The 113,758-nt window shown below is 63.9% G+C and carries 106 protein-coding genes and 2 tRNA genes (2 of these 108 only partly in view); 54 read left to right on the forward strand and 54 right to left on the reverse strand.

From position 1 onward, the window contains the following. Both polA and AAFN84_RS12015 read left to right on the forward strand, forming a co-directional pair. A protein-coding gene (gene polA, locus AAFN84_RS12010) for a DNA polymerase I (protein WP_347514785.1) crosses the window boundary here: on the forward strand, positions 1 to 692 show its 3' end. 2,254 nt of this gene lie to the left of the window's left edge; 692 of the gene's 2,946 nt are visible here — the last part of the coding sequence; the start codon falls outside the window, past its left edge; the stop codon is at positions 690 to 692. 1 nt (position 693) lies between these two features. Further along, positions 694 to 1,323: a LysE family translocator gene (locus AAFN84_RS12015; RefSeq protein ID WP_347514786.1), complete on the forward strand. Its 630-nt coding sequence runs from the start codon at positions 694 to 696 to the stop codon at positions 1,321 to 1,323. Positions 1,324 to 1,358: 35 nt separating this feature from the next. Here the strand turns inward: AAFN84_RS12015 and rpe are convergent, their stop codons facing one another. From rpe to AAFN84_RS12065, 10 genes are all read right to left on the reverse strand, one after another. Further along, entirely contained in the window at positions 1,359 to 2,042 is a 684-nt protein-coding gene (rpe, locus tag AAFN84_RS12020) for a ribulose-phosphate 3-epimerase (protein ID WP_347514787.1), read from the reverse strand. A gap of 74 nt (positions 2,043 to 2,116) precedes the next feature. Beyond that, positions 2,117 to 3,175: a sugar phosphate isomerase/epimerase gene (locus AAFN84_RS12025; RefSeq protein WP_347514788.1), complete on the reverse strand. Its 1,059-nt coding sequence runs from the start codon at positions 3,173 to 3,175 to the stop codon at positions 2,117 to 2,119. A 32-nt stretch (positions 3,176 to 3,207) separates the two neighbouring features. Next, entirely contained in the window at positions 3,208 to 4,821 is a 1,614-nt protein-coding gene (locus AAFN84_RS12030) for a glycoside hydrolase family 43 protein (RefSeq protein WP_347514789.1), read from the reverse strand. Between the two features lies 1 nt (position 4,822). Beyond that, entirely contained in the window at positions 4,823 to 5,869 is a 1,047-nt protein-coding gene (gene mgrA / locus AAFN84_RS12035; protein WP_347514790.1) for an L-glyceraldehyde 3-phosphate reductase, read from the reverse strand. Positions 5,870 to 5,933: 64 nt separating this feature from the next. After that, a complete protein-coding gene (locus AAFN84_RS12040) occupies positions 5,934 to 7,067 on the reverse strand; it encodes a Gfo/Idh/MocA family oxidoreductase (protein ID WP_347514791.1) in 1,134 nt (377 codons plus the stop codon). An 11-nt stretch (positions 7,068 to 7,078) separates the two neighbouring features. Continuing rightward, complete coding sequence (locus AAFN84_RS12045; protein WP_347514792.1) at positions 7,079 to 7,825, reverse strand: sugar phosphate isomerase/epimerase; 747 nt, start codon at positions 7,823 to 7,825, stop codon at positions 7,079 to 7,081. A 28-nt stretch (positions 7,826 to 7,853) separates the two neighbouring features. Then, the gene (gene ugpC, locus AAFN84_RS12050) at positions 7,854 to 8,951 is read right to left on the reverse strand and encodes a sn-glycerol-3-phosphate ABC transporter ATP-binding protein UgpC (protein ID WP_347514793.1); all 1,098 of its coding nucleotides are present in this window, start codon (positions 8,949 to 8,951) and stop codon (positions 7,854 to 7,856) included. Positions 8,952 to 8,958: 7 nt separating this feature from the next. Next, positions 8,959 to 9,894 (reverse strand): carbohydrate ABC transporter permease, encoded by a 936-nt coding sequence (locus tag AAFN84_RS12055; RefSeq protein WP_347514794.1) that lies wholly within the window; start codon positions 9,892 to 9,894, stop codon positions 8,959 to 8,961. Beyond that, complete coding sequence (locus AAFN84_RS12060) at positions 9,887 to 10,780, reverse strand: sugar ABC transporter permease (protein ID WP_347514795.1); 894 nt, start codon at positions 10,778 to 10,780, stop codon at positions 9,887 to 9,889. Before AAFN84_RS12060 ends, AAFN84_RS12055 begins: the two co-directional genes overlap by 8 nt. 89 nt (positions 10,781 to 10,869) lie before the next feature. Beyond that, positions 10,870 to 12,108: an ABC transporter substrate-binding protein gene (locus tag AAFN84_RS12065; RefSeq protein WP_347514796.1), complete on the reverse strand. Its 1,239-nt coding sequence runs from the start codon at positions 12,106 to 12,108 to the stop codon at positions 10,870 to 10,872. Between the two features lie 379 nt (positions 12,109 to 12,487). Between AAFN84_RS12065 and AAFN84_RS12070 the strand changes: the two genes are divergently transcribed. Next, positions 12,488 to 13,567, forward strand: coding sequence for a LacI family transcriptional regulator (locus AAFN84_RS12070; protein WP_347514798.1), 1,080 nt, complete (start codon positions 12,488 to 12,490; stop codon positions 13,565 to 13,567). Here AAFN84_RS12070 and gndA read toward each other — a convergent pair. Beyond that, the gene (gene gndA, locus AAFN84_RS12075; protein WP_347514799.1) at positions 13,534 to 14,961 is read right to left on the reverse strand and encodes an NADP-dependent phosphogluconate dehydrogenase; all 1,428 of its coding nucleotides are present in this window, start codon (positions 14,959 to 14,961) and stop codon (positions 13,534 to 13,536) included. The two genes, AAFN84_RS12070 and gndA, sit on opposite strands and share 34 nt — an antisense overlap. A gap of 192 nt (positions 14,962 to 15,153) precedes the next feature. On the opposite strand from gndA, the gene AAFN84_RS12080 reads away from it, so the two are divergent. From AAFN84_RS12080 to AAFN84_RS12150, 15 genes are all read left to right on the forward strand, one after another. Beyond that, entirely contained in the window at positions 15,154 to 15,846 is a 693-nt protein-coding gene (locus AAFN84_RS12080; protein WP_347514800.1) for a fumarylacetoacetate hydrolase family protein, read from the forward strand. A 50-nt stretch (positions 15,847 to 15,896) separates the two neighbouring features. After that, complete coding sequence (locus AAFN84_RS12085; protein WP_347514801.1) at positions 15,897 to 16,646, forward strand: GntR family transcriptional regulator; 750 nt, start codon at positions 15,897 to 15,899, stop codon at positions 16,644 to 16,646. An 11-nt stretch (positions 16,647 to 16,657) separates the two neighbouring features. Further along, positions 16,658 to 17,662, forward strand: coding sequence for an SIS domain-containing protein (locus AAFN84_RS12090; protein ID WP_347515121.1), 1,005 nt, complete (start codon positions 16,658 to 16,660; stop codon positions 17,660 to 17,662). Continuing rightward, positions 17,662 to 18,807 (forward strand): N-acetylglucosamine-6-phosphate deacetylase, encoded by a 1,146-nt coding sequence (gene nagA / locus AAFN84_RS12095; protein WP_347514802.1) that lies wholly within the window; start codon positions 17,662 to 17,664, stop codon positions 18,805 to 18,807. The genes AAFN84_RS12090 and nagA overlap by 1 nt, the downstream gene beginning before the upstream one ends. Next, a complete protein-coding gene (locus tag AAFN84_RS12100; RefSeq protein ID WP_347514803.1) occupies positions 18,804 to 20,297 on the forward strand; it encodes an FGGY-family carbohydrate kinase in 1,494 nt (497 codons plus the stop codon). The genes nagA and AAFN84_RS12100 overlap by 4 nt, the downstream gene beginning before the upstream one ends. A gap of 93 nt (positions 20,298 to 20,390) precedes the next feature. Beyond that, the gene (locus tag AAFN84_RS12105; protein WP_347514804.1) at positions 20,391 to 21,125 is read left to right on the forward strand and encodes a GntR family transcriptional regulator; all 735 of its coding nucleotides are present in this window, start codon (positions 20,391 to 20,393) and stop codon (positions 21,123 to 21,125) included. Continuing rightward, entirely contained in the window at positions 21,122 to 21,850 is a 729-nt protein-coding gene (locus tag AAFN84_RS12110) for an SIS domain-containing protein (protein ID WP_347514805.1), read from the forward strand. The genes AAFN84_RS12105 and AAFN84_RS12110 overlap by 4 nt, the downstream gene beginning before the upstream one ends. A 51-nt stretch (positions 21,851 to 21,901) precedes the next feature. After that, on the forward strand, positions 21,902 to 23,173 hold the full coding sequence (locus AAFN84_RS12115; RefSeq protein ID WP_347514806.1) for an ABC transporter substrate-binding protein: 1,272 nt from the start codon (positions 21,902 to 21,904) through the stop codon (positions 23,171 to 23,173). Positions 23,174 to 23,193: 20 nt separating this feature from the next. Continuing rightward, a complete protein-coding gene (locus AAFN84_RS12120) occupies positions 23,194 to 24,066 on the forward strand; it encodes a sugar ABC transporter permease (protein ID WP_347514807.1) in 873 nt (290 codons plus the stop codon). Further along, positions 24,063 to 24,890: a carbohydrate ABC transporter permease gene (locus AAFN84_RS12125; protein ID WP_347514808.1), complete on the forward strand. Its 828-nt coding sequence runs from the start codon at positions 24,063 to 24,065 to the stop codon at positions 24,888 to 24,890. Before AAFN84_RS12120 ends, AAFN84_RS12125 begins: the two co-directional genes overlap by 4 nt. Positions 24,891 to 24,900: 10 nt before the next feature. Further along, on the forward strand, positions 24,901 to 25,983 hold the full coding sequence (ugpC, locus tag AAFN84_RS12130) for a sn-glycerol-3-phosphate ABC transporter ATP-binding protein UgpC (RefSeq protein WP_347514809.1): 1,083 nt from the start codon (positions 24,901 to 24,903) through the stop codon (positions 25,981 to 25,983). 74 nt (positions 25,984 to 26,057) lie between these two features. Then, positions 26,058 to 26,633 (forward strand): sigma-70 family RNA polymerase sigma factor, encoded by a 576-nt coding sequence (locus AAFN84_RS12135; RefSeq protein WP_347514810.1) that lies wholly within the window; start codon positions 26,058 to 26,060, stop codon positions 26,631 to 26,633. Continuing rightward, the gene (locus tag AAFN84_RS12140) at positions 26,630 to 27,361 is read left to right on the forward strand and encodes an anti-sigma factor (protein ID WP_347514811.1); all 732 of its coding nucleotides are present in this window, start codon (positions 26,630 to 26,632) and stop codon (positions 27,359 to 27,361) included. The genes AAFN84_RS12135 and AAFN84_RS12140 overlap by 4 nt, the downstream gene beginning before the upstream one ends. A gap of 149 nt (positions 27,362 to 27,510) precedes the next feature. Further along, complete coding sequence (locus AAFN84_RS12145) at positions 27,511 to 28,071, forward strand: fasciclin domain-containing protein (RefSeq protein WP_347514812.1); 561 nt, start codon at positions 27,511 to 27,513, stop codon at positions 28,069 to 28,071. Between the two features lie 108 nt (positions 28,072 to 28,179). Further along, entirely contained in the window at positions 28,180 to 28,956 is a 777-nt protein-coding gene (locus AAFN84_RS12150; RefSeq protein WP_347514813.1) for a DUF4394 domain-containing protein, read from the forward strand. Between the two features lie 79 nt (positions 28,957 to 29,035). Here the strand turns inward: AAFN84_RS12150 and AAFN84_RS12155 are convergent, their stop codons facing one another. The 3 genes from AAFN84_RS12155 to AAFN84_RS12165 are packed head-to-tail and all read right to left on the reverse strand — an operon-like array spanning position 29,036 to position 31,703. Further along, positions 29,036 to 29,869, reverse strand: coding sequence for a DUF1365 domain-containing protein (locus tag AAFN84_RS12155; protein ID WP_347514814.1), 834 nt, complete (start codon positions 29,867 to 29,869; stop codon positions 29,036 to 29,038). Continuing rightward, positions 29,866 to 31,317: a deoxyribodipyrimidine photo-lyase gene (locus AAFN84_RS12160; protein ID WP_347514815.1), complete on the reverse strand. Its 1,452-nt coding sequence runs from the start codon at positions 31,315 to 31,317 to the stop codon at positions 29,866 to 29,868. The genes AAFN84_RS12155 and AAFN84_RS12160 overlap by 4 nt, the downstream gene beginning before the upstream one ends. Continuing rightward, a complete protein-coding gene (locus AAFN84_RS12165) occupies positions 31,314 to 31,703 on the reverse strand; it encodes a DUF2147 domain-containing protein (protein ID WP_347514816.1) in 390 nt (129 codons plus the stop codon). Before AAFN84_RS12165 ends, AAFN84_RS12160 begins: the two co-directional genes overlap by 4 nt. Before the next feature lie 111 nt (positions 31,704 to 31,814). Between AAFN84_RS12165 and AAFN84_RS12170 the strand changes: the two genes are divergently transcribed. Further along, positions 31,815 to 32,216 (forward strand): DUF2177 family protein, encoded by a 402-nt coding sequence (locus AAFN84_RS12170; RefSeq protein WP_347514817.1) that lies wholly within the window; start codon positions 31,815 to 31,817, stop codon positions 32,214 to 32,216. Here the strand turns inward: AAFN84_RS12170 and AAFN84_RS12175 are convergent. Genes AAFN84_RS12175 through AAFN84_RS12195 form a run of 5 tightly spaced genes read right to left on the reverse strand, consistent with a single transcriptional unit; the run spans position 32,181 to position 35,964 of the window. Next, positions 32,181 to 32,777 (reverse strand): hypothetical protein, encoded by a 597-nt coding sequence (locus AAFN84_RS12175; protein WP_347514818.1) that lies wholly within the window; start codon positions 32,775 to 32,777, stop codon positions 32,181 to 32,183. The genes AAFN84_RS12170 and AAFN84_RS12175 overlap by 36 nt on opposite strands. 1 nt (position 32,778) lies before the next feature. Beyond that, on the reverse strand, positions 32,779 to 33,816 hold the full coding sequence (locus AAFN84_RS12180; protein ID WP_347514819.1) for a cyclopropane-fatty-acyl-phospholipid synthase family protein: 1,038 nt from the start codon (positions 33,814 to 33,816) through the stop codon (positions 32,779 to 32,781). Continuing rightward, positions 33,813 to 34,628, reverse strand: coding sequence for a DUF1295 domain-containing protein (locus AAFN84_RS12185; protein ID WP_347514820.1), 816 nt, complete (start codon positions 34,626 to 34,628; stop codon positions 33,813 to 33,815). The genes AAFN84_RS12180 and AAFN84_RS12185 overlap by 4 nt, the downstream gene beginning before the upstream one ends. 2 nt (positions 34,629 to 34,630) lie before the next feature. Next, positions 34,631 to 35,281: a ChrR family anti-sigma-E factor gene (locus AAFN84_RS12190; protein WP_347514821.1), complete on the reverse strand. Its 651-nt coding sequence runs from the start codon at positions 35,279 to 35,281 to the stop codon at positions 34,631 to 34,633. Next, entirely contained in the window at positions 35,278 to 35,964 is a 687-nt protein-coding gene (locus tag AAFN84_RS12195) for a sigma-70 family RNA polymerase sigma factor (protein WP_347514822.1), read from the reverse strand. The genes AAFN84_RS12190 and AAFN84_RS12195 overlap by 4 nt, the downstream gene beginning before the upstream one ends. A gap of 90 nt (positions 35,965 to 36,054) precedes the next feature. On the opposite strand from AAFN84_RS12195, the gene AAFN84_RS12200 reads away from it, so the two are divergent. Continuing rightward, entirely contained in the window at positions 36,055 to 37,398 is a 1,344-nt protein-coding gene (locus AAFN84_RS12200) for an NAD(P)/FAD-dependent oxidoreductase (RefSeq protein WP_347514823.1), read from the forward strand. A gap of 9 nt (positions 37,399 to 37,407) precedes the next feature. Here AAFN84_RS12200 and znuA read toward each other — a convergent pair whose 3' ends face one another. Beyond that, positions 37,408 to 38,424 (reverse strand): zinc ABC transporter substrate-binding protein ZnuA, encoded by a 1,017-nt coding sequence (gene znuA, locus AAFN84_RS12205; RefSeq protein WP_347514824.1) that lies wholly within the window; start codon positions 38,422 to 38,424, stop codon positions 37,408 to 37,410. A 113-nt stretch (positions 38,425 to 38,537) separates the two neighbouring features. Here znuA and AAFN84_RS12210 point away from each other — a divergent pair, with 113 nt between their 5' ends. The 3 genes from AAFN84_RS12210 to AAFN84_RS12220 are packed head-to-tail and all read left to right on the forward strand — an operon-like array spanning position 38,538 to position 40,586. Further along, entirely contained in the window at positions 38,538 to 39,389 is an 852-nt protein-coding gene (locus AAFN84_RS12210; RefSeq protein ID WP_347514825.1) for a metal ABC transporter ATP-binding protein, read from the forward strand. Continuing rightward, on the forward strand, positions 39,379 to 40,188 hold the full coding sequence (locus AAFN84_RS12215; protein ID WP_347515122.1) for a metal ABC transporter permease: 810 nt from the start codon (positions 39,379 to 39,381) through the stop codon (positions 40,186 to 40,188). The genes AAFN84_RS12210 and AAFN84_RS12215 overlap by 11 nt, the downstream gene beginning before the upstream one ends. After that, on the forward strand, positions 40,185 to 40,586 hold the full coding sequence (locus tag AAFN84_RS12220) for a Fur family transcriptional regulator (protein WP_347514826.1): 402 nt from the start codon (positions 40,185 to 40,187) through the stop codon (positions 40,584 to 40,586). The genes AAFN84_RS12215 and AAFN84_RS12220 overlap by 4 nt, the downstream gene beginning before the upstream one ends. A 24-nt stretch (positions 40,587 to 40,610) precedes the next feature. Here AAFN84_RS12220 and AAFN84_RS12225 read toward each other — a convergent pair whose 3' ends face one another. Further along, positions 40,611 to 42,032, reverse strand: coding sequence for a sodium:proton antiporter (locus tag AAFN84_RS12225; RefSeq protein ID WP_347514827.1), 1,422 nt, complete (start codon positions 42,030 to 42,032; stop codon positions 40,611 to 40,613). Between the two features lie 168 nt (positions 42,033 to 42,200). Between AAFN84_RS12225 and AAFN84_RS12230 the strand changes: the two genes are divergently transcribed. Together AAFN84_RS12230 and AAFN84_RS12235 are read left to right on the forward strand one after the other, a co-directional pair. Beyond that, a complete protein-coding gene (locus AAFN84_RS12230) occupies positions 42,201 to 43,175 on the forward strand; it encodes a complex I NDUFA9 subunit family protein (protein WP_347514828.1) in 975 nt (324 codons plus the stop codon). 23 nt (positions 43,176 to 43,198) lie between these two features. Next, a complete protein-coding gene (locus AAFN84_RS12235; RefSeq protein WP_347515123.1) occupies positions 43,199 to 43,954 on the forward strand; it encodes a sulfite exporter TauE/SafE family protein in 756 nt (251 codons plus the stop codon). 5 nt (positions 43,955 to 43,959) lie between these two features. Here AAFN84_RS12235 and AAFN84_RS12240 read toward each other — a convergent pair whose 3' ends face one another. After that, positions 43,960 to 44,766 carry an undecaprenyl-diphosphate phosphatase gene (locus tag AAFN84_RS12240; RefSeq protein ID WP_347514830.1) on the reverse strand — a complete coding sequence of 269 codons (807 nt, stop codon included), beginning with the start codon at positions 44,764 to 44,766 and terminating at the stop codon, positions 43,960 to 43,962. Between the two features lie 151 nt (positions 44,767 to 44,917). Between AAFN84_RS12240 and AAFN84_RS12245 the strand changes: the two genes are divergently transcribed. From AAFN84_RS12245 to AAFN84_RS12290, 10 genes are all read left to right on the forward strand, one after another. Further along, a complete protein-coding gene (locus AAFN84_RS12245) occupies positions 44,918 to 45,610 on the forward strand; it encodes a glutathione S-transferase family protein (RefSeq protein ID WP_347514831.1) in 693 nt (230 codons plus the stop codon). After that, the gene (queG, locus tag AAFN84_RS12250; RefSeq protein WP_347514832.1) at positions 45,610 to 46,773 is read left to right on the forward strand and encodes a tRNA epoxyqueuosine(34) reductase QueG; all 1,164 of its coding nucleotides are present in this window, start codon (positions 45,610 to 45,612) and stop codon (positions 46,771 to 46,773) included. The genes AAFN84_RS12245 and queG overlap by 1 nt, the downstream gene beginning before the upstream one ends. Continuing rightward, entirely contained in the window at positions 46,770 to 47,666 is an 897-nt protein-coding gene (locus tag AAFN84_RS12255; protein ID WP_347514833.1) for an SDR family oxidoreductase, read from the forward strand. The genes queG and AAFN84_RS12255 overlap by 4 nt, the downstream gene beginning before the upstream one ends. Before the next feature lie 114 nt (positions 47,667 to 47,780). Then, entirely contained in the window at positions 47,781 to 48,767 is a 987-nt protein-coding gene (gene mepA, locus AAFN84_RS12260) for a penicillin-insensitive murein endopeptidase (protein ID WP_347515124.1), read from the forward strand. Between the two features lie 78 nt (positions 48,768 to 48,845). Beyond that, positions 48,846 to 49,229 (forward strand): methylglyoxal synthase, encoded by a 384-nt coding sequence (locus AAFN84_RS12265; RefSeq protein ID WP_347514834.1) that lies wholly within the window; start codon positions 48,846 to 48,848, stop codon positions 49,227 to 49,229. A 32-nt stretch (positions 49,230 to 49,261) separates the two neighbouring features. After that, positions 49,262 to 50,263 carry a glucokinase gene (locus tag AAFN84_RS12270; RefSeq protein ID WP_347514835.1) on the forward strand — a complete coding sequence of 334 codons (1,002 nt, stop codon included), beginning with the start codon at positions 49,262 to 49,264 and terminating at the stop codon, positions 50,261 to 50,263. Between the two features lie 120 nt (positions 50,264 to 50,383). Continuing rightward, positions 50,384 to 52,186 carry an ABC transporter ATP-binding protein gene (locus AAFN84_RS12275; protein ID WP_347515125.1) on the forward strand — a complete coding sequence of 601 codons (1,803 nt, stop codon included), beginning with the start codon at positions 50,384 to 50,386 and terminating at the stop codon, positions 52,184 to 52,186. Positions 52,187 to 52,188: 2 nt separating this feature from the next. Beyond that, positions 52,189 to 52,995: a 4-hydroxy-tetrahydrodipicolinate reductase gene (dapB, locus tag AAFN84_RS12280; RefSeq protein WP_347515126.1), complete on the forward strand. Its 807-nt coding sequence runs from the start codon at positions 52,189 to 52,191 to the stop codon at positions 52,993 to 52,995. A 29-nt stretch (positions 52,996 to 53,024) separates the two neighbouring features. Next, positions 53,025 to 53,645 carry a 2,3-bisphosphoglycerate-dependent phosphoglycerate mutase gene (locus AAFN84_RS12285; protein ID WP_347514836.1) on the forward strand — a complete coding sequence of 207 codons (621 nt, stop codon included), beginning with the start codon at positions 53,025 to 53,027 and terminating at the stop codon, positions 53,643 to 53,645. Between the two features lie 112 nt (positions 53,646 to 53,757). Then, positions 53,758 to 53,842 (forward strand) — tRNA-Leu (locus tag AAFN84_RS12290). Between the two features lie 66 nt (positions 53,843 to 53,908). Here AAFN84_RS12290 and AAFN84_RS12295 read toward each other — a convergent pair. From AAFN84_RS12295 to AAFN84_RS12310, 4 genes are read right to left on the reverse strand one after another with little or no spacing between them, the layout of a single operon-like run. Continuing rightward, positions 53,909 to 54,388 carry a DoxX family protein gene (locus AAFN84_RS12295; RefSeq protein ID WP_347514837.1) on the reverse strand — a complete coding sequence of 160 codons (480 nt, stop codon included), beginning with the start codon at positions 54,386 to 54,388 and terminating at the stop codon, positions 53,909 to 53,911. Beyond that, complete coding sequence (locus tag AAFN84_RS12300; RefSeq protein ID WP_347514838.1) at positions 54,381 to 55,112, reverse strand: DNA-binding domain-containing protein; 732 nt, start codon at positions 55,110 to 55,112, stop codon at positions 54,381 to 54,383. The genes AAFN84_RS12295 and AAFN84_RS12300 overlap by 8 nt, the downstream gene beginning before the upstream one ends. Further along, on the reverse strand, positions 55,102 to 55,983 hold the full coding sequence (locus AAFN84_RS12305) for a DUF692 domain-containing protein (protein WP_347514839.1): 882 nt from the start codon (positions 55,981 to 55,983) through the stop codon (positions 55,102 to 55,104). The genes AAFN84_RS12300 and AAFN84_RS12305 overlap by 11 nt, the downstream gene beginning before the upstream one ends. 52 nt (positions 55,984 to 56,035) lie before the next feature. Further along, positions 56,036 to 56,317 carry a DUF2282 domain-containing protein gene (locus tag AAFN84_RS12310; protein WP_347514840.1) on the reverse strand — a complete coding sequence of 94 codons (282 nt, stop codon included), beginning with the start codon at positions 56,315 to 56,317 and terminating at the stop codon, positions 56,036 to 56,038. A 159-nt stretch (positions 56,318 to 56,476) separates the two neighbouring features. On the opposite strand from AAFN84_RS12310, the gene AAFN84_RS12315 reads away from it, so the two are divergent. Together AAFN84_RS12315 and AAFN84_RS12320 are read left to right on the forward strand one after the other, a co-directional pair. Beyond that, positions 56,477 to 57,034: a sigma-70 family RNA polymerase sigma factor gene (locus AAFN84_RS12315; protein WP_347514841.1), complete on the forward strand. Its 558-nt coding sequence runs from the start codon at positions 56,477 to 56,479 to the stop codon at positions 57,032 to 57,034. A 1-nt stretch (position 57,035) separates the two neighbouring features. Further along, positions 57,036 to 57,674: an NrsF family protein gene (locus AAFN84_RS12320; RefSeq protein WP_347514842.1), complete on the forward strand. Its 639-nt coding sequence runs from the start codon at positions 57,036 to 57,038 to the stop codon at positions 57,672 to 57,674. A gap of 46 nt (positions 57,675 to 57,720) precedes the next feature. Here AAFN84_RS12320 and AAFN84_RS12325 read toward each other — a convergent pair whose 3' ends face one another. From AAFN84_RS12325 to AAFN84_RS12355, 7 genes are all read right to left on the reverse strand, one after another. After that, entirely contained in the window at positions 57,721 to 59,067 is a 1,347-nt protein-coding gene (locus AAFN84_RS12325) for an MmgE/PrpD family protein (protein WP_347514843.1), read from the reverse strand. Then, positions 59,064 to 60,188: a CapA family protein gene (locus AAFN84_RS12330; protein ID WP_347514844.1), complete on the reverse strand. Its 1,125-nt coding sequence runs from the start codon at positions 60,186 to 60,188 to the stop codon at positions 59,064 to 59,066. The genes AAFN84_RS12325 and AAFN84_RS12330 overlap by 4 nt, the downstream gene beginning before the upstream one ends. Next, positions 60,185 to 61,159 (reverse strand): oligopeptide/dipeptide ABC transporter ATP-binding protein, encoded by a 975-nt coding sequence (locus tag AAFN84_RS12335; protein WP_347514845.1) that lies wholly within the window; start codon positions 61,157 to 61,159, stop codon positions 60,185 to 60,187. The genes AAFN84_RS12330 and AAFN84_RS12335 overlap by 4 nt, the downstream gene beginning before the upstream one ends. Then, positions 61,156 to 62,172 carry an ABC transporter ATP-binding protein gene (locus tag AAFN84_RS12340; protein WP_347514846.1) on the reverse strand — a complete coding sequence of 339 codons (1,017 nt, stop codon included), beginning with the start codon at positions 62,170 to 62,172 and terminating at the stop codon, positions 61,156 to 61,158. The genes AAFN84_RS12335 and AAFN84_RS12340 overlap by 4 nt, the downstream gene beginning before the upstream one ends. Further along, on the reverse strand, positions 62,169 to 63,008 hold the full coding sequence (locus AAFN84_RS12345) for an ABC transporter permease (protein WP_347514847.1): 840 nt from the start codon (positions 63,006 to 63,008) through the stop codon (positions 62,169 to 62,171). The genes AAFN84_RS12340 and AAFN84_RS12345 overlap by 4 nt, the downstream gene beginning before the upstream one ends. Continuing rightward, positions 63,005 to 63,928 (reverse strand): ABC transporter permease, encoded by a 924-nt coding sequence (locus AAFN84_RS12350; RefSeq protein WP_347514848.1) that lies wholly within the window; start codon positions 63,926 to 63,928, stop codon positions 63,005 to 63,007. The genes AAFN84_RS12345 and AAFN84_RS12350 overlap by 4 nt, the downstream gene beginning before the upstream one ends. An 84-nt stretch (positions 63,929 to 64,012) precedes the next feature. Next, on the reverse strand, positions 64,013 to 65,587 hold the full coding sequence (locus AAFN84_RS12355; protein WP_347514849.1) for an ABC transporter substrate-binding protein: 1,575 nt from the start codon (positions 65,585 to 65,587) through the stop codon (positions 64,013 to 64,015). A gap of 192 nt (positions 65,588 to 65,779) precedes the next feature. On the opposite strand from AAFN84_RS12355, the gene AAFN84_RS12360 reads away from it, so the two are divergent. Continuing rightward, the gene (locus tag AAFN84_RS12360) at positions 65,780 to 66,448 is read left to right on the forward strand and encodes a GntR family transcriptional regulator (RefSeq protein ID WP_347514850.1); all 669 of its coding nucleotides are present in this window, start codon (positions 65,780 to 65,782) and stop codon (positions 66,446 to 66,448) included. Between the two features lie 22 nt (positions 66,449 to 66,470). Here the strand turns inward: AAFN84_RS12360 and AAFN84_RS12365 are convergent, their stop codons facing one another. Continuing rightward, positions 66,471 to 67,769: a cytochrome P450 gene (locus AAFN84_RS12365; RefSeq protein ID WP_347514851.1), complete on the reverse strand. Its 1,299-nt coding sequence runs from the start codon at positions 67,767 to 67,769 to the stop codon at positions 66,471 to 66,473. A 50-nt stretch (positions 67,770 to 67,819) separates the two neighbouring features. After that, positions 67,820 to 68,932: a CapA family protein gene (locus AAFN84_RS12370; RefSeq protein WP_347514852.1), complete on the reverse strand. Its 1,113-nt coding sequence runs from the start codon at positions 68,930 to 68,932 to the stop codon at positions 67,820 to 67,822. A 100-nt stretch (positions 68,933 to 69,032) separates the two neighbouring features. Here AAFN84_RS12370 and AAFN84_RS12375 point away from each other — a divergent pair, with 100 nt between their 5' ends. Next, positions 69,033 to 70,592: a tyrosine-type recombinase/integrase gene (locus AAFN84_RS12375; protein WP_347514853.1), complete on the forward strand. Its 1,560-nt coding sequence runs from the start codon at positions 69,033 to 69,035 to the stop codon at positions 70,590 to 70,592. Here the strand turns inward: AAFN84_RS12375 and AAFN84_RS12380 are convergent, their stop codons facing one another. The 10 genes from AAFN84_RS12380 to AAFN84_RS12425 form a co-directional block, all read right to left on the reverse strand. Further along, positions 70,593 to 73,724 carry a type I restriction endonuclease gene (locus AAFN84_RS12380; RefSeq protein ID WP_347514854.1) on the reverse strand — a complete coding sequence of 1,044 codons (3,132 nt, stop codon included), beginning with the start codon at positions 73,722 to 73,724 and terminating at the stop codon, positions 70,593 to 70,595. Further along, the gene (locus tag AAFN84_RS12385; protein WP_347514855.1) at positions 73,721 to 74,785 is read right to left on the reverse strand and encodes a restriction endonuclease; all 1,065 of its coding nucleotides are present in this window, start codon (positions 74,783 to 74,785) and stop codon (positions 73,721 to 73,723) included. The genes AAFN84_RS12380 and AAFN84_RS12385 overlap by 4 nt, the downstream gene beginning before the upstream one ends. Then, positions 74,782 to 76,083, reverse strand: coding sequence for a restriction endonuclease subunit S (locus AAFN84_RS12390; RefSeq protein WP_347514856.1), 1,302 nt, complete (start codon positions 76,081 to 76,083; stop codon positions 74,782 to 74,784). The genes AAFN84_RS12385 and AAFN84_RS12390 overlap by 4 nt, the downstream gene beginning before the upstream one ends. Continuing rightward, positions 76,080 to 77,915 (reverse strand): class I SAM-dependent DNA methyltransferase, encoded by a 1,836-nt coding sequence (locus AAFN84_RS12395; protein WP_347514857.1) that lies wholly within the window; start codon positions 77,913 to 77,915, stop codon positions 76,080 to 76,082. The genes AAFN84_RS12390 and AAFN84_RS12395 overlap by 4 nt, the downstream gene beginning before the upstream one ends. A 123-nt stretch (positions 77,916 to 78,038) precedes the next feature. Beyond that, a complete protein-coding gene (locus AAFN84_RS12400) occupies positions 78,039 to 78,671 on the reverse strand; it encodes a recombinase family protein (RefSeq protein ID WP_347514858.1) in 633 nt (210 codons plus the stop codon). A 443-nt stretch (positions 78,672 to 79,114) separates the two neighbouring features. Then, positions 79,115 to 79,744, reverse strand: coding sequence for a hypothetical protein (locus tag AAFN84_RS12405; RefSeq protein ID WP_347514859.1), 630 nt, complete (start codon positions 79,742 to 79,744; stop codon positions 79,115 to 79,117). Positions 79,745 to 79,823: 79 nt separating this feature from the next. Continuing rightward, a complete protein-coding gene (rnhA, locus tag AAFN84_RS12410) occupies positions 79,824 to 80,357 on the reverse strand; it encodes a ribonuclease HI (protein ID WP_347514860.1) in 534 nt (177 codons plus the stop codon). Between the two features lie 212 nt (positions 80,358 to 80,569). Beyond that, positions 80,570 to 80,773 carry a hypothetical protein gene (locus AAFN84_RS12415; protein WP_347514861.1) on the reverse strand — a complete coding sequence of 68 codons (204 nt, stop codon included), beginning with the start codon at positions 80,771 to 80,773 and terminating at the stop codon, positions 80,570 to 80,572. Positions 80,774 to 81,116: 343 nt separating this feature from the next. Continuing rightward, positions 81,117 to 81,192 (reverse strand) — tRNA-Ala (locus AAFN84_RS12420). Positions 81,193 to 81,290: 98 nt separating this feature from the next. Then, on the reverse strand, positions 81,291 to 81,680 hold the full coding sequence (locus AAFN84_RS12425; protein ID WP_347514862.1) for a TIGR02300 family protein: 390 nt from the start codon (positions 81,678 to 81,680) through the stop codon (positions 81,291 to 81,293). A gap of 310 nt (positions 81,681 to 81,990) precedes the next feature. On the opposite strand from AAFN84_RS12425, the gene aroA reads away from it, so the two are divergent. From aroA to AAFN84_RS12455, 6 genes are all read left to right on the forward strand, one after another. Further along, complete coding sequence (aroA, locus tag AAFN84_RS12430) at positions 81,991 to 83,331, forward strand: 3-phosphoshikimate 1-carboxyvinyltransferase (protein WP_347514863.1); 1,341 nt, start codon at positions 81,991 to 81,993, stop codon at positions 83,329 to 83,331. A gap of 10 nt (positions 83,332 to 83,341) precedes the next feature. Next, positions 83,342 to 84,046, forward strand: a complete 705-nt coding sequence (locus AAFN84_RS12435) for an SDR family oxidoreductase (protein WP_347514864.1) — start codon at positions 83,342 to 83,344, stop codon at positions 84,044 to 84,046. Between the two features lie 2 nt (positions 84,047 to 84,048). After that, the gene (gene cmk / locus AAFN84_RS12440) at positions 84,049 to 84,699 is read left to right on the forward strand and encodes a (d)CMP kinase (RefSeq protein WP_347515127.1); all 651 of its coding nucleotides are present in this window, start codon (positions 84,049 to 84,051) and stop codon (positions 84,697 to 84,699) included. A 227-nt stretch (positions 84,700 to 84,926) separates the two neighbouring features. Next, entirely contained in the window at positions 84,927 to 86,624 is a 1,698-nt protein-coding gene (gene rpsA, locus AAFN84_RS12445) for a 30S ribosomal protein S1 (protein ID WP_347514865.1), read from the forward strand. Between the two features lie 154 nt (positions 86,625 to 86,778). Continuing rightward, entirely contained in the window at positions 86,779 to 86,976 is a 198-nt protein-coding gene (locus AAFN84_RS12450) for a CsbD family protein (protein ID WP_347514866.1), read from the forward strand. 132 nt (positions 86,977 to 87,108) lie between these two features. Further along, positions 87,109 to 88,140: a histone deacetylase family protein gene (locus AAFN84_RS12455; protein WP_347514867.1), complete on the forward strand. Its 1,032-nt coding sequence runs from the start codon at positions 87,109 to 87,111 to the stop codon at positions 88,138 to 88,140. Here AAFN84_RS12455 and AAFN84_RS12460 read toward each other — a convergent pair. Continuing rightward, complete coding sequence (locus tag AAFN84_RS12460) at positions 88,137 to 89,762, reverse strand: GMC family oxidoreductase N-terminal domain-containing protein (RefSeq protein WP_347514868.1); 1,626 nt, start codon at positions 89,760 to 89,762, stop codon at positions 88,137 to 88,139. The genes AAFN84_RS12455 and AAFN84_RS12460 overlap by 4 nt on opposite strands. Before the next feature lie 271 nt (positions 89,763 to 90,033). Here AAFN84_RS12460 and AAFN84_RS12465 point away from each other — a divergent pair, with 271 nt between their 5' ends. Next, positions 90,034 to 91,989 (forward strand): DUF4214 domain-containing protein, encoded by a 1,956-nt coding sequence (locus tag AAFN84_RS12465; RefSeq protein WP_347514869.1) that lies wholly within the window; start codon positions 90,034 to 90,036, stop codon positions 91,987 to 91,989. Positions 91,990 to 92,044: 55 nt separating this feature from the next. Here the strand turns inward: AAFN84_RS12465 and AAFN84_RS12470 are convergent, their stop codons facing one another. After that, the gene (locus AAFN84_RS12470) at positions 92,045 to 93,649 is read right to left on the reverse strand and encodes a DUF4214 domain-containing protein (RefSeq protein WP_347514870.1); all 1,605 of its coding nucleotides are present in this window, start codon (positions 93,647 to 93,649) and stop codon (positions 92,045 to 92,047) included. 543 nt (positions 93,650 to 94,192) lie between these two features. Between AAFN84_RS12470 and AAFN84_RS12475 the strand changes: the two genes are divergently transcribed. The 8 genes from AAFN84_RS12475 to AAFN84_RS12510 all read left to right on the forward strand — a co-directional run bounded on the left by AAFN84_RS12475 (position 94,193) and on the right by AAFN84_RS12510 (position 101,536). Continuing rightward, positions 94,193 to 94,633, forward strand: a complete 441-nt coding sequence (locus tag AAFN84_RS12475) for a DUF2852 domain-containing protein (RefSeq protein WP_347514871.1) — start codon at positions 94,193 to 94,195, stop codon at positions 94,631 to 94,633. Between the two features lie 312 nt (positions 94,634 to 94,945). Next, a complete protein-coding gene (locus AAFN84_RS12480) occupies positions 94,946 to 95,710 on the forward strand; it encodes a M48 family metallopeptidase (RefSeq protein WP_347514872.1) in 765 nt (254 codons plus the stop codon). A 26-nt stretch (positions 95,711 to 95,736) separates the two neighbouring features. After that, a complete protein-coding gene (locus AAFN84_RS12485) occupies positions 95,737 to 96,396 on the forward strand; it encodes a hypothetical protein (RefSeq protein WP_347514873.1) in 660 nt (219 codons plus the stop codon). Between the two features lie 31 nt (positions 96,397 to 96,427). Then, entirely contained in the window at positions 96,428 to 97,087 is a 660-nt protein-coding gene (locus AAFN84_RS12490) for a phosphoribosylanthranilate isomerase (RefSeq protein ID WP_347514874.1), read from the forward strand. A 34-nt stretch (positions 97,088 to 97,121) separates the two neighbouring features. Continuing rightward, positions 97,122 to 98,342 (forward strand): tryptophan synthase subunit beta, encoded by a 1,221-nt coding sequence (trpB, locus tag AAFN84_RS12495; RefSeq protein WP_347514875.1) that lies wholly within the window; start codon positions 97,122 to 97,124, stop codon positions 98,340 to 98,342. A 1-nt stretch (position 98,343) separates the two neighbouring features. Next, positions 98,344 to 99,186, forward strand: coding sequence for a tryptophan synthase subunit alpha (trpA, locus tag AAFN84_RS12500; RefSeq protein WP_347514876.1), 843 nt, complete (start codon positions 98,344 to 98,346; stop codon positions 99,184 to 99,186). Positions 99,187 to 99,231: 45 nt separating this feature from the next. Beyond that, on the forward strand, positions 99,232 to 100,164 hold the full coding sequence (accD, locus tag AAFN84_RS12505; RefSeq protein WP_347514877.1) for an acetyl-CoA carboxylase, carboxyltransferase subunit beta: 933 nt from the start codon (positions 99,232 to 99,234) through the stop codon (positions 100,162 to 100,164). A 40-nt stretch (positions 100,165 to 100,204) separates the two neighbouring features. Further along, a complete protein-coding gene (locus tag AAFN84_RS12510; protein ID WP_347515128.1) occupies positions 100,205 to 101,536 on the forward strand; it encodes a folylpolyglutamate synthase/dihydrofolate synthase family protein in 1,332 nt (443 codons plus the stop codon). A 55-nt stretch (positions 101,537 to 101,591) separates the two neighbouring features. Here AAFN84_RS12510 and trxA read toward each other — a convergent pair whose 3' ends face one another. The 7 genes from trxA to ahcY all read right to left on the reverse strand — a co-directional run. Then, positions 101,592 to 101,912: a thioredoxin gene (gene trxA / locus AAFN84_RS12515; RefSeq protein WP_347514878.1), complete on the reverse strand. Its 321-nt coding sequence runs from the start codon at positions 101,910 to 101,912 to the stop codon at positions 101,592 to 101,594. A gap of 72 nt (positions 101,913 to 101,984) precedes the next feature. Continuing rightward, positions 101,985 to 105,500 (reverse strand): double-strand break repair helicase AddA, encoded by a 3,516-nt coding sequence (addA, locus tag AAFN84_RS12520; protein WP_347514879.1) that lies wholly within the window; start codon positions 105,498 to 105,500, stop codon positions 101,985 to 101,987. Continuing rightward, positions 105,497 to 108,601 (reverse strand): double-strand break repair protein AddB, encoded by a 3,105-nt coding sequence (addB, locus tag AAFN84_RS12525; RefSeq protein ID WP_347514880.1) that lies wholly within the window; start codon positions 108,599 to 108,601, stop codon positions 105,497 to 105,499. Before addB ends, addA begins: the two co-directional genes overlap by 4 nt. Then, positions 108,601 to 109,296, reverse strand: coding sequence for a nucleotidyltransferase family protein (locus tag AAFN84_RS12530; RefSeq protein WP_347515129.1), 696 nt, complete (start codon positions 109,294 to 109,296; stop codon positions 108,601 to 108,603). Before AAFN84_RS12530 ends, addB begins: the two co-directional genes overlap by 1 nt. A 20-nt stretch (positions 109,297 to 109,316) precedes the next feature. Further along, positions 109,317 to 110,819 (reverse strand): tRNA (adenosine(37)-N6)-threonylcarbamoyltransferase complex ATPase subunit type 1 TsaE, encoded by a 1,503-nt coding sequence (gene tsaE, locus AAFN84_RS12535; RefSeq protein ID WP_347514881.1) that lies wholly within the window; start codon positions 110,817 to 110,819, stop codon positions 109,317 to 109,319. A 3-nt stretch (positions 110,820 to 110,822) separates the two neighbouring features. After that, positions 110,823 to 113,375 (reverse strand): PAS-domain containing protein, encoded by a 2,553-nt coding sequence (locus tag AAFN84_RS12540; protein WP_347514882.1) that lies wholly within the window; start codon positions 113,373 to 113,375, stop codon positions 110,823 to 110,825. A gap of 208 nt (positions 113,376 to 113,583) precedes the next feature. Continuing rightward, positions 113,584 to 113,758, reverse strand: the 3' end of a protein-coding gene (gene ahcY, locus AAFN84_RS12545; protein ID WP_347514883.1) for an adenosylhomocysteinase. The gene runs 1,223 nt beyond the window's last position; 175 of the gene's 1,398 nt are visible here — the last part of the coding sequence; its start codon lies beyond the right edge, outside the window — the gene reads right to left on this strand; it ends in the stop codon at positions 113,584 to 113,586.

Below are 113,758 nucleotides of genomic sequence, written 5' to 3' on the forward strand. Positions count from 1 at the left end.
CGGACTACAGCCAGATCGAGCTTCGCGTGCTGGCGCATGTCGCCGACATCCCGCAATTGCGGCAGGCGTTCGCCGACGGCATCGACATCCATGCGATGACGGCATCGGAGATGTTCGGCGTGCCGGTCGACGGCATGCCGGGCGAGGTGCGGCGACGCGCCAAGGCGATCAATTTCGGCATCATCTACGGTATCTCTGCCTTCGGGCTGGCAAACCAGCTCTCGATCCCGCGTGACGAGGCAGGCGCCTATATCCGCAGATATTTCGAGCGCTTTCCGGGCATCCGCGACTACATGGATGCGACCAAGGCGGCGGCGCGCGAAAACGGCTATGTGGAGACGATCTTCGGGCGCCGGGCTCACTACGCGGAAATCCGCTCGCCCAACCCGTCGATCCGCGCCTTCAACGAGCGCGCGGCGATCAATGCGCCGATCCAAGGTTCGGCCGCCGACATCATCCGCCGCGCGATGGTGCGGATGGAGCCCGCACTTGAAGCGGCTGGTTTGGCACACACGCGCATGCTCCTGCAGGTGCACGACGAACTCATCTTCGAAGCGCCGGAAACGGAGGCCGAGGCAGCGATACCGGTCATTCGCGACGTGATGGAAAACGCGGCGATGCCGGCGCTTGCCATGAAGGTGCCGCTGCATGTCGACGCCCGAGCTGCCCGCAACTGGGACGAGGCACACTGACATGGACCCGGCACTGGCGGTCGCGACCGGACCGCTGCTGTCGTTCACGCTCGCTTCGATCATCATCGAACTGACGCCCGGCCCCAACATGACCTATCTCGCGCTGGTCTCCGCTGCAGAAGGCCGGCGCTCCGGCTTCGCCACCGTGGCGGGCATCGCGCTAGGCCTTGCCGGTGTCGGCCTTGCCGCAGCGCTCGGCGTCGCCGAGCTGATCTCGGCGTCACCGGTCGCCTACGAGTTGCTCCGCTGGAGCGGCATTCTGTTCCTGCTTTATCTGGCGTGGGACGGGTGGCGGGAGGCAGGCGTGGACGAGGTGGCCGCCTCGCAGGGCGCCGCCCGATATTTCCGGCGCGGGCTGGTGACCAACCTTCTCAACCCCAAGGCGGCCGTCTTCTACGTGGCCGTGCTGCCGAATTTCATCGATCCTGCCGGGCCGGTTCTGGCGCAGACCATCACTCTCACGGCGATTTATGTCGGCGTGGCAACGCTGATCCATGCGGGGATCGTGCTGCTTGCGGGGGCAGCCACGCCGTTTCTCACCGACGAGCGGCGGGAAAGAACGGCGCGCCGCACGCTCTCGGCTTTGCTGGCGCTCGTCGCGTTGTGGTTCGCATGGTCAACCGCGCGATGATAGGAGCGCGCCGTGGATGACGGTGGGGCGCCGCGCTACACCAGCCGACCGACCGACGCGTCGGCCGCGTTGCGGATCGCCGCGATGTTGGTCGCATAGGCTTCGGTCGTGCCGCCCTTGAAGACGGCGGAGCCGGCCACCAGTACATTGGCGCCCGCCGCAACCACCTTTGGCGCGGTCTCGGCGGTCACGCCGCCGTCGATCTCGATGTCGATCGGCCGGTCACCGATAAGCGCCTTCACGCGCCGGACCTTCTCCACCACCGACGGGATGAAGGCCTGGCCGCCGAAGCCCGGGTTTACCGTCATCAGCAGCACGAGGTCGAGCCGGTCGAGCACGTATTCGATGACGCTTTCCGGTGTCGACGGATTGAGCGAGACGCCGGCCTTCTTGCCGAGTGCCTTGATCGCCTGCAGCGAGCGGTCGAGATGCGGGCCGGCCTCGGCATGGACGGTGATGATGTCGCAGCCGGCATCGGCGAACGCCGCGAGATAGGCGTCGGTGGGCGCGATCATCAAATGGCAGTCGAACACCTTGTCGGTGCGGTTGCGGATAGACTTGATCACCTGCGGCCCGAAGGTGATGTTGGGAACAAAATGACCGTCCATCACGTCGAGATGGATCCAGTCGGCGCCGGCTGAAACGACCGCCTCGACCTCATCGCCAAGCCGCGAGAAGTCAGCCGAAAGCACCGACGGCGCGATGATGGTTGCGGTCATGTCTGGCGGCTCCATTGATCTCGCCGCCCGCCTACCCCGTCGCGCACCGGATGTCGAGTGCCGCGACGTCGCGGCTAGGCTATCCCCATCATCCTGCGCAGCGCGGCGCGATCGGTTCCGGTATCGGCGAAATCGTCGAAGGCCTTTTCGGTCACGGTGATGATGTGGCTTTCGATGAACGGCGCGCCCTCCGCGGCGCCCTGCTCGGGATGCTTGAGGCAGCACTCCCATTCCAGCACCGCCCAGCGGTCGTAGCCATATTGCGCCAGCTTCGAGAAGATGCCCGAGAAGTCGACCTGCCCGTCGCCAAGCGAGCGGAAGCGGCCGGCGCGTTCCGTCCAGCCGGCATAGCCTGAATAGACGCCCTGGCGCCCCGTCGGGTTGAACTCGGCATCCTTGACGTGGAAGGCCGAAATCCGCTCGTGATAGATGTCGATAAAGGCGAGATAGTCGAGCTGCTGCAGCAGGAAATGCGACGGGTCGTAGTTGATCGTGCAGCGTTTGTGGCCACCGACAGCGTCGAGGAACATCTCGAAGGTGGCGCCGTCGAAGACGTCTTCGCCGGGATGGATTTCGTAGCCGAGATCGACGCCGGCATCTTCGTAGGCATCGAGAATGGGCGTCCAGCGCCTGCCAAGTTCGGCGAAGGCTTCCTCGATCAGGCCAGCGGGGCGCTGCGGCCAGGGATACAGATAGGGAAAGGCGAGCGCGCCGGTGAAGCTGACGGAGGCGGCGAGGCCCATATGCTGCGAGGCCTTGGCGACCTTCTTCATTTGGTCGACTGCCCATTCCTGCCTGGCCTTCGGATTGCCGCGCACCGCTTGCGGCGCGAAACCATCGAACTGGGCGTCATAGGCCGGGTGGACCGCGACGAGCTGGCCCTGGAGATGGGAGGACAATTCCGTCACCTCCACGCCGGCGTCGGCACAGATGCCCTTGACCTCGTCGCAATAGTCCTTCGAGGCCGCCGCCTTGTCGAGATCGAACAGCCGTGCATCGATGGTGGGTATCTGCACGCCCTTGTAGCCGTGGCCGGCTGCCCAGGCTGCAATCGAGGGCAGCGAATTGAACGGCGCCTCGTCGGCCGCGAACTGCGCGAGGAAGATACCCGGACCCTTCATCGTTGCTGGCATGTCGTCTCTACTCCGCCTTAATTAGCCGGCTTTTATAGCCGTTCATAGGAAAACCAGTCGAAATCTGCATAGGCACCGCTGCCCGAGGTGTCGAACGCCGCCATGCCCACAAAGGCACCGGTGAACGAACCGTGCTCGCCCCGCCCGCCTTCGTCCGAAATGACGCTGGCGTCAAGCGCGGGGCCTGCCTGCCGCCATTGTCCTTCGCTGCGATAGCTGAACACCAGATGCGCGCCGCGCACTTCCGCTGCCAGTTCCACCGGCTCTTCAGATGGCAGCGGGATCGGCGCGGACAGCGGAAAGCTCAATCTGCCGTCTGGCCAGTCGCCGGGGCAACTCATGACCGTCAGAACGCGGCCCAGCGCGGCGTCATGCGTTACGGCCAGGAAATGGAACTTGTGACGGTTGTAATAATGGACGAGGCCCGCCGCCTGCTGGAAACCGGTCGGCGTGAAATCGAGCATCGTTTCGGCGCGGAAGTCGAATACGTCCTGGCGGCGCGCGACGAGTGCCTGCTCGAACCAGCTCCCGATGGATTCGCGGCCGAACAGGCGCAGCCAGCCGGGACGGTCCGAGAGCGAGAAGATCCGTTGCCAGTCGGGCGTGCGCAGCCACTGGAAATCGAGCGGCAGCCTGCCCGCCTCGAAATCATAACGCTCGGCCGCGGCTGGCGCGACAAACACTGCATCGAGGTCGGGAGCAGGAACGTCGACCGCGGGCACCTGCCCGCCCTGCTCCAGATAGAGCCAGCCATCTTCCTTCCACACGCATTTCTGTATCGCCGTCTCGCGGCCCAGCGGCGACCGGCGCAGACCGGGCAGCGGCCGCGAGCACAGATGGGTGTGGTAGAACTCCCCCTTCGGCGTGACGACGATCTGTCCATGTCCCGCACGCTGCAATGGCGCGTCTGGCGCGTCCTTGGAGCTGATAAGGTGGACAAGCGGATGGATTTCGTACGGCCCGTCTATCGCACGCGAGCGCGCCATGGTGACCGCGTGGTCGTAGCCGGTGCCGCCTTCGGCGGTGGTCAGATAGTACCAGCCGTCGCGCTTGAAGAGATGGGGGCCTTCGACCAGCCCGTGCGCGCTGCCTGCAAAGACGTTGCGTGCCGCGCCGGCCAGCGCTCGCGTCTTCGGGTCCCATTCCTGAAGCAGTATGCCGGCAAAGGAAGGATGCTTCGGCTGGCCTCCGACACCGGAGGAGACGTGGTTCCAGACCATGTTGAGGAACCACTTGCGGCCATCATCGTCGTGAAACAGCGACGGATCGAAGCCCGACGAATTGACGTAGACCGGATCCGACCAGGGTCCCTCGATCGTTGGCGCGGTGACGATGTAGTTGTGCGTGTCCTTGAACGCACCGTCGAGCCGCTTGACGTCGGTATAGACCAGCCAGAACTGACCATCGGCATGGGACAGGCACGGCGCCCAGACGCCACCCGAGTCCGGGTTGCCGCGCATGTCGAGCTGGCTGGCGCGGTCAAGCGGCCGTCCCACCAGCCGCCAGTTCACGAGATCGGTGGAGTGATGGATCTGTACCCCGGGAAACCATTCGAAGGTGGAGGTGGCGATGTAGTAGTCGCTGCCGACCCTGCAGATCGACGGATCGGGATTGAAGCCGGGCAGGATCGGGTTGCGGATCGCCATCCTACTTCCTCTGCGCCCCCTTGCGTTCAGCCGAGGCGGCCCACAGGTTGATGTCAGCCTCTCGGGCGTGGACATCGATCTGTGCCAGTTCGTCAGCGGAGAATTCGAGGTTCTTCAGCGCGCCGACACAATCCTCCACCTGACCCGGCCGGCTGGCACCGATGAGCGCGGTGGTGACCCGTCCGCCACGCAGAACCCAGGCCAGCGCCATCTGCGCCAGTGTCTGGCCGCGCTTCTTCGCGATGTCGTTGAGCGCGCTGATGTTGGCGAGGTTGCGCTCATTGAGGAAATCCGGCTTCAGCGACTTGCCCTGTGCGGCGCGTGCGTCGTCGGGGATGCCGTCGAGATATTTGTCGGTAAGCATGCCCTGGGCAAGCGGCGAGAAGACGATGGAACCGATGCCGAGATCGTCGAGCGTATCGAGAAGTCCGTCTTCTTCCACCCAGCGGTTGATCATCGAATAGGATGGCTGATGGATCAGGCACGGCGTGCCGAGTTGCTTGAGGATGGTGGCGGCCTCGCGCGTCCGCTTCGAATTGTAGGACGAGATGCCGGCATAGAGCGCCTTGCCCGACCGCACCGCATGATCCAGCGCCGCCATCGTCTCTTCGAGCGGGGTGTCGGGATCGAAACGATGCGAATAGAAGATGTCGACATAGTCGAGCCCCATCCGCTTGAGGCTCTGGTCCAGCGACGAGAGCAGATATTTCCGGCTGCCCCATTCGCCGTAGGGGCCCGGCCACATGTTGTAGCCGGCCTTGGTAGAGATGACGAGTTCGTCGCGGTAGCCCGCGAGGTCGGTACGCAGTATCTCTCCGAAGGCTTCCTCGGCGGACCCCGCCGGCGGTCCGTAATTGTTGGCCAGGTCGAAATGCGTGATGCCGAGGTCGAATGCGGTGCGGCAGATGGCGCGCTTGGTTTCATGCGGCGTGTCGCCACCGAAATTGTGCCACAGGCCAAGCGATATCGCGGGCAGCTTCAGGCCCGACCTGCCGCAGCGATTGTAGAGCATCGTGTCGTATCGGGTGTCGACCGGCTTCCAGGTCATGCATTTTCCTTTCACGAGCGATGCACTGCGCCACGACGGCGTCCCGCCCTCCTAGCCAATTCGGCTACGCCAGCATAGCCTTGGCGTCGCGCGGGGAAAGAGCCTGCGGCCTTTCGCATGTCGTCTGCATGGCAACGAACTTTCCGGTTTCGCCGGATTTCAGGATGGCGGTCATCACCTCAATGACGTGCAGCGACAGGTCGAGCGAGCAGCGATGCGGCCGATCCTGCCGGATGGCGAGCGCCATGTCGGCAAGGCCTGCGGCGCGGTAGTTTGCCATCATGCCCTGCGGATGCTGCTGGTTCGGCACCGAAAAAGCATGCTCCCATTTTGGCATCTTCCTTGCGGCTTCCGCCCGGTTGGTGAACGATACCTCGCCGCCGAAGAAATTCGGGTCCGGAACGAAGATCGTCCCTCGCTCGCCATAGAGTTCGATCGGCGCATGCCCATGCTTCCAGACGTCCCAGCTTGCATTGAAGGTCACCGTGGCGCCGTTCTCGAACTCCAGCAAGGCGTGGATCGTCGTTGGTGTCGTCACCTTGATCTTCTCGCCATAGCGCGGTCTCGAGGTGATGGTGCGTTCGCTGGCGGGCGTGGTTGCAAGCGCCGCCACCTGCTTCACCGGTCCGATGAGTTGGACGAGGTTGGTGATGTAGTAGGGGCCGATGTCAAGGATCGGGCCACCGCCGGGCTGGAAGAAAAAGTCCGGATTCGGGTGCCAGTGCTCCATGCCGTGGCTCATCACGTAGCAGGTGCCGCTGGTGATCCTGCCGATCTTGCCGGAATCGACAATGCTGCGCGCGAACTGATGCGCGCCGCCGAGGAAGGTGTCGGGTGCAGAACCTATGCGCAGCCCCTTCCTTTCGGCGCGCTTCTTGAGGTCCTGACCTTGCTTGACCGAGAGCACGAACGGCTTTTCCGAATAGACGTGCTTGCCCGCATCGAGGATCGCCTTCGAGACGTCGTAATGCGCGGCCGGTATCGTCAGATTGACGACGATGTCGATGTCGTCGGCTGCGAGGATCTGCTCGACGGTCTCGGCACGGACGCCGAACTCCTTTGCCCGCGCCTGCGCCATCTTCAAGTCCAGGTCGGCACCGGCGCGCATCTCCACGCCCTTGAACAGCGGCGCCAGGGAAAAATAGGCCGCAGAGATGTTGCCGCAGCCGATAACGCCGACTCCGAGTTTCCTTGCCATGATGGTCGCTCCTAGAACGCTGCAGCAGCGGCGATCGAGCGGCGGGCAAAACGCCCGGCATCGCTCGGGTTGTCATGTTCCATGACGAAGACCCTGGCTGGCGTCTTGTCGCGCAGCGCCTGCATGATCGCCGGCCAGTCCATGGTGCCGTGGCCGACATCGGCCCAGCCGTCCTCGTCCAACGCTTCGCCTTGGCGAGCGATGTCCTTGACATGGGCTGCAACGATGCGCGAGGCGTAGTCGTCGATCCATTTCAGCGGATCGTCTCCTCCGCGCACCACCCATGCGACGTCGATTTCCCAACCGATATCGGGCGCGGCATCGAGTATGACCGTTTGCGGAACCGAGCCGTCTGCGCAGGGCACGAACTCGAAATCATGGTTGTGCCAGGCAAACCGCAGGCCTGCCTTGCGGCAGTTTTCGTGCACGGCTGCCAGACGGCCGGCAAAGGCGGTCCACCCGGCCTTATCGGAGGGACGCATGTCCGCCGCAACATGCGGGCAGATCAGCGTGCCGATGCCGAGCGTCTCGGCGATCCGGCGGGCGGCACCGAAATCGTTCTCCAGCATGTCGAGCGAGAAATGCCCGGTCGGCATGGTCAGGCCGTTGCGATCAAGCGCCGCCCGCAATTCCTGCGGATTGTCGTAGAGCCCGCCGAAGCCCTCGACCTGGGCGTAACCGGCCTGCGCCACCATGGCGAGGACGTCGCTCCATGGCTGGAAATTGCGTGCGGAATAAAGTTGGAAGGACCAGTTCATGTCTTTGTCCGTGTCATCTCGGTATGGATCATAATCTCTCGCCGTGCTCGACGTCGAAGAGCGAGGCGCGGCCAGGATCGAAGCCGATACGAACCCTTTCGCCTTCTTCCAGCGCGCGCTCGGTATCGACGCGAAAACTGAAGTCCTGGCCCGCGAGTTTCCCCCAGACCAGCGTGTCGGACCCCATGGGTTCAACGATCTCGACCACGATATCCTGGTGGAACGGCAGCGCGGACGCGGCGTCGTCAAGCACGACATGTTCCGGTCGAATACCGAAGACGGCCCTGCCGCCGCCATGGCCATCGACGAATTCGTAGCGGTCGAGCGGGATGGTCACGTCGCCCGCATCGAAGGCCGGCTCCGCGCCCAGGCGCGTCTCGCCCTCGATGAAGTTCATCCCGGGCGAGCCGATGAACCCGGCGACGAACCGGTTGACCGGCCGCAGATAGATGGCTTGCGGCGTGTCGAGCTGCTGGATGATGCCGCCGCGCATGACCGCGATGCGATCGGCAAGCGTCATTGCCTCGATCTGGTCGTGGGTGACGTAGATCATCGTGTTCTCGAGTTTCTGGTGCAGCCGCTTGATCTCGACCCGCAACTCGGAACGCAGCTTGGCATCGAGGTTCGACAGTGGCTCGTCGAACAGGAAGACGTCGACGTCCCGCACCAGCGCCCGCCCGATGGCCACGCGCTGGCGCTGTCCGCCGGAGAGCGCCGAAGGCTTGCGCTTGAGCAGCGGCTCGATCTGCAGGATTTCGGCGGCGCGGGCGATGCGCTTGTCGATTTCCGCCTTTGGCAGCCGCGCGTTCTTGAGGCCGAAGGACAGGTTTCCCTCCACCGTCATCTGCGGATAGAGCGCATAGGACTGGAACACCATGCCGATGCCGCGATCCTTGGGTTCGTCCCATGTAACGTTGCGCTCATTGATGAAAATCTGCCCGGCCGATACGTCGAGCAGGCCTGCGATGCAGTTCAGCAATGTCGACTTGCCGCAGCCGGATGGCCCCAGGAGCACGAGGAACTCGCCTCTGCCGACGTCCAGGTTCAGCCTGCGCAGCACCTCCACGGCACCGAAATTGAGGGATACGTCCCGGACCGCGACGCTGGGTGCGTTGTCTTCCATCATCGTTGCGTCACCCCTTTACCGCGCCGGCGGCGATGCCGCGCACGAACAGCTTGCCGGACACGAAATAGACGAAGAGCGGCACCAGACCCGTCAGCAGCGTGGCCGCCATGTTGACGTTGTATTCCTTCACCCCCTGGACGGAGTTGACGATGTTGTTGAGCTGGACCGTCATCGGGTAGTAGTCGGGCCGCGTGTAGACGACGCCGAACAGGAAGTCGTTCCATATGCCGGTGATCTGGATGATCACAGCGACGACGAAGATTGGCATCGACATCGGCAGCATGATCTTGAAGTAGATGCCCCAGAAGCCGGCGCCATCGACGCGGGCAGCCTTGAACAGTTCCTCGGGCAGCGAGGTGAAGTAGTTGCGGAACAACAGCGTCAGGATCGGCATGCCGAATACCGTATGGACGATGACCAGCCCCCACAGCCCGCCATACAGGCCCATCTCGCGCAGGATGATGACCATCGGGTAGAGCATCACCTGATAGGGGATGAACGCGCCGAAGATGAGGATGGCGAAGAACGTCGTCGCGCCCCTGAAGCGCCAGTTCGCCAGCGCGTAGCCGTTCAGCGAGGCAATCGCGATCGACAGGATCACCGAGGGAACGGTGATGCGGACCGAGTTCCAGAAACCGCGCGACAGCCCGTCGCAATTCAGTCCTGTGCAGGCCTCCGACCAGGCCTTGCCCCACGCCTGAAATGTGATCTCGACGGGTGGCGAGAAAATATTGCCCAGCCTGATTTCCGGCATGCCCTTCAGCGACGTGACGATCATCACGTAGAGCGGCAGCAGGTAGTAGACCGCGAAGACGAAGAGCGAGCCGTAAACGATGATGTTGCGGCGGGACACGGTCTTGCGCGGCTTTGGCCCGGCGGGACCGGAGACCGCGACCTGGGGCGACGTCTGTGTACGGGAGAGGGGGATAGCGAGGTCAGCCACGCTTCTTGCCTCCGAATTCGAGATAGGCCCAGGGAATGAGCACGATCAGGACGGTGAGCAGCATCATGGTCGATGCGGCGAAGCCCTGGCCGAGATTCTGCGACAGGAACATCGCGTCATAGACATATTTGGCCGGTACCTCCGACGAGATCCCCGGGCCGCCGCCGGTCTGCGCGATGACGAGGTCGTAGACCTTGACGATGCCGGACGCGATGATCACCAGCGTGGTGACGAAGACCGGACGCATCATCGGGATGACGATGAAGAGATAGGTCTTCCACATCGGGATGCCGTCGACGCGCGAGGCTTTCCAGATGTCCTCGTCGATGCCGCGCAACCCCGCCAGCATCAGGCACATGATCAGGCCGGTGCTCTGCCACAGTCCGGCGATCAGGATGCCGTAGATGACGATGTCGGAATTGTAGAGCGGGTCGAAGGCGAAGCTTTCCCAACCCCAGGAGCGGACGATGCCCTGAATGCCGAATTGCGGATTGAGGATCCACTGCCAGACCAGACCGGTGACGATGAAGGACAGCGCGAAGGGGTAGAGGAAGATCGTCCGGAAGGTGTTCTCGAAGCGGATTTTCTGGTCCAGCAGCGCAGCGAGCACGAAGCCGATCACCAGTGAAAAAATGAGGCTGCAAATGCCGTAGATCAGCAGGTTCTCGATGGCGATGTGCCACTTGGACGAGCCCCACAGGCGCTCGTATTGCTGCAGGCCGACGAATTCCTCGCGCGGCAGCAGCCGCGAATTGGTGAAGGAATAGACGATCGTCCAGATGGTGCCGCCGGTGAACACGACCAGGGCGGTCAGGATCATCGGGATCGCGGCGATCTTCGCGTTCAGGTTCCTGAACAGCCGGTTGGGACGCCTGGCCTGTTCCATGCCGGGTTCTCTCCGTGGCGGTCGGGATTGTCGCCGCGAGCCTTCTGCCTCCACGGGGAAGGCAGGAAGACCGCGGCGAATGAAGCGGATCAGTCGGCGTTGGCGACGAGATCGACGAAGCGTTCCTGTGCGGCTTCCGCCGTCAGGTTCGGATCGTTGAAGAACTCGACGAAGAGATCGTTGATCTGCGTCAGAGAATCCGCAGACATCAACTGGTCGGGCGACTGGATGATGTTGCCCTGGGCAAGGATGTCGAGCCCCTTCTTCATGCAATCGTTGGCGGCCTCGAGATTGACGTCGCCACGCACGGGCAGCGAGCCCTTCTTGAGATTGAACGCGACCTGCACGTCAGGCGACAACATCAGACGCGCGAGATCCGCCTGGGCAGCGCTCTTTTCCTCGTCTTCCAGCACCGGGAAATAGAACGCGTCGCCGCCGGTCATGATGACCTCGTTGACGCCCAGCCCGGGCAGGCAGGTGTAATCCTCACCCGCGACCTGGCCGGCCACCTGGAACTCGCCTTGGGCCCAGTCACCCATGATCTGGCCGCCGGCCTGTCCCGAGATGACCATGTTGGTGGCCTGATTCCAATCCTGGACGTTGGATTTGGCGGACATCGCACGGGCCTTGTCGGCTGCTTCGAAGACCTTGGTCAGCTCGGCGCTGGCGGCCAGTTCGGCATCCTTGTCGCCGAAGATGGAGTTGTATGCCTCCGGTCCGGCGATTGCAGTGAGAAGAACCTGGAACACGAGCGTGGTCTGCCAGGGCTGCTGGCCGACGGCGAGCGGGATGATGCCCGCTTCCTCGAGCTTTGCAGCGGAGGCCGCGTATTCGTCCCAGTTGGTCGGAACCGGAACGCCGGCCTTTTCGAACGCCGCGTTCGAAAGCCACAGCCATTGCTGCGAGTGGATGTTCACCGGGACGCAGTAGATCTTGCCGTCGAGCGTGCACGAATCGAGCAGCGACGACGGATGCACGACTTCCTTCCAGTTCTCCTCCTCCGCGATGTCGGTGAGATCGCGCATCAGGCCGGCCTCGACGAGCTCCTCCGCCTGACGGCCATGGTTGAACTGGGTCGCCCCCATCGGGTCGCCCCCGGTGATACGGCTGATCATGATCGGACGCGCGGTGCCGCCTGACCCGGCAATGGCGCCGTCGATCCACTTGTGCCCGGACGCGTCGAACGCCTTGGCGAATTCGGCAACCGCGGCAGCCTCACCGCCAGAGGTCCACCAATGTGTCACTTCGAGGTCTGTGGCGTGAGCCGGTGCAGACAGATGGAATGCGGCGGTAGCCGCGAAAGCAGCAGTGAGAACCTTATAACGCATCATATTTCCTCCCTGAAACTGTAACGTTACAGTTATGAAGGTTAGGGCAAAGATCCCGGCTGCGCAACGCCATGCGGCCGATTTTTTTCCGAGCGCGAAATAAAGATGGCGGCGCGGCTTATGGAGATAGAGGGACGTTTCCCTGCTGCAATGCGGTATGATGAGGCTCTATTTAACGATAAGCCCTTGATTCCGGGGAATGGTGCGTCGCACCGTTACCGGTAACAAGACCTCGGTTGCGCACCTCGGCCAGGCGTCGTTCAACGGCGTCGTCTGTTCGAAGTCGGGCTCATACTGTAACGTTACAGTTGGATTGGCTGTGCAGATGCTGGCTTAGCCTTTCGAGCTGTATTAAATGTCGGCGCGGCGGAAGGTGGACATGATGGCAAAGCAGGAAAGCGACGGAACGCAGCGGAGCGGGTTGGCCGATGGCGCGCGGCCGACGCTGAAGACGATCGCCTTCATGACCGGGCTGGGCGTCACCACCGTGTCGCGCGCACTCAAGGATGCGCCCGACATCGGCGAAGAGACGAAGAAGCGCGTCAAGCTGATCGCCCGGCAGGTCGGGTACCGGCCGAACCGCGCAGGGGTGCGCCTGCGCACCGGCAAGACCAACGTCATCTCGCTGGTTCTCAACACCGACGAGCAACTCATGGGTTTCATCTCCGACATCATTTCCGGCGTATCGGAGGAGCTGGCCGACTCGCCCTACCACCTGATCCTCACCCCGGTTTCCGGCCACAACGATCCGATGGATCCGGTGCGCTACGTGGTGGAGACGCAATCGGCGGACGGCATCATCATTTCGCAAATCGAGCCCAACGATGCGCGCGTCCGCTACCTCGTCGAGCACGGATTCCCGTTCGCCACGCACGGGCGCACCCATATGGGCATCGAGCATCCGTGGCACGACTTCGACAACCACGCCTTTGCAAGGCAGGCGGTGCACGCGCTGGCGAAAGCCGGCAGGCGTCGTCTCGCACTGCTCGCCCCGACGCCCCGGCTGACCTACTACCGCCACATGAGCGACGGGTTCGCCGAAGGATTGATCGAGACGGATGCCGCGGAGTTACCTTTCCGCGATGCCTGGGTGGACATGCCGATCGAGGAGATCAAGGCGCAGGCTCTGAAGCTGATGCGCAGGCCGACGCCGCCTGACGGCATCGTGTGCGGCAGCGGCGCAGGTGCCTTCGCGCTGGTCTCGGCGCTGGAGGAGTGCGGGCTGCGTCTTGGCGAAGACATCGACATCGTCACGAAGCAGTCTAGCCGCCTGGTTCAGATGTTCCGGCCAAGGCTTCTCGCGGTCAACGAGGATTTCCGCCGCGCGGGGCGGGAGCTCGCCAAGGCGGTCAAGGCATCGATCGCGGGCGCTGATCCGACGACGCTACAGACCCTGTACGTTCCCGAGACCGTCGAGCGGGTGGGTCAGCCGCCGAGACCCGAATTCCAGGGTCCGTGATGTTCGCCCGCGGCATCGATGCGCTCGAATCCGTGCGCCCCGAAGAAGTCGCGCTGGGCCTGAATCAGGTTTGCGGTGCCGCGCCGTTGGCGGATCGCCTCGAAATAGCCCAGCGCCGCCGACAGCGCAGGAACCGGCAGCCCGCCCAGTGCGGCATGCGAAACCACCTTTCGCAGTGATGGGCTGGCTTCCCGCATCATACCAACGAAATCCTCGATCAGCAGCAGGTTCTCGGCGGCGCTGTCCGCCTCGAACGACTGGGCCAGCGTGCCGAGGAACTGCGAGCGAATGATGCAGCCGGCACGCCAGATGCGCGCGATGGTGGGCATCGGCAGGTTCCACTTGAACTCCGACGACGCTTCCCCCATCACCGCGAAGCCTTGCGCATAGGCAGCTATTTTGCCGGCAAACAATGCGAGTTCCAGGTCGTCGATGAAGCGGGCGTCGGGCGTAGTGGCGGCTGGCGCGTCATCCGAGCCGTAGGCGGATGCCGCCGCCTCGCGCAGCGGTTTTTCGGCCGAAAGGCTACGCGCCGCGACCGCCGATTCGATCGCGGTGGCAGGCACGCCCATCATCTGCGCCTCGATTGCGGCCCAGCGCCCGGTGCCCTTCTGCCCGGCGCGATCGAGGATCATGTCGACCACGGGCTTTCCGGAGATCGGGTCGTCCGCGTCGAGCACGGCGGCGGTGATCTCGACAAGGTAGGAATTCAGCCGGCCCTCGTTCCAGCGCCGGAAGATCGCGCCGATCTCGGGCGCGCTCATGCCGAACCCGTCCCGCAGGATGCCGTAGATTTCGGCGATCATCTGCATGTCGGCATATTCGATGCCGTTGTGAATGGTCTTGACGAAGTGCCCCGCGCCCCCCTCGCCCAGCCATGCGCAGCAAGGCTCGCCTTCGAAGCGAGCCGCGATGGCGGTGAGCACGGATTCGACGCGCCTGTAGGCATCTTCCTTGCCGCCGACCATGATCGACGGTCCGTGGCGCGCGCCTTCTTCGCCGCCCGAGACCCCCATGCCGATGAAGGTGAGGCCGGAATCGTCGAGTTCCTCGAAGCGGCGGATTGTATCGCGGAAATTGGCGTTGCCCGCGTCGATGATGATGTCGCCTTCGGACAGGAGGTCGCGCAGGACGGCGATCTGCTCGTCGACTGCCTTGCCCGCCTGTACCATCAGGATGATCGGTCTCGGCGGCTTGATTTGCGCGACCAGTTCTTCGAGCGTCGAGCACGGCACGATGTTTTCGCGCAGCGTGCCAGCATTCTCGAAGAACTGTCCGGTCTTCGTCGAGGTGCGATTGTACACCGCGACGGGATAACCCTTCTCGGCGATGTTGAGGGCGAGGTTTGACCCCATGACCCCGAGGCCAATGAGCCCGATTTCCGCTTTGGACATGGACGCATACCCTCCCTGAGATCGCTCCACCCGGCGGGATCAGATCGCACGCCGCTTCACCGGTCAAGCAGTGCCGCTGCATGGCTGCCATGCGAAACGAGAACCCGCAGGCCGAGCCGATGACGATAGTCTTCCAGATCGCTCTGGAATGCACTACGCCTTCGAACCCTGTCCAACGTCATGGAAATCAAGATGCCTTTCGTGTTCCCTCCACCACCCGTGCCGAGCGTGGCCGTTTTTGGCGACAGCGCGCGGCTGCCTGTCCGCCGCATCTTCTGCGTTGGCCGCAACTACGCCGCGCATGCGCGCGAGATGGGCAAGGATCCCGACCGCGAGCCGCCATTCTTCTTCACCAAGCCCGCCGATGCCGTCGTCGATGATGGCGCCACCATCGCCTACCCGCCGCTCACAAATGACCTGCATTACGAGGCGGAACTCGTCGTCGCGATCGGGCGCGAGGGCTTCAATATCGAGGAGGACGCCGCACTCGATCATGTGTGGGGCTATGCGATCGGGAACGACCTCACCCGCCGCGATCTGCAGTCAGAAGCCAAGGAACTGGGCCGACCGTGGGACTGGGGCAAGGGCTTCGACCACTCGGCAGTATGCGGCCCCGTGCACAGGCATGAGGCGACCGGGCACCTTTCGAGCGGCTCGATCCGGCTCGCCGTGAACGAAAGCCGGCGCCAGGACGGCGATCTTTCCGAGATGATCTGGTCGGTGCCAGAGGTGATCGCCATCCTTTCGACGTCGATGCGCATCCTGCCGGGAGACCTGATCTATACCGGCACCCCAGCCGGCGTCGGTGCTCTCGTTCCGGGCGACGTCTGCACCGTCGAGATCGAAGGGATCGGAGCGATCTCCACCACCATAGCGGCCCACTAGGGGTTCATCCGTATTGCGATTTTGGTCTGTGATTGATACCAATACCAATCATGGACCAATTAGTCGCATCTCTGACCTTCGATGGTGCCGGGCCGGTTTACAAGCGGCTTGCCCATGCGATCGCCGATGCTATCCGCAGCGGACGGATCGAGGAAGGCGCGCCGATGCCGCCCGAGCGCAACCTTGCCAACGACCTCGGCGTGTCGCGGGTGACGGTGCGGTCCGCCTACCGCGACCTGGTCGCAAGCGGCCTGATGGAGACGCGGCCCGGCAGCGGCAATTACGTGCGTGTCTCCCATCAGCCCCTGATCCAGCCGCTTTGGCGGCTGACGTCGTTTTCCGACGACATGGCGCGTGGAGGGCAAAAGCCGACGAACCGCCTCCTGGAACTCACCCGTGCCATCGCATCGGCTCCGGAGCGAAAAGCGCTCAACCTTGAAGAAGACGCCGGCGTCGTTCGTCTGAGGCGCCTGCGGCTCGCTGACGGACTGCCATTGGCGATCGAGGCTGCAACGCTTCCAGAAACGCTCGTGCGTGACGTGCATCTCGGCGAAGGCTCGCTCTACGCGGCACTTGCAGAACAAGGTGTAGGTCCGGCACGAGGTGTGCAGCGCATGCGCGCCGTATCGCTGGAGGAAGACGCAGCACGGCTTCTTTCGGTCCAGCCCGGCACAGCAGGAATGCTGTGCGAGCGCGTGGCGTACCTGCCGGACGGGCGCCCCATCGAATACACCGTTTCACACTATCGCGGCGACGCCTTCGATTTCGTCGCGCAACTCGACATCGGAGGACGCTCGTGACCGAGACACTCATGTTCCGCGAAGCTGGCGAGGCTGCCGGCGCCGTGCGACGCCTGCTCGACCGCGAACAGGACGCCATCGCCGCTGCCGCCGAACTGGTCGCGAACGCAGCCGGACCGATCACGACAGCGGCGCGCGGTTCGTCCGACCACGCCGTCACGACGTTCAAATATGTCTGCGAGACCATGCTGGGTCGCCCCGTGGCGTCCATCGGCCCGTCGATCGCATCGGTCTACCACGCGGCGCTGAAGCTGGAAGGCGGCGTGCATCTGACGGTGTCGCAGTCGGGCGCAAGCCCCGACATCGTCGCGCTGCAGGAGACGGCAGCGCGCGGCGGCGCCAGGACCGTGGCCATCGTCAACGTCGCCGACAGCCCGCTTGCGCGCGCGGCGGATCTCGTCCTGCCAATCCATGCAGGGGATGAGAACAGCGTGGCGGCGACGAAGAGCTTCATCGCCTCCTGCGCGGCGTTGCAGGCCATCCTTGCAGGAGCAACGAACGACGCGCGGCTGAAGACCGCGCTTCACGCACTTCCGGATGCGCTCGATGCGCTACAGCCCGCCTCCACGGACGGGCTCGCGAACCTTCTCGCCGAAACATCGTCGCTCTATGTCAGCGGGCGAGGGCCGGTGCTCGGTATAGCGCTTGAAGCCGCACTGAAGGCCAAGGAGACGGCCGGCATCCATGCCGAAGCGTTTTCGACGGCAGAGCTGATGCATGGCCCGCTGCAACTGGTGCAGCCGGGCTTTCCCGTCGTGGTCTTCGTTGCCGAGGATGCCGGGCTGGACGGGACGCTCGATGCAATCCAGCGTCTGCGCGACGTCGGCGGCAGGGTCGTGCCGGTCTCGACCCTCGACCTGCCCGACGGCATTCGCACGCCGGCTACCGGGCACCCGGTGACCGACACGCTCGTCTTCGTGCTGGCATGGTATCGTGCGATCGAAAGTGCGACCCGCCTGCGCGGTCTTGACCCCGACAGACCGGCCAATCTGCGCAAGGTGACGGAGACCATGTGATGGCGCGACTGGCATTCACCGGAGCACGGCTTTTCGATGGGGACCGTCTCGTTGACGATCACCACCTGATCGTCGAGGACGGCAAGGTCCGGGCCATCGCGTCAGGCGTGCCTTCAACCAATCTGGAAATCCGTACATTGGATGGTGGCATCCTGTCGCCCGGCTTCATCGACGTGCAGGTAAACGGCGGCGGCGGCATCCTGCTCAACGACGACCCGACGCCGGGTGGAATGGCGCACATCGCCACGGCTCATCGGCGCTTCGGGACCACGGCACTTCTGCCGACACTGATCACCGACACGCGGGAGAAGACCAGGGCAGCGCTCAAGGCCGCCATATCCGGAGCGATCACAGGGGTGGCGGGGCTGCATCTTGAGGGTCCGCATCTCGATCCTGCCCGCAAGGGCGCGCATCTGGCGCAGTACATGCGCCCCTTGGATGAGGGCGACATCGCGCTTTATTCGCGGGCCGCGGCCGCGATCGGCGCATTGGTGGTCACGCTCGCCGCCAACCAGGTGACACCGGCGCAGGTCGCACGTCTAAGCGAAGCCGGCGTGATCGTCTCGATCGGCCACAGCAATTGCACGGCGGATGAGGCCGAAGCCCTGTTCGACGCAGGCGCGCGCGGGGTGACACATCTCTACAATGCCATGAGCGGGCTCGGTCACCGCGAGCCCGGTCTCGTGGGCGCGATGCTGGCACGGCCCGGCGTCTGGGGCGGCATTATCGCCGACGGCCACCATGTCGACCCGCGCGCGCTGAAAGTCGCGTTCGCCGCCAAGCGCGATCCGGGGCGGCTGTTCGTGGTGACCGACGCGATGGCACTGGTGGGCAGCGACAGGCAGAGCTTCCTACTGAACGGCCGCACCGTGACGCGTGACGCCAGCGGCTATTGCCCGCGCCTGACGCTCGAGGACGGCACACTGGCGGGGTCCGACATCGACATGGCCTCGTCGTTGCGCTTTCTGGTCGACAGGGTCGGCATGCCGGTGGCCGATGCGCTGCGCCGCGCCACCGCCGACCCGGCCGACTTCCTGCGCATCGGGCACGAACGCGGACGGCTGATCGCCGGCGCGCGGGCGGACCTCGTCCATCTGAGCGACGATCTTCACGTCCAATCCGTCTGGCTTTCGGAGCAATTGTGAGCGGTCCGCTTTATGTCGGCCTCGATGCCGGAACCTCGCTGACCAAGGCGGCGATCTTCGATCTTTCGGGCAAGCAGCTTTGCGAGGCGCAGCAGCGCACCACGCTGATGCGGCCGCATCCCGGCTGGAGCGAGCTCGATCCCGGCGAGGCATGGGACGCCGCGCGGGCGGTCATTGGCACAGCCGTGCGCGAGATCGGCAATGACGTATCGCGCATCAGGGGGCTCGGCCTGACGGCGGCCATGGTCGGCGCATGGGTGATCGGCAAGGACGGCAATGCCTTGCGGCCCGGCATTACCTGGGAAGACAGTCGCGCGCAGGCGTTGATCGAGAACCATATCGCCCGCGATTCCGCCTTCATGACAAAAATCTTCGCGTCATCCGGTTCGGTGATGCAGCAGGGCTGCACCCTGCCGGTCCTGTCCTGGTTGATGGCGCATGAAGCTGAGATCATGGCACAGGCCGGCCATGTCATGAGCTACAAGGATTTCCTGCGCTTCAAGCTCACCGGCAAGATCGCGACGGATCGCAGCGAGGCCTCGGTGATCCCGGGATCGGCGCGCGACCGCACGCGAAGCGCCGCGATGATCGCGCTGTTCGGGATCGAAGGCAGCGAGCACCTCTTGCCACCCGTGATGGATTCAGAAAGTTTCGTCGGCGGGCTGAGTGCCGAGGTCGCGGATGATCTGGGCCTGCCCCCCGGCCTGCCGGTGACGGTGGGTACGGGTGACGTCGCCGCAACGGTGATCGGCGCGGGCGGGCTTGCCGCGGGCACCGCGACGGCCGTGCTCGGCACGACCTGCATGGTCGGCGTCGTGCATGACAGGCCCGTCTTCGCGCCGGCCGACATCGGCCTGCTCTTCACGTTGCCGGGCGAGCGATGGTATCGCGCGATGGTCAACGTGGCGGGGACCCTCAATCTCGACTGGGCATTTTCCGCGCTGGCACCCGACATCGCCGGCAAGGACCAGCGTTTCGCGCTGCTTGACGGGATGTTGAAAGGCACGCCGCCCGGCGCGCATGGCCTGACCTACCTGCCGTATCTTTCGGAAAGCGGCATCATCGCACCCGTGGTCGACCACTCGGCGCGTGCGCAGTTCGCGGGATTGTCTCCGCGCCATGACCGCGCCTGCCTGTTTCGCGCGGTGCTCGAAGGCGTTGCGTTCGCCATGAAGGACCTGTTCGATGCGCTGTCCTTTGATGGCGACCGCGTCTTGCTGACCGGTGGCGGCGCGCAAAATCCGATCTGGGTGCAGATGATCTGCGACCTGATCGGGAGGCCCGTCGAGGTACCGGACGGCTCGCAGTTCGGCGCACGCGGCGCGGCCCTGCTCGCGGCCACGGCGGCCGGCGATTTCGCGAGCATCAACGAGGCCTCGGCCTCCGTCGCCGGAATGGGCCGCAGATACATGCCGGACCAGTCGGGCGCCGCGGCGCTCGCACCGGCCCTCCGGCGCTACCGGCAGTTTCGCGACGCGCTTCTGAAATAGCGCGGCAAGACCGTTGACTCCGGTTCACGTCGGAGTCAATGATAGTGGTATATACCAATATCATGCTGGACTATACCAGCGACGGGAACGCGTATGGACAATGCCCCGCTCTATCTGCGGATCGCCAGCGACCTCGAGGCCGAGATCGCTTCTGGCGCGCTGAAGGCGGGCGAGAAGATCCAATCCGAACGTGTCTTGTCCGAGCGCATGGGGGTCAGCCGCATGACGGCGCGCCAGGCGCTGCGGCACCTCATCTCCAAGGGGCTCGTCGAGACCCGCACCGGCCACGGCACCTTCGTCGGCAGCAGGCAGATCGAGCAGCGGCTCGAAACGCTTTCCGGCTTCACCGAGGAGATGGCGCGGCAGGGCCGCCTCGTTTCCAGCGTGATCGTGACGTCCGGAACGCGCCAGCCCGACGAGGATACGGCGCGGGCGCTGTCGCTTCCGGCCTCCGGCAGGGTCCACAGCCTGGCACGCGTGCGCTTCGTCGACGGCGCCCCTGTGGCGCTCGAAACCACCGACGTCGCCGCAAGCCGCACGCCGGGCCTGCTCGACCTCGCCGACTTCCAGACCACGTCGCTCTACGCAACGCTGACCAGTCAGTTCGGCATCGTGCCAACGCGCGCCGAGCAGAGCCTGATGGCGGGGCTGGCCGATGCCAGCATCGCACGCACGCTGCACATGGATGCCGGCGCGGCGGTTCTCAACCTCACGCGCCTGACCCGCGACCAGGACGGCAACGCCTTCGAATATGTGCGCTCGACCTATCGCGGCGATTTCTTCGTCATGAAAGTCAATCTGTCCCTGGGAGGGGAACCGCAGGCATGAGCAGCATCGCAGACGCCTATTTCTCCAACGTGATCGAGCGCTTGGCAGCGTTGAAGAGCGCGCTCGCGGAGCCGATCGCCCGCGCCGAGGATGCGATCGTGGATGCGGCGCGGCGCGACGGGCTGGTCTATGTCTTCGGCACCGGCCATTCCCACATGCTCGCCGAGGAAGTGCACTTTCGTGCCGGCGGGCTGGCGTTGACGGTGCCGATCCTCGCGGCCCCCACCATGCTTCATGAAGGCGCCGTCGCCGGCACCGCCTATGAACGCACCGAGGGCATCGTCGGCCCGATCATGGACCGCTACCCGATCGGCGCCGACGACGTGTTGTTCGTCTCGTCCAATTCCGGCGTCAACGCCGCGCCGCTCGAAGCTGCCCGGATCGGGCGCGCACGTGGCGCGACCGTCATCGCCATAACCTCCGTCGACTATTCGACCGCAGCAGCCAATGGCCGAGAACGCCTCGCCGATCTCGCCGACATTGTGCTCGATAATGGCTCACCGCCCGGGGACGCGGTCATCTCCGTGCCGGGCAGCGATCTGAAGGTGGGACCGGTCTCGACCGCGATCGGCGTCACCATCATCAACGCCATCATGGCGGGGGTCGCAGCACGCCTGTCCGGCGAGGGCGGTGCGCCAATCTATCTCAGCGCCAACATGCCCGGCGCCAAGGAGATCAACCAGGAACTGGTGACGCGGTTTCGGCCCCGAAACCCGCACCTGTGAGAAAACTCGTCAGGGGCAATGTGGAGTGAGGAAAGGGAACACGAGATGAAAATGATAATGAAGCTTGCGCTCGCCACGACGATGCTCATGCCTGCGGCGGCCTTCGCACAGGATGCCGTCGAGCTGACCCTGTGGCACATGGAACAGCCTCCGCACCGCGTGGAACGCGTTCAGGAACTGATCGATGCCTTCAACGCCGCCAATCCCGGCATCGTGGTGACGCAGGAGCCGCAGAACTGGGGCGAGGTCTACGCCAAGGCGCCAGCCGCGCTGGCCGCTGGACAGGGCCCGGACATGCTGTTCGCAATCCCGGACTTCACGCCGATCCTCAAGGACATCGGCGCGCTGACCTCGGTCGCGGATTTCGTCGATGAACTCGACGAGAAGCACGATTTCGTGGATTCCGCCGTCGAGGCCTATTCCTACGACGACGGCGTATGGGCGGTGCCGCTCTACAACATGACGATGAACCTCTGGTACCGGAAGAGCGTGCTCGAGGAAGCCGGCATCGAGGTTCCGAACAGCTGGGACGAGTGGCGCGCGGCTGCGGAAAAGCTGTCGGTCGACGGTGTTTCCGGTATGGGCCTGCCCGCCAACAAGCAGCTTTATACAGACCAGACCGTCTATTCCGTCATGACCAATGGCGGGGCGACCGAGATCTACAACGAAGACGGCACGCTGCGCTTCGACAACCCAGAGACGGTCGCGTCCTACGAGTTCTACAACGAGCTGATGCAGTATTCGCCAGCCGACTCCACCTCGTGGACCTGGGGCGAGGCCGAGGCCTGCTTCTCGTCGCGCGGTTGCGGCATGGTCATGCAGTTCTCCGTCATCGCCACCTACGATACCCAGGGTGAAGGCGATGCGGCAGACCTCGGCGTCGCGCCGATCCCGTCCAAGGATGGCGAGGAGCACAACACCATCTCCTACGCGAATGCCGTGATGCTGCTGTCGAAGGACGAGGCAAAGATGGAGGCGTCGAAGACGTTCGTTTCCTGGCTTCTGGAGCCCGAGAATTATGGCCGCTTCCTCAACATGGAGCCGGGCCTGTTCATGCCGGTGACGGCCGACGGCGCGGAGGCCGAGAGCTTCTGGTCCGACCCGATGGTCGAAAAGTATCGCGAGCAGGTCGAGACGATCATCGACAACGGCCAGAACGGCCGCCTGTTCGGCTTCACCAGCGGCCGCACCTTCCCGTCGATCGCGGCGATTTCGGCGCAGAACATCATCGCCGAGACGCTGCAGTCGATCGTCGTATCGGGCCAGTCGGCGGCCGAGGCCGTTGCAGCCGGCCAGGCGCGCATGGAAGAAGTCTCGAACTGAGATCGAACGGAGAACGCCGGATGCACCAGTCGAAAGCGCTTGCCTTCGCGCTCGTCGCACCGGCGCTGTTCTTCCTGGCGGCCACCCTCGGGTGGCCGCTGCTCCAGGCGGTCCAGCTCTCGTTGCAGGACGTGCGCGTCATCGGTTCGCCGGGCGGCTTCGTCGGCATCGACAATTATCGGCGCGTTCTGGAAGGCTCGGCGTTCTTGAGCGCGACCGGTCTCAGCATCGTCTGGGTCGTCGCCAACGCGATCGTGCAGACCGTTCTGGCGCTGGCCGCCGCGCTTGTCCTCAACGAGAAGTTTCCCGGCGTGCGGATCGCACGGACCTGGGTCATCCTCACCTGGATCGTGCCGACGGTTGTCGTCGTCGTGATCTGGCGCTGGCTGTTTTCGACGTCGGGCGGCATGATCAATCCGCTGCTCATCCAGCTTGGCATCATCGAACGGCCGGTCGGCTTCTTCGCGACGCCGTGGACGGCGATGTCCACCCTGGTCTTCATCAATTCCTGGCGGTGGTTTCCCTTCATCGCGCTGATGATGCTGGCGGGACTGAACCGCATACCGGACGAGCTCTATGAGGCGGCGCGGATTGACGGCGCCAATGCCTGGCAGCGCTTTCGCCGCATCACCTGGCCGCTGCTTGCGCCGACACTCGGCGTGCTCGCCGTCATCGGAACGCTGCTGTCCTTCAACGTCTTCGATATCATCTGGCTGCTTACCAGCGGCGGTCCCGCCGGCGGGTCGCGCACCTTGCCGGTGCTGATCTACGAGACCGCCTTCAAGGGCTATCGCCTTTCGGAGGCGGCGACGATCTCCGTTCTTGCCACGCTTCTTTTGATGGCCTTCGCCATCATCGCTACGCGGGCACTCGACCGGGGGGACGACCGATGAACCGTTCCTTCGGACTGAACGCAACGCTGATCGCCTGTCTCTGCTTCTTCGTCGTCCTGATCGGCCTGCCCTTCTGGTGGGTGGTGTCGGGTTCGATCAAGATTCCGCAGGAGATCATCTCGCGCGTGCCGACGATGATCCCGCAGAGCTTCACGCTGCAGCACTACCAGAAGCTGTTCGAGGCTTCGGACTATCCGGTCTATCTCGTCAACAGCCTGATCGTCGCCGCCAGTTCCACCGTGCTGACCTTGCTGCTCGCGATCCCGGCTGCCTATGCGTTCTTCCGGCTCGACTTCCCTGGACGCGGCATCCTCTACCGCACGATCCTCCTCGCCTACGCCTTCCCGTCGATCGTCGTGCTGATTCCGCTCTTCGGCCTGTTCGCCAAGGTGGGGCTGGTCGACAGGCTGCCGGCTCTGATCATCGTCAACGTCGCCTTCGCGCTGCCCTTCTCGATCTGGATGCTGCGCTCTTTCCTCGCGGGCGTGCCGAAGGAAATCGAGGAGGCGGCCGTGATGGACGGCGCGCCGACGCTCACCATCCTGCGCCGCATCATGATCCCGCTGATCGCGCCCGGCATCGCCTCGGTCGGGATCTACGCCTTCGTCACCGCATGGACGGAATATGTCTTCGCCTCGGTGCTCATTCTCTCCGACGCCAAGCGGACGCTGCCGGTCGGCTTCTCCGGCATCATCGGACAATACCAGATCGACTGGGGCCTGCTCCTGGCCGGTGCGACGGTCGCGATCTTGCCGGTGGTTGCGATATTCGCACTGATCGGGCGCGGTTTCGTCAGCGGCCTCACCGAAGGCGCGGTCAAGTAAGGAATTCGACATGGCGGACCTTGTCCTCAACGACCTGCACAAGCAATTCGGATCGACGAAAGTCATCAAGGGGGCGTCGCTCAGCGTCGCAAGCGGCGAATTCGTCGTCTTCGTGGGACCGTCCGGCTGCGGCAAGTCCACCTTGCTGCGCATGATCGCAGGTCTGGAGAAGGCGACGTCCGGAACGATCGCGATCGACGGGCGCGATGTCACCGACGTTGATCCAGCCAGGCGTGGCATTGCGATGGTGTTCCAGACCTACGCGCTATACCCGCATATGAGCGTTGCCGAAAACATGGCTTTCGGTCTCGAAATGGCCGGCATGCCGAAGACGGAGCGCGACGCGCGCGTGCGCCAGGCGGCGGCCACCCTTCATTTGACGGACTATCTCGACCGCAAGCCGCGACAACTCTCCGGCGGGCAGCGCCAGCGCGTTGCGATCGGCCGCGCGATCGTGCGTGATCCTAAGGTGTTCCTGTTCGACGAGCCGCTCTCCAATCTCGACGCCGAGTTGCGGGTCAAGATGCGGCTGGAGATCGCCAAGCTTCACAAGGACCTCGGCGCAACGATGATCTACGTCACCCACGACCAGGTCGAGGCGATGACGCTGGCCGACAAGATCGTGGTGCTGCGCGACGGGCTTGTTGAGCAGATCGGCAGCCCGCTGGCACTCTACTCTGACCCGGACAACCAGTTCGTCGCGGGCTTCATCGGCTCGCCGCGAATGAACTTCGTCGATGCGACCGTGAAGCGGCGGGAAGGCGACGCGCTGGTTCTCGACGTGCCACAACTCGGCCTTGACGGTCTTCCCGTCCGCCCGCGCGCAATGCCGCGGGACCTTCCCGGCGCCTTGGTGCTCGGCATACGCCCCGAGGACTTCATCGACCAGCAGGGTTCGTTTCGCGTATCGCTGCCCTGCAACGCCATCGAACGCCTGGGATCGGTCTCCTACCTCTACACCGCACCGGGAGACGACAAGACGCTGATCGCTGAACTCAAGGGGTCGCATCCGGCGAAAGTCGGGGAGACCGTCGCGATGTCGCTCGATCCCCAAAAATGCCTCCTCTTCGACGCGGCCGGCATTCGCGTCTAGACCAGACGCGCACCGGTTCAAAAAGGCGTCATCTGGGAATCTGCCGTCCTTCGACGATTGCAATGACGGCAGGAATGTATAGCTTCCCGCCTAGAATGACGCAGCCGCAGCCCGCCCCGCACGACATCTCCAAGCTCATCGTCCGCGTGTCGATGAAGGATCGCGCGGCATTCGACCTGCTCTATCGACACACCAGTGCGAAACTCTTTGGCGTCTGCCTCCGTGTCTTGTCGGACAGAACGGAAGCCGAGGAGGCGCTGCAGGAAGTGTTCGTCAAGGTATGGACAAAGGCGGATCGCTTCGCGGTCTCCGATCTCAGTCCCATATCCTGGCTCGTGGCTGTGGCGCGCAACCACTCAATCGATCGCATTCGTGCGCGGCGCGAGCGGGCTGCTGCGATTGACACGGCGATGGAAATTCCCGACGCAACCCCGGGGCCGGAAGCCCAGGCTGTGGCGAGCGGAGAGCGCGCGCAACTGGATTCCTGTCTTGAAGAGCTGGATTCGGACCGTGCCGCTGCCGTACGTGGCGCATACCTCAACGGCGAAAGCTATGCCGAACTTGCGGAGCGTCACAGCGTGCCGCTCAACACGATGCGAACCTGGCTGCGCCGCAGCCTGATGAAACTGAAGGAATGTCTCGAACGATGACGCCGGGCAACGAAGACGATCTGGAACGCGGAGGCGACGACATGCTCGCCGCCGAGTACGTTCTCGGCGTCCTGCCGGCCGACGAACGCGAGACCGTGGCCGCCCGCATCGAGGCCGAGCCAGACTTCGCGCGCCTCGTGGAGGCATGGCAAGAAAGTCTGTCGCCGCTCGACGTCTTCTATCAGGACGTGCAACCGCCGACGTCGTTGAAGCGGGCTTTGGATGCGCGTCTGTTCGGTGCCGCCGAGACGACCCCATCCTCCTCAAAGGCACGCCCCGGTCTGCTGCAGAGCCTCGCCTTCTGGCGCGGGCTGGCTGCGGCCTGTGTCGCCGCGCTGCTGCTCGTCGTTGCCCTTCCCTTCTTGCAGACGCCGCCGGCCACTCCGCCGGCCGAAAGGCTCGTCGCATCGCTGGCCAGTGACGAGAGCGACGTCCAATATCTCGTCGTCTACGATTCGCGCACTGGCGAAGTCGGACTTTCACACGTCTCGGGCGAGCCCGTGACGGGACGTGTCTTCGAGCTTTGGGTGGCCGAGGGTAGCGGCTCGCCGGTTTCGCTCGGCATCATCCCAACCGGGGCAAATGCGAATCTGCCGGTACCGCCCGAGCGGCAGGCCGTGATCTCGCCACGCGCGCATTTCGCAATCAGCCTCGAACCGGAAGGCGGCTCGCCGACCGGCTTGCCGACCGGGCCCGTTCTGGCCGTCGGCGACCTGCGCTCCATCTGACGCTGGCGCGCACACTTCCTTCGCATTCCTCATTTCAGTCACAGTCGAATATTTCTTGCTTTGACTGAAACTCCGTTCCGACGGTTTCCGTAACTGCTCTCGTTCCCCAGCCTGGGGAAAAAAGAATAATTCGAGAGGAGTCACAACAGATGAACAAGATCACATCTATCATCGCCGCCGCAGCATTCAGCGCCACCGCACTGTCGGGCCTTGCCATGGCACAGGACAATCCGATGGTCGGCGGCGCGGAAATGTTTGCCGACAAAAATATCGTCGAGAACGCCATGAACTCGGCAGACCACACCACACTGGTCGCGGCCGTGAAGGCGGCTGATCTCGTCGAGACGCTTTCGGGCCCGGGCCCGTTCACTGTTTTTGCGCCGGTCAACGCCGCTTTTGAAGCCCTGCCGGCCGGTACCGTCGAGGAGCTTCTGAAGCCAGAGAACAAGGACCAGCTTGCCAAGATCCTGACCTGCCACGTCGTCGCTGCGGACGCGATGTCGGATGCCATCGGCAAGATGATCGCCGATGATGGCGGCACGCATCCTGTGCCAACCGTTGGCGGCTGCACGCTGCAGGCCAAGATGGACGGCGACATGATCACGCTGACTGACGAAAACGGCGGCGTCGCCACGGTGACCATCGCCGACGTCGACCAGTCGAACGGCGTCATCCACGTCATCGACAAGGTGTTGCTGCCGGCCAGCTAAGCGCCGGCACTCACCCGGCCGCACGGCGCGTCACGTCCCTTCAGCACCGTGCGGTCGGCATTTCTTGCCGACCGGGTACATTCAACGTCAATGGGAAGGATACCAACAATGAACACAACAAAACTGATCGCGCTAGCAGCGACACTTGGTGCGAGCACTGCGATCGCAGCGCCGGCATTTGCAGCCAACGTCGTGGCGCTGGCCGGCGACCGCGATCTCGTATGGGTCGACAGCGAAGCGATGGCGACGACCGGCATGAAGACTGTCGAAGGTGCCGAAGGCCGCCTGCTCGGCATCGACGTGCGTCCGGCCGACGGCATGCTCTACGGCGTATTCGAAGATGGCACGATCGCCACCATCGATCCGGAATCGGGCATGGCGACAGGCGTCAGCACGTTGGCGACGATGCTTCCTGATGGCGTGACCGCGACCGTCGACTTCAACCCCGTGGCGGACCGCCTTCGCCTCATGGGCAATGACGGCACCAACCTGCGCGTCAATGTCGACACCGGCGAAGTGACCGAAGACGGCAGCCATGCCTTTGGCGAACAGGACCAGACGCCCGACATCATCGCCGGCGCCTACACCAATTCTTACGCAGGCACCGAAGCTACGCAGCTCTTCAACATCGATAGCAGCGCCTGGCTGGTCCTCCAGAACCCGCCCAATGACGGCGTCCTCGTTCCGGTCGGTGAGATCGGGATGGATGTGGAGCAGGTCGGATTCGATATTCTGTCCGATGGCCAGGGCGGCAACGAAGCCTGGCTCATGAGCGGCGGCACGCTGTATGCCGTCGATCTCGAGAGTGGTGCGGCCACAGAGGCAGGCGCCGTCGAGGGTGCCGACGCGGCCGTTCGCGACATTGCCATCATGCCGGCGATGTAGGCTCGAACGCCCCTGCCCCTACCATCGGAAGGGACCCGGCGCGACGCTCCTCGCGCCGGGTCCTTCCTTTTTTGGAGCACTACCGGCCCTCACCGGCATCGCGAAAGCTGGCAGATGCGGGTGGAGGCGGACTGCGGAAGAAGCGGGCGCCCTTGAGCCAGAGCTTCACCGCCTCCCAATGGATCGCCGCGACCACCTTGAGCGTCATGAACGGAAAGCGCAGCAGATAGGCTGCGAGCCGCGCATCGCTCAGGCGAGCGGCATCGCCGTTCAAGGTAGCGGACAGCAGTGGCTCGCCGTCTTGCGTCTCGTGGATGCGCAGCCTGACGGTTTTGCCCGGCGGCAGCACGCGGAAATGATAGCGCGCTCCCATCGCCATGAACGGCGACACGTGAAATATCTTGGTTCGTGTCTGGCGCACGCCTTGTGGCCCCGCTTCGCCCGGCAAGACCGGCGCGACGTAGCTGTGGCGCTCCCCGAACGTGTTGCGCACCGCATAGATCAACGCGACCAGGCGATCCTGCGCGTCATAGGCGAAATACACCGAGATCGGATTGAAGACGTAGCCGAGCATCCGGGGATAGGCCAGCAGCAATATGCGCGCGGCCCTATCCGTCATTCCCGCTTCCGCGAGCAGCCGATCGGCGAAGTGGCGCAGAGTTTCACCAGGACGCTCGACATGATCGCTTTCCCGGAAGGACAGGACGCCAGGCCGGTTCACCGACAGAAGGCGCGCGGCCTTGTCCATTTCGTCCAGCCGGTCGATGTCGACCAGCAGTGAGAACACGGAATAGCTGAAACGATGCCCGAACGGGTTCAGCCGCTGGTGCATCACCTTGCCAAGGTAGAGTGTCCCCGGCTCGGATGGCGGCGCGCCGTTTGCTTGCGCAGTGGTGATGCGCCCGGGTCTCATTGCTCACCACGCATCGCACGATAGGCCGAAAGTGCGCGGTCACGCGCCTTCGCGTGATCGACGATCGGACGCGGGTAGGTATCGCCCAGCTTGATGCCGCCATCTGCGAGGATTTTTTCAGGCGCTTCCCAAGGCTTGTGAAGATATTTGTCGGGGAGCTGCTCGAGTTCGGGCACCCAGCGCCGGACATAGGCGCCTTCGGGGTCGAACTTCTCGCCCTGCAGGACGGGGTTGAAGATGCGGAAATACGGCGCGGCGTCGGCACCCGAACCGGCGACCCACTGCCAGTTCGCCGGATTGCTCGCTTCATCGGCATCCACCAGCGTATCCCAGAACCAGCGTTCTCCATCCCGCCAGTCGATCAGCAGGTGCTTGGTCAGCAGCGAGGCTGCAATCATGCGCACGCGATTGTGCATCACGCCTGTATGCCACAGTTCGCGCATGCCCGCATCGACGATCGGATAGCCCGTCAGTCCGCGCTGCCAGGCCCGCAGGGCCTTCTTGTCCGCATGCCAGTGAAAGTCGTCGAAGGCCGGCTGGAAGTTTTTCTCGTGAAGCGCGGGATTGTGGAACAGGAGATGATGGCAGAACTCGCGCCAGCCCACCTCCTTGCGAAACGTGGCGATGTCGGTCGAGCTCGCATCGACATGCCTTTCCTTCAAGGCTGCGAAGATCTGGTATGGCGTGATCTCGCCATGCGCGAGATGCGGCGACAAGCCTGACGTCGCCGGCTTCGAAGGATGATCGCGACCCTTGGCATACCCATCGATGCCGTCGGCAAGGAAGTCTTCGAGCCTCTCAAGCGCGCCGGCCTCTCCCGGTGTCCACGTGTCGCGCAACCCACCTGCCCAGTCCGGCTTGGTCGGGAGCGGGACGAGCTTGTCCAGCGGCATGGTCTCGACCCGGTGCCGATAGCCGTTGACGTTCGTGGGCGCGTCGACAGGATCGCGCGGTTCCGGCCCCGCCTCCAGGGCTTTCCAGAATGGCGTGAACACCTTGTAGAACGATCCGGCACCGGTCTTTATCTTGGTCGGCTCATGAAGAAGGAAGCCATCGAAACTCTCGGCTTTGATCCCCTTTCCCCGAAGCGCCTGCTTCAGCTTCGAGTCGGCCGCCACGCCGCCGGGATCGTATCTGCGGTTCCAGAACACGGCTTCCGCACCGGTCTGCGACACAAGTTCTTCGACGATCGCACCTGTCCGACCCTCCCGCAGCACAAGCGGAACGCCTACATCATCAAGGCGCTTGGCGAGGGTTGCGAGCGAATGGTGCAACCACCAAAGCGCCGCTGCACCGCGCGGCCGCACGCCCGAACTCTGTTCGTCGAGAATGAACAACGCAAGGATCGGGCTCCCGGTATCGGCGGCGGCGGCCAGGGCCCGGTTGTCGCCGATACGCAGGTCCCGTCGAAACAGGACGATGACGGGCTTATCCGTGCCGTGTTTCAATCCGCCGGCGTCCAGGTCACGTCGCGGCACAGAATGCCGCCGAGAACACAGCCGCGCGTCACCAGACCATCCTGTCCCACTTTCAAGGTCATCGAATAGGTGCGGTCACGCTTGGGGTCGTAGGCCGTGCCCTCCAACGTGTCGGCCGTGGCCGGCTCAAGGCTCATCACGAGCTTGTCGCCCACTTCCTCGCCCTTGCTCGTATCGCCGATCCACTCGTTGGTGGCGCAGATGTCGCTGCCACACGATGCGATGCGCACCTTGGCGTTGCCGTCATCCCGCATCCAGACGCCGCTGGGATCGGGCGCGTTTTGGGCGGTCGCCGCTCCCACGCCGGCAAGGCAGGCGATTGCGAAGGCCATTCCAGTCCGGGTCATCATGTGCATCTTCTTTCTCCTCTGAGAAGATACGATTGACCCCCCGGTTCGGTTCACCCGCGGTGATCCGCAATTGCGTGACGGGCGTAGAAAGCACCAACCGGACAGGAGCACGCCAAGATGAAGACCATAATGATCGCCTACGTCGCAGCCGGCATCGTCTTCCTCATCGTCGACGCGATATGGCTGACGATCATGGCGGACGCGCTCTACCGGCCGATGCTCGGCGACAAGCTCGAACCGCAGTACGTTCTGGCGCCGGCTGTCGTGTTCTATTTCATCTACATCGCCGGGATCATCTTCTTCGCCGTGATGCCGGCGCTGCAAAGTGGCGGACTGGCGAAGGCGGCGCTCAACGGGGCAATGCTGGGGCTTGTCGCCTACGCGACTTACGACCTGACCAACCAGGCGACGTTGCGAGACTGGCCGCTGGTGGTGACCCTGGCGGACATCCCATGGGGCATGTTCGTTACAGCGGTCGGTGCGTCAGCGGGCTTTCTCGCCGCGAATCGTTTCGGCTGAACTTTCCGCCGCCGCGAGCATGTTCGACATCATCAACGCGACGAACGCGGTCAGCATGGCGGCACTGACCGCGTTGAGCCGGACGAGTGCTGTGTATTCCTGCTCCGAATAAGCGACCAGCGGCACTCCGTAGAAGCGTGGTACCCAGAGAAACGCCAAAAGCGTGATTCCGGCCAGCGCGAAACCGACAATACGCTCGCCTGGACGGAAAAGCGCCAGCGCCAGCACCGCGCACGGGATCAGGAAGATTTCGACCCCGGACCGCACACCAAACAGGTTTGCGCACATGATGGCATTGCCGATGCCAGCCAGCGGCAACAGCGCCCGGCCCGCAACGCTGTTGACACGCGCGAGCGCGGGGACTGCCAGAAAGAACGGCGTCGAGAAGAACGTGTAGAGCGAGGGTTCTATTCGTTCACCCACCAGCCAGTAGATATACAGCGGATAGAAGGGCTGGTTGGAGGCAACGAGCAGCGCGGTGAAATTGGCGGCAGCCACGCGCGGATCGGGATGGTCCGCATAGCGGCGGGTCGCGTCAACGAGCCTCGCAAACACGTTCATCTCAGGTGACGGGGCCAGGCGCCGGGCGCAGCAGATAATGGCTCACGCCCCACTCCTCGCCGCCGGCATGGCCGAAAAGGCCTGCCGTCGCCAGGAAAAACAGCCGCCAGCGCCGCATCCACAATGCCGCGTCCACGCCATAGGTCTTGTCAAAGATGGACCTGATCTCGCGCCGGTTGGCATCGAAGTTCTTTAGCCAGTCGAGCGCTGTGCGCTCATAGTGCTTGCCGTTCCAGCGCCACTCGCGTTCGACCGCGAAGATTTCCTTGAACTGGTGCAGCAGGCCATGGCTGGGCATCACGCCGCCGGTGAAGAAGTATTGCGCGATCCAGTCCGACTTGTCCGCGTGGTCGAAACGATAGGCGCTCGCGCGATGCGAAAACACATGGATGAACATGCGCCCTTCAGGCGTGAGCCAAGAGCGCGCACGCTGCAGCAATACGCGCCAATTCGACATGTGCTCGAACATCTCGACCGAGACGATGCGGTCGACCGCGCCCTGCGGGGCGAACTGGTTCATGTCGGCCGTGACGACAGTGAGGTTCGCAAGTCCCAGACGCTCGATCTCGGTCTCGATATGCAGCCGCTGGGGCGCAGAGTTCGAGACGGCGGTAAAATGCGAGGCGGGATAGCGCTGCGCCATGAAGATCGACAACGATCCCCAGCCGCATCCGAGTTCGAGCACGTTCTGGCCGTCGAGCAGATCGGCATGAGCGCAGGTTTCCTCCAGCGCAGCGATCTCGGCATCGGCAAGGCTCGACTGCGCGGTGGGATAGAGGCAGCAGGAATATTTGCGCCGCGGCCCGAGGGCGAGTTCGAAGAAGGCTGGCGGCAATTCGTAATGCTGCTGGTTGGCTTCGTCGACGTGGACGGCGATCGGCCAGGCGTCCATGCCCCGGGCAAAATCCTGGTCGCTGACCCCACCTTGACCCAGAAGACGGCTGGTGCGGCCCACAAGCCTGTCAACGCCGAACCGCAGCGCCGCATCGGGCAGCGGAAGGCGCTCGGCAGCATTTATGGCGGTAACGGCGATGTTCATGAAGAGCGATCCTTTCGCTGCGGACCCGGCCAGAAGGCGTTGACGCGGCGCTGGTAGGCACGGAACGCGTCGCCACGCGACTGGACCATATGGGCTTCAAGTGGCGGTACGCCCGACACGTGTACGAGAAGCCAGTACATGAAGGCGGGCCCGATCAGGGCGGCCCAGCCCCAGGGATATGCGCCCGACAGATCGATCGCGATGACGGCGTAGCCGACCCAGCCGAGCCACTGGAAGAAATAGTTCGGATGGCGGCTCACGCTCCAGAGGCCGGCGTCACACACCTTGCCCTTGTTGGCGGGGTCCTGCTTGAAGCGCGTGAGTTGCGCATCCGCGATGCCCTCGCCGAGAACCGCGGCGGCGAGTACCAGCACGCCGATGATATCGCCTGCGCGCAGGCCCTGCTCGGGATTGTGCGCAGCCAGGAAGATAGTGGCGGCAAGAAGCAGTGCGGCGGCAGCCTGGATCTGCAGGAACCACAGCAGCCGCATCTTCCAGCGGCCGCCCCACTCTTCTCGCAGGGCCACGTAGCGTGGATCTTCACCGCCTTTGGCCGTGCGTTGAACAATATGGAGGCCGAGCCGAAGCGCCCAGGCCGCGGCAAGGCCGGCGACGAGTGTGGTGCGCAGAGGGTAGACCTGCCAACCATCGAGGGGCGCGAGCGCGACGACCACGCCGGCACCGCCGACGGCAAATGACCAGACCGCGTCGATCCAGCCGGACCTGCCGCCGCGTACCACCAGCAACCATGCAAGGGTCATCACCAGCGACAGGGCCACGGCGACCGCGAGGAAAAGCGCCGCCGTAGCCATGGTCATATCCCGAAGATCGGTTGCAGCATGCGGCCAATGAAGCCGTTGAAGCGCATCTTGCCTTCGAGCGCGGCCAGGCAGATGCACTCCTCGTCGGCATCGACAATCGGCTGGTGCTCTGTATCGTCGTCGACCTCGGCAACGTCGCCCGGCCGGAACTGGCCGAGGGCATCCGTATAGGACCCCTTGACGATATAGGTGAACTCGGTGCCGACATGGCCGTGGTCGGGCAGCGCCCTGCCCGGGCCGACCTTGAGCAGAATCAAATTGGCGTCGCGATCGTGCGGAACGCCGACGCGGCTCATCTTCATTCCGGGCCCAATCCAGCGCCAGCGGCCGATCTCGCAGCCCCTGAGCGCATCGGGAAGGGGCACGCCCTCGATTTCCGCTGGTTCCCGCGCGTGCTCGGCCATCGGTGCGGATGGCGCGGCATCGATGCGTGACAGGACATCGGCGAGCGCGCTCGGCGACATCGCTGTCGGCTCCATTGCCTCGAGCAGAGCGCCGCCGACGGCTTCGTATTCAGCGACACGGGCACGGCACGCCGGGCAGGTCGCCAGATGCGCCTTTGCCACTATGGCCGGCGCGGCCGCAAGCGTGCCCGCCGCGTAGCGCAGCAGCGACTCGTCGCGAAGGTGATGATTTATCGTCATGTCTCGTCTTCCAGGAGGATACGCAGGCGGTTCATCGCCAGTCGGACCCTCGATTTCACTGTGCCGAGCGGTATGCCCAGGTCGCTCGCTATCTCGGTCTGCGATTTCTCGCTGTAATAGGAGAGGCGGATGATCGTCTGCTGCTCCGGCGTCAGTCCGGTCAATGCGCGGCGCACACGTACGTCCCGCTCCGCATCGAGAAAGGCATCCTCGATCGAAGGCGGCGTTTCCTCCGGGTCAGCCGGCAGGTCCGCCGGATTGCGCTGGCGACGCAGGTGGTCGATGCGCAGGTTCCGGGCGACCGTGAAGACCCATGTCGCGGCACCAGCCCGGGAGCGGTCGAAATAGGACGCCTTGCGCCATACCGACAACATCGTCTCCTGGACAAGATCCTCCGCGATCCCCGCCGACATGCCGCCGCGCATGAAGAACGTCTTCAACCGCGGTCCGAAATGCCTGAACAGGGCGGCAAATGCTTCCCTGTCATGGCGCGATGCCACCGCCTCGATAAGCTGTGAAAGTTCCTGGGACGACGGCATCGTCGACCCATTGCCCGCCGCATTCACCACGCCCAACCGCCCTCTCGCGGAAAGGAGCCGTTCAGCCTTTGCGGAATACTCTCTCGAAGCCTCATGCATGCGCCCTTCTACGATGCGGGGTTCGGTTCGGATCACTTCGCGCACCAGTGATCCGCGGAGCCCCATCATCCGTATTCATTAGCGAAATTCCTGCGCGAGATCGACAGCCGCGCCGCGCCGGCATGAAGGATTGCAATGCGTCACTTTCCCGTATCCGACCGTCCACTGAAGATCGCCGTGGTCGGAACCGGCATTTCCGGCCTGTCCGCGGCATGGCTGCTGTCGAAGCGACACGACGTCACCGTGTTCGAGGCAGACAGCCGCATCGGTGGGCATTGCCACACGATCGACACCCCGTCTGCCCCCGTCGACACCGGCTTCATCGTCTATAACGACGCGACCTACCCGAACCTCGCGGCCTTGTTCGAGCATCTGGAGGTGCCGACCAAGGCATCCGAGATGTCGTTCGCCGTGTCAATGGATGACGGAAAGCTCGAATATTCCGGCACCAACCTCGCCGGCCTCTTCGCCCAGCGGCGCAATCTCGCAAGCCCGCGCTTCTGGTCGATGCTGCGCGATCTTATCCGCTTCTATCGCGCCGCACCTGCCGCCATGCGCGGGATCGAACCGTCCGCAAGTCTCGACGAATACCTCGACAGCGCCGGATTCGGTTCCGCGTTCCGCGAGGATCACCTTTATCCGATGGCGGCAGCGATCTGGTCGACACCGGCGCTGGAGATCGGCAATTATCCGGCCGTCTCTTTCATCCGGTTCTGCGAGAATCACGGGCTGCTGAAGTTTTTCCGCCGCCCTGTGTGGCGTACCGTCGATGGTGGCAGCCGCGCCTATGTCGAAAGGCTGATCGAACCGTTCCGCGATCGCATTCGCACCAACGCGCCAGTCACGGCGATTCGACGGGTCAACGGGGCGGTCGAGATTTCCAGCCCGGGTGCCGAGCCGGAATGGTTCGACCATGTGGTCGTCGGCGCCCATGCGGACCAGGCGGCGCGCATGTTGGCGGATGCGACCGAGGATGAGCAGCGGCTGCTCGGGACCTTCGCATATGGGCTCAACGAGACAGTGCTGCACACCGACCCGCGCCTGATGCCCCGGCGACGCAAGGTTTGGTCGAGCTGGAACTATCTGGCGCAATCGTCAGGCGGCGAGCATGGGCCGCTCAAGCCATGCGTCAGTTACTGGATGAACCGGCTGCAGGGCATTCCCGACGCCACGCCCTACTTCGTCACGCTCAGCCCGATCGTCGAGCCGGCTCCCGAACACGTGCTGTGGCGCGGCATATACGAGCACCCGCTCTTCAACGCCGCCACATTGCGCGCCCAGGAAGAAATCTGGTCGCTCCAGGGCGCGCGCAACACCTGGTTCTGCGGGTCCTATTTCGGCTCCGGCTTCCACGAGGACGCCCTGCAGGCCGGCCTCGCCGTCGCCGAGGCGCTTGGGGGCGGGCGACGGCCATGGACGGTCGAAGGCGAGTCCGACCGCCTCGTCGGCAGGCAGGCAGACGCCGCCATCACCGAATAGCTGCCCCGCCTAGCCCTCCTGGGCAAGGCAGGTTGTAAGCGACGTGGTGAGATTGCGGATCAGGTCGAAATAGAGTTCCGGCCCGTCTTCGAGTTCGGCGCCGAGCGGATCGAGAACACCGCTGCGTGCCTGCGTCCCCTCGGCAACCACCGAGACGAGCCGCGGCTCGAACTGCGGCTCCGCGAAGATGCAGGTGGCGCCCAGTTCGGCAACCTTTTCCTGCATCTCGCTCAGGCGCTGGGCGCCGGGTATCGCTTCCGGGCTGACGGTGATCGAGCCCGCCGCGCTGATGCCGAAACGCTGCTCGAAATATTGATAGGCATCGTGGAAAACGACGAACCCCATGCCGCGTATGGGGTCGAGCGCCGAGGCCGTCTCCGCCATCAGCGCGTCGAGCCTGGCGGAGACCTCTGCCGCGTTTGCCGCATAGGTGGCGGCGTTCGACGGATCCGCTTTCGACAGCGCCTCTTCGATTTCATGGACCATGGCCTTGGCATTCATCGGGTCGAGCCACAGATGCATGTCCATGCCTTCATGGGCATGGTCTTCATGGTGGTCATGCCCCTCGTGGTCATGATCGTCATGTTCCTCGTGCGCCCCGTGGTCATGCTCACCCGCGTCGTGCGCATGATCGTGCCCGTCATCATGGTCATGGGCTTCAAAAGCGCCTCCTTCGCGAAAGCCGAGGCGCACGATGCCGTGAGCCTGCGAGAGTTCCACGACGGCGGCGTTGGCTGCGAGCGTCTCGAGCGGACGCTGAAGGAAAGGCTCGAGCCCCTCGCCGACCCAGAAGATCAGCTTCGCCTGCTCGAGGGCGCGGGCTTCGGACGGCCGAAGCGAATAGGTATGCGGAGAGGCGGCACCCTTGACCAGCAGCTCCGGGTTCCCCACCCCTTCCATCACGGCAGACACCAGCGAATGGATCGGCTTTACCGATGCAACGACCTCGTCGAAGGCGAATGCCGGGTACGGCATGACGGCAGCCGAGGCGAACAAGGCGGCGGCGGTGCAAAGACGAGTGTTCATGAGTGGCCTCTCCTGCATGGGGCTGGAACTATCCCGATGTGATGTAATGACATTACATTGCGAAATGCTATAACGTGTGCGATAGCCGAGTGACAACCCCGAAACGGACACGCATGCTCCAAAAATCCGCAACACCGACGCAGCAGGGTGACGTGCTCGTCAGCCTGAGAGGCGCTGGCGTCCATCGTGACGGGCGCTGGCTGGTTCGCAACGTCGACTTCGACATCAGGCCAGGCGAGATCGTCACGCTGATCGGCCCAAACGGGTCGGGCAAGAGCACCACGGCGCGTGTCGCCATCGGCGTCGTGAAGCCCGATGAAGGCGCGGTGGCGCGAAAGCCGAAACTGCGCGTCGGCTACGTCCCGCAGAAGCTGTCCATCGACTGGACGCTGCCGCTCACGGTGCAGCGCATGATGACACTGACGGGCCCTCACGACGCGCCGACGATCGCGGCCGCGCTCGAGGCCGTAGGCATCGCCCATCTGGGCCGCGCGCAGGTGCAGACGCTATCCGGCGGCGAGTTCCAGCGGGCGCTTCTTGCGCGCGCGATGCTGCGCAAGCCCGACCTCCTGGTGCTGGACGAGCCAGTGCAGGGCGTCGACTTTTCCGGCGAAGTCGCCCTTTACGAACTGATCGCCCGAATCCGCGACGAGACCGGCTGCGGCATACTGCTGATTTCGCACGATCTGCATGTGGTCATGGCTGCGACCGACACGGTCATATGCCTCAACGGCCATGTTTGCTGCCGGGGCACACCACAATCAGTGGTCGCCAGCGACGAATATCGCCAGCTCTTCGGCGGGCGGGCGGCGCAGACATTGGCCGTCTACCGCCACGACCACGATCATACCCATTTGCCCGACGGGCGCGTCATCCACGCCGATGGCTCCGTCACCGAGCATTGCCACGCCGAGGACGGTCATCACCACGATCACGCGCATGATGGTGCAAGCCATGCTCGATGACTTCTTCAGCCGCGCCGTCATTGCCGGGGTCGGTCTCGCATTGACGACCGGCCCGCTCGGCTGCTTCATCGTCTGGCGGCGGATGGCCTATTTCGGCGATACGATGGCGCATTCGGCACTGCTGGGTGTGGCCCTCGCCTTCCTGTTCGAGATCAACCTGACGATCGGGGTGTTCGTCGTCGCCACGCTCGCATCGCTGGCGCTTCTGGCGCTGCAGCGTCGGGGGGCGCTGTCGACGGACGCGCTGCTCGGCATCCTGTCGCATTCGACGCTTGCGCTGGGTCTCGTCATGATCGCCTTCATGACGTGGGTGCGGGTTGACCTGATGGGATTCCTGTTCGGCGATATCCTCGCGGTGTCCAGGCTCGACATCGCGATCATCTGGGCGGGCGGTGTGCTGGTGATCGGCGTTCTGGCGGTGTTCTGGAGTTCATTGCTTGCGGCAACCGTGAACGAGGAACTGGCGCAGGCGGAGGGCATGGCCCCTGCGCGCTCGCGGCTGGTGTTCATGCTGCTGATGGCGCTGGTCATCGCGATCGCGATGAAGCTGGTGGGCGTGCTGCTGATCACTGCCCTGATGATCATTCCCGCCGCGACGGCACGTCGCTTCGCGACGACGCCTGAACAGATGGCGGTGCTGGCTTCAGTGCTCGGCGCCCTGGCGGTGGTCGCCGGGCTGTTCGGCTCGCTCGAATTCGACACGCCCTCCGGCCCGTCTATCGTGGTCGCGGCGCTCGGCCTGTTCCTTGTCAGCCTGCTGCCGTATCTTTCGCGCCGCACAACCGGAAGCCCGACATGACGACGACGCATCCTGAACTCACTCGAAACCAGTCGCTGGTGCTCGGCGCGCTGACGCGGGCGGAAGGGCCGCTTTCGGCCTATACCATTCTCGACAAGCTCCGGGACGACGGCTTTCGCGCGCCGCTGCAGGTCTACCGGGCGCTCGAGAAGCTGCTCGACGCGGGACTGGTGCACCGGCTGGAATCGCTCAACGCATTCGTCGCCTGCGCCCATCCCCACTGCCACACCCAGGGGCTGATCACGTTCGCGATCTGCGAGGATTGCGGCCAGGTGGACGAGTTCTCCGACCCCGTGGTCCAGGAACGGCTGGGTGCGTGGTCCTCCGACCACGGCTTCAAGGCCGAGAAGACGACGATCGAGATCCGCGGCCATTGCGCCGCCTGCCTCGCCGGTTGAACCCGGCCCCGAAGGGCCGGGACGTCAGAGGAAGAACAGCAGGCTCGCCAGCGCGAACACCGGCACCAGCACGGCCAGCGACCACAGCATGTAGCCGAAGAAGCTGGGCATCGCGATGCCCTGCCCGCGCGCGATCGCGTAGACCATGAAATTGGGCGCGTTGCCGATATAGGTATTGGCGCCCATGAATACCGCGCCCGCCGAGATCGCCAGCAGCGTCTGCGACAGCGTCGTCATCAGCACCTGCGGATCGCCGCCCGCCATCTCGAAGAAGACGAGGTAGGTCGGTGCATTGTCGAGGAAGGACGACAGGATACCGGTCAGCCAGAAATAGGCGACATTGTCGGGTGCGCCGTCCGCCCCGGTGACGAGCGAGACGAGCGGTGCGAAAGCGCCGTCGAGCCCCGCCTGCAGGATCGCGATCACCGGTATGATGCAGATGAAGATGCCGGCGAAAAGCTTGGCAACCTCGAGGATCGGCTCCCAGTTGAAGCCGTTGGCCTCGCGGTATTCCTTGCGCGAGATCACCAGCGAGGTAAGCGCGAGGGCAACGATGATGACATCGCGCAACAGGTTCTGCAGCGCCAGTTCCACGCCATGCACGGTGAAATAGATTTCCGGCCGCCAGATGCCCGACATCAGGATGGCGGCAATGACGCCGCCCAGCAACGGCAGATTGGCGAGGCCGCGCAGGCGGATGCGGGAGTCGGGCGTGGGGTCCGGCAGCGGCGGACGCGCATCTTCCCGTCGATGCAGATAGGTGTCCAGCAGGAAGAAGATGGCGAGGACGAGCCCGCCGACGAAAGCGGCCGGCAGCGCCATATGCGTCGTGGTCCAGAAGAAGTCGACGCCGCGCAGGAAGCCCAGGAACAGCGGCGGATCGCCCAGAGGCGTCAGAGAACCGCCGATATTGGAAACGAGGAAGATGAAGAAGACGATGACGTGCACATTGTGCCGCCTGTCGTCGTTTGCGCGGATGATCGGCCTGATCAGGATCATCGACGCGCCGGTGGTGCCGACTACGGACGCGAGCAAGGCACCAATCAGGAGCATGCTGGTGTTGACCAGCGGCGTGCCGTGGATGTTGCCCGAGATCAGGATGCCGCCCGAAATCGTGAACAGCGCGAACAGCAGGATGATGAAGGACATGTATTCCAGCAGCATCGTATGGAGCACGGCATAGAGCGCTTCGCCAAACCCGAAGCCGATGATGAGCGGCACGATCACGAGAGCGGCCCAGAAGCCGGCGATCTTGCCGTAATGGTGCTCCCAGAAATGCGCGAAGAACAGCGGGCCGGTGGCGATGGACAGCAGGATGCCGGCAAACGGGATTGCCCACAGCAGGGGCATCGTGCCGCCCGGCAACCCATGGGCCTCGGCAGCGAATGCGACGTCCGGCATGGCAAGCACCGCCGCCACTGCCATGATACCCTTCGCAATTCGCATCGAACGTTCCTTCTCCCGGTTTTTGCGCGGTGCCTCTCTTAGCCTCCACGTCCCATCAGGAGAAGCAAAAAATTGGTGAGGCTGGATGGCGTCGGGACCAACGACGCCCTTTGCCTTTGGGCGCGAAGCGATTATTAAGCGGCTGAACAGGCAATTGGAGAGCCAGCGATGACCGTCGTCACAAAGGTCCCCCCGCTCGTCACCGTCTTCGGCGGGTCGGGCTTCCTCGGCCGCCAGGTGGTGCGTGCGCTGGCCCGGCGCGGATACCGCGTGCGCGTCGCTGTCCGCAACCCCAATCTCGCCGGCCACCTCCAGCCGCTTGGCAATGTAGGGCAGATCCAGGCGGTGCAGGCCAACCTGCGCGCGCGTTGGTCGGTCGATCGCGCCGTGCAGGGCGCCGACCATGTCGTCAATCTCGTCGGGATCCTCTTCGAACGCGGCCGCCAGACCTTCGGCGCCGTCCAGGAGTTCGGCGCGCGTGCCGCTGCCGAGGCCGCGCGTGCCCAGGGAGCATCGCTGGTGCATGTCTCGGCCCTCGGCGCCGACGAGGACTCGCCCGCGGCCTATGCACGCACCAAGGCTCGCGCCGAACGCGCGGTCATCGATACGGTCGCCGACGCCGTAATCTTCCGTCCCTCGATCCTGTTCGGGCCTGGCGACGGCTTCTTCAACCGGTTCGCCGCGATGTCGCGGCTGGCCCCGGCGCTGCCGCTGATCGGCGGCGGCGAGACGCTGCTGCAGCCAGCCTATGTCGGTGATGTCGCCGAGGCGATCGCGCTGGCGGTGGACGGCAAGGTCGAGGGCGGCAGGATCTACGACCTCGGCGGCCCGGAGATCAACAGCTTCAAGGGCTGGATGGAAGAGATGCTGCGCGTCGTGGATCGCAAGCGCATGCTCGTGCCGATTCCGTGGTCCGTCGCCGGCTTGATGGGCTCTGTCCTGGGCATGCTGCCCAACCCGCAGTTGACGCGCGACCAGGTTGAGATGCTGCGTACCGACAATGTCGTCTCGAAGGCGGCAGAGGAGGAGGGCCGTACGTTCGACGGCCTCGGCATCAGGCCGCAAGCGGCTGACGCGATCCTTCCCTCCTATCTCTGGCAATACCGCCAGACCGGACAATTCGCCCGGCCAGACGCCGTCTGATCGCCGCCGCTCCGGTGGGCCTGCTGGCGTTGCTTCCGCCGGGCATCGACGCGAGCGTGGCGCTGCTGCTGGTCGTGGCGTCGTTCTTCACCTCGGCGCTCACCGCGGCATTCGGGCTGGGCGGAGGCATCGCCATGCTGGCGCTGCTGGGCCTGTTCGTCCCTGTTGCCGCGCTCATTCCGGTGCATGGCGCTGTGCAGCTCGGCTCCAACACCGGACGCGCATGGCATCAGCGGGCGAATGTCAGGCGCGATATCTTCGCGCCGTTTCTCATCGGCTCGCTGATCGGCGCCGTGGCCGGGGCGATGGTGGTGGTGCAACTGCCCGACGCGTTTCTCAAGCTGCTGCTGGGCTGCTTCATCATCGTCGTCACCTGGGCGAAGATTCCCGGCTTCGACAGGCTGGGGCGCGCCGGTTTGGCGATCGGCAGTGCGATTACGGCGCTGATGACCATGTTCGTCGGTGCGACCGGTCCGCTACTGTCGGCCTTCTTCGCGCAGATCATTCCGGATGACCGGAAGGCGCTGGTGGCGACGCATGCTGCTGGCATGACGGTGCAGCACCTTCTCAAGGTGGTGGTTTTCGGACTGGCGGGCTTCGCCTTCGCGCAGTGGCTGCCATTGATCGCAATCATGGTCGCGTCGGGCTATCTCGGCACGGTCTACGGCACGGAATGGCTGGAAAAACTTCCGGAAGACACGTTCCGCCGCTGGTTCAGGGTCGGCATCACGCTGCTGGCGCTGGACATGATCCGGCGTGGGCTGCTCGCCACGTTCTGACGCGTTCAGGGCAGCGTCAGCAGCGCCACGAGCCCCAGGGTTCCGACGAGAATGCGCCAATAGGCGAAGGGTGCATAGCCGCGCCGTGAGACGAAATCGAGCAACCGCCTCACCACCAGCACGGCCGCCAGGAAAGCGAAGACGAAACCCGTCGCGATGATCGGCAGGTCGTCCGCCGAGAGGATGCCTCGATTCTGGTAGAGATCGAAGGCGAAGGCGCCGGCCATGGTCGGCATGGCGAGAAAGAACGAGAACTCGGCGGCCGACCGCTTGTCCGCGCCAAGGAGCAGCGCCCCGACGATGGTGGCACCGGAACGCGACGTGCCGGGGATCATCGCCATGCACTGGAACAGCCCGATGCCGAAATAGACCGACAGCGGATATTTCGACGCATCGGTGAATTTCGGCTCCACCACGCGGCGGTCGACCCACAGCAGGATGAACCCGCCGAGGATGAGCATCACGCAGATCAGGATCGGGCTTTCGAACAGCACGTTCTTGATGAACCCGTGCGCCAGCGCACCGATGATCGCGGCCGGCAGGAATGCGATGAGGATGCCGAGCACGAAGGTCTGCGTGCCACGATCGGACGGCAGCCTGACGAGCATCGTCCACAACCGTGCGAAATAGACGCTGAGGATGGCCAGCACCGCGCCAAGCTGGATTACCACCTCGAAAACCTTGCCGGTTGACTGAAAGCCCATCACTTGCCCGGCGAGCAATATATGGGCGGTGGAGGAGACCGGTATGAATTCGGTCAGACCCTCTAGCACGCCGAGGATTGCCGCCCCGACGATGGTCTGATCGCTCATGTCTGAATCTCCATCGCAGGAGGTGGTTGCTTGTCAGCTAACGGATGAACGCCTATAGGACGACACCGCCGCATCCCTGACTCAAGGGTACGGGCCAGAGACTTAATCGCGCGGCCTTAATAAAACCAGAACATCCTGTTCCGACGGTACCATGCTGACCCTCTTCCATCATCCGCTTTTTGCCGCGTGCCGCTTCGTGCGGCTATCTTTTGGCGAGTATGGCGAAGAACTGGCGCTGATCGAGGAAAAGCCCTGGCAGCGCCGCAAGGAGTTCCTGACGCTCAATCCCGCCGCAACGCTGCCGGTGCTGCTGGCGGAGGGCGATTCGCCGATCGTCGGCGCCACCGTGATCGCCGAATACATCGACGAGACGCGCGGCGTGCTCAAGCGCGACAAGCGGCTGTTTGCCGAGGATCCCTTTGCGCGCGCCGAAATCCGGCGGCTGGTCGACTGGTATTTGGTGAAGACCGAAGCCGACGTCATCCGCCACCTGGTGCGCGAACGGGTCCTCAAGCCGGTGATGGGGAGCGAATTCGGCGGCGGATCGCCCGATTCAACTGCCATCCGCGCGGCGCGGGCCAATGTGCGCCAGCACATGAAATACACCAACTGGCTGGCGGGAACGCGCAACTGGCTGGCAGGCTCCCGCCTTACCTATGCGGATCTGGCCGCGGCAGGCTCGCTGTCGGTACTGGACTATCTCGGCGAGGTGCACTGGAGCGACTATCCCGCAGCCAAGGACTGGTACACGCGCATGAAGTCGCGCCCGTCGTTTCGGACGCTGCTGTCCGATCGTGTACGCAGCCTGTCGCCCGTCTCCCACTACGCCGATCTCGACTTCTGATGACGCACGGCCTGAACCCTGTCCCCAAGGACCGGCTTCGGGATTTGCTGAACCTCGAAGCGGGCAAGCTCGGCTTCGACGCGCTCGCGGTCGCTTCGCCCGACGCCACGCCGCTCGCCTCGGCACGGCTGGCGGAGTACGTCGCAAAAGGACGGCACGGCTCGATGGAGTGGCTGGCGGAGACGCTGGAGCGGCGCGGCGACCCGCGCTCGCTGTGGCCCGAGGTGCGGTCCGTCATCATGCTGGGCATGAATTACGGCCCGGATGAAAACCCGCTCGACCTGCTGCAGCACAAGGACCGCGCCGCGATCTCGGTCTATGCCCGGCATCGCGACTATCACGATGTGATCAAGGGCAGGCTGAAGGAGCTGGCGCAGAAATTCGCCGCCCGCAGCGGCGCCGACGTGAAGGTCTTCGTCGACACGGCGCCGGTGATGGAAAAGCCCCTTGCCGAAGCCGCAGGCATCGGATGGCAGGGCAAGCACACCAATCTCGTCAGCCGCGAATTCGGTTCGTGGCTGTTTCTCGGCTCGATCTTCACCACCGCCGAGCTGGCTCCTGACGAGGCCGAAAGCGACCACTGCGGATCGTGCCGCGCCTGTCTCGACATCTGCCCCACGGACGCATTTCCCGCCCCCTACCAGCTCGATGCGCGGCGCTGCATCTCGTATCTGACGATCGAGAACAAGGGCCCTATTCCGCGCGAGTTCCGGGCCGCGATCGGAAACCGCATCTATGGGTGCGACGATTGCCTCGCCGCATGCCCCTGGAACAAGTTCGCCCGCAGCGCCTCCGAAGCAAAGCTCGTCGCGCGCGCCGATCTGCGCGAGCCGAAGATCGGTGATCTCCTCGCGCTCGACGATACCGCGTTCCGTGCGCTGTTTTCCGGTTCTCCGGTCAAGCGCATCGGTCGCGACCGCTTCATCCGAAACGTGCTGATTGCTGCCGGGAACTCGAATGACCCATCGCTTGAACCTGGTGTCGGAGCACTCCTTGGCGATCCTTCGCCGGTCGTTCGCGGTGCGGCGATCTGGGCTCTGTCGAAACTCGTCGAGGCTGACGCATTGCGCCGGATGATCGCAAACCTGCCGCAGGACGAGGATGACGACGTCGCCCTTGAACGCGATGCAGCGTTGGCCGAACTGGCCGGAGACCATTCATGACAATGCGACTGTTCATCTTCGGGGCCGGATATTCCGGCCGCGCGATCGCCCGCGAGGCACTGGCCGGCGGCCACGCCGTGGCGGGTACAACCCGCTCGCCGGAGAATGCAAAAGTCCTGCCGCAGATCGGAATCCGTCCTTTCCTGTTCGATGGCAGCGCACCCTCGGCGGAAATGCTGGCCGAACTGGCGGGAACGACGCATCTGGTCGTCGCGATCGCGCCGGGAGAAGCCGACCCGGTTCTGGCCGCCGCCGAAGACATCATTGCCCGGTCGATGCCGGCGCTGCGCTGGATCGGCTATCTCTCCACGGTCGGCGTCTACGGCGACCATGGCGGCGAATGGGTGGACGAACAGAGCGAATGCCGGCCGGTGTCGCGGCGGTCGCGCCAGCGTGACGACGCCGAACGGCAATGGCTCGCGCTTGGCGAGACATTAAGCAAGCCGGTGGCGATCCTGCGCCTATCCGGCATCTACGGTCCCGGACGCAACGCGCTGGTCAATCTCCAAAAGGGAACCGCGCGCCGTATCATCAAGCCGGACCAGGTCTTCAACAGGATCCATGTCGACGACATTGCCGGCGCGGCGATGCTGCTTGCCAAGCAAGAGACCGGCGGCGTCTTCAACATCACCGATGACGAACCGGCGCCGCCACAAGATGTCGTCGCCCATGCGGCCGCGCTGATGGGCGTGCCGCCGCCGCCCGAAATCGCCTTCGACGACGCCGAGATGACGCCAATGGCGCGCTCGTTCTATGGCGAGAACAAGCGCGTTTCCAATGCCCGCATCAAAGGACTGGGCTATCGCTTCCGGTTCCCTGACTATCGCACAGCGCTCGACGCGCTGTGGCGAAATGGAACCTGGGCGGATGCACAATCGACGGCGCCGTTCTGAACGGTTAGGATTCGGTTAACCTTGCTGCGCCCATGTTGGTGCGGGGGCGCGGGTTCCGTCATTCGGAGACACGGAATGAGACTTTCAGCGGCCATGCGGCGCCTTCTATCGGCGATGATCGGCGTCGCCACGATACTCGGGGTTGCGCCCGTGAGCGCGGACCCGCTTGCCAAGGATGCCTTCGGTTCGCACCACCTGCCGGCGGCGACACGTGCCGCCGCACACGGATTCTATTCCAAGGGCTGCTTTTCGGGCGGCCTCGCCATGGCGGTCGATGGCCCCAACTGGCAGGCGATGCGTCTGTCGCGCAATCGCCGCTGGGGCCATCCGGAGATGATCGCTCTGCTCGAGCGGCTGTCCCGCGAGGCGACCCAGGATGGTTGGCCGGGCCTGCTTCTGGGCGACATATCGCAGCCGCGTGGCGGACCGATGCTGTCCGGCCATGCCTCGCACCAGATCGGTCTCGATGCTGACATCTGGTTCGTTCCGATGCCAACCGATCAGCGGCTTTCGGCCTCGCAGCGCGAATCGATGGAATTCGTCTCGATGCTGAAGCCCAATTCGCTTTATGTCGACGACCGCAAATGGACACCTGCGCATGCCGGCGTGCTCAAGCGGGCGGCGAACTATTCAAACGTCGAGCGCATTCTCGTGCACCCCGGCATCAAGAAGAAGCTGTGCGACACCGTCAGGGGCGATCGCTCATGGCTGCGCAAGGTTCGGCCGTTCTGGGGTCATGACTCCCATTTCCACATTCGTATCGGCTGTCCGGCCGGTTCTCCCAATTGTCGTGCGCAGGACCCGGTGCCGCGCAGCGAGGGCTGCGATTCGTCACTTGCGTGGTGGTTCACTGAAGAACCGTGGAGGCCCGCCACCGGACCCGCACAGCCGCGCGCCCGCGACGTGATGCGGCTGTCGGCATTGCCCGCCGCCTGCGCGGCGGTGCTCTCCGCACCCGCGCCGGCCTCCGAGGCTGCCGTCACGGTGACGGGAGGCAGCCGCATGCTGGCCACCGGGGGCACGCCGCCCGTTTCGGCAAATGCCTACGCGCCGACGCCGGAGCGGTCCATTCCGCTTCCGTTTTCCCGGCCGACGAACTGACCTGGTTTCTTGACAGGGCGGCGGCTTCTCCATAGAGACTTCTCTAAATCGATTTAACCCAGATTCGGATGTGATCCCGTGGCAGACCGTCTACGGCTCGCCCTCATCGCGCACGATGCCAAGAAGGATGACCTCGTCGCCTTCTGCGCCGCCCATGCGACAGTCCTCGCGCTTTGCGACATCGTCGCGACGGGGACCACCGGGCGCCGCATCGCCGAAGCCGATCCGGCGCTGCGGGTCCGTCCGCTCAAGAGCGGCCCATTGGGAGGCGACCAGCAGATCGGCGCGCTGATCGCCGAGGGCCTCGTCGACATGGTGATCTTCCTGGTTGATCCGCTGACCCCGATGCCGCATGACGTCGACGTGAAGGCTTTGATGCGGCTTGCCGTCGTCTATGATATTCCGCTGGCGCTCAACCTCGCCACGGCGGAAATGATCATCGGCGTTCACGAGGCGCGATAGACGGCCGCAACAGACTGGACCCACGCGACGACATGCTGAAATTTCCCGTTCTGATCGGCGATATCGGCGGCACCAATGCCCGCTTTGCCATCCTCGTCGACGCCTATGCGGCCCCGAAAGAGTTCCCGACCGTCCGCACCGCCGACTTCGCGACGATTGACGACGCCATCCAGCAAGCCATCCTCGACAAGACGTCCATCCTGCCGCTTTCCGCTGTGCTGGCCGTGGCAGGGCCGGTCGACGGCGACGAGATCGAGTTGACCAATTGCGACTGGGTGGTGAAGCCCAGGCAGATGTTCGAAACACTGGGCTTGCGCGAAGTGCTGGTGCTCAACGATTTCGAGGCACAGGCGTTGGCCGTGGTGGCTCTGGGCGCGGAACATCTGGAAAAGATCGGCGGCGGTGAAGCCGAGGACGGCATGGGCAAGGTGGTTCTGGGACCCGGCACCGGCCTTGGCGTTGCCGGGCTCGTCCATTCGCGCAACATATGGATACCGGTGCCGGGCGAAGGCGGACACGTCGACATAGGCCCGCGCAGCGCACGCGATTTCGAGGTGTTCCCGCATATCGAGCGCATCGAGGGGCGCATTTCCGCCGAACAGATCCTGTGCGGACGCGGGCTGGTGAACCTCTACCGCGCGGTCGCCACCGCCGACGGCGTGCCACCGCGCTTCACCACGCCGGCCGAGATCACCACCGCCGCGCTGGACGGCAGCGACGCGACGGCGGTCGAGGCGCTCAACATCTTCGTCACCTGCCTCGGGCGGCTCGCCGGCGACCTGGCGCTGGTCTTCATGAGCCGTGGCGGTGTCTACCTGACCGGCGGTATCGCCCAGAAGATCATTCCCTGGCTGAAGAACGGACTGTTCCGCGCCGCCTTCGAGGACAAGGCGCCGCACAGCGCCATGGTGCGCGAAATGCCGGTCTATGTGATCACCCATCCGCTCGCGGCGCTGACCGGCCTTGCGGCCTATGCCTGCACGCCGGAGAGTTTTGGGGTCGAGACTTCCGACCGCCACTGGATCAGGGACTGAGCCAGGCGGCCAGGCCAATTCGCGTGAATGGGCGTTGCGCGCGCGCCCTCGAGAGGGCATAGCCACGCGGACGAACGGAGCGTGAGGATATTCGGCTTGGCTTCAGCCAATGACAGGCGGATGGCGGGGATCGAACGGGGGGACATCCTGCCCGTGCTCAAGCGCGTTCTTTCGGAAAACGCACGCGACTATACCGGCCTCTATGCAGCCGCGATCGCCTGCCTGCTCGCCGTAGCAGCGGCAACCGCCTTCATCCCCTGGGTGATGCGCCCCCTGATCGACGACGTGTTCTATCGCGAGCAATATGCGCTGATCCCCTGGATCTGCGGCGCGATCGCCACCGTCTTCGTCATCCGCGGGCTTGCCACCTATGGCCAGGCGGTCATTCTCGCCCGCATCGGCAACAATCTCGTCGCCCGCTACCAGCAGCGCATCTTCGACCACCTGATGCGGCTGGGGCTCGACTTCTACACCGAGCAGCGCTCGGGGCGCCTCGCGGCCCAGATCAACGAAAACGTGCTCGGCGTGCGCGAGATGCTGAGCATGACGCTGAAGTCGATCGCCGGCGACGCGGTGCTGCTGGTCGCGCTGGTGGCAGCGATGATCGCGCTCGATCCGATGCTGTCACTCATCGCGCTGCTCATCGGCCCGCCGCTGATCTACGCCGTCAACCGTATCATGCGCCGGCTGCGCCGCGTCGCGCGCCAGGCGGTCGAGGTGAACGCCCGGCTCGTCGGGGCCATGCAGGAGACCACCCAAGGCATCGCCGTGGTCAAGGCATTCACGATGGAAGAGCAGCTCTCCCGCCGGATGAAGACGCTGATACAGGAAGCCGAGCAGCGCGCCAACAAGATCGCCACCGTATCGGAGCGCGTCACGCCGATCTCGGAGACGCTGGCGGGTTTCGCCATTGCAGGCGTGATCGCTTATGCCGCATACCGTTCTTCGACCGAAGGCACGCCGCCCGGCTCGGTTTTCGCCTTCATCACCGCACTGCTGTTGGCCTACGACCCGGCACGCAAGCTCGCCCGCGTCCAGGTCAACCTGGAAAAGGCGCTGGTCAACGCCCGCATGATCTACGAATTGCTGGACATCGAGCCGCGCCAGCGTGACCGCGACGGGGCCGGCGTCCTCGACGTCTCCGGAGGCGACGTCGTCTTCGACGAGGTGTCGTTCGATTACCACCCGGGCCAACCGGTGCTGCGCGCGGTGAGCTTCCGCGCGGAGGCGGGAAAGACGACCGCCATCGTCGGCAGTTCGGGCGCCGGAAAGTCGACGATCGTCGGGTTGATCCAGCGCTTCTACGACCTCACCTCGGGAACGATCCGCATCGACGGCCAGGACATTGCGCGTGTGACCAAGGCGTCGCTGCGTGCCCGCATCGCCTATGTCTCGCAGCAGCCCTATCTCTTCGAGGGCTCGGTGCGCGACAACATCCGCTACGGCAGGCCTGACGCGACCGACGCCGAGGTCGAGGAAGCCGCAAGGCTCGCCCATGCAGAAGAGTTCATCCGCCATATGCCGGACGGCTATGCGACGCTAGTGGGAGAGAACGGTGTCACGCTTTCCGGCGGCCAGCGCCAGCGCCTGTCTATCGCCCGCGCCATCGTGCGTAACGCACCGATCCTGCTGCTCGACGAGGCGACCTCGGCGCTGGACACGGAATCGGAATCGCTCGTCCAGCAGGCTTTGGAGACGGTGATGCAGGGCCGCACCACCATCGTCATCGCACATCGGCTGTCGACAGTCGTGAAGGCCGATCATATCGTGGTGATGGAGGCCGGACGCGTGGTCGAGGAAGGCACGCATGCGCGGCTTCTGGAAAGCCCCGCCGGCATCTATGCGCGCTTCTACAGCCTGCAGGCGGAACATCGCCCGGGCGGGGCGGGCTTGCTGAGCGAAACGCAGGGGGACGCGCCGTGAGCATGGGTCTGGTCGTCGTGGGGGCAGCGGGCCGGATGGGCCGCACTTTGATCCGCGCCATCCACGAGGCGCCGGGGGCGGAACTTTGCGGCGCCGTCGAGCGCGAGGGTTCGGCCTTCGTCGGCCAGGATGCGGGCGAACTCGCCGGCGTCGGCAAGCTCGGGGTGTCGATCTCTGACGATCCGCTGCAGGCCTTTGCGTCGGCCGACGGCGTGCTCGACTTCACTGCGCCAGCCGCCACCGTGCAGTTTTCCGGCTATGCCGCACAGGCGCGCATCGCCCACGTGATCGGCACGACGGGGTGTTCTCCAGAGGACGACGCCAGGATAGCGGCGGCCGCGCGCCACGCCCCCATCGTCAAGTCCGGCAATATGAGCCTCGGCGTCAACCTGCTCGCCGTGCTGGTGGAACAGGCGGCACGCGCGCTCGACGCTGCCGATTTCGACATCGAGGTGCTCGAGATGCACCATCGCCACAAGGTCGACGCGCCATCGGGCACGGCGCTGCTTCTCGGCCAGGCGGCGGCCACCGGCCGCGGGATCGACCTTGCCGACAATGCCGTGCGCGTGCGCGACGGCCATACCGGGCCCCGCGAGGAAGGCGCGATCGGCTTTGCCACGCTGCGTGGCGGCTCGGTCGTCGGCGACCACTCCATCATCCTTGCGGGCCCCGGCGAGCGCATCGTCCTGTCTCACCACGCCGAAGACAGGGCGCTGTTCGCGCGTGGCGCCGTCAAGGCAGCCCTATGGGCGCATGCACGCAAGCCGGGGCTCTATTCGATGCGCGACGTGCTCGGTCTCGGCGCCTGAATTCATCCAGACACAACGAGGAGTATCCCATGTCCGGAACGCTGGTTCTCGTCCGTCACGGCCAGAGCGAATGGAATCTCAAGAACCTGTTCACCGGCTGGCGCGATCCCGGCCTCACGGAGCAGGGGCATGCCGAGGCCAAGGCCGCCGGCGCCAAGCTTGCGGAGCGAGGCTTCCGCTTCGACATTGCCTATACCTCGGTGCTGACGCGTGCCCAGGTGACCTGCGACCACATCCTTCAGGCCGTCGGCCAGGCCGATCTGGAAACCATCCGGGACGTGGCGCTCAACGAGCGCGACTACGGCGATCTCTCCGGCCTCAACAAGGACGATGCCCGCGCCAAGTGGGGCGAGGAACAGGTGCATGTGTGGCGCCGTTCCTACGACGTGCCGCCGCCCGGCGGCGAGAGCCTGCGCGACACCGGCGCACGCGTCTGGCCCTACTACATGCATGACATCCAGCCGCATGTGCTGCGCGGCGAGACGGTACTGGTCGCCGCCCACGGCAACTCGCTGCGGGCGCTGATCATGGCGCTGGACGGCATGACCGGCGAAGAGGTGGTGAAGGTGGAACTGGGCACCGGCGTGCCGATCGTCTACCGGCTGAATGCCGACTCCACCGTGGCTTCGAAGGAAATCCTCGAAGGCTGAGCTTTGTCGCGAGATTGTCATTGACACCATCGGTGCGCCCGCTTACATCGGCGGCGCACCACGCGTAACCGGGCCGGCTTTCAGCCTGCCCTCAGGGACACGCGGTCATCTAGCCCAGGTGGCGGAATTGGTAGACGCGCACGGTTCAGGTCCGTGTGCCGCGAGGCGTGGAGGTTCGAGTCCTCTCCTGGGCACCACTTTCCCTTGAAGAATATCGACGTGAACGCGGCGGATGCCGCGTCGACATGGGTTGTCTTGCACGCTCAAGGCGATGGCGTTCGTCGTGCGATCGCGTGATCGAGGGACCAGCGGCCCGGCCCGAACTTCACCAGCATCAACAGGCAAACGGCCCAGAGCCCATGGGTCTGCCAGGCTTCCGGATAGACGAAGATCTGGATCGTGGCGGTCATGAGCAGAAGCGCGAGTGCAGAGAACCGCGTGGCCAGACCGGCAATGAGCAGGATCGGCAAGACGTGCTCGGCGGCGGTGGCAAGGTAGGCCGCAAGCCGATGGTCGATCAATGGCAGCGCGTATTCGTGCTGGAACAGAAAGAATGTCTGGTCCTTGATCGCGAAGCCGTCGACCTTGGTGCGGCCCGACCACCAGAAGACGGAGCCGACGATCGCGCGCGCAAGCAGCGCCATCGGGTCGTAGGCAAGGCGTGCGCACAGATCGTTGGCCGTACGGGTCAGCCCGGTCACCGTGACCGCGCGCCCCGTGCCGAGGCTGGGATTGTCATGCATGATGGTCTCCTTCGGTAGGGTCGCAGAGCGCACCCATGGCCGCGAGCGTGCGATACGCCGGCATGCGATCGGCTGTTGCCAGTAGTGGACGGTCTTGCCGCGTGAGGTCGGCGATAATGTCCGCCTGGGCGTCCTCGAGAAGATGGCAATGGACGGTCATTTCCGGACGCGTCAGCAGAACGCTTTGCGCGCGCCCGAGACTGATTGCGACCGGCTGGCTGCCCGGCTGGTTGGCGGTCCAGATCGAATGGATCGGGAACGGCGAACGGATCAACTGCGCGGCCGGATGGAGTGCGATGGACCCCGCCGCATCGACGTCGGCGGGTGCCAATGCGCGTCGGTCCGCCGCGTGGTAGGCACGGATGCGTGCCGCCTCCAGCGCGGCTACATCGCCGAGATAAGGCAGTCCCGCCGCCGGAGGAAAGCCGGCGATGAAGGCCGGCAAGCGGTCGCCGTAATGCATCAGGACCGGAGACCTCGGCGGGCATCCGACGACATATTCGCGCGCCATCGCCCTGAAGAAGGCGACACCGACGAGGCGCTGGACGACCGGAAAGCTGCCTGCGAGCGCGTCGATCAACCCGGATATGACATTGTTGCGATAGACCGAGAACCGCTCGTCGCGCTGGCCCGGCAGGTCTCGGAACAGCCTTGCCGGCGTCGCGGCGCCCGGATCGGCGACAGCGGCGGCGAAGGACGACTGAAAGTCCGCCTCACGCGTCATGGGTGGTCTCCCGCGCGGCGTTCGGCGACATGACGGCGATGCGCGCGGCGAGGGCCTGCGCCCGACGGACATCGGCATAAAGCACCGCCCATTCCGGCACGTCGTTGTCCCATTCGATCAGCGTCGGGACAGGTCCGCTTGCGGCGACGACATCGGCGTAGAGTTGCCACACCGGATCGGCCACGGCGGCGGAGTGCGAGTCGATCAGCAACGGCGTGCCGTCCGACAGCGCGTCCTCGTGGTGGCCGCCGAGATGGATCTCCCGCACTGCGTGAAGCGGGAAGGTGGCGAGATAGTCACGCGCGGAACGGTCGTGATTGACGCTCGAAACGAAGACATTGTTGATGTCGAGCAGAAGGCCGCAACCGGTGCGGCGCACGATTTCTCCCAGGAAGGCGGTCTCCTCGATCGTGCTTCCTTCGAAGTCGACATAGGTCGACGGATTTTCGAGCAGCATCTGCCGGCCAAGCGCCTCCTGAACCGCGTCGATGTGGTCGCACACGCCGTCCAGCGTAGCTTGCGTGTAAGGCAGGGGCAGCAGGTCGGCGAAATAGTTCTCGCCATGGCTCGACCAGGCGAGATGCTCGGAGAAGCTCGCCGCCTGGTAGCGCTCGCAGACGTGCCGGATGCGAGAGAGATGCGTGCGGTCGAGCGGTTGCGGCGCGCCGATATTGAGCCCGACGCCGTGGATCGAAAGCGCGTAGTCCTGCGCAAGCCGGCCGAGCTGGGCATGGACGGGACCGCCCGCGCCCATGAGGTTCTCGGCATGGACTTCCAGGAAGGCGAGGGTTGGCCGGGTCGTCAGGATGTCGGCGAAATGGCGGCTCTTGAAGCCGACGCCGACACCGGCGGGAAGATCTGAAGGGGTCATGTGCAGACACCTGTGTGAATGGCGCTGCCGCTAACGGCAGCGCCTGTTGATGTCAGGATTCACGCTCGATCGGCTCGAGCGATCCCATGCCCATCGGGGTGTCGATCTCGGCGCAGGTGCCGGCGGGGACCAGCTTCCAGGCATTTCCCTGGTAGTCCATGGTGGACGTGCCGGCGCATGTGGTGCCGGGACCGGCCGCACAGTCGTTCTCGCCGGCAAGCGAGACGCCGTAGCACTTCTCCATGTCGTCCTGGGCAAGCGACGGCGTGGCGGAAAGCGCCATTGCGGCGGTGAGCGAGCCGGCGGCGATGAGAATGCGGAGTTCTGGCTTCATGATAGTTTCTCCTCTTGGAACTGGACGACACCAAATGTGCGCGTCACAAGTCCATTCGGAGCGGCTGCCACGGATGTTACGTCATCACGGCTTCGTGTTGTTCATGTGAAACCGCGTCCGGGTGTAACGAAACGGACGGGCGTGACGAAAAGGCAATCAATGGCGCAGTTCGACGAGGAGACGCTGGCGGGCCTGATGCGGCGTGCCAATGGTGGCGAGGCCCCGGCCTATGCCGCCTTCCTGAGAGCTGCGCTGCCGATGCTGCGGCAGATCGCGCGGCGAGAACTCGAACGCGCCGGGGGCCGTGGCGACGACCCGGAAGACATCGTGCAGGAGGCCATGCTGGCAATGCACCTCAAGCGCCATACATGGCGCGAGGATGAACCGATCGGTCCATGGATCAGGGCGATCACGCGATACAAGGCGATCGACTACATGCGCAGGCGCGGGCGGACGGCAGAAAGGGTCGACATCGACGCGGTTGCGGAGCATCTCGCCGCCCCGGGCAACGAGGATCCGACACTTCGCACCGACCTTGAGCGCTCTGTCGAGCGCCTTGAGGGCAAGTCCGGCGCGATCGTGAAGGCTGTCGGGCTCGAAGGCGAGGACATATCGGCTGTGGCCAGGCGCATGGCGATGAGCGACGGAGCCGTTCGCGTCGCCTTGCACCGGGGCCTGAGACGGCTGGCCGCATTGCGTGTTCGGGAGGGCAACTGACATGGAAACGGAAAAGCTGATCGCCGCGCTGGCGCAGGACGTGCAGCCCCGTGAAAGCGGCGTGCGGGCAATGTGGCTTACCGCCGGCGCCGTAGGCCTTGCCGCTGTGCTGCTGGCGTTCGTCGTCTTTGTCGGTCCACGCTCCGATATCGCTTCCGCGCTCGAGACACCGCGCTTCCTGCTGAAGCCCTTCATCACCGGAATTCTGTTCGCCTCGGGCTTCGCGGCGCTCTTCCGGCTGATGCGGCCAGGTGTGCGGCTGGAGCGCTACGCTTTGGCGCTGCTCGCCGCGCCGGCCATTCTCGCCGCAGCGGTGCTTGCCGAGATGATCCTGCTTCCGGTGGATCTCTGGCGCGATCAGCTTGTCGGCACCAATGCGCTGGACTGCCTCACCGTCCTGCCCCTGATGTCGGCAGCCCCGCTGCTGGTCTTCATCTGGGCTCTGCGGCAGGGTGCGCCGACCCGACCGGTACTTTCGGGCGCCATCGCCGGCCTTTCGGCGGCGGGGCTCGGCGGAACCTTCTACGCGCTGAACTGCACCGACGACAGCCCGTTTTTCGTGATGACCTGGTATCCGCTCGCAACGCTGATCGTGGTCGGCGCCGGGGCGTTGCTCGGCTGGAAGCTGCTCAGATGGTAAGGCGGCGGAGCGGTTACTGACGGCTCTGGCAGCTATCAGGCGGGGCTCAGATCAGCGGCGCGAACGTTTCCGCGCCGGTCATTTCAAGCCCATCGACAGCCTCACGGAGCGCGTGGGACGTCAGCGGCTTCCTTGCGCGCTCCAGACAGGCGGTCAGCTTGGCTTGAAAGTCATCGGGATCGATCGATCCCGCGCGCCATACCGGCAGCGTTGCCACGGGCACGTCCACCCGCCTACCGCCAAACAGGGTCGCTGAATAAATGCCCTCGCCCGACATGGTATCATCGACCCGTGTGAGTTTCACCTTTCCGGCCAAGTCCAGCACTTGCTGGTCATTCCGCGCCGCCTCGTCGAAATTCCCCAGTCCGACGGAGCCGTGGGTCATGGCTGCCGCGAACACGAAGGGGACCGAGAACTTGGCATCGATTGCCGTTTGCGGTCGCAGGCGCTGCGCGCGCGGTTCGAACAGCATGTCGTTGGGCGGCGCGACGACGGCGTCGATGCTGGCGATGTCGTCGGCTTCGACCCCGCTGCGCAGCAACTCCTGCGCGGCGGCTATCGCGCCATGGGTGCCCCGGCACGAGGGCCAGCGCTTGATGCCGACGGAAGCAGCATGAAAGCTCGATCCGAAGCCATCGAGCATCGCCCCGTGATCGAGGGGCAAACCGGTCAATTGCATCGCCAGGCCGCTTGGTCCCTCGAGCGGCTCCTCGACCGCGCGCACAACCGCCTTGGCCATCAGGACGCCCTCGACCGCCGCACGTGCCGCGAGCCCGTCCCGCATGGCGCGCAGGCTGGAGGCCGGGCTACGCTTGAGTTCGTCGTCGAGCTTGAACTGGCAGGCCGCCAAGCCGATCGCATCTATTATCCCGATCGGCGAAAGCCCGGCGAGATGGGCGCCAGCGGCGGCCGCGCCGATGCCGCTCAGCATCGGTGGATGGTACCAGCCTCGCCGCGCAGGGTCACCGCGCAGGGCGAGCGAAAGCCGGCACGCCACCTCGCAGCCGACCGCCAATGCGGCGATCATCGACCTGCCGTCGCTGCCGAAATGTTGCGCGAGCGCCAGCACCGTGGGAATGACGGAGGCGTTGGGGTGGATCTTTCCTTCCTCGAACGTGTCCTCGAAATCGAGCACATGGGCGAGGGCGCCATTGGCAAGCGCGGCCGCGCCGGGTAGATAGCCACCGCCCTCGCCTATGACCGAGCAGTTTCCGGGCGCCATCGACGTGGCGTGTCGGATCAAAGCCTCAGCGCCATCGTCTTCCCCGCGCCCGGCCACCATGCAGGCAAGCCCGTCGGCGAGACAGACTTTCACGGCGCGAATCGTGAACGCGTCGAGATCGTCGTAGGTAACGGCGTGCAGCGCCTCGGCGAGGGCGCGTGTGAGGCTCATCCTGCTGCTTCGACGCGCAGCACGTCCCCGTCGGCCACGATGCGCGAGCCGAGTTCGGCTTCATCAGTGATCGCCTGCAGGTAACCGTGAATCCTGCCAAAGCGGTCGTCGCCGGCGGCCACGATCTTGGGATCGGCGTCGCGGTCGATCCAGACCGGCACGAAGCGCAAGTCGCTGACGCCCTGCTTCGACAGGCGGGCTTCGACCATCATGCTCATCGCGGAATCCGGCGGGAAATTGTAGCGGCTCCCAAAATCAGGCACCCAGTCGGGATTGAGCTTCTGGATTTCGCGAAAACCCTTCGATTGCGCATGGGCTTCGTCCATGCGCAGGTCGATGGCAAAATTGGCCAGGGAATGCGCGATCACCTTGCCTTTGTAGACCTCTATCCCCTTGAGGATATGCGCATGATGCCCGAGGACCAGGTCGGCGCCGGCGTCGATGGCGGCATGCGCCACCTCTCGCTGATAGTCGGGTACGATCGCCGGCGTGAAGTGGATGCCGGCATGGTGCGACAGGATGACGATGTCGGCTTGCCTCCGCGCGTCCCGGATCGACTGAAGCAGCGCGTCGAGGTCGGGACGGTGCGAGTAGGTGTGGATGCGTGCCGGCGTTCCCGGCTGGTCGTGCTCAACCTGCTCGTAGACCGTGAACGCCCGCATCGGGGCGCAGCCGGCGCGGTTGTCCTCGGCCCAGTAATTCATCGGCAGGATCGAGTTGACCGCGACGATGGCAACGCGCACGCCGTTGCGCTCGACGATCGCCGGGCTCCTTGCTTGCGCGATAGACGGCCCGGTCCCCACCTGAACCGCGCCAGCGCGCTCCAAGTGCATGAGTGTATCGGCAAGGCCGTCGGTTCCCCAGTCCATGCAGTGGTTGCCGGCAAAGGAAACGACCTCAAGCCCGGCATCGACGAGCGCGTCTGCGATCGCCGGATCGCCGCGCATGGTATGGCGTGCCTGCGGCAGCCGTACGCCGCGCGTGGTGAGGTTAACCTCAAGCTGGCAGAAGCCGAGGTCGGCGCGCTGCAGACGTGCGCGTACACGGTCGAAAATCGTCGCCGGCGTTTCCCTGTCGGGCGCGACGTCGCCCACCGCGACGAACTCGATGACGCCAGTCACTGCGCCAGTTCCGGATCGAGAAGATGGCATGCGGCGCTGCCGCCATGCGGCGCCGCCAGATCTGCCGGCCGAATGCGGGCGCAGACCTCCATCGCCAGCGGACAGCGTGTATGATACGCGCAGCCGCCCGGCGGAACGAGCGGGCTAGGCAGTTCGCCACGAGGCGGCAGTTCGGGCGGCGGCGCGTCCGGGTCCGGTGGCAGCGCGGCCGCCAGGAGCGCCTTGGTATAGGGGTGGCTTGGCGCCGTGCATATCGCAGCCGCCGCGCCGCGTTCTATGACGCGGCCTAAATACATCACGATCACTTCATGCGCCATGAAGCGCACTGTGGCGAGGTCATGCGAGATGAAGACGCAGCCGAGGCCGTATTCGTCCTGCAGGTCCTTCAGGAGGTTGAGGATCTGCGCCCGGATGGAAATGTCCTGCGACGACACCGGCTCGTCGAGCATCAGCACCCTCGGCCGCGAGGCAATGGCACGGGCGATCGCGATGCGTTGGCGCTGGCCGCCGGAAAACTCGCTCGGAAAGCGCTTAGCATCCGCCGCCCGCAACCCGACCGCCTCCAGTACTTCGCCGACGCGCTGGTCGATGTCCTTGCGGGTGAGGCCGGGGATCGTGGACAGCGGTTCGGCGACGATGCCGCCGACCCACATACGCGGATCAAGCGACGAGAACGGATTCTGGAATACCGGCTGCACGGCGCGCCGAAATTCCTGGCGCTGCGCCTTCGACAGTTCGGCAAGCGGCGTCCCGCCAAAGCGGACCGTCCCGGTCGTCGGCGTGTCGAGCATCAGGAGCATGCGGTTCAACGTGGTCTTGCCGCAACCGGATTCGCCAACGACGCCGAGTGTGCGGCCCGGCTGCAACGCCAGCGCGACATCGGTCACCGCGTGCAGGCTATGCTGGCGCCCGTGATGCCTCACCGAAAAGACGCGGCCGATGCCCTCGGCGGACAGGATCGGGGCGCTCATGCGATGGTCCTCTCGCTGTCGAGCGGAAACCAGCAGCGCACGGCGCGGCCCGTGCCGGCGCCAGTGATCGGCGGGGGCTCCTGGCATCGGGCTTGCGCGTTCGCACAGCGGGGATGGAAGCGGCACCCTTGCGGGCGGGCGCCGACATGCGGAGGTGAGCCGGGAATGGTCGGCAGCCTTTCAAGGCTGGAGTTGACCGTCGGCACGCTGTCGAGCAGGGCTCGCGTGTACCAATGAGCCGGCCTTCGGAAGATGTCGCGCACCGGACCCTCCTCGACGATCTGACCCGCATACATCACCGCCACTCGGTCGCACATTCTGGCGACGACCCCGAAATCATGGGTGATGAACAGCATCGCCATGCCGAGCCGCTGCTGCAGAGCCTTGAGCAGTTCGAGGAACTGATACTGGATTGTGACGTCGAGCGATGTGGTCGGCTCGTCAGCGATGAGCAGTTTGGGCGCACGCGCCAGCGAAATCGCGCCGACGACGCGCTGGCGCATGCCACCGCTCATCTGGTGGGGGAAGTTCGCGAGTCTGGCCTCCGGCGACGGGATGCGCACATCGTCCAGCGCCCTGACCGCGCGCTCGTGCAGGCTGCCTTCGCCGGTCGCGTGGCGGCGCAGCCCCTCCTTGAGCTGGCTTCCAATCGAGAATACCGGATTGAGCGAGGCCATCGGGTCCTGCAGGATCATCGAGATCTCCCCGCCGCGAACCCCCGACAGCTGCTTTGCGTCCATCGCGGCGACATCGTCGCCCTGATAGAGGATGCGGCCGTGCATGCCCCTGTCGAGTGCCTGGGGCAGGAGGCGCATGATCGCCATGCCGGTGGTCGTCTTCCCAGATCCGCTCTCGCCGACGAGCCCGAGTGTCTCGCCGGGAGCGATTGACAGCGACACGTTCTCGATCAGCGCCGGGGCGTCCGGTTCCGGCCCCACACGCACCGTCAGGTCCTCGACCGACAGCAGCGGGGAGGGCGAAGACGCCTCACGGATGGATGCCGGGAACGTCACAGGTTCCTCCCTCTCAGGGCAGGGTTGATGCGGTCGGCAAGGGCATCGCCGACGATATTGATCGACATCACCGTCAGCAGGATCGCGAGCCCCGGCAGCATGCACAGCCACCAGGCGGTGACGATGTAGGAGCGCCCGTCGGCGACCATCGAGCCCCAGGATGGATTGGGAGGCGGCACGCCGACACCAAGGAAGCTCAACGACGCTTCCAGCACGATGACGATGCCGACCTGAAGCGTGGCAATGACGATCAGCGGCGGCGCGATATTGGGCAGTATGTGGCGCGTGATGATGCGCATATCCGACAGCCCCGAGGTTCGCGCGAGGTCGACATAGTCCTCGTTGCGGATCTTCAGGGTCTCGCCCCGTGCCATACGGGCATACTGGCTCCACAGCACCAGCGAGATCACGATGACGATGTTGGCGAAACTTGGCCCGCTGATCGCTCCGATCAGCAGTGCCAGCAGGATGACCGGGAAAGACAGCGCGAGGTCGACAAGCCGCATGAGCATCCTGTCCGTCCAGCCACCGAAATACCCGGCGATGGTGCCGATCAGTGTCCCGATCGTGCCGGCGATCGCGATCACGATGACGCAGACCGTGAGCGAAATCCTGGCGCCGGCGATGATCCGGGACAGCACGTCGCGTCCGAGCCTGTCGGTTCCGAGAAGGTAGGCCCAGTCGCCGCCTTCCTGCCAGGCCGGCGGCAAGAGCCGCGCCCGCAGGGAGCCCGCCAGGGGATCATGCGGCGCGATGAAGGGTCCGAGCAGCGCCACGACCACGAACAGCAGCAGCAGGATGAGCGCGACGCGCACGGAGACCGGCAGCGAGGTCATCCGCGGCTCCGCATTCTGGGGTCGACGATGATGTAGAGCACGTCGACGAGCAGGTTGGCGAAGATGAACAGCGCGGTCGTCACCAGCACGACGGCCTGCACCACCGGAAAGTCGCGCGAGAGGATCGATTCATAGGCGAGCCGGCCGATGCCGGGCCACGCGAACACCGTCTCCACGATGACGGCACCGGTGATCATCACGGCGAAGAAGGTGCCCATGAATGTGATCACGGGAATGAGGCTATTGGCGAGCGCATGCTTCCACACCACGACCGTCTCGGGCAGGCCCTTGATGCGCGCCAGCTTGATATACTCGCTGCCGAGCGCCTCGAGCATGCTGGATCGCACCAGCCGGGTGATCGCGGCCAGGGTGAACAGGCCGAGCGTCAAGGCGGGCAGGACGTAGTGCTGCCATCCGCCATAGCCGGAGGTCGGCAGCCAGCGCAGCTTTACCGCGAACACGTACATGAGCACGATGCCGAGCCAGAAACTCGGCACCGACTGGCCGACCAGCGCGACGAGGCGCGCGATAACATCAACTGCTGAGCCACGCGAGATAGCAGCGAAGACGCCGAACACGATGCCGATGGCGAGCGTGAATGCCAGGGCGACGCCAGCGAGCGAAAGCGAAGCGGGCAGCCGTGAAAGCACCAGGCCCAGCGCCGGCTCGTTGCCGGCGGCAAGGGAACGGCCGAAATCGCCTGACGTGACGTCGGCGAGGAAGCGGAGGTACTGCACGGGCAATGGCTGGTCGAGGCCAAGCTGACGGGTCAGGGCGATCTTGTCGGCCTCGGTCGCCCCGTCACCCAGCAACAGCGCCACTGGGTCGCCGGTCAGGCGGGTCAGCAGGAAAATCACGACGCTCATCAGAAGCAGGGCGAAGAATGCTTCCACAAGTCGGATGGCTATGGTCTTCAGCATGGCTCCGCCCGGCTTCGCCGGCAATTGGGTAATGCGTGCGTGGCGACCGGCCTCCCGGTCGCCACGCATTGGTCAGGGAGGACGTTACTGCGCTTTTCCGACCTGGTCGAAATTCCAGACATAGGCCGTGGTGATGTCCCACGAGCCGACCTTGTCGCTGACGCCGTAGGGCTCGTTGGCAAGCGCGATGAAGACGGCGGCAGCTTCGTCGCGGAGATACTGACCGATCCTGGTGAACTCTGCCTGGCGTTTGGCGGCGTCCTGCTCGGTCGAGAAGGTCTGGATCATCTGCTCCAGTTCTTCCGAGGTGAAGCTCGCAAAGACGCTCTTTTCCATGTAGCCGGCTTCCATGCCGTTGGCAGCGCTCGCAAACGGGAAACCGCGGTGCGTCCAGACGTAACCGTTGGCGCGCCCCTCCGTCCACTCGCTGCGAAGCGCGGGCCAGTCGACGGGCTCGATGGTGGCGTTGACGCCGATGTTCTGCCAGTAGAGCGACACCGCCTCGGCCATCAGGGGCAGTTCTGCGCCCGGCGCGGTGGTGAAGGTGCGGATGGTGATGTCGAAGCCGTTCGGATAGCCGGCTTCGGCAAGAAGCGCCTTGGCCTTCTCCGGATCGTACGGATACGGCTCGACACCGGACCATGCCGACACCGGGGTGTCGCTCGATGCAACGGTCGCCTCGCCCTGGAAGAGCTCGTCGATGATCGTCTGCTTGTCGACCGCGTAGTTGAGCGCCTGTCGCACTTCGCGCTTTGCCCATGGGTTGTCGGCGTTGTAGCGGTTTTCCGCCGTCTGGATCAGGCCGCCGAAACGCACCACAGGAGACCATGTGGCTTCGGCCGAGACGATATCCAGCCCCGCCTCCCTGACGGCCGGGATCGAATCGAATCCGATCGGCGCAATGTCCGCCTCGCCGGTCTGCAGCATGGCGACGCGAGTCGATTCCTCGGGCACCACCTTGAAGCGCACCGTTTCGAATTCCGGCTTGGCGCGCCAGTGGCCGTCGACGTCGTCACGCGTCTTGAAGACGATTTCGGAGCTCTTAACCTGGCTGTCGAGCACATAGGGACCGGTACCGACCGGATCGGCCTGCGCGGCTTCATCCCCGACGCTCTCGACATAGTCCTTGGAAACGATGCCAAGCTGCTGAGAGGCGCCGAAATAGCCTTGAGCCAGCTCGAAATCCGGGAAGTTCAGGTTGACGACAACGGTGCGCGGATCGGGTGTCTCAACAGAGGCGATCAGGCGACGCATGGGCGAAGCCGGCCCGGCCCGCGAGTCTTCGCCGATGATGCGGGTGATCGAATAGGCGACGTCTTCGGAGGTCATCTCGCCATGGTCACCGGAGAAGGTCACGCCCTCGCGCAGCGTGAAGGTCCACTGCTTGCCGTCCTCGCTCATTTCCCAGCTTTCCGCCAGGCCGGGAATCGTCTCCTTGGTCTGCGGGTCGATGTAGGTCAGGTATTCGTAGACGAGATCGAGATAGGTCTTGCGCTGGCCACTTCCCGCCCACGGCGTCATCGTCTCTTCCGAAAAAGTGGAAAGGGCGATGACCAGTTCGTTTTCGTCGGCGAAGGCGGGCGTGGCGCCCGCAAGGGCAATCGAGAATGCGCAGGCGGCCGAAAGGCGCACCATCGAACGGCTAAGAACCAGTGTCATCGTTTCCTCCCTTGATGACCGCTAAGCAGATCGGTCGATATTGTTATGACGCAAAACAATTATGTCAACAAAATTGTCGACTTTCTGTCTCGCTTCGTCAAGACTCATCCCTCTTGCCACTCGCATCCCAACCGCTAGGGTGGCGCCGAAAATCGAAGGAGAGGCGCGGCTTGCGCCGTCCACGGGCCCGACATGAGCATTTCCGAGATATCCCCCACGACTGGCGGCATCGTCGACAGCATCAAGGCCAAGATTCATCGCGGCCAATTCGCGCCAGGCCAAAGGCTGATCGAGGTCGACCTTGCCGAGGAGTTCGCCGTCGGACGCGGCCGCATCCGCGAGGTGTTCAAGACACTGGTCGGAGAGGGCTACCTGCAATTTGTCGAGAATCGCGGTGTCTATGTCCGCCGCTTCACCCGCGAGGAAATCCTCGAGATGGGGCGTGTGCGTGAGGTGCTCGAGGGGCTTTCGGCACGCCTTGCGGCGGAGAGACATCTTTCGGAAACGGAAAAGGAAACGCTGCGCTCTCACCAGGCCGCGCTCGACGATGCCGAAACCAATGGCGACGTCGACCGCTACAACGCTGAGAACTTTGCCTATCATGCGACCATTGCCGCGATTGCCGGCAACCGGCACATGACGGACTCGCTGGAACGCGTCCGCCTGCCGCTCTACCGGCTGCAACTGCCGCGCAGCTTCTCGGCGGATTCGATGACACGCTCCAACAGCGACCACAAGGTGATCACCGCCTCGATCCTGGCAAGCAGTCCCGACGCCGCGGAATCGGCGATGCGCGCCCATGTTCGGGCCGGCAACGAGCACGTGCTGCGGCTCGCCGAGCATTACTTCAAGAACGGGTAGCGTCGTGCCGCCGCGTAGCGCTTCATGAAAATTGCACGGGAACGCTGAGCGGCCCGTATTCCGGCCATGTGGTCATCGGCACGGGGCCCGTGATCTCGATCCGGCTGGTCTTCGCGATGATCTCTTCGAGCGTCACCCGCAGCATCAGCCTCGCCAACGGCGCGCCCGCGCACTGGTGCGGTCCGAAGCCAAACGCCATGTGCTGGCGGGTCTTGGCCCGATCGAGGCGAAACTCGTCCGGATCCTCGAATGCATCGGGATCGCGGTTGGCGGATGTGAAAGAGAGCGCAATCGCCTCGTCCTTGCGGATCAGTCGCCCGCCGATCTCGACATCGCGCTTCGGCGTGCGGGCAAAGCCGCGATAGGGCGTATAGAGCCGCAGCAATTCCTCGAGCGCCGCCGGAATCAGCGACGGGTCGTCCTTGAGCATGCGGTGATGCTCCGGATGCCTTGCCAGATGGATGACCATCGATCCGGTAAACGTGGTGGGGGCGATGATGCCGACGACCAGAAGCTGGCGGATGGTGCCGAGAATCATCGGTTCGGGCAGCGGCTCGCCGTCCTGGCGCGCAGCCAGCAACGCACTGGTCGGGTCCTCTTTCGGATCGAGCGGCTCCCGCTTGCGCAGTTCGATGATGTCGCGCGCTACCTCATAAAGGAACAGGCTGGTCTGCTCCAGCTTGGCCATGTCCTTCGTCTGCAGCGCACGATTGAAGTCGGCGCCGATGTCGCGGATCTTCTCTGCCTGAGCAGGCGGGATGTTGAAGAACTCGGCCAAGACGAATATCGGCAGACGATAGGAAAAGTCGACGCAGATGTCGCCTTCGCCGCGATCGACCAGCGGCTGGAACAGGTCCTGGGTTATGCGCCGCACGATCGGTTCCCAGTGCTGCATCCGCACGGTGCTGAAGAGCGGCGTCACAGCCCTGCGATAAGGCGTGTGCTCGGGCGGATCGAGGTGCAGGGGCGGCCGGCGGCCCGAGGTGGCGACACGCGGAACGACGTTCTGAACCGCCGTCGAGAATGTTTCCACGTCCGCGAGCGTACGAAACACGTCCTCGTATTTCGTCAGGACCCAGAACCCCTCAAAATCGCTCGTATGGGCAACTGGACAGCGCCCGCGCAAATCCGAAAACAGCGCATGGGGGGAATCGAAGTCCTCGCTCACATCAGCGTCGAACTCGTGTAGCGTGTTGACGGGGCGCTCGACCTTGAGGCGCTCGGCGCCTCCCGTGAGCGCCTGCCGCATGGTCTGTGTCGTGTCGTCCGTCGTCCGGTCTTCGTCATAGTCTGGCACGCGCATCTCCCAGGTTGTCGACATTAATGCCGACAACTTTCCTGCAAGACAAGTGAAGAGTGCTCATTTCCAGTCTATGTGCTTTCGATCGTCAACAATCCATGCGCTTTCGCCAAATGCGTGGAGAAACCGGCGGCGTCCGAGACACGCGCGAGATAGGACTGGACCGCGTCGAAGGCCGGGTCGCCCGCATCGAGCAGATGAGGCGTGCTGTGGTCGTCGATGAGCGCCGGATGAAATGCCACTCCCGTCAGCGTGCTCCCGTCAAATTCCAGCCGCGCGATACCGGTGAGACGCGTGTCCGGCGGCAGCATGTAGGTCGCGGCGGGGTCGAAATCCGGATTGAGGCTCGCCAGATGGCGGAAACTCTCGGTTTCAACGATCGAGGGGTCGAAGATGTGCGGCTGTTCGATTGCGAAATTGCCGAGGCTGCAGAAGATCGGCGCACCACGATGGAATTCCACGCCCTTGAGAATGTGGGCGTGGTGGCCGACGATCGCCGCAGCACCGGCTTCGATCGCTGCACGTGCTGCCTCGCGCTGGTAGTGGGCGATGACCGCTTCCGTCATGTGGATGCCCCAATGCATCGACACGATCACCACGTCCGCGTGCTGCCGCGCCGTTTGGATGTCGCCCACCATCGCGGCGAGATCGTCCGGGTCGCAAAAGCTGAGCACCCTTGCGCCTGTACCCGGCTGGTCCGGCTCAATCTGTCGATAGGTCGTGAGAGCACGGAGTGGCGCGCAACCGGCGCGGCGAACGTCCGCCGCATAACCTTCGGGGAGAATCGAGTTGTATCCGAGAAAGGCGAAACGGGTCCCGTCACGCTCGACGATCGCAGGCTTGCGCGCCTCGGCGATCGTCTCTCCGGCACCGCAAAGCGGGATCGACACACCCGCCATCGCCGCGAGCGTGTCCGAAAATCCCTCGTACCCCCAGTCCAGGCAATGATTGCCGGCAAAGCTCATCACGTCGAAGCCGGCCCGCGCCAGCGCCGGCGCGAAGTCCGTCCCGGTGCGCATCGCCAGTCGCGCATTGGGGCTCATCGCGCCGCCATCGGTAATGACGCTCTCGAGCTGCCCGAACGTTATGGCATCGCTGGAAAGAAGTGCGCGGCTGCCATCGAAGATCGTATCGGGAGCAACGCGCCTGGCCGCGACGTCCCCCACCGCCAGTACCGTCGTCATCTGGACGCCCCTCCCGTGTCGTTATGATCCATAACAGTATGGGCGGAAACCGGTCGCGTTTCCATCGCGCATTGAGGCGGTTGGCGATTATCGGCGAGGATTGAGTGATGAAGCGATTGACGTCACGACGAAAGTCGAGCCATCGGTCGAATGCGCGTCCGAAGATCGGAACTTTAGAAGATGGTGGAGCCAAGCGGGGAAGATCATTACCTACCAAAATCCCGTTACCAATCAGATATTTGATGACATATCAGTAGGTTGGTGGTACGTCAACGGGGTACGAAGCGGGGTACGCAGAGGAACCTTTTTGGCGAGATCAGCAGCAAACGATCGGCAGTATCTGGAGCCTCATCGAGGGAAGTGGCGCGTCACCGTCTCCGTGCCTATCGGCCTCCGTGAGAAGCTGGGCACGAGATTGAAACACCCTCTCGGTACGGACAGCTTGGCGATGGCCAACGCGATGAAATGGCCGATCGTCCACGAGTTCAAAGCGCAAATCGCACAAGCGGCGGGCTCGGGAACTGATTTGCGAGCGGTGGCGGAGGAGTTTCGCCGACAGCGGAAGACGGCGAAAAGCGATGCAGAGGCGGATGAGGTAGAAACCGGCATCTCGATAACCATTGATGCTTTACTGGGTCGGGAGGTGGGTACCGAGGTGGACCCATACTCGGGCGAAGAAACCCCGATCTATTCTCTGGACAAGCTGAAGCAGGTAGAAACCTTCAAACGAGTTCTGGACGGCAACGCCACGCCGCTGGATGAGCCACACAAGCTCTACATGTGTCAGTTGACCGTGAAGCCGCGTACGAAGTCAGACGACCGCCGCGCGATAGCTCTACTGCAGCGGTGGTGCGGGGAACGAGAGGTTCCGCCGTATCTCCAGTCCTTCCCAACAAGAAAGTCCGCAGTGGCTTTCGTCGACGATTTGCAGCGCCTTGAGCCGACCTTGTCGCCCGTAACGTTGAACAAGTACGTCAACCGGCTTTCTCGCTACTGGCAGTGGCTCGAAAAACGCGAAGAGGTTCCTTCTGACATCTGGAAAGGGTTGGCTTTGCCGGTGCCGGTGCAGTCGCACGATGAAAAGGAGCGACCGTTCACGGAAGAGGAGATGAAGAAGCTGTTGCGCGGCAACGCTACCCCGGCGATGCACGATTTGATGAGGATTGCAGCATTAACCGGATGCCGCCTTGACCCCATCGTCTGTCTCCGAGTGCAGGACTGCGCCAATGGAACATTCCTGTTCAAACCGCAGAAGAAGGAAAAGGCGGCGCGTCTTTGTCCAATCCATAGCGACCTCATGGAAATCGTGGAAAGGCGGACCAGTAACAAGAATCCTGAAGACCCGATTTTCCCGGAATGGCCTGGTTTGAAATCGGGAGCAATTCGAGAGCGTTCCACTAAAACCTCAAATGCTTTCACCGCCTACCGACGCAAGGTCGGAGTGGCAGACGAGCGAGATGGACGTCGCCGATCACTCGTCAACTTTCATTCATTCCGGCGCTGGTTTGTTACGGAAGCCGAGCGCGCTGATCAACCCGAGCATCTGATAGCAGCAGTGGTGGGGCACAAGCGAGACGGCATGACGCTCGGCCTATACTCCGCTGGCCCCAAGTTGGAGCAAGCGCGGCGCGTTGTGGAGGCTGTAAAACTACCGCTGTGACTATCGAGCCTCTGCTGCACTGGTTCTACCCGTTCGTGCCCGCAGGGCCTCGTAAAGCTGCCCAGGCCCCAGAAGGACGTCCTTGAGCCCATCTCGCACCCGTGGCGAGTTCAGCGCCTGCTCGCTCATGGTTCGATGAGCGTCGAAGGCGTCGATGATGGCGTCCACCAACGCCTGGGATAAATCCGGCGAACTAGAGAACTGCTCCTTGGTATTGTTCGCAGCCTGCTCGCCAAGCCGTTCGGACTGCAGGAGTTTTCCCTTGATGACGTTGTTCACGTAGACCAACTGATCATCGTCAGACGTGTCGCCCGCGAAAAGCTCGTTGACCTTGGCGATGATCTCCTCAAGCAGCGCCTTCTCTTTCTCCTGTACGGAGCCAGAGCCTGCGTCGTAGATGGCCTGGAGCTTCTCACCCATGCCAGGTGCCAGAGCCAGGTCGCGCTTGCCCTTGGTGGAGAGCTTGTGGTGGCTCAAGACTATGCTGGAGGTATCCATGACCTCGCGCTCACGGCCGAACTTGAGGAGCGGCAGCAAGCGGCGGAAGAAGATGTGCCGCGCTTCCACTGCCGTGTTGCCGAAGTCGATCACCTGCGAGAGGAAGGCATAGAGGCGGATATACGCACCGATGTCGCTGCGGAACAGAATGAGGGCGGCCATCTCGTCCTCGGCGGCTTTCTCCGTCCGCTGGTCGTTCAATGCTCGCGCTACGCGCTGCCGTTCCTGAGCTTCTTTGAAACCGCGCAAGAGGCGGTCTGCGACCGGAGTGATGGCAGCCACCAGGTCGCTCTGCCTTGAGCTGGGGTCCAGTTCGGCATCCACCACGCGGTTCACCTCGAACTCGTCGTAATAGCCGAGCCCATCCAGCTTCGCTTTGAGGTCGAGGACGGTGTTTGGGTCGGTGACGTTGTCGAGCTCGGCGGTCTCGAAGTAGGTCCGGAAGGCCGCCAAAATGTCGTCCCCAGCATTGACGAAGTCGAGGACGTAAGTGTTGTCCTTGCCTGCATGCGCCCTGTTGAGGCGGGAGAGGGTCTGGACGGCTTGGATGCCCGCAAGACGGCGATCCACATACATGCCGCATAGTAGTGGCTGGTCGAAGCCCGTTTGGAACTTATTGGCGACCAGCAGGATGTGGTAATCGGGCAGCTTGAACGCCTCGCGGATGTCGCGACCGGCAAGGCCAGGGTTCAGTTCCTTGCTGGTCTCGGTGAAGGGGTCAGGCCCAGTCCTGGAGTCATTGACCTCGCCCGAGAACGCCACCAGCGTCCCGAGGTCGTAGCCCTGTTCCTTGATGTACTTTTGGATGGCGATCTGCCACCGCACGGCCTCCAAGCGGCTCCCGACCACCACCATTGCCTTCGCCCGCCCGTGCAGCATCGGCTGCACATTGGCGCGGTAGTGCTCGACGACAATCTGGACCTTCTGGCTGATGTTGTAGGGGTGGAGACGAACCCAACGGAGAAGCGACTTCCGCGCTTCCGATCGCTCGACTTCGATCTCGTCCAGGAAGTTGTCTTGGCTCGCCAGACGGAAGGCGAGGTCGTATGGCGTGTAGTTGCGCAGCACGTCGAGGATGAAGCCCTCTTCGATGGCTTGGCGCATGGAGTAGACGTGGAATGGCTTCGGCAAGTTTCCTTCGCCAGCCGGTTGCTCTGGCCATGGCTTTTGCCCGAACAGCTCCAGCGTCTTGCCCTTGGGGGTGGCGGTGAAAGCTACGTACGTGATGCCGCTCTCGGCAGCCCGTGCAGCCATGTTCGCGCCAAGGATGTCCTCGGTGCTAATCTCCCCGCCATCGCTCAAGCTGGCAATCTCCTCGGACGAGAGCACCGCCTTGAGTTTGGCTGCGGCTTCGCCGGTCTGGCTGGAATGCGCTTCGTCTGCAATAACCGCGAACCGTTTGCCTTCGGTGGCCGCGAGGGTTTGAACCTCCTTCAACGCGAAGGGAAAGGTCTGGATGGTGCAGACCACGATCTTCTTACCGTCTGCCAGGGCCTGGGCCAGTTGCCCGCTCTTGGCTCTGCCTTCGTTGCGGATGGTCGCGACCACGCCGGTATTGCGCTCGAAGCTGAAAATTGCCTCCTGAAGCTGCGTGTCGATGACGTTGCGATCAGACACGACCAGCACGCTATCGAAGATCTTGTGGTCCTGGGCATCGTGGAGGTCGGCAAGGAAGTGAGCTGACCATGCAATGGAGTTGGTCTTGCCCGACCCGGCCGAGTGCTGGATGAGGTACTTGGCGCCAGCGCCTTCCTCCAACACGGCTTGCCGGAGCTTCCGCGTAGCGTCGAGTTGGTGGAAGCGGGGGAAGATGTAGCTAGTAAGCTTCTTCTTACTGTCGCGAACGCCCACCAGGTAGCGCCCGATGATCTCAAGCCAGCTGTCGCGCTGCAAAACCTTTTCCCAGAGGTAGGCCGTGGGATGGCCGGAAGGGTTTGGCGGGTTACCCTTGCCCCCCTCGTTACCCTTGTTGAACGGCAGGAAGGCCGTCACTGGCCCGATGAGCTTGGTGCTCATCATGACCTCCGCATTGCTCGCTGCGAAGTGCACCATGGCACCGCCAGGGAAGGCCAGCAGCGGCTCTTCTGGTCCGCCCTTGGGGCTTGGGTGCCGGTCAAATCGATACTGGTCCACAGCGTCCTGAACGGACTGCGTGAAGTCGGTCTTGAGCTCGACCGTTGCCACCGGCAGGCCGTTGAGGAAGAGCACCAGGTCGATCGCGTTCTCGTTGCTGGTCGAGTAGCGCACCTGCCGCACCACGCGAAGCCGGTTGGCCGCGTAACGGGCCAGGATGTCGGTGTTGATGCCCGAGGCAGGCCGGAACTGGGCCAAGCTCAAGGGCGCTCGCAGGCCAACCAGCTCGACACCGTTGCGGAGCACGTCCAGCGTCCCACGGTCGTCCAGCGCCTTTCGGACACGGTCCAGCACGATGGTCTCGGCTGCACTTCCGTTGTTCTTGACGAGTGTGGTCCAGGAGTCGGGTTGGACGGCCTGCAACCAGGCGATAAGGTCGGGGCCGAACATCGCCCGAACGCGGTCGTAGAGCTGGGCATCGCCATCGGCGTAGTACCAGCCATGCCCCGCAAGGTGGCTGCAGACCTCATCCTCGAAGCTGATCTCGCGGTGAAGGTTCATGCGTCCACCTCGCCATCATCGTCCAGTACCAGCGTCCAGGTTCGGCGCAACGGCAGCTCGGCGCGGATGTCCTCCGGCAAGCGGTCGTATACCAGGAGGAGGTTGTCGACCAATTCCTCCCGACCCCAGAGCCGAACCCGGAAGAAAAGTTCATTGGTCCGGCGGCGAACGGAGCTGGTGAAACCACCCCAGCTCACAACCAAACCGTGGTCGGCATGGGTGTCCTGAATGCTGCCAATCAGACCTTGGAGGGTTGGTTGGTCAACCGTGACGTTCCCGGACTTGACCTGGGCCACCACGCGCGGAGCATCAAGCCCGAGTGGTCCATTGCCAGCAACGATGTCGACCCCCGCATCGGCCCCAGGTGGTGATACACGGGTCTGGTAGCCTTGCGCGGACAGAATCGCAGCGACGAGCCGCGTGAAGTCGTGGCCGGTGAAGATCGAGGCAATCCGACGCTCGATCTGGTCACGCGCCAACTGCTCCAGGTTGATCGGCTGGTCTGCGGCCTCCGTGGTTTCTTCATCGGCTGGAGGCTTGGCCAGGGAGGTATTCGAGGCGGCGGAAAATAGAGCCCCATCCCCAGGATCACGTCCCGTCTCTAGCACCGCCTGGACCCGCCGCAGAGCGTTATTGCGGCTGATCTCGCAGACCGTCATGAAAGCACCGAAGCTGTAAAGCAGGTCTTGCTTAAAGCTGTCGCGCGGCAAATCGATCTTGAGCCATTGCACCGGCCGAAGTGCTTCCCCACCCGCGCCTGTGGTGTAGGGTCCAGCGAGGCGTGCTATACCTACGGTGCCGGTGGTCTTGAATGGGGTAACCACAAGATCGCCGGTCTCCGCGACGTTTATGAACTGGTTGATTTGGGCGGCGAAGTTGCGGTGCTTGTTCAGTTTGTCGTTCGGGAACAGCTGGGCCATCTTACCGATAAGCGCTTCGCGGTCCTTGAGGTGCGAGATGTCCTCGGTCAAGCCGAAGCCAATGCGGAGCATATTGTCGTTGAGGGAAGCAGCTTCGCGTTCACCGTTCTTGCCAAGGCGGACGAGCCAGAGCCGGGTCATGCTGCCACCTCTTGAGAGCTGATCTTCCGCGCATCCATCTTGCCAGTAACGGCTGCAGAAATGAGAGCGACTCGTCGCTCGCGCAGTAGACCAATTGCCTGCTCGGCCGACGTGGCGAGCTGGGTATAGCGCTCGGTTCGATCCAGCAGCCAGCCTGCAATTTTTTCCTGTTCGTCGAGCGGAGGAACCAGAACCGGCATCTTCAAGAAATCGTGGTTCGACAGATGGGTTTGATTTGCCCCGTCGTCATGCCTGAGTAGGCCCGGATTTCGATCTAGTTGGTAAAAAAAGAACAGCGGCGACCCGTCGCGCACGGTGAGTGAACATACTCGCTGATTGACGGCGTATGGTCCATCGTCATCAACGAGGAATGCACGGCCGAGAGCTCGACCATTCGGAAGGTCACTCATGACCATCAAGATGTCGCCACGCCTCCCAGGGGTGATGCACTCGGTGCAAAACCTGTGCGGGACACCACCCGTAGAGATGAACCTGGCCGTCACGCAAATGTATTGGCCATCGTCTGAGAAGTAGGGTTCATGCGCCTTACCAGGTTGAAAGTCACACACCTGCTGCAAGCGTCTCACTTCCCAATGCGTGGGTATATCACCCAGCCATTCCACACCCGACGATGTCAAGTTCACCTTGGGGTCAATGCCCTTGGTGACCGCATGGGCGACTAGGGCATCGCGCTTCTCCTTGAGGAGTTTGATCAGCCGGTTCTGCTCCTCCGCCAGCGCATCGATCTTACCCGTTTCGCGGTCGAGGAAGGCGCCGATAGCGACCTGTTCCTCAATTGGTGGTAGCGGATGCTGGAACTTAATCAGGTCTTCTTGGAAGAGATGAGGAACACCCATACCCCCTTTTGCCTGTTCAATCAGGGCAGCCATCTGATGAGACTGAAACAGGTAGTAGGCATAGCTTCCATTCAATCGCGGTCCGGGCGTGATCACAGCAATGGAGCTGTTGACAGTTGCCGGAGTTGGAAGTTCCCGAACCAGGTTTACCGTGCCCAGCGTCGAGCCATCCTTGGCCAGCAACACGTCACCCAATCGAAGCTTGATTTCGGGGGATTCCTCATAGCGCAGGGAACTGATGTAGTTCACGTTTGAGAAGTCGATGTCGCGCCCTTTGATGTTTGGGGTGGCGAGCAGTGCATAGCCTTCGTCGACGTACTCTTCAGCCTTTAGACCCTTCCAACCGAGCCTAGCTCGAACCCAAGCTTCCCAGCCTAGCCTGCTCATTATCCATTTTTCAGGGAGCTTGTCCCGACTGCCGAAGCCATGAGAACTTGTCACGCCTCAAGCCCCCCTATCATTGCCCGGATTCGGTCGGTGACCTCCTTCAGCTCGCTGTCGATCGCCTCCAATGGCCTCGGCGGCTCGAAGACGTAGAAGTGCCGCTTGAAAGAAATCTCGTAACCGACCCTGGTCTTATCCTCATCAATCCATGCATCCGGTGCATGGGGCAGTAATTCGTTCTCAAAGTAGGCTTCAACCTCCTCCGCTAGCGGCAGGTTATCGCTATCCCGAAGGCTACTGTCTGGCTGCGGCTTACCCTTGGCTTTGCCCCTCTGTCCCAGCACAATCTTGCCCGCTTCGTCGCGCAAGGGGCGGTCCACGATAATGGTGCGATAGCCGAAGGTCTGGTTGGAGAAGATGCGGGAAAGCGGCACCAGTTTCACCTTGCCGCCCACAGGGGCAACGGGTTCGGTCTCACCGGACCGGACTACCTGTCGCGCCACTTCCTTGCCCTGGGCATCGAGCACTGTTGCCAACTGAGCCTCGGTGAACTCGCCGAAAAGCCTAGTGATCTCGCCGATATCCTCCGCTCTCATCATCTTGCGCTTGGACCCCAAACTTTTGCGCATCTTTTGCCAGAAGCCGGAGCCGTCGATGAGCTGGACCTGGCCTTTGCGATTAGCGGGCTTGCGGTTGGTTAGCACCCAAACATAGGTCGAGATGCCGGTGTTGTAGAACATGTCCGTGGGCAGCGCGACGATAGCCTCTAACAGGTCGTTCTCCAAAACGTAGCGCCTGATCTCGCTTTCACCACTGCCTGCGCCACCGGTGAATAGGGGGGAGCCGTTGAGGACGATCGCAAACCGACTGCCGCCATCTACCGAAGGTCGCATCTTCGAGACGAGGTGCATCAGGAATAACAAGGAGCCGTCCGACACACGCGGCAGGCCAGGACCGAAGCGGCCATTGAAGCCCTGCTGCTCGTGTTCCTTACGGACTACGCTTTCGACCTTCTTCCACTCGACGCCGAAGGGTGGATTGGAAAGCATATAGTCGAACTTCTCACCAGCATGACCGTCGTCCGACAAGGTGTTGCCGAAGACGATCTTGCTCACATCCTGACCCTTGATCAGCATATCTGACTTGCAAATGGCGTAGCTTTCAGGATTCAGCTCCTGGCCGTTCATCACTAGCCGAGCGTTCGGGTTGTGGTCGAGCAAGTACTCGTCAGCGACCGACAACATGCCGCCTGTGCCAGCCGTTGGGTCGTAGATCGTCCTGATCACACCGGGTTTGGACAGCACCCCGTCGTCCTCGACGAAGAGGAGGTGTACCATGAGGCTAATCACCTCACGAGGCGTGAAGTGCTCACCGGCAGTCTCGTTGGACAGTTCCGAGAAACGCCTGATCAACTCCTCGAACACCAGACCCATCTGGTGGCTGTCCACCTTCTCTGGGTGAAGGTCGATGCGGGCGAACCGCTCGGTGACTTGATAGAGCAGCCCCGCTTTGGCCAGACGGTCGATCTGGGTGGCGAACTCGAACCGCTCGAAGATGTCCCGCACGTCGGCTGAGAAGCCCTGGATGTAGAAGTGCAGGTTGGACGCGATGTTGTCCTGGTCACCCATCAGGGTCTTCATGTCGATGGACGAGGTGTTGAAGAAGGACAGCCCTGACTTCCGCTTGAGAAACGGCGTGGGGTCGATGCCCATGTTCTTCCGCGCCTCGAACTCCGCCACCACAGCAGCACGGGTCGGCTCCAGGACACAGTCGAGGCGGCGCAGGACAGTGAACGGCAGGATGACCTTGCCATAGTCGGACTGCCGGTAGTCCCCTCGCAGCAGGTCCGCGACCGACCAGATGAAAGATGAAAGTGCCTGCTGGTTCACCAGTATGCCCCCGAAGTCGTCTTGAGCTTGTTCAGCTTCGTTTCGTTGCCAGATCGCGAGGGTATACTGATTTGGTTCTCATATCGAAAACAAACAGATACGCCCCGCCTCACGGAGGCACCGTCATGCCCAAGCCGCGAGAACCGCGCTTGCAGCAGCCGGGTCAGCCTTGATGCGGAGGACCGTCTGGCGGGATAGGCCAGTCGTGCGGGCGATTTCGCTGGTCCCTGCCGTTCCCGAGCCGAGCATATCCAACACCGCCTGGAGTGACCGATGGTCGTAGCTCGGCTTGCGGCCGAGATAGGTCTTGCCGTCGGCCTTTGCCGCCTCAATACCGGCCCGCTGGCTGGCTTTGGTGGCTTCATGCTGGGCTTGTGCCGTAGCGGCCATGAAGCCGATCAGCGCATCACGCACTGCCTTCTGGACAGGGTCAGTTGTCGCTCCATCGAAGGTCATGTTGTTGATGACCGTTCGGATGATGACGCCTCGGCGCATGAACTCCTCGATAGCTCCCCGCACGTCATCGTAGTTGCGCCCAAGCCGATCGACCCAGCGAACCACCAGCGTGTCTCCCCGGCGAAGCATGTCGAATAGGCGCTTGCCCTGCGGACGCTCGCGGAGGCTGGTTGATACGCCCGAGACGCCATGGTCTGCGACAACTTCGTCGATGTTGAACCCAGCTTTTTCGGCCTGGGTCCTCTGGTGGTCAAGGGTCTGGTCGGTCGTGGAGACGCGGGCGTATAAAATGGTAGCCATGTGGGTTCCGAAGAGTGTCCGTTGAAGTTATGTCCGATAAGGGGCATGTCCGTTGGCATGCGTCAACCCCAACGGACACGCTTTAGAGCAGCAGCGGTGTTGTTCGTTAGGCTATACCCATACGGACAAGATCGTCCCAAGCTCGGTAGTGCCGCTAGGTTTTCAGGATGTTTCGTCCACCGCGCCTTCCATCAAACAACTGAAGCACTACCTCACATCTCTCTCTGGCGAGATCGAGCCGGGTAGAGGGGGGAGCGCACTCTCCTCCTCTATTGATTACCGGCTCGGATTTTTGCGGGAAAATAGGCGCGACCGACGAAGGGTTGATGAGCCCGCAATGAGAAGTGAGACCAAAAAGACTAGGCCCGGCCACTCCAGCTTGGCTAGCTATCAAGGCGCCATTTTTCACATGGTTGTAGTCATGGGTAATATATCCAGGCAACCTACTCTTTTTGCCAGAAGCTCAACGGGGCGTCAGCATGGAGAGAAGAACGCAGAGCCTTCCGTTCATCAAGGTCCATTGCCTTCAGTGCCTTCGCGTCCCTGATCTGAGCAGAACGAACGTTCATCCACTTGGCAATCATTTGCTGCGTAACATTCAAGATGAGCCCCATTTCGCACTGGGTCAAATGGGGAAAATGGTCGATCAACCACGAGACCGACTGCTGGACCGTGAGGTCGCCATTCAAGCGGTTGCCGTTGAAGTGAGCTAGTGCTCGCGCCGCCTCAACTGTGGAGGCAGTCGCCTCTCTAGCCTTATCCTGAAGGGCCTGCTGCCAGCGACTTGAAAGCCATTGCCGTAGCTCGGGGCCGACAACATCGAAGGGGTGAGTTCCTTTCGCTTCTATTCGCCTGCCCCAGCCCCGCTCTACGACCCATCTGGCAAGGCGGTGACGCCGATGTCGTTCGGCACCCTCCACCACCAGAACTTCGAGCCTGCGGAGGATGTCTCGCACCTCCCGTTTTCCCATATCGTAGAGGTCGCCAAGTTCAGTGATGGTAATCCAGTCGCCTTGGGATACACGCGACAGGGTGCCGGTCTTTCGATCCAGGATTTCGTTGAAGTATTCCATGTGGTCTCGTTACGGTTCCCGCACGAAAAGCCCCGCCTTCGGTGAAGGCAGGGCCTGCGGACATGATGATGGAAGGTGACTAGGCGACGCGTTTTAGCTGTAGTGCCCGGTCAAGAGTGGCTTGAGCTAGGGCGTTGGCCTGCTCGTTTTCTGGGTGACCGGCATGACCCCGAACCCAGGTCCAGGTGATGTGCCTTTCACTTGCTGCACCGATCAGAGCTTCCCACAGCTCCCGGTTCTTGACCGGTTTGCCTTCGGAACTGCGCCAGCCGTTGGAATTCCACCTCGGAACCCATTCCGTCATGCCCTTTGTCAGGTATTCGCTGTCAGTGAACAGGGTCACCGGTGCGCTGCGGTGCTCTGGCCGATTGTGCGCGTTGAGCCATGTCAAGGCCTTGATGGCGGCCGTCAGCTCCATCTCGTTGTTGGTGGTCTCGCGTTTCAAGCCGAAAAGCTCACGAGGCGAGCCTATTAGAGTTTGGCCTTCCTTCGAAAAGAGTATCGCACCCCATGCGCCGGGACCGGGGTTGCCTCGACAAGCTCCATCGGTCGCGATTTCGTAACGGCGGCTGATGGTATCGGTCGTTGAAGCGAGAGTTTGGGTATTGGACATTGTTTTTCCTTGCGGGTGTCGCAGACAGAAAAGCCCCACCTCGGACGAGGCAGGGCTCTGATATGGATGAATGGTGTGCTTGGTCTCCTAGAGGGGGCCCTAATCGCATCCGGTGGATCAGAGCTCCCAAGGTGAGGGGTAATCGATCTATCTAGGGGGTGGGGTAATCGCTCCCACGGCCGCATGGGCTCCTAGGGTGAGGGGTAACCGAACTACAGCCCGCCCATCGACTTGAAGACGCTCCAACCTGCCCATGCTGCGACGAACCAGCAGGCAACTCTAATCGGCAGCGCCAGCACCGAGAACCGCAGCAGCATGTTCATGTATGGGCTGGCACCACATGCGAAGCCGTGGATTGCCCCAAAGAGGGCGTTGACGGCGACGAAAGCACCCAAGGCAGCAATAAGCGCGATCATGGAAGCGCCTCCGCCTGGAGCAAGTCATTCGAGGAGAGTGTGTTGGAACCGCGCATTGAACACCTGTGTCTCGCGGTGGCGCTGCCCGTCATCGGGCATCGTGAGGGCATAGCAGCCCCCAGGGTGACGCATGTGGCGGCAACCGGGTCGTGAAGCTGTGTTCCTCGTCCCCGTATGCGCCTCCATGCGCCCGCCAAGGGGCTGCTATGGATGGCGCGCCACAACGCAACCGACTATGCGGCTGCTGGGGTACGCAGATGGGGTACGTCGCGGGGTACGCGGTGAACGCCACGCTCCGGGTAAGCTCTTGAAATTAAAGAAGAAATAGCATCCAAAAAAAGGATGGTGGAGCCAAGCGGGATCGAACCGCTGACCTCCTGCATGCCATGCAGGCGCTCTCCCAGCTGAGCTATGGCCCCACGCAGTATCCGGCACGCTTGGGCATCGTCCCGGTTCGAGGCGGCTTCTAGCGCTCGCCGCCTCCAAGATCAAGCCTCATTGTGAGGCATTTTGACGATCAGGTGTCGTCGTCGTCGTCGCCAACGCCAATGATGTCGGTCACGTCGTCGTCATCGTCTTCCTCGTCGTCGGCGAGGAACGTGTCGTCATCGTCGTCATCGCCTAGGTCGACGTCTTCCTCGTCATCGGCGAGTTCGACATCATCGCTGCCCTTGGCTTCCTCGTCGGCTTCCTCCAGCGAGACGACCTCCGGGGCGCCTTCCTCGAGGTCGAGTTCCTTCTCCTCGGTCTCTTCTTCCTCGACGATAGCCGCCGTGCCGCTGTCGAAATAGCTGCGCGGATAGGACTGGCCCGTATAGGGCGACACGATCGGATCCTTGTTCAGGTCGTAGAACTTGCGGCCCGTTTCGGGGCAGATGCGTTTTGTGCCGAGTTCGGGTTTAGCCACGTGCTGCCTCTTTCAATCTGCATTCGGGGGTTGCGGACCGGCTGCCGCCGCCTCGTCCGCCCAGAGGATGCCGCCTCATCGACGCGGACTGATCCTCGTGAATTTTCGGTCCCCTTAGCGGCAAGTTGCCGTGCTGTCAAAGCCTATGTCAACGGCTTCCGCCGACTTGCCGCAGACAGGCGCCGCAGCGGGGAAAACGGCATTCGACGAAGGTTGCGCCGCCAGGGGATGACCGGGTGACGCGCGCATGGTAGGACGCCGCCGCGACAAGCAGGCTCGGCCTGCGGCAAGACCCGCCAGGATTCGCCAGATGAACACACACGCACACCCTCTTCCAGCCACCGCTTCGGCCTCGCAGCCGCTGTCGGGTCGCGTCCGCGTGCCCGGCGACAAGTCTATCTCGCACCGGTCCTTCATGTTTGGTGGGCTCGCCTCGGGCCAGACACGGATAACCGGGCTGCTGGAAGGCGAGGACGTGCTGCGCACCGGCGAGGCGATGAAGGCGATGGGCGCCCGTATCGAAAAGCACGGCGACGAATGGGTGATCGACGGCGTCGGCAATGGTTGCCTCCTCGAACCGTCGGCACCGCTCGATTTCGGCAATGCCGGCACCGGCGCGCGCCTCACCATGGGGCTGGTCGGCACCTACGACATGGCGACCACCTTCGTCGGTGATCCGTCGCTGTCGAAACGACCCATGGGCCGGGTGCTCGCCCCCCTGCGCGAGATGGGCGTCCAGGTGATCGATGCCGCGCCCAGCGACCGCCTGCCGCTGACCCTGCGCGGTCCCCGACGGGCAGCGCCCATCACCTATCGTGTGCCGATGGCCTCGGCGCAGGTCAAATCGGCGGTGCTGCTGGCCGCCTTGAACACGCCGGGCACCACCACGGTGGTCGAGCCGGTAATGACCCGCGACCACACCGAGAAGATGCTCAAGGGCTTTGGCGCCGAGATCGATGTGGAGACAGATTCCGACGGCGTGCGTCACATCCGCATCACCGGTGAAGGCACGCTGAGCGGCCAGACCATCGCCGTTCCTGGCGATCCCTCCTCCGCGGCGTTTCCGCTGGTGGCGGCGTTGATCGTGCCGGGGTCGGACATCGTTATCGAGAACGTCCTGATGAACCCGACGCGAACCGGCCTGATCGACACGCTGCTCGAAATGGGCGCCGATATCGAAGTGCTGGACAGGCGTGACGCGGGCGGCGAGGCCGTCGCGGACCTGCGTGTCCGCCACTCACACCTGAAGGGAACCAGGGTTCCGCCGTCGCGAGCGCCCTTCATGATCGACGAATATCCGGTGCTCGCGGTTGCCGCATCCTTTGCCGAGGGCGAAACGGTGATGGACGGTATCGAGGAACTGCGCGTCAAGGAAAGTGACAGGCTCGCCGCCGTGGCACGCGGGCTGGAGGCCAACGGCGTCGACTGCACGGAGGGCGAGGCTTCCTTGACCGTACGGGGGGTTCCGGGCGGCAAGGGGCTGGGCGGCGGGATGGTCGAAACCCATCTCGACCACCGCATCGCGATGAGCTTCCTGGTCATGGGTCTGGCGTCGCACAAGTCGGTCAGCATTGACGATCGGGCGATGATCGCCACCAGCTTTCCGGAATTCATGGACCTGATGACCGGGCTGGGCGCACCAATCGAATAGGAGACGGATGATGAGTGCTGAGAAGGTTGCGATGATCATCGGCGGTGGCAGCGGCATGGGCGCGGCATCCGCGCGCAAGCTCGCCGAAAGCGGCTACGCCGTCACCGTAATGTCTTCGTCGGGCAAGGGCGAAGCGCTCGGCAAAGAGCTCGGCGGGCTCGGCTTCACCGGTTCGAACCAGTCCAATGAGGACCTGAAACGCTTCTTCGACCTGACGATGGAACGCCACGGGCGCGTCGACGTGCTCGTCAACGGCGCCGGCCATGGCCCCAAGGCGCCGCTGCTGGAGATCACCGACGATCAGTGGCACGCCGGCCTCGACGTATATTTCATGAACGTGGTGCGCGCCGTGCGTCTGGTTGCGCCCACAATGATCGCGCAGAAGGCGGGCTCGATCGTCAACATCTCCACCGCATGGGTGGATGAGCCCAGCGATATGTTCCCTACCTCCGCCGTCGCGCGTTCGGGCCTGACGGCCTACACCAAGCTCTTCGCCGATCAGTATGCGTCGCAAAACGTGCGCATCAACAACGTGCTGCCCGGCTGGATCGACAGCCTGCCGGAGAAGGACGAGCGTCGCGACAGCGTGCCGATGGGGCGCTATGGCACGGCCGACGAAGTCGCCGAGCTGGTGCTGTTCCTCGCCAGCGAGAAATCGTCCTACATCACCGGCCAGAGCCTGCGCATCGACGGCGGCCTGATGCGGTCCGTGTGAGCGTGGCACGCCCTTTCATCATCGCCATTGACGGCCCGGCCGGGGCGGGCAAGGGCACGATGGCGCGGCGGCTGGCCGACCATTTTCATCTCAGCCTGCTCGACACCGGCCTGACCTACCGCGCGGTGGCGCATCGCATGCTGAGCTACGGCCTGCCGCTGGACAACGCCTCGGCTGCCGAAACGGCCGCCCGGCAGGTTGACCTCGGGTCGATGGACCGAGAAACACTGTCGCAGCATTTCATCGGTGATGCCGCATCTCAGGTTGCCGCCATTCCGGCCGTCCGTAGGGCACTGGTCGAAAAGCAGCGCGAATTCGCCAAGACCCCGCCGGGCGCGGTGCTGGATGGGCGCGACATCGGCACCGTGGTGTGCCCGGATGCCGACGTGAAGCTCTACGTGACCGCCAGTTCCGAGGTGCGCGCGCGCCGCAGGCTGGCTGAGATCGAGGCCCGGGGCGGCACGGCCGATCTGCAGCAAATCCTGGCCGACATCGAACGCCGCGATGCCCGCGACATGGGGCGCGAGGATTCGCCATTGAAGCCAGCGTCAGACGCCCACTTGCTCGACACGAGCGAAATGGATATAGAGACGGCGTTCCAGGCGGCGAGAATGCTGGTCGAGACGGCCATGGCTACCCGGAGCAAAGACTAGAGTCAGGAAGCGACGCACCTTGTCCTGTAAAGATCGGGAAAGGAATGCGGCGCATTTCCGCTTAGGTCTTGAACCGGCCAGCCCGCATCTTCATGCGCCGGAATCGCCACGAAAGTGGCACGTCGATCCGCGAAAGCGGGTCGCGATGTGTGGCAGGCCATACGCAACGCAAACCACGGCGCGCGCCCGTGAGACCGCAAAGCGGTCCGGGCATATCAGGAGCACCAATGTCCAACGCTAATCCTTCCCGTGACGATTTCGCCAGCCTGCTCGAGGAGACATTCTCCGAAAGCCATTCCGCTGAGGGATCAGTCGTCAAGGGTCTCATCACGGCCATCGAAAAGGACATGGCCATCATCGACGTCGGCCTGAAGGTCGAAGGTCGAGTGCCGCTCAAGGAGTTCGGCGTCAACGCCAAGGAACTCAAGGCCGGCGATGAAGTCGAAGTTTATGTCGAGCGCATCGAAAACGCGCTTGGCGAAGCGATGCTGTCGCGCGAAAAGGCGCGCCGCGAGGAGAGCTGGGTCAAGCTCGAAGCCAAGTTCAATGCTGGCGAGCGCGTCGAAGGCGTGATCTTCAACCAGGTCAAGGGCGGCTTCACGGTCGATCTCGACGGCGCCGTGGCATTCCTGCCGCGCTCGCAGGTCGACATTCGCCCGATCCGCGACGTCACCCCGCTGATGCACAACCCGCAGCCCTTCGAGATCCTGAAGATGGATCGCCGTCGCGGCAACATCGTCGTTTCGCGCCGCACCGTGCTCGAAGAGAGCCGTGCAGAGCAGCGTTCGGAAATCGTCCAGAACCTCGAAGAGGGTCAGGTCGTTGAAGGCGTCGTCAAGAACATCACCGACTACGGTGCGTTCGTCGACCTCGGCGGCATCGACGGCCTGCTGCACGTCACCGACATGGCATGGCGCCGCGTCAACCATCCGACCGAAATCCTCAACATCGGTCAGACGGTCAAGGTGCAGATCATCCGCATCAACCAGGAAACCCACCGCATCTCGCTCGGCATGAAGCAGCTCGAGAGCGATCCGTGGCAGGATATCGGCACCAAGTTCCCGATCGGCAAGAAGATCACGGGCACCGTCACGAACATCACCGACTACGGTGCGTTCGTCGAGCTGGAGCCGGGCATCGAGGGCCTCATCCACGTCTCCGAAATGTCGTGGACCAAGAAGAACGTGCACCCCGGCAAGATCCTGTCGACGACTCAGGAAGTCGACGTGGTGGTGCTCGAGGTCGACCCGCAGAAGCGCCGCATCTCGCTCGGCCTCAAGCAGACGCTCGAGAATCCTTGGGAGGCATTCGCCCGCAACCATCCGACCGGTTCGGTGGTCGAGGGCGAGGTCAAGAACAAGACCGAGTTCGGCCTGTTCATCGGCCTCGACGGCGACGTCGACGGCATGGTCCACCTCTCCGACCTCGACTGGAACCGTCCGGGCGAGCAGGTCATCGAGGAGTACAACCGCGGCGACATGGTATCGGCGCAGGTTCTCGACGTCGACATCGAGAAGGAGCGCATCTCGCTCGGCATCAAGCAGCTTTCGCGTGATGCCATCGGCGAGGCCGCTTCTTCGGGCGAGCTGCGCAAGGGCGCCGTCGTCACCTGCGAGGTCACGGACGTCAAGGACGGCGGGCTGGAAGTCCGTCTCGTCGATCACGATGTCGAGAGCTTCATCAAGCGTTCGGACCTGTCGCGCGACCGCGACGAGCAGCGTCCGGAGCGTTTCCAGGTCGGCCAGAAGGTCGATGCCCGCGTCATCGCCTTCGACAAGAAGACCCGCAAGCTGCAGGTCTCGATCAAGGCGCTGGAAATCGCCGAAGAGAAGGAAGCCGTCGCACAGTATGGTTCGACCGACTCCGGCGCTTCGCTGGGCGACATTCTGGGCGCCGCGCTCAAGAAGCAGACCACCAAGGACTGATCGTCCCACCTCTTGGTGAGACAGGAAGGCCGCCGGAGCGATCCGGCGGCCTTTTCATTTGGCAGCTACAGCGCGCGGGAACCCGTGCGGACATCTGGCGTTGTTGAAGCACAAGGGCGGCGATAGTCGCCTTCAAGAAGAAAGGACGATCACGATGAACTGGAATCAGGTCGAAGGAAATTGGGAACAGTTCAAGGGCAAGGTCCAGCAGCAGTGGGGCAAGCTCACCAATGACGATCTCGATGTCGTCAAGGGCAAGCGCACCGAACTCGCCGGCCGTATCCAGGAGCGTTACGGCAAGGCTGAGGACGAAGCGGAAAGAGATATCGACGACTGGCTGGGCCGCCACTGATCCCGTCCCGGTCACACTGGAAAGCCCCGCCTCGAGCGGGGCTTTCTGCATCTGGCGCCAGTCGCCACTTGCCCCGTGCATCTGCCATTGACTAGCCTGACCGGACGATCTCGGGCAGGCGGCAGGCAACCTATGAAAACGATCTTCTCACCACGGCACGCGCGCCATTCCGGCAATCTCGAATTGTGCGGCAACGAACTCGTGCCCGCTTTCGAGAAGCCGTCGCGCGCGGAGATTATACGCAAGCGCATCGACGCTATCGGGCTTGGTCCGGTGGACGAACCCATCGAGCATGACCTCGCGGTCGCCGCCAAGGTCCACGACCCCGCCTATCTCGACTTCCTTCCGACCGTCTACCCGGAATGGGAGAAGTCCGGCCGCACGGGAACGGCCCTTCCCTTTGTCTGGCCGACGCGCGGACTTCGCGGCGATGTCGTGCCACAGGCCATCGACGCGAGGCTCGGCTATTATTCGTTCGATGCGGGCGCGACATTCGTCAAGGGAACCTGGGAAGCGGTCAAGTCATCCCACGATACGGCCCTGACGGCGGCGCGCCTGCTGCATGCCGGCGAGCGCGCGGCCTTCGCGCTGTGCCGCCCGCCCGGCCATCATGCCGGCCGCGCCTTCATGGGCGGCTATTGCTACATCAACAATGCCGCCGTCGCCGCCCAATGGCTGCTCGACAACGGCGCGGGACGCGTCTCGATCCTCGATATCGACTACCACCATGGCAACGGCACGCAGCAGATCTTCTACGCGCGATCCGACGTCCAGGTGGTCAATCTGCATGCCGATCCACTGGTCGAGTATCCGCATTTCCTCGGCCATGCCGACGAACGCGGCGAGGGTGGAGGCGAGGGCTTCAACCACAATTTCCCGATGCCGTTCGGGACGCGCTTTGGCGACTGGAGCGCCGCGCTCGACAAGGGCTGCGAGCTCGTCGCCTCGCACGCACCGGACGTACTGGTCGTCTCGCTCGGCGTCGACACGTTCGAGCGCGATCCGATCAGCAGTTTCAAGCTCAAGAGCGCGGACTATCTGCGGATCGGCAGCCGGATCGCCAAGCTCGGACTGCCGACGCTGTTCGTGATGGAAGGCGGATATGCCGTCGACGAGATCGGCGTCAACGCTGTCGGCGTATTGACGGGCTTCGAGGAGGGTTAGGCCGCCACGCGCCGGCCGGCCAGGATCATGTCGGCCGCCTTTTCCGCGATCATGACGACCGGTGACGCGGTATTGCCTGACGTGATCTTCGGCATGATCGAGGCATCGACCACACGCAGCCCATCAAGGCCACGCACGCGCAGATCCGGCGCAACGACGGCTGCCGCGTCGACGCCCATCCGGCAGGTGCCGACAGGGTGGAAAATCGTGGTCGCGATGTCTCCCACCTTCTCCAGAAGGTCGTCATCGGACTCAAATTGCGTGCCTGGCAGGATTTCGCTCGGGCGATAGCGGGCCAGCGCCTTCGCCGTCATGATCCTGCGCGCCTGGCGCACTGCCTCGACGGCGACCTGGCGATCGTTTTCGGCGGACAAATAGTTGAGGCGGATTTCCGGCTGCGCCGCGGGATCGCGCGTCGTCGCATGGACGCTGCCGACGCTCTCGGGGCGCAAATTGCAGACCGACACCGTGATTGCCGGAAACGCGTGCAGCGGATCGCCCAGCTTGTCGGTCGACAGCGGCTGGACGTGATATTCGAGGTCGGGAGTGGCCTTCGAGGGGTCAGACTTGGTGAACATGCCGAACTGGCTGGGCGCCATCGACATCGGCCCGCTGCGCGCCAACGCATATTGCAGCCCGATGCGGACCTTGCCGAACCGGCTGTTGAAGAGCTGGTTGAGCGTGCCCGTGCCCTCGACCTTGAAAACGGTGCGGATCTGCAGGTGGTCCTGCAGGTTCTCGCCGACGCCGGGGCTTGCATGCGCCACCTCGATGCCCAGCGCGCCTAGCACCTCCGGCCGGCCGATGCCGGAGAGCTCCATCAGCTTGGGTGAATTGATCGAACCTGCCGCCAGCAGCACTTCGGCATCGGCATGCGCCTCGACGAGCCTGCCCGCCCGGCGATAGCGCACGCCGGTGACGCGCTTGCCGTCGATAATCAGGCTTTCCGTCAAGGCATGGGTGACGACGCGCAGGTTTGGCCGCTTCAGCGCCGGCCTCAAGAACCCCTTGGCGGTGTTCCAGCGCAGGCCGCCGCGCTGGTTGACCTCGAAGAACCCCGACCCTTCATTGTCGCCGTCGTTGAAGTCGGCGCGCGGCATGATGCCGAATTCCCGGGCGCCTTCCTGCACCGCGCGCAGGATGTCCCAGGTCAGCCTCTGCCTGGCCACCTTCCATTCACCGCCGGCGCCGTGCAGCGCGGTCTTGCCGCCATGGTGGTCTTCCGACCTGAGGAAATATGGCAGCACGTCGTCCCAGCCCCAGCCGGCATTGCCCATCTGCCGCCAGCCGTCATAGTCGGCGGCCTGGCCGCGCATATAGATCATGCCATTGACGGAGGTACAGCCGCCCAGCACCTTGCCGCGCGGATAGACCAGCGAGCGGCCATTCAGCCCGGGCTCGGCCGCCGTCTTCATCATCCAGTCGGTGCGCGGATTGCCGATGCAGTAGAGATAGCCCACCGGCACGTGCACCCAGTGATAGTTGTCCGAGCCGCCCGCCTCGATCAGCAGCACGCGCGTGGCCGGATCGCGCGTCAGGCGGTTGGCCAACACGCATCCTGCCGTTCCCGCTCCCACGATGACGTAGTCGTAGCGCCCCTCCAGGGCGGCCGCATCGGCCATGTCGTTCCTCCTCCACGTGCGACCTTCGGCGATCGCCTTCTCCCGCGCCAGCATGCGTCAGCCGCGGCGGAATTGGCAATGGCCTTCGGGTGCGGATCGCTGTCGGGATCGCCAGGCTGCAATCAGTCAAATTGAAGCTATCCGTTTAAGGCTGCATTAAAGTAAACAAATAAGTAAATACTCCGCTCAAATACGTCTTCTCTTCCAAACGGAACCTGCATTCTTCTTCTGTACAACGATCCTCACAACAACCGTGGGGACGGTGTCAGTCATGTCAACTATAGATCGCGTATTCGCAACCGGCACTTCAGTGATCGATGACCTTCTTGCCGCGCGCAAGTGGGTCGGGGAAAGCGTCACGTTCGGATTTGCAGGTTCCGCCTCGATGTTCGCATCGGGCTACGGCAAGGGCGAGGCCAAGAATGGCTTCGAAACGCTCAACTCCAAGCAGCAGCAGGCCACGCACGATGCCATGAAGCTGTGGAACGATCTCATCGCCATCGACATCCAGAAGGCGGGAAGCGCTTCGGATGCCGATATCGTGCTTGGCGTGTCCGACATGCCGTCCACGGCATGGGCGTATACGCCGTCGAGCTCAACGCAGGGCGGCGACGTCTGGCTCGGCTCGACGAGCTGGCTGGTGTCGCCGGCCAAGGGCAATTATGGCTACATGACCATCATGCACGAGATCGGCCATGCGCTCGGTCTCAGCCACCCGCACGAGCAGAAGACCCTGCTGATGGGCGCCGCGATACCTGACGGGCCTGCCGAAGGTCTCTGCCCCTGCTGCGGTGGCGCCGTGCACGGCGAGGTCAGCAACGGGCAGGCCAGCAATGCGCAGGCGGCGGGCGAGACGAGCCTGGCTGCGGCCTCCTTCCAGGGCGTGCGGGCGATCGACGCCATGGCATGGTCGCTGATGAGCTATCGGTCCTATTCGGGCGCCGACATGTCGAGAGGCTACACCAACGAGACCTTCGGCTATGCGCAGACGCCGATGGCACGCGACATCGCCGCGATCCAGCATCTCTACGGCGCCGACTACGAGACCCGTTCGGGCGACACGGTCTATCGCTGGAGCGAGACCACCGGCGAAAAGTTCATCAATGGCGCGGGCCAGGGCAAGCCGGGCGGCAACAAGGTGTTCGAGACCGTGTGGGACGGTGGCGGCCGCGACACGTTCGACTTCTCCAACCACACGACCGACCTGACCGTCGACCTGGCGCCCGGTGCCTGGACAAGCTTCAACAATGCGCAGCTCGCCAATCTCGGCAGCGGCCAGAAGGCCCCCGGCAACGTCGCGCTCGCCTACCTGCATGAAGGCGATGTGCGGGCCACTGTCGAAAACGCGATCGGCGGATCTGGAAATGACAAGATCACCGGCAACGCGGCCGACAATGTGCTCGTCGGCGGTGCCGGCGACGACGTGATCACCGGCGTCGCGGGCCGCAACGTGCTCGTCGGCGACGGGCTCGGCAACGAGCTTGCGCTGATCGGCCTTGACCGGGTCGAGGTGATCTCGGCTGCCGTGCCGGTCGTCACCACCGGGGGCGACGATACTCTGACGGGCGGCGCCGGCAACGACATCTTCGTGCCGGGCCTCGGCGAGAACGTGGTGCGCGGCGGCGAGGGTGCCGACACGCTGATCCTCGACGTCGCCTTCGCCGATCTCGTCATCACCGGCGACACGGCCGGCGCGTTGAAGATCGCCTATGAGGGCGGCTCGGTCGACGCCACCGGCATCGAGTTCCTGGCCGTCAGCGACGGCATCTTCTCGCTGGTTGGTCCGCTCGACGAACTCGCCGAGCGCCAGTACACCGACGAGATCATGCTGCTTTATCGCGCCGGCCTCGGTCGCGACCTCGACGCAGCCGGCCTCGACTACTGGACGGCGGCGCTGGAGAACGGCAACGCGATGGACCAGATGGCCCTGTCGCTGATTGCCAGCCCGGAATTCTCCGAGCGTTTCGGCACGCCGGAGACGATGGACAACACCGACTTCCTGGCAGTGCTGTACGAAAACGTTCTCGGCCGTACCGGCGCGCAGGCGGAAGTCGACTACTGGGCCGGACAGATGGCAGCCGGCGCCGAGCGCGCCGACGTGCTGGTCGCCTTCGCCCAGAGCGACGAAAACCGCGAACTCGCCGCCGCATCCCTGACCATCGAAACCGACACCGGCCTCGACCTGATCGCCGTCACCCAGGCGCAGTGGGCGCAGGTCTGGGGGTAGGGCGAAGAAAAGCCCCGCCGGATAAGCTCCGGCGGGTTTCAACTATTATTGAAAATTACGTATCGGCGTGAGTTGAGTAGAAGTTCTCGTTTACCGACACGCCAGTCACTTTGACGTTGTCGTAGAGGTAGCTTTCGTCATTGCCGAAGTTCTGGTTGTTGAAGATCAGCGTCTCAATGACAGAGGCGCTTGCCGTAGTCAGCCCCTCGTCACGATAGATCTCTTCGCCATTAACGTACCAAATGTGCGCCTCTTCGGTGAACTCGAAGGTCATGTTGACCCATCCGTCGGCTTCGAACTGGACGTACTCGTTAAAGCCCTCCTCGGAGTTCCAGAAGCGGAAGCCAACGAAGCCAGGCTCTGGCTTGTCGCCGTTATCGGGATGCTCGTTCAGCGACCGCTCGGCGCCGGCGTGCTTATCGAGGTACTCGATCATCGACCAGCTTTGCGCGTTGGTATCCGGCGTGGCCATCTGAACCCACACGCCGCTTAGCTGCGCGTCGTCGTCGAGCGCCCACTCAGGATCAATGTAGAAGTCGACGCTCACCGTTGAGCCGTGGGCGGCATTGAGTTCGCCTTCCTCAGCAACGATCTTCGCCCCTTGGTAACGGGCAAAACCAGAAGTCACGCCCTCTTCATTGACGTTGAACGCGATGACGTCGTTCCCGTCCTCGGTTGGGCTGGCGGCCCACTCGATCATTTCAAGCGCGGCGCGGTCTTGAACCCACTCGATACCGCCGAAATCAGATTCGGCTGCGTTGTCGAGTTCAACCAGTGTCTGAACAAGGTCTGGCCGGTCCACGCCATTGAGCGCGTCCCACTCGTCGGCTGCCGAGAATGCCTTCGGCGGGGCTCCGTCTTCGTATGGCCGATCGAGGAACTTGGCACCGACGGATTCGACGAGATCAATGAGTTCCGCTTCCAACTCGTCCGGAAGATTGCGGTCTTCAATGGCGCCTAGAGTTAGGTTGCCAAGTAGATTGTCGTGAAGGCTCTGATCGCGAACGTCCGGATCGGAGTCTTTAACTCGGATGCTCGTGAGAACTGGACCGCCGTCATTCAGATAGTCGACATACTGGACGCCAAGCCTAATGAAAGCCTCGTTGACGTCGTCAATGTAATAGTCGTTGTAATAGGTATCCAGATCTTGCCACTCCGCATGGATGGCCTCGGCCCGCTGCTGGAATGTAGGCGGCGTAACGCCGCCACCACCACCGCCGCCACCAGGCGCCTGGCCCTCTTCCGGTGTGTAGCCCGGCAGATCAGCGTCGATGTCCGCCTGAACTTCTTCTTCGGTCGGCACCGTCTCCGGGTCTTCCGTCACGGTCGAGAGGAACTCGCGGCCATACGCGGCAGCTTCGTTGCCGTCATAGGCCGCGATTTCGGCATCCGTGTCGAGGGAAGCGGTGAAGATGTCGGCGGCGGCGATCTTGTTCTCGATCATTGCGAGGTCTTCGCCCTGCGCGCCATCGAGGATGTTGACCGCGATCGAGCTGAGCGTCTGGGTGCCGTTTTCGAGCGCTTCGAGGAACACGGCCAGGCCTTCCGGGTCGGCTTCGCGGCCGAACAGCGCCTGGTAGATCGACTCGATGATCTCTTCATTGTTCATGCCGACGAAGCGGTCCTGGTACTCTTCGGTACCGGACAGCGCGTCCAGCATGACCGACAGGTCGGCGCCGCCATTGGTCTGCTCTTCCCAGTATTCGAGGCCTAGCGGATCAGCCGGACGACCGAAGAATGCGAGATAGATGCCCTGAATAGATGCCATGTTTGTTGCCTCACTCTGTTGTATTCGTTTGCTGGTTCACGTCAGCACAACAGACTCGGCCCACGCGGCGCGGTGCCGCGATGAGTCATTGCGCGCTCGATTGCTTGTCGTGTGATGAGATATTGTTGGCAGCAGGCCTTCTTTTAGCAGAAGCTAATGCCGCATCTCCCCGGACCCCACACTCAACATCATCACTACAATATATCTAAGCGAAACATCACGCGTTAATCAACCGTTAAGGTTGCGTTTGGGTTAACGCGCTACCCTTCCGGAGGCCGTGCAGAGACCCGACGGGGATCCGCCTCCAATTTACTCAAATCGATTCAGCCGCTTATCCGGATTTGCGGGCCGCCGTCTTGAATCGCCGTTTTCTGCTTCCCATTTCGAATTCAAGCAGCCGACGGAGGCTGCGCCCAAGTGGAAGGAACAGACGAAATGACCAAGACCGCCCTGATCCGGCCTGCGTGGACGCCCGCCACCATCGCGCTGATGGTCGTCGGCTTCATGGTTTTCTGGCCGCTCGGCCTCGCAATGCTCGCCTACATCCTGTGGGGCGACCGCCTCGACGACGTGAAGGGCGAGTGGGGCAAGGCGCGCGAGAGCTTCTTCGGCTCGTCGTGCAGGAAAGGACCCCGCATGCACACCCGCACGACCGGCAATCTCGCTTTCGACGAGTGGCGCGAGAAGGAACTGGCGCGCCTCGACGAGGAGCGCCGCAAGCTGAACGAGGCGCGCGAGGAGTTCGAGGCCTATGCCCGCGAATTGCGCCGCGCCAAGGACCAGGAAGAGTTCGACCGCTTCATGGCCGAGCGCTCCCGCTCGACGCCAGCCCGCAACACGCCGGACCGCGGCGAGGGCCTGCTCGACGACGTGTGACCAGGGAACCCGCACGAAAGTGCATCCTCCCGGAAGCGGCGCTGGAGACATCCGGCGCCGTTTTCGTTTGGCGGCTGGCCTTCGGCTCCGTCGCAGCCAGCCACGGTCGTTCCGGCATGGATCCCCGGGTCAAGCCCGGGGATGACGAAGCGGAGAAGTATGCGGCATCCTCCAACGCCAGTGATTGACACAAGCTCCCATCCCGTCGTCATCCCCGGGCTTGACCCGGGGATCCATGCCGCAAACGTGGCCGGCGATCGCTTGCCGGCCGGTATTGCTTCACGCAGCACGCGAATCGGCTAGGATAGAGCCATGGTCCTCGGCCTCCTCAGAAAAACCCGTTCCCGTCCTGCGCCGCGCGCCGCCGCGCAGGAGCGCATCCATGTCGTCGCAAACCGCGAGTTGCCCTTGCGGATCGTCGAGAACGACCGCGCCAAGCGGCTGACCCTGCGGATCGACGCCGGTGGGCGAGGCTTGCGCGTGACCGTGCCGCCGGGGTTGCGCCAGGGCGAGGTGGATCTTTTTCTCGACCGCCACAGGCACTGGCTGGAAACGCGGCTCGCCAAGCTGCCGGACCGGCCGCAGGTGCGTCCTGGCGTCAAGATTCCGCTGCGCGGCCAGCCGCATCTGATCGTGCACGAACCGGGGCGTCGCGGCACCGCGGTCCCGGGAGAACAGGAGGGCAAACCCGCTCTCATCGTCCATGGCGAGCGGACCCATCTGCCGCGCCGGGTCGCTGACTTCCTGAAACGCGAGGCAAAGCGCGAGATCGAGCCTCTGGTGGCACGGCATGCGGCGAGCGTCGGGCGCCCGGCAAAAGCGGTGCGCTTCAAGGACACCTCGTCGCGCTGGGGGTCGTGCACGTCGGACGGCACGCTGTCATTCTCGTGGCGCATCATGATGGCGCCGCCGGCCGTCATCGACTATCTCGTCGCCCACGAAGTGGCGCATCTCAGGGAGATGAACCACGGACCGGACTTCTGGGCGCTGTGCAAGGAACTGTGCCCGCGCACCGACGAGGCCCGCGCCTGGCTCAAGCGCAATGGCAGCGCATTGCAGGCGATCGACTTCGGATAACCCGTCGCTTACGGCAGGAGGCAAGCTTGGATCTCTTCAATTTTGCCAAGGCTGTCGAGCAGGGCATCTACGATGTGATGATGTGGATATTCTTCTATCCATACACGCTGATCCGCACCGTCATCTTTCCCGCCGCCACGCTGCAATATGTCTATGCTGAATCCCGCAAGCCCAACGACGTCGCCTTTTCGGAGGCGATGCGGCCAGCCCTGCTGATCTTCATCTCGATCGTCATCGGAACCTTGCTCACGCCGTTCAGCGACGACCAGACGGCGCTTTTGCGCGCGACCCGGTTCGGCCGGCTGCTGGCCGATTCGTGGTTCGCGCTGATCTTCTATCGCATGGTGGCGTTTTCGCTGTTTCCGCTCGCCGGTGCGCTGTTGCTGGACGTGCTGACTCCCGGCGCGATTTCCCGCGAGACGCTGCGCACGCCGTTCTACCTGCAATGCTACATCTGCGCGCCGTTCGCCCTGATCGCTTCGCCGACGCTGGTCAACCTCCAACATGACACGCGGTGGGTGTACATGGCCTTCGTGGCGGTGGCGTGCTGGTTCCTGGTGGTACAGTTCCTGTTCTTTCGCAGTTACGCACGGCAGTCGGTCATGCGTTCGCTGCTGCTCGCACCGGCTGTGCTGCTTCTGGGTGCCTTCGGCGGCCTGGCGCTCGGATTGGCCGTGGCGGCTTGAATTCAGCCGTCTTTCGTGGCGATAAGAGAGCATGACGCTTGAAATCAAGATCTGCGGGCTGAAAACGCCGGAGACGCTCGACGCCGCGCTCGGCCATGGCGCGAGCCATGTCGGTTTCATCTTCTTTGAAAGAAGCCCGCGCCATGTCGATCCGGAGACCGCCGGCGCATTGCGGCGGCAGGCAGCAGGCCGCGCCAGTGCCGTGGCGGTAACCGTCAACGCCGAAGACGCGGTGCTTGACGCGATCGTGACCGCTATGAAACCGGATATGCTGCAGCTTCACGGCAGCGAAACCCCGCAGCGGGTCGCAGATGTGAAAACGCGCTATGGTCTGCCGGTCATGAAGGCATTTTCGGTCCGCGAAGCGGCCGACCTTGCCGCGATCGCGCCCTATCGAAAGGTTGCCGACCGCTTCCTGTTCGATGCCAAGCCGCCCAAAGGGTCCGACCTTCCCGGCGGCAACGGGGTTGCCTTCGACTGGCGCCTGCTGGCAACCCTTGACCCGGGCGTCGATTACATGCTTTCGGGAGGGCTCAACGCCGCCAACATCGGCGACGCCCTGCATCTTGCCAACCCGCCCGGCATCGACGTCTCGTCGGGCGTGGAAAGCGCGCCGGGGGTCAAGGATGCGGCGCTGATAGCAGATTTCTTCAAGGCCGTACGGAGCGCGCGGACTGTTGGTGCGGCCTGACGGATGAATTCCTGAATCCCGGAGGAGACCGGCCGTGAACCAGCCTGTGACACCCAATTCGTTTCGAACCGGACCGGACGAGCAGGGTATGTTCGGCATCTTTGGTGGTCGTTTCGTTGCCGAAACGCTCATGCCGCTCATTCTCGACCTGGAATCGCACTGGAACGCGGCGAAGAACGACCCGGCTTTCAAGGCCGAGCTGCAGGCGCTGTCGACCCATTATGCCGGGCGTCCGTCGAAGCTCTATTTCGCCGAGGGGCTCAGCCGTCACCTCGGCGGCGCGAAGATCTATTTCAAGCGCGAGGACCTGAACCACACCGGCTCGCACAAGATCAACAATTGCCTCGGCCAGATCCTTCTCGCCAAGCGCATGGGCCGCAAGCGCATCATCGCGGAGACCGGCGCGGGGCAGCACGGCGTGGCCTCCGCCACGGTGGCGGCGCGGTTCGGCTTTCCATGCGTCGTCTATATGGGCGCGACCGATGTCGAGCGGCAGAAGCCGAACGTCTTCCGCATGAAGCTGCTGGGCGCCGAGGTCAAGCCGGTCTCGGCCGGCCACGGCACGCTCAAGGACGCGATGAACGAGGCCTTGCGCGACTGGGTCACCAATGTCGAAGACACCTATTACCTGATCGGCACCGCTGCCGGCCCGCATCCCTATCCCGAGCTCGTGCGCGAGTTCCAGTCGGTGATCGGCATCGAGGCACGCGAGCAGATCGTCGAACAGGAGGGCAGGCTGCCCGACGTCGTCATCGCGGCGGTCGGCGGCGGCTCGAACGCGATCGGCATCTTCCATCCGTTCCTCGACGACAAGGATGTCCGGATCATCGGCATCGAGGCCGGCGGTCGCGGACTGTCCGGCGACGAGCACTGCGCGTCGATGAACGCCGGCAAGCCGGGCGTGCTGCACGGAAACCGCACCTATCTGCTGCAGAATGATGACGGGCAGATACTCGACGGCCATTCGATCTCGGCGGGGCTCGACTACCCCGGCGTCGGGCCCGAGCATAGCTGGCTGCGCGACACCGGCCGGGTCGAATACACGCCGATCCTCGACGACGAGGCGATGGAGGCCTTCCAGCTCACCACCCGTACCGAGGGCATCATTCCGGCGCTCGAATCCGCACATGCCATCGCCCATGCGATGAAGATCGCGCCGGGCATGGGTAGGGACGAGATCATCATCGTCAACCTGTCCGGCCGCGGCGACAAGGACGTGCACACCGTCGCCGGCATGATGGGCATGGAGATCTGAGATGACCGACACCCGCATCGACCGCCGCATGTCGAAGCTGAAGCAGGAGGGCCGCCCGGCGCTTGTCACCTATCTGATGGCTGGCGATCCGGACTATGAGAATTCGCTCGCCATCATGCGGGGACTGCCGAAGGCGGGTTCGGACATAATCGAACTCGGCATGCCGTTTTCCGACCCGATGGCCGACGGCCCCGCGATCCAGGCGGCTGGTCTGCGCGCGTTGAAGGCCGGCCAGACGCTGGCCACGACACTGGCGATGGCCGCCGATTTCCGCCAGCAGGACGACGAGACGCCGATCGTTCTCATGGGCTACTACAACCCGATCTACATCTATGGTGTCGACCGGTTCCTGGCCGACGCGAAGGCGTCGGGCATCGACGGTTTGATCGTCGTCGATCTTCCGCCGGAAATGGACGAGGAACTGTGCATTCCCGCGCTCAAGGCGGGCATAAACTTCATCCGCCTCGCGACGCCGACCACCGACGACAAGCGCCTTCCCAAGGTGCTCGAGAACACGTCGGGCTTCGTCTACTACGTATCGATGACCGGCATCACCGGCTCCGCCTTGACCGATACCAGCAAGGTCGGTGCAGCGGTGGCGCGCATCAAGGGGCACACGGACCTGCCGGTCTGCGTCGGATTCGGCGTCAAGACGGCCGAACAGGCACGCGCCATCGGTGCGTCGGCCGACGGCGTTGTGGTGGGGACCGCCATCGTCAACGCGGTGGCCAACGTCATCGGCCCAGACGGCCGGTTGACGGCCAATCCGGCCGAAGCCGTCGCGACGCTGGTCGAGGGGTTGTCGCAGGGCGTGCGGCGTTCACGCCTTGCTCCCGCCCAATAGCCGCCCCATCTGTCTTTCGACGACGCATAGTTTGAGGATTTCGCCATGAACTGGATCACCAACTACGTCCGGCCGAAGATCAATTCCTTCCTTGGCCGGCGCGAGATGCCCGAAAACCTCTGGATCAAGGATCCCGAGACCGGGGAAATGGTGTTCCACAAGGAGCTGGAGGAGAACCAGTGGGTCATACCCTCCTCCGGCTATCACATGAAGATTTCGGCCAAGGAACGCCTCAAGGCGTTTCTCGACGACGGCGCCTACGACCTGCTGGAGAACCCCAGGGTCGCGGTCGACCCGCTGAAATTCCGCGACGAGAAGCGCTACACGGATAGGCTCAAGGACTATCGCGCCAAGACGTCGCTGGATGACGCCGTTCTCAACGCCACCGGCAGCATAGAAGGCTTGCCGATCGTCGCGACGGTGCAGGACTTCGCCTTCATGGGTGGCTCGCTCGGCATGGCCGCCGGCGAAGCGATCGTGAAGGGTTTCGAGAAGGCCATCGAGCTCAAGCGGCCGTTGGTTTTGTTCTCCGCGTCGGGTGGCGCGCGCATGCAGGAAGGCATCCTGTCGCTGATGCAGCTTGCGCGCACGACGGTCGCGGTCGACCGGCTGAAGGAGGCCGGCCTGCCATACATCGTCGTGCTCACAAATCCGACGACCGGCGGCGTCACCGCATCCTACGCGATGCTTGGCGACATCCACATCGCGGAGCCGGGCGCCGTGATCGGCTTTGCCGGTGCGCGCGTCATCGAGCAGACGATCCGCGAGAAGCTGCCCGAGGGATTCCAGCGCTCCGAATATCTCATGGAGCACGGCATGGTCGACATGGTGGTCTCGCGCCTGGAGCTGAAAGAAACCATCGCGCGCCTGCTCAAGATCATGCTCAAGGAGAAGGTGGTTCCGGTTGAGCCAGCGGAAACCGAGGTGATACCGGCGCTGGAGCCCGTCGAGACCGCCGAAGCGCGACAGGACGCCTGATCATCACGATTTCCTCTCTTCCGGGCAGGTCGTCATGACCATCGACACAAGCGCCGCCGAACGCGAAATCGAGCGGCTTATGGCTCTCCATCCGAAAGGCTTCGACCTTTCGCTCGACCGTATATCGCGGCTGCTGGAACGCCTCGGCAATCCGCAGGATCGCATGCCGCCGGTGATTCACATCGCCGGCACCAACGGCAAGGGGTCCGCCGCCGCATTCTCGCGCGCGCTCGTCGAGGCGTCCGGACGAACCTGCCATGTCCACACCTCGCCGCATCTCGTCAACTGGCACGAGCGGTACCGGCTCGGCGCCGACGGCGGCGGAAGGCTCGTCGATGACGACGTGCTCGCCGACGCCATCGCCCGTGTGGCGGACGCCAATCGCGGCGAGACGATCACCGTCTTCGAGATTCTGACCGCGACGATGTTCGTGCTGTTTTCCGAACATCCGGCCGACGTGGCCATCGTCGAGGTCGGACTTGGCGGCCGTTTTGATGCGACGAACGTCATCGCGCGGCCCGCCGTCAGCCTGATCATGCCGATTTCGCTCGACCACGAGGCCTATCTCGGTGACCGCGTCGAACTGATCGCTGCGGAAAAGGCAGGCATCGTCAAGGCCGGTTGCCCAGTGGTGATCGGCGCACAGGAATATGATGCGGCGCGCGAGGTGCTGATCGATACCGCCGACAGGCTCGACTGCCCGCTGCTGGTCTACGGCCAGGACTTCCTCGCTTTCGAGGAGAATGGCCGCATGGTCTATCAGGACGATGACGGGCTTTTCGACATCATGCTGCCGCGCCTGCCGGGCCGGCACCAGTTCGCCAATGCGGCCGCCGCGATCGCCGCGGTGAAGGCCGCCGGCTTCAAGATCGGCCATCGGGTGGCCGATGCCGCGATGGCGCGTGTCGAGTGGCCCGGCCGCATGCAGAAGCTCACCGAGGGCAGGCTTGTCGATCTGGCGCCGCGCGGCTCGGAGATCTGGGTCGATGGCGGGCACAATCCCGGTGCCGGTGCCGCGATCGCAGAGACACTCGCCGACGAGGAAGAGAAGCGGCCTCGGCCGCTGGTCATCATCGCCGGCATGATCAACACCAAGGACCAGACCGGCTATTTCCATAATTTCGAGAGCATGGCGCGCCGGGTCTTCACCGTGCCCGTCAACGAAAGCGACGCCGGCGTGCCCAACGACGAGCTTGCCGCGCGCGCGGCTGAAGCCGGCCTGCCGGCAGAGCCCGTCGCCTCGGTCGAAAATGCGCTGATGCTGCTGCGAGACGGCTGGGACGACCCGGACCATCCGCCGCGGGTGCTCATCTGCGGTTCGCTGTATCTCGTCGGCGAGGTGCTGGCCAAGAACGGTACGCCGCCAGCCTGAAACGAAAAAGCCCGGCACGAGGCCGGGCTTCAAATCCGTTCAATTCTCGTATCGCTCAGACGGCTGCGCCGATCCAGGACGACAGCGCCGTCTTCGGAGCCGCGCCGACCTTCATGTCGGCCACTTCGCCGTCCTTGAAGATCATCAGCGTCGGGATGGAGCGGACGCCATACTGCGCCGCCAGTTCCGGGTTCTCGTCGATGTTGATCTTGGCGATCTTGACCTTGCCGTTGAGCTCGCTCGAAATCTCCTCGAGCGCCGGGGCGATCATCTTGCACGGGCCACACCATTCAGCCCAGAAATCCACGACGACGGGCTCTACGGCCTTGAGAACGTCGGATTCGAAATTGTTCTTGTCGATGGTGACGGTGGACATGGAATATCTCCTGAGAAGCTGTGTCGCACAAGCATGTGGGGGGCGTGGGGTCGCGGTTCAAGCTCCCTTGTCTCACGCGCTCCCGAGTCGGGCAAGGGCGTCGTCCATCACTTCAGCGGAAACGGGAATGAGGGCGGGACGTTCGGTATAGACGAGCGCTGCGCGCACCTTGCGACCGGCATAGAGCGGCGCGAGAAGCGCGCGGTAGAGCGCAAGCTGCGCCACGTGCCCGTAAGGCACCTCCGACAGGTCGCGGGGTGGCGGTCGGTTGGTCTTGTAATCGACCACCAGCACCGCATCGGGCGTCACCACCAGGCGGTCGATCGTACCGGACACGGCGCGCTCACGGCCTGCAACGAGCGTCGTGCCCATCAAGGACACCTCCGCCCTTGAGCCAGGTGCGAAGATGGCGGCAAATTGCGGATGATCGAGCACCTGCCGGACAGACTCCCATACGCGCTGGCTCTCGCCAGCAGGCCACCGGCGCCCGACGCGCTCCAGATAGCGTAGTGCCGCGTCGTCGCGTGCCGCCGGCTCCAGCGAGGGGAGGATCTGAAGCAAGCGGTGAACGGCGGTGCCGCGCTCAAGCGCCAGCGACGGCGTCGTCTCCGCGTCCAACACCGGGGAGCGCCCCGACACGTCCGCTGTCGGGCCCGGTTCGATGACTGCACCGGCACCTGATGGCGATAGCGGCCTTGGCAGCGGCGGCGCGGGCGGCAGGACCGCGAACAGCGCCGGCGGTGGTGGGCCGGGCACGTATTCATGTTTGTCGTCGCGGCTCTCAGGTTCAACCGCTATCGGGGGCGTGACCGCGTAGCGCAGGATTTCCTCGCCGGTGGCCTTATTGGTGACCGTCGACGATTGCGGCGCCGTGCCAAGCGCCTCGCTGACCATCGCGTGCCAGCCTCCGTCCGGCTGGCCGCGCTTGCCGTGATAGCCGCAGACGATGAGCCGGTCTTCGGCCCGCGTCATGCCGACATAGAGCAGCCTGCGATATTCCTGTTCGGCCTTCGCCTTTTCGATCTCTGACAGGCGCCGCGAGAAGCCGTTGTTCATGTCTGCCGCCGCGCGCCACAGGAACCCCCGTCCCTGCCACCCGCCGGCCGGCGGGTCGAAAGGGATCAGCCTTGGCAGGTGGCTGTCAGAGAAAGCGGCAGCACCGCTGTCGACCAGAAACACGACGGGCGCCTCGAGACCCTTGGACGCATGCGTGGTCATGATCCTGATCTCGCCGCGCGTCTGGTCCATCTCGCGCTTGATTTCCGGGCCGCCGCCGTCGAGGAGCGCAAGCACGGCTTCAAGGCTCGTCGCTCCCGTCTTTTCCGCCGCAAGGCAAAAATTCAGAAATTCGTCCACCACGTCGCCCGCTTCCGGGCCAAGCCGCGCCATGAATTTTCGCCGCAACCCGTCGCGTGCCAGCAGGGCGGCGAAGAAGGCAAACGGCGATGCATAGCCGGCTTCATTTCGCCATTCCTGCAGCGTTGCACAGGTGTCGGTCAGGCCTGGGGCCGTTTCCAATGCGCGCAAAAGCGACCGCCCCGCCGGCCGCCTTGCGGCGAGGTCGAAGAGCTGGTCTTCATCGAGGCCGAAGACCGGACTCTTGAGCAGCGCGGCCAGGGAGAGATCGTCATCGGGTTGCAGCGCGACGCGTGCGATCGCCATCAGATCCTGAACGGCGATGTGCCCCGTCAACAGCAGGCGATCGGCGCCGGCGACTGGGATTTCGCGGTTCTTGAGTTCGCGCGACAGCGCATGGATGAACCGGTCGCGCTTGCGCACGAGGATCATGATGTCGCCCGGCACCAGCGCCCGGCCGCGTCCGGGGAGCTGGTCGCCGGTAGCGAGCCAATGGGCGATCGTCGCCGCAATCTGTCCTGCAAGCCGCACCGCCGGCGCGGACGCATGGTCTACCGACTGGGTCCAGTCGTCCGGCTCCTCGACGATCGTCGGGCTCAGCGAAGGCCATACCTCGACGTGGCCGGGCGCGCTTTCGCGTACCGCGAGATGCTCGATCGGTTCGGGATCACGCGTCAGACCGGCGCGATTCTCCTCGCGCGCGAAGACGCGGTCGACGGCCGACAGCACGTCGTAGGTCGAGCGGAAGGAGCGCGTCAGGCGCACGTGCTCGAAGTTCCCCTGGGCAGCCAGCACGCTGTCGCGAAAAGCGCGGCCGCTGAGGGCGAAGGATTCCGGCTCGGCGCCCTGAAACGAATAGATCGACTGCTTCTCGTCACCGACGGCAAACACGGTGCGCGCAACGCCGTCGCGGGCGCCCAGCCCGACAAAGAACTCCGCCGCCAGCGCCCGGACCACCGCCCATTGCGCCGGGCTTGTGTCCTGCGCCTCGTCGAGCAGGATGTGGTCTATGCCCTTGTCCAGCTTGTACTGAACCCAGGCGCCGGCATCCTCGCGCGCCAGCAGCGTTGCGGTCCGCGTGATCAGATCGTTGAAGTCGAGGAAGCCGCGAGCGCTCTTCAGCCGCTCGTAACGGGCGATCAGCCATTCGGCGACGGTCAGCGCAGCGCGTGTGCCTTCCAGCATGATGCTGAGAGCCACACGGTCGCAGGCCGCTTCTATTTCGGAGGCGAAACGTTCAAACTCCACCGGGAATTCCGGAAAATGCTCGCCAACCCCCTTTGCCATGATGGTCTTCGTGGACTTGGCCGACCAGATCCCGCCCGGCTTGCGGGTAAGGAAGATCGAGCGAAGCGCGGACAGCCTGTCGGTGGCGTCGTCCTGTGCGCAGGTTTCCGCCAGCTCCGCGGCGAACTTCTCCGCCGTCGCTTTTCCAGCTGCCGCGGCGCGGCTGGCGATGCTGACCGCAAGCTGCCTGTCGAAGTATCGATCCGGCCAGATCGCACCGGCAAGCGCCGATGGCGTGTCGTCCGGGGAGAAGCCGAACTCCTCGTCGAGCGCCGAAAAGTCGCCATCCCCGTCGACGATCTGCGCGATGAAGCGCTTCAATGCATCGCGTTGCCCGACGATGGCGGCCAGCAACGTGTCGAGGCCGCTTTCACCGCCGATGTCCAGCACGGTGGCAAAGGCCTCGGCAAGTCTGGCGCTCTCGCCTGCGGCCGCGCGCGCGATCATCTCGCGTCGTGCCTCTGCAACCAGAGCGGCCTCCATCTGCGTATCGAGCAGCTCGAAGTGGCCGGCGATGTTGGCCTCCAGCGGAAACTGGTGCAGCACCGCCTCGCAGAACGCGTGAATCGTCTGGATTTTCAGACCGCCCGGCGTCTCGAGTGCACGGGCGAAGAGTTGGCGCGCCTCGCCGAGTTGCTTCGCCGACGGTTGCCGCCCCTCCAGCTCGGCGATCTCGCTGGCCAGCTCGTCTCTTGGCAGCATCGTCCAGCGCGAGAGGTTGTCGAAGACGCGATTGGCCATGTTCGCGGCCGCGGCGCGCGTATAGGTCAGGCACAGGATTCGCGAGGGATCGACGCCTTGCAGCAGCATCCGGATGACACGGCTCGCCAGAACGTGGGTCTTGCCGGAACCGGCATTGGCCGACACCCAGGCGGATATGCCCGGGGTCGCGGCCCGCGCCTGCGCCTGCCTGGTATCGTCCGGGATCACCGGGCGGGGGCTCATTCGGCGTCTCCCGCGCTGGCCGGACCATCGCCACCAGCCGACCATTCCAGCACACGGGCGAGATGGTCGTAGTCGCCGCCGACGTCACCTTCACGAAACGGCAGCGCACGAGACAGGTAGCCGACCGATTCTGACCCGTAGTGTGCCAATAATTGCTCGAGACGGGCCCATGCCTCGCTCGACAGAGCATCGGCGGGCTTGACCTGCCGGTTGTAGTCGAGGATCGACTCCTCCACCACGTCGCCGTTCGGTTTCATCCGCACATGGGCGAGATCGGCGGGCGTACAGGCTCCGGCCTCCTCGAAGGCACCGCGCATCAGCAATGCACCCTCAAGGGCGAGCTGCGGCGAGAGCAGTGTGTGCGCCTGTCCCTTCGACGGCGACGAGCCGGTCTTGAAGTCGATGATGTCGGCCATGCCAGCCGCGCGCAGGTCGATCCTGTCCGCGCGTCCCGACAGTGTGGCGCCGGTGACACCAACCTGCGTGGCCCGCGCCCTCGCCTCTGCAAGACGACGTTTGATACCGCGCGGCCGCGAGCGCTCCCAGTCGATGAACTTTCCCGCCATGCGGACAAACCGCGGCCACCAGACCGCGTCGATATCGGCGGGAAGCGCCACCGCGTCGAATTCCGCGCGTCCGATTCGCAGAAGCTGGTCTTCCGCGTCGGCTCTTTCAGGATCGATCTCTGCGATGGCGAAGCCATGAACGATATCGTGGAACAACGTGCCGCGTTCCGCAGCACCCGGATCGCGCAGCAGCGGATCGAGCGCCTCCAGCCGCAAGACGCGCCGGGCGTAAACTGCATAGGCATCGCGGCGCAGCGTCTCGATCTCCGTGACCGAGAAGCGCTTCGGGCGAAACTCCAGCGCGGGCTTCGGAGCCGGGCGCGGCGCGAAGGCTACCGGCTCGTCGCGATCCATGGCGCGGGCCCAGTGCAGCATCTCGCGGCCGTGCTCCGCCATCTTTGCCACGGCTTCTTTGCCGGCAAACGTCTTGAGGCGCTGGAGCCAGCGCGAGGCGAGCGCCGGTGCGTCGCCAGACCGCGCCGCGCGCGTCAGAACGACCTTCCTAGCGCCCATTGCCATGACGAAATCATGCGCGGCCTGGCCGATCCGGCGCTCCGGTGGCTCGAGATCCAGCCCGGCCTTCATGAAACGCGACATGAAACGGTCGGGCTCGGCCCTGCGTGGCCACGACCCTTCGTTGAGGCCGCCGAGAATGAGAGTATCGACGGATTGCAGCCGCGCTTCGAGAGCTCCCCATATGGCGACACGAGGATCGCCGGTGACGGAAGGTTTGACCGTGGCGCCAGCCATCAATGCAGCCACCACTTCCGGCCATTCACCACCGTAAAGCTCGACCTCGGCTGTCGCGCCAACGAGATTGCGCAGGAAGCTGGCCAGCGCCTCGCCCGCGTCGCCGCGATAGAGCTCGCCCACCGAACCCCGTTCGTCGCGTCCCAATGCTTCGAAGGCCTCGATCGACCGCCGCGCGAGGATCGCAAGGGATGTCGCGTCGGACCGGCCGTCACAAAGTCCGGCCGTTGCCGCCTCGACGCCGGCCAGCAGCGCTCGCGCATCTTCCAGCCTTTCGGCGGAGATGCGGTCCCACCAGAACGGTTTGCGGGAATCAGCCTCGATCGCGGCGTGTCGTTTCTCAAAGTCGACACGCAACGTGGCGATGTCGGGCCGGCCGGTTCCGCCCCGCAGCGCGACGAGGTCTATGGTTTCGGCAGCCGCGCGGGCACGGGGCCGAGCCAGCCCGGCATGAAGCAGCGGGTGTTTGAGAAGCGCCATCAGCGTGACCGGATCACCCGGACGGCACACGGCTTCGAGCATCAGCCTCAGCAGGGCCGCCGGGGGCGCGGTCGCGAGGAGCGACCCACCGGAATCGTCCGCTTCGATGCCAAAGCGGCGCAGTTCCGCAGCCACCCTGCCGGCAAGATCGCGGTCGCCTGTGACAAGCGCCGCGCTTCTGCCTTCCTCGGAGACGGCCAGCCGCAGCGCCACCGCGATCGCCACCGCTTCTTCGCGCTCATTTGCCGCCTCCACGAGCGTGACGCCGTCAAAGGCGTCCGAGCCGCCAACGGGCGCCAGTTCCGCCCAGGCATCGGTCGTCTCGGCAGGACGCAATGCCTCGTTGACGAGACCGATGCGCCGAGCCATCTGGTCTTCAGGCGCCCCGATCTCCTCGACATCCGCCCGATCGACGCCCATCATGCCGATCAGCTTCTTCAACCCGGTTTGCGGATGGCCGAAGACCGATGGCGGGCGCTCCGCACTGCCGATTTCCGCCCAGCTACGCGCATCCATCCGCTTGTCCAGGCCGGGCAGGACGACAGCGCCGCCGGGCAGCCGCGCGATCGCTTCCAGCAGGCGTGCCGTGGCCGGAATCGATCCCGTCGAGCCGGCGGCGATGACGGGGCCGGCAGGCGGGTTGCGGGCAAGGCGCTCCGCTTCCGAAAGGATGATGGCGTTGCGGTGCGCTGCCGGATTGGAAAGGCCGCGCTCGGCAAGGAGCAACGGCCACGCCGTGGTGACGATGTCGAGGAATTCCAGCGTCACCTGCCACCAGTTGGCAAGGTCTTCCGGCACGAGGCTCGTTAGCCGGGACCACTGCGCGCCGCCAGTCTCGATCTCGTCTATCAGGCCGGCAAGATCGCGCGCCAGCCAGATCGCATCGGCAAGAGAGGCGGGAACGACGATCTCTTCGCCGAAAAGGGCGGCGACATGCGCCGGCAACCTGCGCTTCCAGGCCTGAACCAGCGGTGCCAGCAGAAGAATGCGGTCAAGCTCGCCGATCGGCGGATCGAGCGCGAGCTGATCCTCGCCGCTACCTTCGAACAATGCCGCGTCTTCATCGAATTCGCCGAGCGGACGGATCGTCGGCAAGATCGCGGCGGTCCCTCCCAGACGATCTACGAACAGGCTGCGCAGAGCGCGTGCCGCGCGGCGCGTCGGCACGTAGATCGTCGCCTCGGCCAGCCGCAGCGGATCGCCACCATGCGCGAATCCGGCGACGATCCTGCCTGCAAGAAGCTCATCGGCAAGCGTCGGCAGGAATGGCGTCCCGGCGGGAATGGAGAGGATTCGCGGAGCCATCAGCCCGCCAGGGCTTCGACTGCTGCTTCAGCCTCGACAAGGGCGTCCGGCGTTCCGACCGTAATCCAGTGCCCGCGCATGGCGACACCGAAGAGACGACCGGCTTCAATGGCGCGGTCGAAATAGAGGTTCAGCGAGTGCGGTTCACGGCTTGCTTGCGAAAAGATGCGAGGATGGACGATGGCGACGCCGGCGTAGATGAATCCGTCGGCAGAGCCACGTGCCCGCGCCAGTCGTCCGTCGAGAGCAAGAAGGAAATCCGTAGAGCCGCTGTGGCCCGTCGCGTGGCGCGGATTGGCGAGCATGAGGAGAATATCCATGCGTGCGTCATCCCACGCAAGCCCCAGCCGGTCGAGATCGGCGCCATCCTCATCGATCCAGAACGTGTCGGCGTTGAGAACCACGAACGGTCCCTCGCCGAGACTCGGCAGCGCCCTGACGATACCGCCGGCAGAATCAAGCAGCAGGTCGCTTTCATCGGAGATTTCCATCGCCGGGCGGGGCCGCCCGCGCACATGGTCGGCAATCTGGTCCGCAAGGTAGTGGACGTTGACCACCACTTTCTCGACACCAGCATCGCCGAGAGCGTCGAGACCGTGATCCAGCAATGCTTTGCCGGCTACCTTTATCAATGGTTTGGGCGTGTCATCGGTCAGCGGACGCATCCGCTTTCCGAGGCCCGCGGCCAGAACCATGGCTATGCGGGGCAGGCCGCTCACAGAACGCCCGCCTGCCGGTAGATGTCGCGCAACGGCTCCAGCACAGGATGTTCGAATGCGCGCACAACATAGTCGCGGATCCGCGGCAGGTGCCTCAGATAGCCCGGCTTGCCGTCACGGACGTTGAGCCGCACGAAGATGCCGAGAATCTTAGAGTTGCGCTGCGCCGCCATGATCGCATAGGCAGCGCCGAACCGGTCGCGGTCGAAACCGCGCCCTTGCTCTCTACGCGCCTCGCAATAGGCCGCGACGATCTGGCGCTCCAGTTGCGTCGGGATGGTGACCCGCGCATCCATCGCCAGCGATGCGACGTCATAGGCCGAGGGGCCGATCATCGCGTCCTGGAAATCGATCAGGCCGATACGGTCGTGGCCGGTCCGCTCACGGCGCCAGATGATGTTGGGCGAGTGAAAGTCGCGCAGCACCAGCGACTTTTCGGTACCGTCGAGAATGTCGAACATCCTACGCCACCCGGCGCCGAAGGCATCCCGCTGGGCAGCGTCTGGCTGCTTGCCCGTCGCATGCGGCAGGTACCAGTCCGTCAGGAGCTCGGTTTCAATGGCCATCGCGCCGTGATCGTAGGGTGGGATCGTGTGCGTGATTGCATCATCGACCTCAATTTGCGCGGGCCATGTGCGCCCGTGCAACTCCGCCAGCAGCTCCGCCGCCGCGAGGTAGCGCTCGGCGATCGGCTGTCCGTCGGCGTCAAGCACGCCCTCCCAGCCGAGATTCTCGACGAGCAATATGCCGTTTTCGAGATCGGCCGCAGGTATCTGCGGGGCCGCGAACCCTTCCTCGCACAGGGCCTGCGCGATGGCGACGAAGGGCACCACGGTTTCAGCCAGATGCGCGATGCGGCTGTATGGCTTGCCGTCTCGTATCGGCGGGCCATCGGGCCTCGGCGGCGCGTTCATCAGGATCAGAGGCTCGCCCGATGACGCCTCGACGATCTCGTAGGCGCGGGTCGATGCGTCTCCCACCAGGAAACGACGATGCGCACCGCCCATGCCGGCCATGTCGAGGAAGGCACGAATGGCCAGCGATCGATCAAGCCTCTCCATGAAGTCCGGTTCAGCCTCGATCTCGGCGCGGCGCCCCGCGCCATGTTCGGAAAGGCGGACGACCACCCGCTCGCCCGGCAGCGCCTCCCAGGCGCGTTCCGGCCATTCCACCAGCACCGCCGTCTCGCCGGGCGCGTCGAAGATGCCCAGCTCCTCGACCTCGTCGGCGGACGCCAGGCGGTACAGGTCGACATGCTTGACGGGTATGCGGGTCTCGTAGGCCTGGACCAGCGTGAAGGTCGGGCTGGGAACCTCAAGCGCCTGATCTCCCGCCAGGCCACGGATGATCGCGCGCGCCAGCGTGCTCTTGCCCATGCCGAGATCGCCGACCAGCGCCAGCAGGTCACCCGGCTTCAGCATCGCGGCGATATCGTCGCCAAGACGGTTTGTCGCCGCCTCGTCCGCCAGATCGCGTTGCAGGGTGCGGCGCGCGGTCATGGTCTATTCCGCTGCCACCCGGAAGCCTTCGGGCACGATCGGAAAGTGGCAGATCACGGTCGTGCCCTTGCCGACACCGGACTGGATCTCGACCGAACCACCATGGAGTTCTACGAAGCTCTTGACGATGGCAAGCCCGAGGCCGGCGCCGCGATGGCGGCCGCCATTGGTGCGCGGCTCGAAGCGGCGGAAGATCGTGTCGATGATGTCGTCGGGAATGCCAGGGCCATCGTCATGGACGGAGAAGACGAGTCCGGACGGATTGCGCGCACACGCCAATACGATCGTCGAGCCTTCAGGTGCGTAGTTGGCCGCGTTGCTGAGCAGGTTGAACAGAATCTGGCGCACCCGGTTCTCGTCGGCGTGAAAGGTGTCGGGGGCATTTGCCAGCTCGATATTCAGGCCTATGCCATGCTCGCGAAGCCGCTCGGCGACAAGCTCGGCGGCGGACTTCACGGTTCGTTCGACCGCGACCTCGCTGATCTCGAGTTCCATGATGCCCGCGTCCACCGTCGCCAGGTCGAGGATGTCGTCGACGATCGTCTCGAGCTCCGACGAAGATGAGGCGATGTGGTCGACATAGTCGCGCTGGCGCTCGTTGAGCGGACCGGTGGTCTCCTGCGCCAGCAGTTCGGTGAAGCCGATAATGTTGGTCAGCGGCGAGCGAAGCTCGTAGGAGACATGCTGGACGAAGTCGTTCTTGAGCTGGTCGGCGCGTTCGAGCGCCTCGTTCTTGTCCTTCAGCATGCGTTCGACATTGACGCTGTCGGTGACGTCGACGAATGTCGTCATCAGTTGGCCGTTCGGCAGATAGATCACGGCGTAGCGCAGCACCGAGCCATCGTTGAGTTCGACCTGTCCGCGGCCATCGCGCCTGTCGTCGTCAAAGCCGGTCGCCGCTCCCGCAAGCTCGCCCCACGGGCTGACCCGTGCAAGCGTCTGGCAGGCGGCCTTGATGACCGAGATGTGGGTGCCGGCTTTGACCAGCCCTTCCGGCATTCCCCAAAGGTTGCTGAATGCCGGATTGGACAGGCGGACGCGTCCGTCGGGGCCGAACACTGCGACGCCTTCGGCCAGATTGTCGAGCGTGACGCCCTGGACGCGGACCGCGGTGTTGTAGCGGCTTTCCAGGTTGATCTTCTCGGTCAGGTTCTCGAACACCCAGGTCACGCCGCCTTTGGGGCTCGGATTGCCGACGACGCGCAGCGTCTGGCCGTCAGGCAGGTGCCAGAGATGCTCCTGCGGCTCGACGGCGCGGTAGGCGGCCAGCAGTTTCTCCTTCCAGCTGCGCCATTCCGGCTGCTCGGCAAGCCGGCCCTCGCTGCGAAGTCGATCGAGCAGCAGGGTGTTGTCCGGCGCGCTCGACAGAAATGCCACGTCGAGTTCCCAAAGCTTCTGGAATGCCTGGTTGAAGAAGCGGAGCTTCTGATCCGTGTCGAAGATTGCGACGGCGGTGTTGAGCTGATCGAGCGTATCGGCATGGCTTTGCACCATGCGCTCATATTCCTCGCGAATGCCCTGGATTTCGCTGATGTCGCAGGCGACTCCCGCCGAGCCCTGGCCGATGGCGAAATCGGCCACGGAGAAGATGCGGCGGTCGCCATCGATGACGGTTGAGAGGTTCTGCGTGAAGACCGGGCTTGCCAGATGGTTCTGGGCGATCTGTTCCCGCGCCACCGTACCGAACAATTCCCGGCCCTGGCTGAGCGCGTCACGCGGCGATGCAGCTTCGACCGCCGATGCGTAGGCCTGGTTGACCCATTGCAAGGTGCCCTCTGCGCCGCGCATCCAGGCCGGCATCTTCAGTGTGTCGAGAAGGCCCAGCAACAGTGCATTCTCGTCGGCAAGGCGTCGCTGTTCGAGCTGCATCTCGGCATGCTCGCGCCGCGTCTCGCTCAATGACAGGAAGCGCACGGCGACATGGTTTGCCACCGCCCTGCCCTGCGCCTCGAGATAGACGCCGCGACTTGTCTGGAGGATCAGGTCGAACGGCCGGCGCTCTTCGCGCAGCGCGATGATCGCCCGCTCGATCTGGGCAGCGCAGCGCGGCGCAAGCCATTTGCCGAAGGCGAGGAAGGTGGCGCGGTCTTCCGGCGCCTCGGCCGGTGCGAGGGTTCCGACCAGTTCCGGCTTTCGTTCCTCATTGAACCAGACAACTACCCGCTGGTCCTTGAGATTGAGAAGTGCGTCCGAACGCTGCAGCGCGCCGTCGAGATCGGCGACGCGCTCGCGCAGTTGAACATTCTCGGCGGCGGTGCGTCCGCGCTCGCGGATCATCAGGATCGCCGAAAGCATGGCGGCACATGTAATGCCGAGGAACAGAGCAAGCTGGATGACGTCGGTGGTGGCGAGAGAGATACGGTCGAAGAAGCGCATCATCCCGTCCTGCTGGGCGAGCGCGCTGCCCGGCCATATGGCGGCGATGAAGCCGCTGGTGCGCAAGGCAGTCCGCCTCATGCATGGAACGGACGCGCGGTGCGCCCACTGCGGGTTCTTCGAATCCACCCGGCTCCCGGCGCCGGTTTTACCCGCATCCAGTGGGTCAGCCCCTGGCATGTCCAACAGTCCTCTCCGCCGCACAGGCGCTTCAACGACGCCCTGAAAAGGACGCGCCCCATGATGGTCTCCCCTGACCGGGGGCGTCACGAATCAGACCACTGTACCGTGCGACCGAATCGTCGTGAAGGCGAATGGCGCGCAAAAAAATAAGCCGGACGAAAGTCAATCGTCCGGCCTCTATATTTTGTGTCTACTGGTTAATAAATCAGTAGCGGTAGTGTTCGGGCTTGAAGGGACCCTGCTGGGTCACGCCGATATAGCTGGCCTGCTCGTCGGACAGCTCGGTCAGCTTGGCACCGACCTTGGCCAGATGCAGGCGAGCGACCTTCTCGTCGAGATGCTTGGGAAGCACGTAGACCTGGTTCTGGTACTGCTCGCCC

Source organism: Mesorhizobium sp. CAU 1741, assembly GCF_039839275.1.
GTDB lineage: Bacteria > Pseudomonadota > Alphaproteobacteria > Rhizobiales > Rhizobiaceae > Aerobium.

Bases quoted from the DNA above. Each gene is read 5' to 3' on its own strand.
- AAFN84_RS12085 (WP_347514801.1), top strand. From the start codon at position 15,897: ATGGACCAATTAGTCGCATCTCTGACCTTCGATGGTGCCGGGCCGGTT.
- AAFN84_RS12400 (WP_347514858.1), bottom strand. From the start codon at position 78,671: ATGGCTACCATTTTATACGCCCGCGTCTCCACGACCGACCAGACCCTT.
- AAFN84_RS12335 (WP_347514845.1), bottom strand. From the start codon at position 61,159: ATGAGCGCCCCGATCCTGTCCGCCGAGGGCATCGGCCGCGTCTTTTCG.
- AAFN84_RS12270 (WP_347514835.1), top strand. From the start codon at position 49,262: ATGCTGAAATTTCCCGTTCTGATCGGCGATATCGGCGGCACCAATGCC.
- AAFN84_RS12025 (WP_347514788.1), bottom strand. From the start codon at position 3,175: ATGCCAGCAACGATGAAGGGTCCGGGTATCTTCCTCGCGCAGTTCGCG.
- AAFN84_RS12365 (WP_347514851.1), bottom strand. From the start codon at position 67,769: ATGTCGACAACCTGGGAGATGCGCGTGCCAGACTATGACGAAGACCGG.
- AAFN84_RS12455 (WP_347514867.1), top strand. From the start codon at position 87,109: ATGAAAACGATCTTCTCACCACGGCACGCGCGCCATTCCGGCAATCTC.
- ugpC (WP_347514809.1), top strand. From the start codon at position 24,901: ATGGCGGACCTTGTCCTCAACGACCTGCACAAGCAATTCGGATCGACG.
- AAFN84_RS12140 (WP_347514811.1), top strand. From the start codon at position 26,630: ATGACGCCGGGCAACGAAGACGATCTGGAACGCGGAGGCGACGACATG.
- AAFN84_RS12120 (WP_347514807.1), top strand. From the start codon at position 23,194: ATGCACCAGTCGAAAGCGCTTGCCTTCGCGCTCGTCGCACCGGCGCTG.
- AAFN84_RS12305 (WP_347514839.1), bottom strand. From the start codon at position 55,983: ATGACCCCTTCAGATCTTCCCGCCGGTGTCGGCGTCGGCTTCAAGAGC.
- AAFN84_RS12245 (WP_347514831.1), top strand. From the start codon at position 44,918: ATGCTGACCCTCTTCCATCATCCGCTTTTTGCCGCGTGCCGCTTCGTG.
- AAFN84_RS12450 (WP_347514866.1), top strand. From the start codon at position 86,779: ATGAACTGGAATCAGGTCGAAGGAAATTGGGAACAGTTCAAGGGCAAG.
- AAFN84_RS12380 (WP_347514854.1), bottom strand. From the start codon at position 73,724: ATGAACCTTCACCGCGAGATCAGCTTCGAGGATGAGGTCTGCAGCCAC.
- addA (WP_347514879.1), bottom strand. From the start codon at position 105,500: ATGAGCCCCCGCCCGGTGATCCCGGACGATACCAGGCAGGCGCAGGCG.
- AAFN84_RS12310 (WP_347514840.1), bottom strand. From the start codon at position 56,317: ATGAAGCCAGAACTCCGCATTCTCATCGCCGCCGGCTCGCTCACCGCC.
- gndA (WP_347514799.1), bottom strand. From the start codon at position 14,961: ATGTCCAAAGCGGAAATCGGGCTCATTGGCCTCGGGGTCATGGGGTCA.
- AAFN84_RS12275 (WP_347515125.1), top strand. From the start codon at position 50,384: ATGGCGGGGATCGAACGGGGGGACATCCTGCCCGTGCTCAAGCGCGTT.
- rpe (WP_347514787.1), bottom strand. From the start codon at position 2,042: ATGACCGCAACCATCATCGCGCCGTCGGTGCTTTCGGCTGACTTCTCG.
- AAFN84_RS12385 (WP_347514855.1), bottom strand. From the start codon at position 74,785: ATGACCCGGCTCTGGCTCGTCCGCCTTGGCAAGAACGGTGAACGCGAA.
- AAFN84_RS12155 (WP_347514814.1), bottom strand. From the start codon at position 29,869: ATGAGACCCGGGCGCATCACCACTGCGCAAGCAAACGGCGCGCCGCCA.
- mgrA (WP_347514790.1), bottom strand. From the start codon at position 5,869: ATGACCTGGAAGCCGGTCGACACCCGATACGACACGATGCTCTACAAT.
- AAFN84_RS12325 (WP_347514843.1), bottom strand. From the start codon at position 59,067: ATGAGCCTCACACGCGCCCTCGCCGAGGCGCTGCACGCCGTTACCTAC.
- AAFN84_RS12405 (WP_347514859.1), bottom strand. From the start codon at position 79,744: ATGGAATACTTCAACGAAATCCTGGATCGAAAGACCGGCACCCTGTCG.
- AAFN84_RS12490 (WP_347514874.1), top strand. From the start codon at position 96,428: ATGACGCTTGAAATCAAGATCTGCGGGCTGAAAACGCCGGAGACGCTC.
- nagA (WP_347514802.1), top strand. From the start codon at position 17,662: ATGGCGCGACTGGCATTCACCGGAGCACGGCTTTTCGATGGGGACCGT.
- AAFN84_RS12480 (WP_347514872.1), top strand. From the start codon at position 94,946: ATGGTCCTCGGCCTCCTCAGAAAAACCCGTTCCCGTCCTGCGCCGCGC.
- AAFN84_RS12255 (WP_347514833.1), top strand. From the start codon at position 46,770: ATGACAATGCGACTGTTCATCTTCGGGGCCGGATATTCCGGCCGCGCG.
- AAFN84_RS12230 (WP_347514828.1), top strand. From the start codon at position 42,201: ATGACCGTCGTCACAAAGGTCCCCCCGCTCGTCACCGTCTTCGGCGGG.
- rpsA (WP_347514865.1), top strand. From the start codon at position 84,927: ATGTCCAACGCTAATCCTTCCCGTGACGATTTCGCCAGCCTGCTCGAG.
- AAFN84_RS12240 (WP_347514830.1), bottom strand. From the start codon at position 44,766: ATGAGCGATCAGACCATCGTCGGGGCGGCAATCCTCGGCGTGCTAGAG.
- AAFN84_RS12360 (WP_347514850.1), top strand. From the start codon at position 65,780: ATGAGCATTTCCGAGATATCCCCCACGACTGGCGGCATCGTCGACAGC.
- AAFN84_RS12040 (WP_347514791.1), bottom strand. From the start codon at position 7,067: ATGGCAAGGAAACTCGGAGTCGGCGTTATCGGCTGCGGCAACATCTCT.
- AAFN84_RS12320 (WP_347514842.1), top strand. From the start codon at position 57,036: ATGGAAACGGAAAAGCTGATCGCCGCGCTGGCGCAGGACGTGCAGCCC.
- AAFN84_RS12460 (WP_347514868.1), bottom strand. From the start codon at position 89,762: ATGGCCGATGCGGCCGCCCTGGAGGGGCGCTACGACTACGTCATCGTG.
- AAFN84_RS12210 (WP_347514825.1), top strand. From the start codon at position 38,538: ATGCTCCAAAAATCCGCAACACCGACGCAGCAGGGTGACGTGCTCGTC.
- AAFN84_RS12175 (WP_347514818.1), bottom strand. From the start codon at position 32,777: ATGAACGTGTTTGCGAGGCTCGTTGACGCGACCCGCCGCTATGCGGAC.
- AAFN84_RS12060 (WP_347514795.1), bottom strand. From the start codon at position 10,780: ATGGAACAGGCCAGGCGTCCCAACCGGCTGTTCAGGAACCTGAACGCG.
- znuA (WP_347514824.1), bottom strand. From the start codon at position 38,424: ATGAACACTCGTCTTTGCACCGCCGCCGCCTTGTTCGCCTCGGCTGCC.
- AAFN84_RS12190 (WP_347514821.1), bottom strand. From the start codon at position 35,281: ATGACGATAAATCATCACCTTCGCGACGAGTCGCTGCTGCGCTACGCG.
- AAFN84_RS12200 (WP_347514823.1), top strand. From the start codon at position 36,055: ATGCGTCACTTTCCCGTATCCGACCGTCCACTGAAGATCGCCGTGGTC.
- AAFN84_RS12105 (WP_347514804.1), top strand. From the start codon at position 20,391: ATGGACAATGCCCCGCTCTATCTGCGGATCGCCAGCGACCTCGAGGCC.
- AAFN84_RS12115 (WP_347514806.1), top strand. From the start codon at position 21,902: ATGATAATGAAGCTTGCGCTCGCCACGACGATGCTCATGCCTGCGGCG.
- AAFN84_RS12045 (WP_347514792.1), bottom strand. From the start codon at position 7,825: ATGAACTGGTCCTTCCAACTTTATTCCGCACGCAATTTCCAGCCATGG.
- AAFN84_RS12465 (WP_347514869.1), top strand. From the start codon at position 90,034: ATGTCAACTATAGATCGCGTATTCGCAACCGGCACTTCAGTGATCGAT.
- aroA (WP_347514863.1), top strand. From the start codon at position 81,991: ATGAACACACACGCACACCCTCTTCCAGCCACCGCTTCGGCCTCGCAG.
- AAFN84_RS12070 (WP_347514798.1), top strand. From the start codon at position 12,488: ATGATGGCAAAGCAGGAAAGCGACGGAACGCAGCGGAGCGGGTTGGCC.
- AAFN84_RS12080 (WP_347514800.1), top strand. From the start codon at position 15,154: ATGCCTTTCGTGTTCCCTCCACCACCCGTGCCGAGCGTGGCCGTTTTT.
- AAFN84_RS12355 (WP_347514849.1), bottom strand. From the start codon at position 65,587: ATGACACTGGTTCTTAGCCGTTCGATGGTGCGCCTTTCGGCCGCCTGC.
- dapB (WP_347515126.1), top strand. From the start codon at position 52,189: ATGGGTCTGGTCGTCGTGGGGGCAGCGGGCCGGATGGGCCGCACTTTG.
- AAFN84_RS12350 (WP_347514848.1), bottom strand. From the start codon at position 63,928: ATGCTGAAGACCATAGCCATCCGACTTGTGGAAGCATTCTTCGCCCTG.
- AAFN84_RS12225 (WP_347514827.1), bottom strand. From the start codon at position 42,032: ATGCGAATTGCGAAGGGTATCATGGCAGTGGCGGCGGTGCTTGCCATG.
- AAFN84_RS12300 (WP_347514838.1), bottom strand. From the start codon at position 55,112: ATGACGCGTGAGGCGGACTTTCAGTCGTCCTTCGCCGCCGCTGTCGCC.
- AAFN84_RS12295 (WP_347514837.1), bottom strand. From the start codon at position 54,388: ATGCATGACAATCCCAGCCTCGGCACGGGGCGCGCGGTCACGGTGACC.
- AAFN84_RS12540 (WP_347514882.1), bottom strand. From the start codon at position 113,375: ATGCCAGGGGCTGACCCACTGGATGCGGGTAAAACCGGCGCCGGGAGC.
- AAFN84_RS12180 (WP_347514819.1), bottom strand. From the start codon at position 33,816: ATGAACATCGCCGTTACCGCCATAAATGCTGCCGAGCGCCTTCCGCTG.
- AAFN84_RS12015 (WP_347514786.1), top strand. From the start codon at position 694: ATGGACCCGGCACTGGCGGTCGCGACCGGACCGCTGCTGTCGTTCACG.
- ugpC (WP_347514793.1), bottom strand. From the start codon at position 8,951: ATGATGGAAGACAACGCACCCAGCGTCGCGGTCCGGGACGTATCCCTC.
- AAFN84_RS12030 (WP_347514789.1), bottom strand. From the start codon at position 4,821: ATGGCGATCCGCAACCCGATCCTGCCCGGCTTCAATCCCGATCCGTCG.
- AAFN84_RS12215 (WP_347515122.1), top strand. From the start codon at position 39,379: ATGCTCGATGACTTCTTCAGCCGCGCCGTCATTGCCGGGGTCGGTCTC.
- AAFN84_RS12090 (WP_347515121.1), top strand. From the start codon at position 16,658: ATGTTCCGCGAAGCTGGCGAGGCTGCCGGCGCCGTGCGACGCCTGCTC.
- addB (WP_347514880.1), bottom strand. From the start codon at position 108,601: ATGGCTCCGCGAATCCTCTCCATTCCCGCCGGGACGCCATTCCTGCCG.
- AAFN84_RS12150 (WP_347514813.1), top strand. From the start codon at position 28,180: ATGAACACAACAAAACTGATCGCGCTAGCAGCGACACTTGGTGCGAGC.
- AAFN84_RS12145 (WP_347514812.1), top strand. From the start codon at position 27,511: ATGAACAAGATCACATCTATCATCGCCGCCGCAGCATTCAGCGCCACC.
- trpA (WP_347514876.1), top strand. From the start codon at position 98,344: ATGACCGACACCCGCATCGACCGCCGCATGTCGAAGCTGAAGCAGGAG.
- tsaE (WP_347514881.1), bottom strand. From the start codon at position 110,819: ATGACCGCGCGCCGCACCCTGCAACGCGATCTGGCGGACGAGGCGGCG.
- AAFN84_RS12125 (WP_347514808.1), top strand. From the start codon at position 24,063: ATGAACCGTTCCTTCGGACTGAACGCAACGCTGATCGCCTGTCTCTGC.
- AAFN84_RS12220 (WP_347514826.1), top strand. From the start codon at position 40,185: ATGACGACGACGCATCCTGAACTCACTCGAAACCAGTCGCTGGTGCTC.
- mepA (WP_347515124.1), top strand. From the start codon at position 47,781: ATGATCGGCGTCGCCACGATACTCGGGGTTGCGCCCGTGAGCGCGGAC.
- AAFN84_RS12285 (WP_347514836.1), top strand. From the start codon at position 53,025: ATGTCCGGAACGCTGGTTCTCGTCCGTCACGGCCAGAGCGAATGGAAT.
- AAFN84_RS12345 (WP_347514847.1), bottom strand. From the start codon at position 63,008: ATGACCTCGCTGCCGGTCTCCGTGCGCGTCGCGCTCATCCTGCTGCTG.
- AAFN84_RS12475 (WP_347514871.1), top strand. From the start codon at position 94,193: ATGACCAAGACCGCCCTGATCCGGCCTGCGTGGACGCCCGCCACCATC.
- AAFN84_RS12185 (WP_347514820.1), bottom strand. From the start codon at position 34,628: ATGGCTACGGCGGCGCTTTTCCTCGCGGTCGCCGTGGCCCTGTCGCTG.
- AAFN84_RS12110 (WP_347514805.1), top strand. From the start codon at position 21,122: ATGAGCAGCATCGCAGACGCCTATTTCTCCAACGTGATCGAGCGCTTG.
- AAFN84_RS12170 (WP_347514817.1), top strand. From the start codon at position 31,815: ATGAAGACCATAATGATCGCCTACGTCGCAGCCGGCATCGTCTTCCTC.
- rnhA (WP_347514860.1), bottom strand. From the start codon at position 80,357: ATGTCCAATACCCAAACTCTCGCTTCAACGACCGATACCATCAGCCGC.
- AAFN84_RS12165 (WP_347514816.1), bottom strand. From the start codon at position 31,703: ATGCACATGATGACCCGGACTGGAATGGCCTTCGCAATCGCCTGCCTT.
- AAFN84_RS12065 (WP_347514796.1), bottom strand. From the start codon at position 12,108: ATGCGTTATAAGGTTCTCACTGCTGCTTTCGCGGCTACCGCCGCATTC.
- AAFN84_RS12435 (WP_347514864.1), top strand. From the start codon at position 83,342: ATGAGTGCTGAGAAGGTTGCGATGATCATCGGCGGTGGCAGCGGCATG.
- AAFN84_RS12135 (WP_347514810.1), top strand. From the start codon at position 26,058: ATGTATAGCTTCCCGCCTAGAATGACGCAGCCGCAGCCCGCCCCGCAC.
- AAFN84_RS12470 (WP_347514870.1), bottom strand. From the start codon at position 93,649: ATGCTGGACGCGCTGTCCGGTACCGAAGAGTACCAGGACCGCTTCGTC.
- AAFN84_RS12315 (WP_347514841.1), top strand. From the start codon at position 56,477: ATGGCGCAGTTCGACGAGGAGACGCTGGCGGGCCTGATGCGGCGTGCC.
- trxA (WP_347514878.1), bottom strand. From the start codon at position 101,912: ATGTCCACCGTCACCATCGACAAGAACAATTTCGAATCCGACGTTCTC.
- queG (WP_347514832.1), top strand. From the start codon at position 45,610: ATGACGCACGGCCTGAACCCTGTCCCCAAGGACCGGCTTCGGGATTTG.
- AAFN84_RS12370 (WP_347514852.1), bottom strand. From the start codon at position 68,932: ATGACGACGGTACTGGCGGTGGGGGACGTCGCGGCCAGGCGCGTTGCT.
- accD (WP_347514877.1), top strand. From the start codon at position 99,232: ATGAACTGGATCACCAACTACGTCCGGCCGAAGATCAATTCCTTCCTT.
- AAFN84_RS12530 (WP_347515129.1), bottom strand. From the start codon at position 109,296: ATGGTTCTGGCCGCGGGCCTCGGAAAGCGGATGCGTCCGCTGACCGAT.
- AAFN84_RS12415 (WP_347514861.1), bottom strand. From the start codon at position 80,773: ATGATCGCGCTTATTGCTGCCTTGGGTGCTTTCGTCGCCGTCAACGCC.